General features: G+C 38.1%; 71 protein-coding genes, 3 tRNA genes and 3 pseudogenes. 43 read left to right on the top strand and 34 right to left on the bottom strand.

What is annotated here, in order from left to right:
- Positions 1-63: 63 nt before the first annotated feature.
- Together yihI and AAX18_RS05410 are read left to right on the top strand one after the other, a co-directional pair.
- Entirely contained in the window at positions 64-624 is a 561-nt protein-coding gene (gene yihI / locus AAX18_RS05415; protein ID WP_046953203.1) for a Der GTPase-activating protein YihI, read from the top strand.
- Between the two features lie 3 nt (positions 625-627).
- Positions 628-1,068, top strand: a complete 441-nt coding sequence (locus tag AAX18_RS05410) for a DUF2489 domain-containing protein (RefSeq protein WP_046953202.1) — start codon at positions 628-630, stop codon at positions 1,066-1,068.
- Positions 1,069-1,133: 65 nt separating this feature from the next.
- On the opposite strand, the gene AAX18_RS05405 is transcribed toward AAX18_RS05410, so the two are convergent.
- The 3 genes from AAX18_RS05405 to lptM form a co-directional block, all read right to left on the bottom strand.
- Positions 1,134-1,760: a response regulator gene (locus tag AAX18_RS05405; protein WP_005635583.1), complete on the bottom strand. Its 627-nt coding sequence runs from the start codon at positions 1,758-1,760 to the stop codon at positions 1,134-1,136.
- Between the two features lie 197 nt (positions 1,761-1,957).
- Positions 1,958-3,205, bottom strand: coding sequence for a diaminopimelate decarboxylase (gene lysA / locus AAX18_RS05400; protein ID WP_046953201.1), 1,248 nt, complete (start codon positions 3,203-3,205; stop codon positions 1,958-1,960).
- 45 nt (positions 3,206-3,250) lie between these two features.
- Positions 3,251-3,367, bottom strand: coding sequence for an LPS translocon maturation chaperone LptM (lptM, locus tag AAX18_RS08735; protein WP_005626022.1), 117 nt, complete (start codon positions 3,365-3,367; stop codon positions 3,251-3,253).
- 97 nt (positions 3,368-3,464) lie between these two features.
- On the opposite strand from lptM, the gene cyaY reads away from it, so the two are divergent.
- The 5 genes and pseudogenes from cyaY to tpiA form a co-directional block, all read left to right on the top strand.
- Positions 3,465-3,770: an iron donor protein CyaY gene (cyaY, locus tag AAX18_RS05395; RefSeq protein WP_005635590.1), complete on the top strand. Its 306-nt coding sequence runs from the start codon at positions 3,465-3,467 to the stop codon at positions 3,768-3,770.
- A 1-nt stretch (position 3,771) separates the two neighbouring features.
- Entirely contained in the window at positions 3,772-5,631 is a 1,860-nt protein-coding gene (recQ, locus tag AAX18_RS05390; RefSeq protein ID WP_046953200.1) for a DNA helicase RecQ, read from the top strand.
- 84 nt (positions 5,632-5,715) lie between these two features.
- A complete protein-coding gene (gene proS / locus AAX18_RS05385) occupies positions 5,716-7,434 on the top strand; it encodes a proline--tRNA ligase (protein ID WP_005626016.1) in 1,719 nt (572 codons plus the stop codon).
- A gap of 218 nt (positions 7,435-7,652) precedes the next feature.
- Positions 7,653-8,305 (top strand): annotated as a pseudogene (locus tag AAX18_RS08730) (IS1595 family transposase).
- A gap of 20 nt (positions 8,306-8,325) precedes the next feature.
- A pseudogene (tpiA, locus tag AAX18_RS05370) lies at positions 8,326-8,736 on the top strand (triose-phosphate isomerase); the annotation flags it as partial.
- Positions 8,737-8,984: 248 nt separating this feature from the next.
- Here the strand turns inward: tpiA and AAX18_RS05365 are convergent.
- Positions 8,985-12,071, bottom strand: coding sequence for a TonB-dependent hemoglobin/transferrin/lactoferrin family receptor (locus AAX18_RS05365; protein ID WP_046953198.1), 3,087 nt, complete (start codon positions 12,069-12,071; stop codon positions 8,985-8,987).
- Between the two features lie 105 nt (positions 12,072-12,176).
- Positions 12,177-15,254 carry a TonB-dependent hemoglobin/transferrin/lactoferrin family receptor gene (locus AAX18_RS05360; RefSeq protein ID WP_046953197.1) on the bottom strand — a complete coding sequence of 1,026 codons (3,078 nt, stop codon included), beginning with the start codon at positions 15,252-15,254 and terminating at the stop codon, positions 12,177-12,179.
- A 263-nt stretch (positions 15,255-15,517) separates the two neighbouring features.
- Between AAX18_RS05360 and AAX18_RS05355 the strand changes: the two genes are divergently transcribed.
- Both AAX18_RS05355 and AAX18_RS05350 read left to right on the top strand, forming a co-directional pair.
- Positions 15,518-17,263, top strand: coding sequence for an ABC transporter ATP-binding protein/permease (locus tag AAX18_RS05355; RefSeq protein ID WP_005625565.1), 1,746 nt, complete (start codon positions 15,518-15,520; stop codon positions 17,261-17,263).
- On the top strand, positions 17,256-18,914 hold the full coding sequence (locus tag AAX18_RS05350) for an amino acid ABC transporter ATP-binding/permease protein (RefSeq protein WP_005625567.1): 1,659 nt from the start codon (positions 17,256-17,258) through the stop codon (positions 18,912-18,914). The genes AAX18_RS05355 and AAX18_RS05350 overlap by 8 nt, the downstream gene beginning before the upstream one ends.
- Before the next feature lie 212 nt (positions 18,915-19,126).
- On the opposite strand, the gene lptD is transcribed toward AAX18_RS05350, so the two are convergent.
- From lptD to AAX18_RS05335, 3 genes are all read right to left on the bottom strand, one after another.
- Complete coding sequence (gene lptD, locus AAX18_RS05345) at positions 19,127-21,472, bottom strand: LPS assembly protein LptD (protein WP_005625569.1); 2,346 nt, start codon at positions 21,470-21,472, stop codon at positions 19,127-19,129.
- Between the two features lie 462 nt (positions 21,473-21,934).
- Complete coding sequence (locus AAX18_RS05340; RefSeq protein ID WP_046953196.1) at positions 21,935-23,344, bottom strand: multicopper oxidase domain-containing protein; 1,410 nt, start codon at positions 23,342-23,344, stop codon at positions 21,935-21,937.
- Position 23,345: 1 nt separating this feature from the next.
- Positions 23,346-24,068 (bottom strand): 1-acylglycerol-3-phosphate O-acyltransferase, encoded by a 723-nt coding sequence (locus tag AAX18_RS05335; protein ID WP_046953195.1) that lies wholly within the window; start codon positions 24,066-24,068, stop codon positions 23,346-23,348.
- A gap of 85 nt (positions 24,069-24,153) precedes the next feature.
- On the opposite strand from AAX18_RS05335, the gene lpxH reads away from it, so the two are divergent.
- Positions 24,154-24,867 (top strand): UDP-2,3-diacylglucosamine diphosphatase, encoded by a 714-nt coding sequence (lpxH, locus tag AAX18_RS05330; RefSeq protein WP_046953194.1) that lies wholly within the window; start codon positions 24,154-24,156, stop codon positions 24,865-24,867.
- A gap of 32 nt (positions 24,868-24,899) precedes the next feature.
- On the opposite strand, the gene AAX18_RS05325 is transcribed toward lpxH, so the two are convergent.
- The 3 genes from AAX18_RS05325 to AAX18_RS05315 form a co-directional block, all read right to left on the bottom strand.
- Positions 24,900-25,715 carry a shikimate 5-dehydrogenase gene (locus AAX18_RS05325; protein WP_005625579.1) on the bottom strand — a complete coding sequence of 272 codons (816 nt, stop codon included), beginning with the start codon at positions 25,713-25,715 and terminating at the stop codon, positions 24,900-24,902.
- Positions 25,716-25,724: 9 nt separating this feature from the next.
- Positions 25,725-26,528 carry a serine O-acetyltransferase gene (gene cysE / locus AAX18_RS05320; RefSeq protein WP_005625581.1) on the bottom strand — a complete coding sequence of 268 codons (804 nt, stop codon included), beginning with the start codon at positions 26,526-26,528 and terminating at the stop codon, positions 25,725-25,727.
- A gap of 132 nt (positions 26,529-26,660) precedes the next feature.
- Complete coding sequence (locus AAX18_RS05315) at positions 26,661-29,192, bottom strand: class I adenylate cyclase (RefSeq protein WP_005625583.1); 2,532 nt, start codon at positions 29,190-29,192, stop codon at positions 26,661-26,663.
- A gap of 446 nt (positions 29,193-29,638) precedes the next feature.
- Here AAX18_RS05315 and AAX18_RS05310 point away from each other — a divergent pair, with 446 nt between their 5' ends.
- Together AAX18_RS05310 and AAX18_RS05305 are read left to right on the top strand one after the other, a co-directional pair.
- Complete coding sequence (locus AAX18_RS05310; RefSeq protein WP_046953193.1) at positions 29,639-30,886, top strand: uroporphyrinogen-III C-methyltransferase; 1,248 nt, start codon at positions 29,639-29,641, stop codon at positions 30,884-30,886.
- Positions 30,887-30,895: 9 nt separating this feature from the next.
- Entirely contained in the window at positions 30,896-32,182 is a 1,287-nt protein-coding gene (locus AAX18_RS05305) for a heme biosynthesis protein HemY (protein WP_046953192.1), read from the top strand.
- A 63-nt stretch (positions 32,183-32,245) separates the two neighbouring features.
- Here AAX18_RS05305 and psiE read toward each other — a convergent pair whose 3' ends face one another.
- Positions 32,246-32,665, bottom strand: a complete 420-nt coding sequence (gene psiE, locus AAX18_RS05300; protein ID WP_046953191.1) for a phosphate-starvation-inducible protein PsiE — start codon at positions 32,663-32,665, stop codon at positions 32,246-32,248.
- A 76-nt stretch (positions 32,666-32,741) separates the two neighbouring features.
- Here psiE and AAX18_RS08725 point away from each other — a divergent pair.
- A pseudogene (locus AAX18_RS08725) lies at positions 32,742-32,905 on the top strand (glycerophosphodiester phosphodiesterase); the annotation flags it as partial.
- Between the two features lie 86 nt (positions 32,906-32,991).
- On the opposite strand, the gene AAX18_RS05295 reads toward AAX18_RS08725, so the two are convergent.
- From AAX18_RS05295 to lexA, 6 genes are all read right to left on the bottom strand, one after another.
- Positions 32,992-33,519 carry a HEPN domain-containing protein gene (locus AAX18_RS05295; RefSeq protein ID WP_046953190.1) on the bottom strand — a complete coding sequence of 176 codons (528 nt, stop codon included), beginning with the start codon at positions 33,517-33,519 and terminating at the stop codon, positions 32,992-32,994.
- Positions 33,509-34,633, bottom strand: coding sequence for a DUF262 domain-containing protein (locus AAX18_RS05290; protein ID WP_046953189.1), 1,125 nt, complete (start codon positions 34,631-34,633; stop codon positions 33,509-33,511). The genes AAX18_RS05295 and AAX18_RS05290 overlap by 11 nt, the downstream gene beginning before the upstream one ends.
- A gap of 409 nt (positions 34,634-35,042) precedes the next feature.
- Positions 35,043-35,672: a YkgB family protein gene (locus tag AAX18_RS05285; RefSeq protein ID WP_005635621.1), complete on the bottom strand. Its 630-nt coding sequence runs from the start codon at positions 35,670-35,672 to the stop codon at positions 35,043-35,045.
- A gap of 128 nt (positions 35,673-35,800) precedes the next feature.
- Positions 35,801-39,694 carry a phosphoribosylformylglycinamidine synthase gene (gene purL / locus AAX18_RS05280; protein WP_046953188.1) on the bottom strand — a complete coding sequence of 1,298 codons (3,894 nt, stop codon included), beginning with the start codon at positions 39,692-39,694 and terminating at the stop codon, positions 35,801-35,803.
- 129 nt (positions 39,695-39,823) lie between these two features.
- On the bottom strand, positions 39,824-40,648 hold the full coding sequence (gene dapF, locus AAX18_RS05275) for a diaminopimelate epimerase (RefSeq protein ID WP_046953187.1): 825 nt from the start codon (positions 40,646-40,648) through the stop codon (positions 39,824-39,826).
- A 142-nt stretch (positions 40,649-40,790) separates the two neighbouring features.
- Positions 40,791-41,414: a transcriptional repressor LexA gene (lexA, locus tag AAX18_RS05270; protein WP_046953186.1), complete on the bottom strand. Its 624-nt coding sequence runs from the start codon at positions 41,412-41,414 to the stop codon at positions 40,791-40,793.
- A gap of 174 nt (positions 41,415-41,588) precedes the next feature.
- Between lexA and plsB the strand changes: the two genes are divergently transcribed.
- On the top strand, positions 41,589-44,018 hold the full coding sequence (plsB, locus tag AAX18_RS05265; RefSeq protein WP_046953185.1) for a glycerol-3-phosphate 1-O-acyltransferase PlsB: 2,430 nt from the start codon (positions 41,589-41,591) through the stop codon (positions 44,016-44,018).
- 158 nt (positions 44,019-44,176) lie between these two features.
- Here plsB and AAX18_RS08880 read toward each other — a convergent pair whose 3' ends face one another.
- Complete coding sequence (locus AAX18_RS08880; protein ID WP_155397211.1) at positions 44,177-44,353, bottom strand: hypothetical protein; 177 nt, start codon at positions 44,351-44,353, stop codon at positions 44,177-44,179.
- 301 nt (positions 44,354-44,654) lie between these two features.
- Between AAX18_RS08880 and AAX18_RS05260 the strand changes: the two genes are divergently transcribed.
- From AAX18_RS05260 to AAX18_RS05240, 5 genes are read left to right on the top strand one after another with little or no spacing between them, the layout of a single operon-like run.
- Complete coding sequence (locus AAX18_RS05260; protein WP_005626644.1) at positions 44,655-46,571, top strand: ABC transporter ATP-binding protein; 1,917 nt, start codon at positions 44,655-44,657, stop codon at positions 46,569-46,571.
- A gap of 9 nt (positions 46,572-46,580) precedes the next feature.
- Positions 46,581-47,117 carry a DNA topoisomerase family protein gene (locus AAX18_RS05255; protein WP_005626642.1) on the top strand — a complete coding sequence of 179 codons (537 nt, stop codon included), beginning with the start codon at positions 46,581-46,583 and terminating at the stop codon, positions 47,115-47,117.
- Positions 47,118-47,132: 15 nt separating this feature from the next.
- Positions 47,133-47,684 carry an L-threonylcarbamoyladenylate synthase type 1 TsaC gene (locus AAX18_RS05250; RefSeq protein WP_005626640.1) on the top strand — a complete coding sequence of 184 codons (552 nt, stop codon included), beginning with the start codon at positions 47,133-47,135 and terminating at the stop codon, positions 47,682-47,684.
- A 3-nt stretch (positions 47,685-47,687) separates the two neighbouring features.
- Positions 47,688-48,506, top strand: coding sequence for a shikimate dehydrogenase (aroE, locus tag AAX18_RS05245; RefSeq protein ID WP_005626638.1), 819 nt, complete (start codon positions 47,688-47,690; stop codon positions 48,504-48,506).
- Positions 48,503-49,060, top strand: a complete 558-nt coding sequence (locus AAX18_RS05240) for a DNA-3-methyladenine glycosylase I (protein ID WP_005626636.1) — start codon at positions 48,503-48,505, stop codon at positions 49,058-49,060. Before aroE ends, AAX18_RS05240 begins: the two co-directional genes overlap by 4 nt.
- On the opposite strand, the gene AAX18_RS05235 is transcribed toward AAX18_RS05240, so the two are convergent.
- Positions 49,057-49,821 (bottom strand): glycosyltransferase family 2 protein, encoded by a 765-nt coding sequence (locus tag AAX18_RS05235; RefSeq protein WP_005626633.1) that lies wholly within the window; start codon positions 49,819-49,821, stop codon positions 49,057-49,059. The two genes, AAX18_RS05240 and AAX18_RS05235, sit on opposite strands and share 4 nt — an antisense overlap.
- Before the next feature lie 62 nt (positions 49,822-49,883).
- On the opposite strand from AAX18_RS05235, the gene waaA reads away from it, so the two are divergent.
- The 4 genes from waaA to rep are packed head-to-tail and all read left to right on the top strand — an operon-like array spanning position 49,884 to position 53,864.
- On the top strand, positions 49,884-51,167 hold the full coding sequence (gene waaA, locus AAX18_RS05230; protein ID WP_005626632.1) for a lipid IV(A) 3-deoxy-D-manno-octulosonic acid transferase: 1,284 nt from the start codon (positions 49,884-49,886) through the stop codon (positions 51,165-51,167).
- Positions 51,164-51,634 carry a pantetheine-phosphate adenylyltransferase gene (gene coaD / locus AAX18_RS05225; RefSeq protein ID WP_005626630.1) on the top strand — a complete coding sequence of 157 codons (471 nt, stop codon included), beginning with the start codon at positions 51,164-51,166 and terminating at the stop codon, positions 51,632-51,634. Before waaA ends, coaD begins: the two co-directional genes overlap by 4 nt.
- Positions 51,631-51,843, top strand: a complete 213-nt coding sequence (locus tag AAX18_RS05220; RefSeq protein WP_005626628.1) for a YceK/YidQ family lipoprotein — start codon at positions 51,631-51,633, stop codon at positions 51,841-51,843. The genes coaD and AAX18_RS05220 overlap by 4 nt, the downstream gene beginning before the upstream one ends.
- A 5-nt stretch (positions 51,844-51,848) precedes the next feature.
- Positions 51,849-53,864, top strand: a complete 2,016-nt coding sequence (gene rep / locus AAX18_RS05215) for a DNA helicase Rep (protein WP_046953184.1) — start codon at positions 51,849-51,851, stop codon at positions 53,862-53,864.
- A 99-nt stretch (positions 53,865-53,963) separates the two neighbouring features.
- Here the strand turns inward: rep and yafC are convergent, their stop codons facing one another.
- Positions 53,964-54,851, bottom strand: coding sequence for a DNA-binding transcriptional regulator YafC (yafC, locus tag AAX18_RS05210; RefSeq protein WP_046953183.1), 888 nt, complete (start codon positions 54,849-54,851; stop codon positions 53,964-53,966).
- 105 nt (positions 54,852-54,956) lie between these two features.
- Between yafC and AAX18_RS05205 the strand changes: the two genes are divergently transcribed.
- A complete protein-coding gene (locus AAX18_RS05205) occupies positions 54,957-55,535 on the top strand; it encodes an NAD(P)H-dependent oxidoreductase (protein WP_005626623.1) in 579 nt (192 codons plus the stop codon).
- 62 nt (positions 55,536-55,597) lie between these two features.
- Here the strand turns inward: AAX18_RS05205 and rimO are convergent, their stop codons facing one another.
- Positions 55,598-56,935, bottom strand: a complete 1,338-nt coding sequence (rimO, locus tag AAX18_RS05200) for a 30S ribosomal protein S12 methylthiotransferase RimO (RefSeq protein WP_005626621.1) — start codon at positions 56,933-56,935, stop codon at positions 55,598-55,600.
- Positions 56,936-57,087: 152 nt separating this feature from the next.
- Between rimO and AAX18_RS05195 the strand changes: the two genes are divergently transcribed.
- From AAX18_RS05195 to AAX18_RS05165, 7 genes are all read left to right on the top strand, one after another.
- Positions 57,088-57,804 (top strand): MgtC/SapB family protein, encoded by a 717-nt coding sequence (locus AAX18_RS05195; protein ID WP_005626619.1) that lies wholly within the window; start codon positions 57,088-57,090, stop codon positions 57,802-57,804.
- Positions 57,805-57,968: 164 nt separating this feature from the next.
- On the top strand, positions 57,969-59,084 hold the full coding sequence (asd, locus tag AAX18_RS05190) for an aspartate-semialdehyde dehydrogenase (RefSeq protein ID WP_005626617.1): 1,116 nt from the start codon (positions 57,969-57,971) through the stop codon (positions 59,082-59,084).
- Between the two features lie 78 nt (positions 59,085-59,162).
- Entirely contained in the window at positions 59,163-60,107 is a 945-nt protein-coding gene (locus AAX18_RS05185; protein WP_046953182.1) for an alpha/beta fold hydrolase, read from the top strand.
- 115 nt (positions 60,108-60,222) lie between these two features.
- Positions 60,223-60,317: transfer RNA gene (locus AAX18_RS05180), tRNA-Ser, on the top strand.
- A 20-nt stretch (positions 60,318-60,337) separates the two neighbouring features.
- Positions 60,338-60,414: transfer RNA gene (locus tag AAX18_RS05175), tRNA-Arg, on the top strand.
- A 56-nt stretch (positions 60,415-60,470) separates the two neighbouring features.
- A tRNA-Arg gene (locus AAX18_RS05170) sits at positions 60,471-60,547 on the top strand.
- 97 nt (positions 60,548-60,644) lie between these two features.
- Positions 60,645-60,956, top strand: a complete 312-nt coding sequence (locus AAX18_RS05165) for a DUF5389 family protein (protein WP_005626613.1) — start codon at positions 60,645-60,647, stop codon at positions 60,954-60,956.
- A 36-nt stretch (positions 60,957-60,992) separates the two neighbouring features.
- Here AAX18_RS05165 and glmU read toward each other — a convergent pair whose 3' ends face one another.
- The 5 genes from glmU to hflD form a co-directional block, all read right to left on the bottom strand.
- Complete coding sequence (glmU, locus tag AAX18_RS05160; RefSeq protein WP_005626609.1) at positions 60,993-62,363, bottom strand: bifunctional UDP-N-acetylglucosamine diphosphorylase/glucosamine-1-phosphate N-acetyltransferase GlmU; 1,371 nt, start codon at positions 62,361-62,363, stop codon at positions 60,993-60,995.
- A 155-nt stretch (positions 62,364-62,518) separates the two neighbouring features.
- Complete coding sequence (gene rplL / locus AAX18_RS05155; RefSeq protein ID WP_005626607.1) at positions 62,519-62,890, bottom strand: 50S ribosomal protein L7/L12; 372 nt, start codon at positions 62,888-62,890, stop codon at positions 62,519-62,521.
- 54 nt (positions 62,891-62,944) lie between these two features.
- The gene (rplJ, locus tag AAX18_RS05150; RefSeq protein ID WP_005626605.1) at positions 62,945-63,436 is read right to left on the bottom strand and encodes a 50S ribosomal protein L10; all 492 of its coding nucleotides are present in this window, start codon (positions 63,434-63,436) and stop codon (positions 62,945-62,947) included.
- A 271-nt stretch (positions 63,437-63,707) separates the two neighbouring features.
- Positions 63,708-65,078: an adenylosuccinate lyase gene (gene purB, locus AAX18_RS05145; protein ID WP_005626599.1), complete on the bottom strand. Its 1,371-nt coding sequence runs from the start codon at positions 65,076-65,078 to the stop codon at positions 63,708-63,710.
- A 22-nt stretch (positions 65,079-65,100) separates the two neighbouring features.
- On the bottom strand, positions 65,101-65,718 hold the full coding sequence (gene hflD / locus AAX18_RS05140) for a high frequency lysogenization protein HflD (RefSeq protein ID WP_005626596.1): 618 nt from the start codon (positions 65,716-65,718) through the stop codon (positions 65,101-65,103).
- Positions 65,719-65,846: 128 nt separating this feature from the next.
- Here hflD and trpS point away from each other — a divergent pair, with 128 nt between their 5' ends.
- Positions 65,847-66,851: a tryptophan--tRNA ligase gene (gene trpS / locus AAX18_RS05135; protein ID WP_046953181.1), complete on the top strand. Its 1,005-nt coding sequence runs from the start codon at positions 65,847-65,849 to the stop codon at positions 66,849-66,851.
- Positions 66,852-66,871: 20 nt separating this feature from the next.
- Complete coding sequence (locus AAX18_RS05130; protein WP_005636074.1) at positions 66,872-67,162, top strand: YfcZ/YiiS family protein; 291 nt, start codon at positions 66,872-66,874, stop codon at positions 67,160-67,162.
- A 54-nt stretch (positions 67,163-67,216) separates the two neighbouring features.
- On the opposite strand, the gene dusA is transcribed toward AAX18_RS05130, so the two are convergent.
- Positions 67,217-68,200 (bottom strand): tRNA dihydrouridine(20/20a) synthase DusA, encoded by a 984-nt coding sequence (gene dusA / locus AAX18_RS05125; protein WP_046953180.1) that lies wholly within the window; start codon positions 68,198-68,200, stop codon positions 67,217-67,219.
- An 11-nt stretch (positions 68,201-68,211) separates the two neighbouring features.
- Entirely contained in the window at positions 68,212-69,588 is a 1,377-nt protein-coding gene (locus AAX18_RS05120; RefSeq protein ID WP_005626584.1) for a chloride channel protein, read from the bottom strand.
- 268 nt (positions 69,589-69,856) lie between these two features.
- Here AAX18_RS05120 and rpsL point away from each other — a divergent pair, with 268 nt between their 5' ends.
- The 9 genes from rpsL to nusG all read left to right on the top strand — a co-directional run bounded on the left by rpsL (position 69,857) and on the right by nusG (position 78,897).
- Positions 69,857-70,231 carry a 30S ribosomal protein S12 gene (gene rpsL, locus AAX18_RS05115; protein WP_005543325.1) on the top strand — a complete coding sequence of 125 codons (375 nt, stop codon included), beginning with the start codon at positions 69,857-69,859 and terminating at the stop codon, positions 70,229-70,231.
- Positions 70,232-70,387: 156 nt separating this feature from the next.
- Positions 70,388-70,858, top strand: a complete 471-nt coding sequence (gene rpsG / locus AAX18_RS05110) for a 30S ribosomal protein S7 (RefSeq protein WP_005626581.1) — start codon at positions 70,388-70,390, stop codon at positions 70,856-70,858.
- A gap of 84 nt (positions 70,859-70,942) precedes the next feature.
- Positions 70,943-73,045 carry an elongation factor G gene (fusA, locus tag AAX18_RS05105; protein ID WP_005626577.1) on the top strand — a complete coding sequence of 701 codons (2,103 nt, stop codon included), beginning with the start codon at positions 70,943-70,945 and terminating at the stop codon, positions 73,043-73,045.
- A 64-nt stretch (positions 73,046-73,109) separates the two neighbouring features.
- Entirely contained in the window at positions 73,110-74,294 is a 1,185-nt protein-coding gene (gene tuf / locus AAX18_RS05100) for an elongation factor Tu (protein ID WP_046942883.1), read from the top strand.
- A 231-nt stretch (positions 74,295-74,525) separates the two neighbouring features.
- The gene (gene tig / locus AAX18_RS05095; protein ID WP_005628063.1) at positions 74,526-75,824 is read left to right on the top strand and encodes a trigger factor; all 1,299 of its coding nucleotides are present in this window, start codon (positions 74,526-74,528) and stop codon (positions 75,822-75,824) included.
- 96 nt (positions 75,825-75,920) lie between these two features.
- Positions 75,921-76,532, top strand: coding sequence for an ATP-dependent Clp endopeptidase proteolytic subunit ClpP (clpP, locus tag AAX18_RS05090; protein WP_268988374.1), 612 nt, complete (start codon positions 75,921-75,923; stop codon positions 76,530-76,532).
- A gap of 8 nt (positions 76,533-76,540) precedes the next feature.
- Positions 76,541-77,782 (top strand): ATP-dependent protease ATP-binding subunit ClpX, encoded by a 1,242-nt coding sequence (gene clpX / locus AAX18_RS05085; protein WP_005628067.1) that lies wholly within the window; start codon positions 76,541-76,543, stop codon positions 77,780-77,782.
- Positions 77,783-77,921: 139 nt separating this feature from the next.
- Positions 77,922-78,338 (top strand): preprotein translocase subunit SecE, encoded by a 417-nt coding sequence (gene secE, locus AAX18_RS05080; protein ID WP_005628069.1) that lies wholly within the window; start codon positions 77,922-77,924, stop codon positions 78,336-78,338.
- Position 78,339: 1 nt separating this feature from the next.
- On the top strand, positions 78,340-78,897 hold the full coding sequence (gene nusG, locus AAX18_RS05075; protein WP_005628071.1) for a transcription termination/antitermination protein NusG: 558 nt from the start codon (positions 78,340-78,342) through the stop codon (positions 78,895-78,897).
- Between the two features lie 217 nt (positions 78,898-79,114).
- On the opposite strand, the gene AAX18_RS05070 is transcribed toward nusG, so the two are convergent.
- The 5 genes from AAX18_RS05070 to metN all read right to left on the bottom strand — a co-directional run bounded on the left by AAX18_RS05070 (position 79,115) and on the right by metN (position 82,858).
- Complete coding sequence (locus tag AAX18_RS05070; RefSeq protein WP_046953179.1) at positions 79,115-79,750, bottom strand: DUF421 domain-containing protein; 636 nt, start codon at positions 79,748-79,750, stop codon at positions 79,115-79,117.
- Positions 79,750-80,205 carry a DUF3290 family protein gene (locus AAX18_RS05065; RefSeq protein ID WP_046953178.1) on the bottom strand — a complete coding sequence of 152 codons (456 nt, stop codon included), beginning with the start codon at positions 80,203-80,205 and terminating at the stop codon, positions 79,750-79,752. Before AAX18_RS05065 ends, AAX18_RS05070 begins: the two co-directional genes overlap by 1 nt.
- Positions 80,206-80,281: 76 nt before the next feature.
- Positions 80,282-81,103 carry a MetQ/NlpA family lipoprotein gene (locus AAX18_RS05060; RefSeq protein WP_005639292.1) on the bottom strand — a complete coding sequence of 274 codons (822 nt, stop codon included), beginning with the start codon at positions 81,101-81,103 and terminating at the stop codon, positions 80,282-80,284.
- A gap of 38 nt (positions 81,104-81,141) precedes the next feature.
- Complete coding sequence (locus AAX18_RS05055; protein WP_005629721.1) at positions 81,142-81,831, bottom strand: methionine ABC transporter permease; 690 nt, start codon at positions 81,829-81,831, stop codon at positions 81,142-81,144.
- Complete coding sequence (gene metN, locus AAX18_RS05050; RefSeq protein WP_046953177.1) at positions 81,821-82,858, bottom strand: methionine ABC transporter ATP-binding protein MetN; 1,038 nt, start codon at positions 82,856-82,858, stop codon at positions 81,821-81,823. The genes AAX18_RS05055 and metN overlap by 11 nt, the downstream gene beginning before the upstream one ends.
- 175 nt (positions 82,859-83,033) lie before the next feature.
- On the opposite strand from metN, the gene gmhB reads away from it, so the two are divergent.
- Positions 83,034-83,588 carry a D-glycero-beta-D-manno-heptose 1,7-bisphosphate 7-phosphatase gene (gene gmhB / locus AAX18_RS05045; RefSeq protein ID WP_005629725.1) on the top strand — a complete coding sequence of 185 codons (555 nt, stop codon included), beginning with the start codon at positions 83,034-83,036 and terminating at the stop codon, positions 83,586-83,588.
- The last annotated feature ends 43 nt before the right edge of the window (positions 83,589-83,631 follow it).

The following is an 83,631-nucleotide window of genomic DNA, read 5'->3' as shown; positions in this document are numbered from 1 at the left end:
GTTTATTAGTGAGAAAAATACGCATTAGTGATACAATCCGCAAAATTTTTATAAGGATACCTTATGGCTCGTAAGAAAAAAACACGTCGAATTACTGATATTATGCCAATTCGAAAAGCAGATAAAAAAATAGATACAACAAAAGTGCGTCCAGGTAAAAAGCTTACACGTTATGAATTGGACGCTAAAGCTCGTGAAGATAAGAAAAAACGTAAGCATAAAGGTTTAGCTTCAGGATCTCGTCATAGTGCGGTTGAAGAAAAAGCGAATAAACTTCAAAATGAAATTAAAGATCCAAAAATTGGTAGTAAGAAAAAGGTTCCGTTGGTTGTTGAATTTATTAATAAACCTGAAAGAGGTCAATTAATTCCAGTAATAAAACAGGTAAAAAAACAAGATCCAATGAAAGAGCTTGAAAATCTGGAAAATAACGAAATTCTTAATGAATTATTGGATGCTTTAGATGAAGGTAAAACTATTAGTAAAGCAGATCAACAATTTGTAGATGAATGCTTAGATAGAATTTCTGAATTAATGGAAGAACTTGGCATTGAAGACGAAGATCAAAGTGAAGATGATTTATACCGCACTTTCGAGCGTATCGATATTAACCAATTTAGATAAGTTATGATTTGGCTATTTATTGTAGTTGCATTTTTTTTGGTGATTGGATTGAGTTTATATGCAATATATTTATTAAAACAGTTAAAAATCCAAAAGGAATTGATTACTAAAGCCAAGCATGATCGCACTATACGATTAAAAGAAAGCATTGATGTTATTGCTCGAGCAATGCAATCTGGAGAATGTAATACTTCAGAAGGAGTAATCCGTCTTACAATGCTATTAAGGCCTTTTGGTAAGAATTTATCTACTTATCCTGCAATGGCTAACTTATATGAAGTTGTGCGTGATATGCCTACACATGATGCTCGTAAATTGCTTGATAAAAGAGAAAGAATGCGTCTAGATTTAGATCGAGAAAGTGCAGAAGTACAATTTGAACAAGATATTAAAAAAGAATTGTATATATTATTAGAAGATATTAAATCTATTGAATTAACGTAAATAGTGTGACTGTAAAGAAAAATGCGCTAAGTTTATCCTAGCGCATTTTTTTATGATTATTTTTGTTAACGATTTTGTTCAAAAAATAATACCGTTGCGGCAACGCGAGAATGTACATTTAATTTGCGCAATAAATTACGGATATGTACTTTCACGGTTTCTTCTGAAATAAACAGTTGTGCTGCGATTTGTTTATTTGATAGACCTGTCGCAATTTGACGAAGTACGCCCATTTCACGATCCGTTAGGCTGTCTAATGGATTTTCTTCATGAGTACGTTCTAACAGTAAATTTTTAATAGAATCGCTCAGAATGACTTCACCTTGTGCAATGCGCTTTATTTGGTCTAGCAACGTATCTGGTTCCGTATCTTTTAGCAAGTAACCATCTGCACCTGCATCAATCAGAGTATAAATATCATTTTTTGCATCAGACACTGTTAAAATTAAGATTCGTGCATCAACACCTTCTGCGCGTAATCCTTTGAGTGTATCTAACCCAGAAAGTCCTTTCATGTTGAGATCTAAAATGATCACATCAGGTGATGTTTGTAATGCCACAGAAATCCCTTCTGTGCCGCTGCCTACGTCAGCCACCACTTCAAAGTTATCGTCTAATTCTACAAGTTGTTTAATGCCACGACGCATTAACGGATGGTCGTCAATCAATAAAACCTTTAGTTTTTCTTGCATAATTTCCCCTTTAGTGGAAAAAGTCCACTTTAAAAAACGTAGTATTCTATAAAGAATTCAATTCTATGCCAATCTAGAATAGAAAAAAATTTGATTTATCTCACAAACTTACTGTTTGAGATAAGTTTATTGATGGATGGAAAAAGAGCGGTAGAAAAATAGATAATTTTTTTACCGCTCTTTTAGGATAAGAAAGATTAAATGGTCGACTCTAATGCCCAAAGTTCTTGTAAGGTTTCTCGACGACGAATTAAATAGGATTTATCTCCATCTACTAGAACTTCTGCAGTACGAGGTCTTGAGTTATAGTTTGATGACATGCTTGCTCCATAGGCGCCTGCTGAGCATTGAGCTATATAATCACCTTCAGCAATAGAAAGTTCTCGTTGTTTGCCTAAGAAATCTGACGTTTCACAAACTGGCCCGACAACATCATAAATGGCTTTTTCTCTTACTAAAGTGCGGTCAATTTCTACGATATTCATATAAGCCTCATACAATGCAGGGCGGATCATATCGTTCATTCCTGTGTCGGTAATGGCGAAATTACGACTTTCATTATTTTTTAGGTATTGTACTTTTGCTACTAAAATTCCTGCATTTGCAGAAATTGCTCTGCCTGGTTCAAGAATAATTTCAAGTTCGGAATAATCTTTTAGTTTTTCTAATAACGCATTTGCGTAATCGCTTGGATGCGGAGGCATTTCATCCGTATAAGTCACGCCTAAACCACCGCCTAGATCGAGATGTTTTAATTTAATCCCATCCTCTTTTAATTGTTCCATTAGGATAATTAAGCGATCTGTTGCATCTAAGAATGGTTGTAATTCAGTGAGCTGCGAGCCTATGTGGCAATCCATCCCTGTTATTTTTATGTTTGGCAGCGTTGAGGCTAATTTATATACCTCTCGAGCTTCATTTACGCTTACACCAAATTTATTTTCTTTTAATCCTGTTGAGATATAAGGGTGTGTATGCGCATCAACATCTGGATTCACACGCAAAGAAATTGGTGCTATTTTCCCCATCTCGCCTGCAATTTGGTTAATGTATTTGAGTTCAGAAACTGATTCCACATTAAAGCAACGAATTCCAACCTCTAGTGCCCGTATAATTTCTTCTCGGGATTTAGCTACACCCGAAAAAACTACTTTTGATGCATCGCCACCCGCGGCAAGTACACGCTCAAGTTCTCCTTGTGAGACAATATCGAAACCAGAACCCAGTTTTGCCATGATATTTAATACGCCGATATTCGAGCAAGATTTTACGGCAAAGCAAATTAAGTGAGGACGCTTACCTAAGGCTGAGTCAAAAGCATGCCAATGGCGTTCAAGTGTTGCGCGAGAATATACATAAAGAGGTGTACCGAATTGTTCAGCAAGTTGTTGAACCGGAATATCTTCAGCATAAAGCTTATTATTTTTATATTGGAAGAAATTCATGTTGTGTTCCTGTTTTTTATTTTGGGATTGTAATTGGATAATCGCTTATTTGGTTTGCTGTGCTTGTTCTTTTTCTGGGAAATATAAAGGACCTTTTACGCCGCATCCTGTTGCTAGAATGCAAATTGCACTAAGCACTAAAATTGATAGTAGTTTTTTCATTTTTCTCTCTCTTACTTATCGGTAAATCCGCCTTTCACAAGCTTAAGAAAGGCTTTATAATTTGCCGCATTCTATCAGATTTAAACAGGAACATTTTATGAATATTGCAGAATTTCACCAAAATATTGAACAAGTTTGGCAAAAAATTGAAGAAGAATTAGAAGCGCAAGGTGCGGATGTAGATTGTGAAACGCAAGGTTCGGTATTTACAATCACTTTTGATAATCGCACACAAATAGTGATTAACAAGCAAGAACCATTACTTGAGCTTTGGATTGCGAGTAAATTAGGTGGTTTTCATTTTGCTTTTAAAAATGGCGACTGGGTTTCTAATGACGGAAAGCGTTTTTGGGATTGTTTAGTCGAAGCTTGTGCTGCACATGGCGAGAACGTGCAGTTCTAAGATGCTTGATTCTCATTTATCACCAAAAATAATAGAAAAACCGACCGCACTTTCTGTTTTGAAATCGGTTTTCGGTTATCAATCTTTCCGTAAAGGGCAGGAAGAAGTCATCCATGCCGCTTTAAACGGACAAGATGCTTTGGTGGTAATGGCAACAGGGAATGGCAAATCGCTTTGTTATCAAATTCCAGCGCTGTGTTTTGATGGTTTAACTTTAGTGATTTCTCCGCTGATTTCCTTGATGAAAGATCAAGTGGATCAGCTGCAAGCTAATGGAATTGAGGCAGATTTTCTTAATTCTAGTCAGACTTTAGAACAGCAGCAACAAGTTCAAAATAAACTAATTTCTGGGCAACTTAAACTGCTTTATGTGTCGCCAGAAAAAGTGATGACGAACAGTTTCTTTCAACTTATTTCTTATAGTAAAGTCAGCTTTATTGCGATTGATGAAGCACACTGCATTTCTCAATGGGGGCATGATTTTCGCCCTGAATATACCCAGCTTGGTGGTTTAAAAGCTAGTTTCCCTCATGCGCCGATTATGGCGCTCACCGCGACAGCCGATTATGCGACTCGCCAAGATATTTTGACTCACCTCAATCTGGAAAATCCGCATAAATATATTGGTAGTTTTGATCGACCAAACATTCGTTATACTTTGGAAGAAAAATATAAACCAATGGAGCAACTGATACGTTTTGTGTTGGCCCAAAAGGGCAAGAGTGGGATTATTTATTGCAACAGCCGAAACAAGGTTGAACGAATTGCGGAAAGTTTACGCAATAAAGGCGTCTCTGCTGCTGCTTACCACGCGGGAATGGAAACAGCAGTGCGTGAGTGCGTGCAACAGGATTTTCAGCGTGATAATGTTCAAGTAGTCGTCGCAACCATTGCTTTTGGAATGGGGATTAATAAATCCAATGTGCGGTTTGTTGCCCATTTTGATTTACCTCGCAGCATTGAATCCTACTATCAGGAAACGGGGCGAGCAGGACGTGATGATTTACCTGCAGAGGCCGTTTTGTTTTATGAGCCTGCGGATTACGCTTGGTTACAAAAAATTCTCTTAGAAAAACCAGAAACTCCACAGCGTCAGATTGAGCAGCATAAATTAGAAGCTATTGGTGAATTTGCAGAAAGCCAGACTTGTCGCCGTTTAGTTCTTCTCAATTATTTTGGTGAGCATCGACAAACACCATGCAATAACTGTGATATTTGCCTTGATCCTCCTAAAAAATATGATGGATTAGTCGATGCCCAAAAAGTAATGTCTACTATTTATCGAGTGGGGCAATGTTTCGGTGCACATTATGTGATTGCGGTGTTGCGTGGAATGCACAATCAGAAAATTATTGAACGCCAACATGATAAACTTTCAGTGTATGGCATTGGAAAAGATAAAAGCAAAGAGCATTGGCAGTCTGTCATTCGTCAGCTTATTCATTTGGGTTTTGTGCAACAGGTCATTGGTGAATTAAATCCAACGTTGCAACTTACTGAAAGCGCAAAAGCGATTTTGAAAGGTGAAGAACCATTAGAACTGGCAATGCCTCGTATTTCTGCAATCAGTAAGATTGCCCATAATCCACAACGCCAAAGTGTTGCAAATTACGATAAGGATTTATTTGCACGCCTGCGCTTCTTACGCAAACAAATTGCCGATAAAGAAAATATTCCACCGTACATTGTCTTTAATGATGCGACTTTGCAAGAAATGGCTCAGTATATGCCAACAAGCAATATTGAAATGTTGCAAATTAATGGCGTGGGCTCTATCAAATTAGAGCGGTTTTGCCAGCCTTTTATGGTATTGATTCAGGAACATAAAGCAATTTTGGCGAAAGCGCAAAATAATCAGTAGGTATCGAAAGTTCGGTTAAAAATCACCGCACTTTTTGTTATACTTGCGCCAATTTTTTCAGTTCTTAGAATCTAAGGTTAAACAATGCGTACAAGTCAATATTTATTCTCCACCCTTAAAGAAACACCAAATGATGCTCAAGTGGTGAGCCACCAGTTAATGCTCCGTGCAGGTATGATTCGCCCAATGGCATCAGGTTTATATAACTGGTTGCCGACGGGTATTCGCGTATTGAAAAAAGTAGAGAAGATTATTCGCGAAGAAATGAATAAAGGCGGCGCTATCGAGGTGTTGATGCCTGTTGTGCAACCGGCGGAATTATGGGAAGAGTCTGGTCGTTGGGAGCAATATGGCCCTGAGCTCCTTCGTTTTGAAGACCGCGGAAACCGTAACTTTGTACTTGGGCCAACTCACGAAGAAGTGATTACAGATTTAGTGCGTCGAGAAGTTTCTTCATACAAACAACTTCCACTTAATTTATACCAAATTCAAACTAAATTCCGTGATGAAGTGCGTCCTCGTTTTGGTGTAATGCGTTCGCGTGAATTTATTATGAAAGATGCGTACTCATTTCACACGACACAAGAAAGTTTGCAAGAAACCTATGATGTGATGTATCAAGTGTACAGTAACATTTTTAACCGTTTAGGCTTAGATTTCCGTGCGGTACAAGCGGATACAGGGTCTATTGGTGGTTCTGCGTCTCATGAATTCCAAGTGTTGGCTTCAAGTGGTGAAGATGATGTTGTATTCTCAACAGAATCGGATTTTGCCGCGAATATTGAGCTTGCTGAAGCTGTAGCTATCGGTGAGCGTCAAGCGCCAACCGCAGAAATGACATTGGTTGATACGCCAAATGCGAAAACCATTGCGGAGTTAGTAGAACAATTCAATTTACCGATTGAGAAAACCGTGAAAACGTTGATTGTGAAAGGTGCAGACGAAAATCAACCGCTTGTTGCTTTAATTATTCGTGGTGATCATGAATTAAATGAAATTAAAGCACAAAAACACCCATTAGTGGCAGCTCCTCTTGAGTTTGCAGATGAAGCTGATATCAAAGCGAAAATTGGTGCGGGTGTGGGGGCATTAGGCCCTGTGAATTTAAATATTCCTGCAATTATTGACCGCACTGTGGCGTTAATGTCTGATTTTAGTTGTGGCGCGAATATCGATGGAAAACATTATTTCAATGTGAACTGGGAACGCGATGTAGCAATGCCAGAAGTATTTGATTTACGTAACGTAGTAGAAGGTGATCCAAGTCCGGATGGTAAAGGCACGCTTCAAATTAAACGTGGTATTGAAGTGGGACATATTTTCCAACTTGGTAAAAAATACTCTGAAGCAATGAAAGCGACCGTTCAAGGCGAAGATGGTAAACCTCTTGTGATGACAATGGGTTGCTACGGCATCGGCGTAACTCGCGTGGTAGCTTCAGCGATTGAACAGCATCATGATGATCGCGGTATTATTTGGCCTTCAGATGAAATTGCACCATTTACTGTAGCGATTGTGCCAATGAACATGCACAAATCTGAAACCGTGCAAAAATATGCTGAAGAACTTTACCGCACTTTACAATCACAAGGCGTAGATGTGATTTTTGATGATCGTAAAGAACGCCCAGGCGTGATGTTTGCAGACATGGAACTTATCGGTGTGCCGTATATGATTGTAATCGGTGAGAAAAACTTAGAGAACGGTGAAATTGAATATAAGAACCGCCGTACCGGTGAAAAAGAAATGATTGGTAAAGATCAGTTGCTCAATTTTTTGAAAGAAAAGTTGGGTAAAGCTTAATAAGTAAAATTAATTAGAGTTTTGAACTGATTCTAAAAACTAGCTTATTCACTTAAAGACTGACGACTATATTATATTGTCGTCAGTCCTTTTATTTCAGTTAAATTCATCGATGATTACAGTAATCTAAATAATCTCTTACTGTATCAAGTATCTCTTCTCTACTGTATAAAATTAAGGGGCTGACGTAGATTAGCAAGTGTGTTAGTCATATAAAAATGAAGATAACTCATTATAAATTAAAGAAATCTATACAAAATAAGCTCCTTGAATTTTTTGTATTAGAAGTGACAGCCCGAGCAGCGGCTGATTTACTCGGTATCCAAGCCAATTCAGCGATTTTGTTTTACCGAAAAATTCGTGAAGTCATTAGCTATCATTTAGCCCTTGAAGCCGATGAGGTTTTTGATGGTCAAATTGAGCTTGATGAAAGATATTTTGGCGGTCATCGTAAAGGAAAACGAGTCGAGGCGCAGCAGGAAAAGTTGCCGTATTCGGTTTGTTAAAGCGACAAGGAAAAGTATTTGCAGTAGTGGTAGAAAATACCAAAACAGGGACATTAATGCCTGTTATTGTGAGAAAAATTAAGCCTGATAGCTGGGTTTATACCGATACTTATCGACTCTATGATGCCCTTGATGTGAGCAAATTTCACCACGAACGAATCAATCATTCCGAACTATTTGCGGTGAAACAAAACCACATAAATGGAATAAAAAATTTCTGGAGTCAGGCGAAGAGAATCCTTCGAAAATATAATGGAATTGACCGAAAAAACTTTCCTTTATTCTTGAAGGAATGTGAATTTAGGTTTAACTTTGGAGCACCAAAAGAACAGCTTAAAATATTGAGAAAATGGTGTGGTATTTAGGGCTAATCTACGTCAGCCCCAAAGATCTTGGTGCAAAATATATCATTATTGGCCATTCTGAACGCCGCACTTATCATAAAGAAAGCGACGAATTCGTAGCGAAAAAATTTGGTGCATTAAAAGAAGCTGGTTTAGTACCAGTATTATGTATCGGTGAAACTGAAGCTGAAAACGAAGCTGGCAAAACAGAAGAAGTGTGCGCGCGTCAAATTGATGCAGTAATCAACACATTAGGTGTTGAAGCATTCAAAGGTGCAGTGATCGCATACGAACCAATCTGGGCGATCGGTACTGGTAAATCTGCGACCCCAGCACAAGCACAAGCTGTTCATGCATTTATCCGTGGCCACATCGCAGCAAAATCACAAGCTGTAGCAGATCAAGTGATCATTCAATATGGTGGTTCGGTAAATGACGTTAATGCAGTTGAATTCATCGACAATTCCCTCCACCAAATAATCCCTTACTACATCAACTATCTTCTCTCTACGGTTAAATAGCCAGCCATAAAACATCCCGTTTTTAATGGTTCAAAGAAACTTTCCATTATTTCATTAGCGAATATTTTTATAGCTATACTGTCTGGCTATAATAAAATCTGCACCTCAATTATTGGTAATTTAGTCCAACGTTTGAGGTGCAGATTATTTTCTCTGCACTTTTGTGCTTTTAGATACAATTAGAATTCAAATTGAACTGACATTCTATAGTTTCTACCTGGGGCATAGAAACGATTGATACCTAAGCCTGTATCTTGATTAATCATATTACTTGTACCAAATGGTCTAATTGATCTAGCAGAATCCCAAGTAATATATTTTCTATTAGTTAAGTTATACACACCAGCTCTTAAAGTAAGATTTTTAATTGGTTTGATATATCCTAACAAATCAATGGTTGTATAAGATTCACTTCTCCATTTGATTGTAGTTTCTTTTTTACCTTCTTCTTTATAGAACATATTATAAGTATCTTCTGCATTTTTAGCTGATGCATGAGAGATATAAAGATCTAGACCATATTTATCATCAGGATGAACATAACTTACTCCATAAACAGCTGTTCTAGGCTGAATTGCATTCATTGGTATATTGCCATTTATTCTGCCTTTTTGATAGGTGTATTTATAGCTTAAACTGAAACCATTGAATAATTTAGTAATATTTCCTAAGGATATTTGTGAAGCAATTTCAAAACCAGTTACTTTAGCATTTGGTCTATTTACATTTTGATAAAAATGAAATGGTATTAGTTTTGAGTGCCCATGAACGTCACGACTCCCTTGATAGGATAAATCAATAAAGTTTTGATATCGAGTATCAAAAACAGAAGTTGTAATATATCCCATGTCATTATGCACAGTTAAAGATAACTCTTTGGTTTTTGCTGTTTCTGGTTGAAGATCTCTATTTGGTCGAATAGAAAAATCTGGATGTTTAAATGTAAAGTAGATTTCATCACTTGTTGGTGCTCGGAATCCCTTACTATATTTTGCCTGTAAACGTAACCAATTTAACGGATCAAGTGTTGTACCAAAAGAGTAGGAACTTGCAGAAAATTTTTTCGGTTGTGCAATTTCTTTAATATTTGCTGCAGCATTGGCTTCTTTTTTTAATAATTCATCAGCATCTGAATCTGCTTGACTTGCATTAAATTCTGGTGTGGTGATATAAAGATTTGTCACCATATCATCAGGGATTTTTGGTGTTTTTCCAGGAATATATTCTGGTTCATATTTCACTCGATCATAACGATAACCTAAATTAAAAGCGATATAGTTATTCACACGGAAATCATTAATAAAATATAACGCGCCTGTTTTCGTTTTCACTGGAATTAGGAAAGAGAACACATTGACATTATTACATAATGTACTCGTCCGTTCTGGATTTAACGTTGGTTTAGCACCTGTTGTAGAAGGAGCTAAAAAGATATCACAATTATGTGGATATTGAGCCCACCATTTTACATTTAGAGGGGCATCTCCAGCTAGATTGGTCATTGATTTTTTCATTTCAGACCACAGACCACCATAAGACAAATCGTGCTGTGTTTTACCTAACTCTAGATGTTTTGTTAAGTCAAGGTTAATTTGTTTGGTTTCACTTGTTAAGTCACGTTGCGACCAAAGATTCGCCTGATAACCCTTTTGATTTGGCATAAATAGGTATGGACCAGATCGCTGATCATTAGCTGTAACTTCTGTTTTGGCATATTTTTTGCCATTTTTTTCAATCACATCAAAAGGAATATCTACAGTAGTTCCATTTTTGTTAAATCCTTGAATTGTTTTTTTATCGCAATTTAATCCATCACAGCTAAAAAGATAGCTGATGTTAGTCGGCAATCTTTGTTCATCAGAGATAACGTTTTTATCTGCTTCAGATAAAAGATCGTATTTTTTACCATTGATTTCAAAAGTATTTTCTTTTTGAAGAGTTTTTACCTCGTAAGTACACTTATCCATTTCATCATCAATACAATATCCATAGACTGTCTTACCTGGATGTTTTGCTCGAACAGCATCCCAATCTACTTTTTGCCATGCCCATTTTCCTGGTTTAGTTAGTTCTGCTGATCCTGCCACTCCTGTCTCTTTTATCTCTTTATCAATATCTTTATATTTTACAGAATTACCATCCTTCCCAACAAGTTGATTATCCTGATTGTATTTCATTCCAAGCAAATTACTCGATAATGCACATTTATCATTCCCATCGCAATAATCGTCTGTTCTTGCGCTTGTAGTAATTTTTTGGTGGGAATAGGTGATTTTTAATGTATCCCAAAATGGTGTTTCAGTAAAATTCTCATAAACAAAAGCGATATTTTTACGTTCTACTTTATCGTTAGTATGACGTAATTCTTCTTCATCATATGTCATGTACTGTGTATTTGGTTTTAGAGTATAAGAAAAATCATGACCTTTAGAAGTTTGTTTATATAAATCTGCAATAACTGAGAAACGGTGATTTTCTGTTGGTTGGAAACCAATTTTTAAAAGTGCACTATCTTGGGTTCTTCTATAAGGATCTGCTTTTTCTCTCGTTTTTCCTTGAATTTTATCGTTATAATTTTTATAACCATAGTTTTCTAATTCATGGCCTTTACGTGATGTAATTACAGCAATTGCATCAAAATACTTATAACGCCCAGCAAGAGTGAGCGTTTGAAGATTTTGGTTATCTGCTGTGTTATAGCCTCTTTTATAGGAAGCGTAGTAATTTTTGTTAAGTAAATAATCTCTAGCATCTTTTGTATCAAAACTAACAGAACCACCTAATGCGCCACTACCTGATTTTAAAGAATCAGCTCCTTTTCGAATTGTAACTTGTTTTAGTGTTTCTATTTCTGCGCTATTACGCGTATTATTAAAATTTCCATATCCTTCAAATAATTCTTTAAACCCTTGTGAAGAGATGGTTTCTGCTTGATGCAGTCCATCTATTTGAACTGCTACACGGTTTTCTTCCACTCCTCGAACTGCAAAGCCACTATTTCCAAAGCGTCCTGCTTCTACGACAGTAATTCCTGTTTCATAACGCACGAGATCTTTAACATCTTGCGCTTGTTCTTTTTCTAATTTTTTAGCTGTTTTCACAGTTTCGGCAATTTTTGGAGGTGTTTTCGTATCACTATGTTCGGTAGAACCAGATACATTAATTTCCTCAAGTTGCTGTTGAATTGGTTCATCAGCATAAGCAACACTTGCCGTTAGCCCAAGCATAACGGAATACGCAAGCAGATTTAATCTAAAATTGGTCATTTTTTTCCCTCGTTAAAGATGACATGTAAATTAAATTATGTATTTAAATTAACCGCACATTTACTATCACTACTATTATTATGTGCGGTTTAGATAAGAGTACATCTAAAATTCTAATTGAATAGATGCTCTATAATTTCTACCTGGTGCGTAAAAACGATTTAAGCCTATACCTGTTTCAGTATCTATTCGATTGATTGTACCGATAGTTCTAATGGATCGGGCAGATTCCCAAGTAAGATATTTTTGATTTGTTAAATTATAAACACCAGCTGTAAATGTAAGGTTTTTAATTGGTTTCCAGTAAGCAATGGCATCTATCACTGTGTAATGTTTATTACGCCATAATGCTCTTCTGTCAATAACTTTTTCGTTACCATTTACTGTTTTTGCTGGCACTGTTTCAATTGCACCAGTATTAATATTTTCTGCTTGACGTTCAATCATGCTATGCCATTGAGGGTTAAAGCTGTCTTTTGCCTTTTTAGCTGAAACGTCGGTAATATAAAAATCTAATCCCCATATTTTATTAGGTGAATCATAACCTAAATTGTATACGGATGTGGTCGGTTGCAAAGCGTTCATTGGCTGGTCTTGCAAGGCCATATTCATATATTTAGGGTTATGTTCTAATAAATTTTTATATCCCTCTAATGGTTTACCATCTTTTATTCGACCTTTTTGATAAGTCAATTTATAACCCAAATGGAATCCTTCTAATTTTTCAATAAGGTCCCCTATTTCTAGATGAGTAGAAATTTCGATTCCGTTTACTTTTGCCTTATCACGATTCAAACTCTGATAGAATGGATAATAAGACGATTTACTTTGATCAATTGGACGTTCACCTAAATATGCCAAATCAATAAAATTCTTATAATCGGTTTGGAATAAATTAGTAGTGAAATAACTACGTTCTCTATAAAAAGTAAAGGCGATTTCTTTTGTTTTAGCTTTTTCTTCTTTTAAATTAGTATTTGGTAAAAGTGAAAATTGAGGATGTTTAAATGTTATATACATTTCATCAGGCGTTGGCGCTCTAAAACCATTAGAATATTTAAACTGTATTCTTAACCAATCAGTTGGATCCAAGTTTAATCCTAAATTATAGGAATGGTGCTTAAATGCTGTTGATTTTTGAATTGCATTTAAATTGTCTTGTACATTTTTTATATAATCGGCATGATTATAATTATACCAACCATTGCCTCCAGTTAATGCACTATCTGGAATAGGGATCATTGTACCAGCTAATAATCCACGTGGAATTTCAGGATCTTGTCCCAAGCGATAATGCGGTAAATGTCTGACATTGTCATATCTATAATTTAAATCAAAACCAAGCCAATTTGTTACTGTAAAATTATCACCTAAATAAAATGCATGGTTTTTAGTTTTAACAGGGATTAGGTAACTCGTTTTACCTAAATTACTTTCCTTTAATTTTCCCGTACAATCACTGGTAGGATAATATTGAGGAGAGGGTGTTCTTATTCCATTCTCTAATTTATTACAAATAAAGTCATCAGCCCACCATTGAACATTTCCACCTTTGTAACCCTGAAGATTAACCATGCTTTTTTCTGTTTCTGAGTATAATCCACCATATCGTAAAGCATGATCCGTTTTTATTACAGAAAAAGATTTATCAAAGTCAAAGTTAAATTGTTTTGTATTTGTATTTAAATCACGATCATTGTAATCATTTCTACTATATCCTGCAGATTTAGGAAGCAAATAAAAGGCTTCTTCATATTGTGTTAGGGTTGAGTCAAAAGGGCTAGGTCTTGAAGCTAATTCAAGTTGACCATATTTTTTACCATTAGGTAGAGTTTTAATATTAATTCTTCTATCTTCAAATTTATAATTTTCAGTATAACCATACTCTCCATCTAATTTATTTGCAGAGAACACTCTAAATTTCTTATTGCAATCTAACTTATCACAATCTATTGATAAAGACTCTACAGGGCGCTCAAAAATATCATTAGTAACATCTTCATTTCTAGAGTTTTTATATGTTGTGCCCCAATCATATTCTCCAGTGAGTTCTTTGTTATCTTTATCTAAAATCTTATATACACCATTTGAATCATCTAAATGTAATCCTTGCGGATTTAGCACTCCAGCACAATTAGCTGATGCGCAATATTCATCACTACGAGCTTTATTTTTAATTTTTTGAGAGGAATAAGTTAGTTTAAAGTGATCCCAAAATGGAGTTTGTGTAAAGTTTTCATAAGAAAATTGGATATTTTCCCGTTTAGATTTATCGTGAATAAAACGTTCTCCTTGACTGGTTTCAGTATTGACATAAGAACTAGGACGTAATGAATAAGATAAATCTTGTCCATCAGTTTTTAATGTTGATTTATCAACAGCTACACTAAATCGATGATTTTCTGTTGGTTCAAACCCTAATTTCACTAACGTACTATTACGGGAAATGGAATAAGGATCTGTTTTTTCTCTTTTAATTCCAACAACCTTATCGTCATAACTTTCATAACCATAATTCTTCATTTCATTGCTATTACGCTCAGTATGAACAATTAACGCATCAAACCCTTTATATCGGCCAGCAGCAGTAAGAGACATCGTATCTTGACTATTCATACTTTGAGTAGAACGTTTAACACTAAAGTAATGATCTTTTCCTATTAGATAATCTCTAGCATCTTTTGTATCAAAGATAACCGAACCACCCAATGCCCCACTACCTGATTTTAAAGAGTCAGCACCTTTGGTAATAGTCGCTGTTTTAACATTCTCTATTTCTATATCATTACGAGTATTATTAAAATTTCCATAGCCTTCAAATAGCTCTTTAAATGCTTGTGAACTTAAAGTTTCAGCTTGACGAAGTCCATCTACCATAATACCTACACGGTTTTCATCAACTCCTCGAACCGCATAACCGCTTGCTCCAGTTCTTCCTGTTTCAACAACACTAATACCAGTTTCATAACGTACCAAATCTCGAGAATCTGAAGCCTGTTGCTTAGAAAGTTTCTTAGCTGTAATTTGGGTTTCACCAACTTTTTTTTCTTTCACATTTATTGTTTCTGTATTCCCTGAAACATTAATTTCCTGCAATTGTTCAAGCTCGTTGGCGTAAACAGCTCCTGCTGTCAGTCCAAGCATAACGGAATATGCAAGCAGATTTAATCTAAAATTGGTCATGTTTAACTCCATGGGAAAGTAAATAATAATAATTCTCAAATATATTACAAGGAAAAGTATTTTCTCACAATCAGAAAATTTTGTTTTTGATCAATATCAAACAATAAAAATTATTCTCATTATGCTCTATATTTAAATGCGCTTGTTCTCTATAATGCAAGCCATCGATTGTTCATGTTAGAAAGCATACGCAATCGTTTTAATTTTCACCATTAAATGAAAAGTGCGCATTGATTGCGTACTTCTTTTTAGGAGTAATCATTATGATGATAGATAAACGCCTAATTAACACGGTGGCCGATAGTAAAAAATGGATTGGTGTCACTGTGTTGTGGAATTGGGTGGCGTTAGTTGGCGGGATTATTAGTGCCGTCGTGTTTTCTTATATTTTACAAGCCGCTTATTTTAAAGAGTTGACGATGTCAGGTGCGGTGGGTTTAGGTGTGATTTTAATTGCGGCATTGGCATTACGTGCTTTTGCCGGTAAAAAATCGGTGCAGGCGTCTTATTTTGCCAGCACAAAAGTGAAGCATGAATTGCGTAGCCTTATCTATCGTAAATTGGCTTCTATGCCACTTAATCAAGTGAATCAACAATCCACTTCAAGCATTATCCAAGTGGCATCAGAAGGTGTAGAACAGCTTGAAATCTACTTTGGGCGTTATTTGCCGCAGCTTTTTTATAGCTTGCTTGCTCCACTTACTCTCTTTGCCTTCCTGATCTTTTTCAGCTTTAAAACAGCCATTATTTTATTAATTTGCGTGCCGCTTATTCCGATGTCGATTATTGCGGTGAATAAAATTGCGAAAAAACTTTTGGCAAAATATTGGTCCATTTATGTGGGATTAGGCAGCAGCTTTTTAGATAACCTACAAGGTTTAATCACGTTAAAAATCTATCAAGATGATGCTTATAAAGCGAAAGCAATGGATGAAGAAGCAGAGCATTTCCGCAAAATCACCATGAAAGTGCTTACTATGCAACTTAACTCGGTATCACTGATGGATTTGCTCGCTTATGGTGGCGCAGCAATCGGGATTTTAACCGCACTATTGCAATTCCAAGATGCACAACTCAGCGTGTTAGGCGTGATTTTATTTATTCTACTTTCCTCTGAGTTTTTTATTCCGCTTCGTTTGCTGGGTTCATTCTTCCATGTGGCGATGAATGGTAAAGCAGCTTCGGATAAGATTTTCACATTGCTTGATACGCCAGTGGAAAACCAACAAAGTGCGGTGGATTTTGAAGCAAAAAATAACGTTCAAGTGGAAATTAAAGATCTACATTTTGCGTACTCTGCAGAAAAACCAGCAATTCAAGGTTTAACTTTAACGATTCAACCAAACCAACTTTCTGTATTTGTGGGTAAAAGTGGTTGCGGCAAATCAACCTTAGTTTCGTTGTTGATGGGCTTTAATAAAGCGCAACAAGGTGAGATTTTGTTTAATGGACAAAACGCCTCAGAAATTGACCGCACTTCTTTCTATCAAAAAGTATCGTTGGTGAGCCATAGCAGCTACGTGTTTAAAGGTTCGCTGCGTGAAAATATGACGATGGCGAAAATTGATGCCACAGACGAGCAAATTTATGCGTGTTTAGAACAAGTAAATCTTGCCCAATTTGTACGCGAAAATGGCGGGTTAGATATGCCGCTATTAAGCCGTGGCGCAAATTTATCAGGCGGTCAGATTCAACGTTTAGCCTTAGCGCGTGCTTTATTACACAATGCCGAGCTTTATATTTTTGATGAAGCGACCAGTAACATTGATGTGGAAAGCGAAGAAATTATTCTGCAGTTCATTCAACAATTTAAACAACAAAAAACCATTGTGATGATTTCTCACCGCTTGGCAAATGCGGTAAATGCGGACTGTATTAACGTACTTGACCAAGGCAAATTGATTGAGCAAGGCACACACGAAACCTTAATGGCAAAACAAGGTGCGTATGCAGAAATGTTCCAACAACAAAAAGATTTAGAACAAATTAGAGAGGTGGCAAATGCGTAAAAATGGTTTTGTTGTGATGGGGCATTTATTGAAATTAGTGACTCCACTTGCGCACATTATGGCGTTTACCATCACCATGGGAACGCTCGGTTTCCTGGCTGCCATCTTTATTATGGTGCTGGGTGCGATGGGGTTAGTGAATCTTCTTAACTTTGACACCCATTTAACTTTTTCTGGAATTTTGACCGCACTTATCGTATTGGCGGTGGCTCGTGGCGCGTTGCGTTATTTAGAGCAAATGTCTGGGCACTATATTGCTTTTAAATTACTGGCATTATTGCGTGACAAAGTGTTTTCTTCTTTGCGTCGCCTAGCTTTTGTGAAGTTGCAAGATAAACAAGCAGGACAATTAGTGTCATTGGTGACCAACGATATAGAATTACTCGAAGTATTCTATGCACACACCATTGCACCAATTATGATTGCGTTCTTTACCTCTGCGATTTTATTGTTGGTCTTTGCGCATCTTTCAGGCTGGTTTGTGCTTGTGGCATTAGCCGCTTATTTAACAGTTGGCGTGATTTTACCGATTATCACCACCAAATTGGCGCGAGAAGATGGCAGACGCTATCGTGAATTGGTAGGCGAAATGAATGATTTCTTCCTCGACAGTGTGCGTGGTATGAAAGAAATTCAGCTTTTTGGCTATGCACAACAACGTTTAGAAGAAATCCAACAACGTAGTCAAAAAATTGATACGGCTTTTGAGTGCATTAAAGATCAAGAAGCGAAAGTTCGTGTTTATACTGAAGTGGCAGTATCTGTTTTCAACATCATTATGCTGTTTACTGGCTTAATTTTATTTAGCTTAGATAAAATTAATTTCGCTGCCTTTTTAATCGGCGTGATTTTATTGATGTCGAGCTACGGGCCAGTTATCGCCTTAAGTAACCTTTCAAGCAACTTGTTACAAACGTTGGCTTCAGGTGAGCGAGTATTAAGTTTATTAGCGGAAGAGCCAGAATTAAAAGATGTAGAAAGTGCGGTCGATTTAAAAGATGTTTCTCGCATTGATGTCGAGAATGTAAACTTCGCTTATGGCGAAGAACAGATTTTATTGGATGTCAGCTTATCTGTGAAAAAAGGTGAAATCTTGGGGATTCACGGCAGAAGCGGTAGCGGTAAAAGTACCTTGTTGAAATTACTGATGCGTTTTTACGATCCTAAATCAGGTAGCATTAAAATTAACGGCGAAACTTTACCGAATATCAACACTCGTAGCTTGCGTGACAATATGGCATACATTACCCAGCAAACCTACATTTTCAACGAAACCATCGAGGAAAATATTCGTCTTGCTCGCCGTGATGCAACATTAGAAGAAATTATGGAAGCAGCAAAGAAAGCCTCAATTCATGATTTCATTTTAAGCTTGCCAGAAGGTTATCAAACGAAAATGACGGAATTGGGCGGCAACCTCTCTGATGGTGAAAAACAACGTATCGGTATTGCGCGTGCATTCTTACATAATGCACCGATTATTTTACTCGATGAACCGACCAGTAATTTGGATAGCTTAAACGAAGCGATGATTTTGAAATCATTACTCGATGTTAAAGCTGAGAAATTGATTATTCTCGTCAGTCATCGCCAGTCTACGATGGCAATTTGTGATCAGGTTATTGGTATAGAAAACGGCAGAATGTCCTAAATTAATATAAGAAAAAATCGCACTGTTAAAGGTGCGATTTTTTTGTTATAGAGCGCTAAAGTCCGACTATAAAAACTATATGCTAGAATTTTTAGATAGTTATAGAGCTTATAACTACATGCTCAACGGAAAAGTCTTTGGATATTAATCCTAGGGGTAGGTATTTCCGCTTAATTTCATCAAATTTCTTAAGTATCTTTTTTGTAAACCAATCAATTTAAACTAAATGCTCGAATATAAGGTAGTTTTCCTTTTTCTAGCATTTCTTGAATACCGCTTTGATGGTCATTGGTGCCTAAACCTCTTAATTCTAAGGTTACGCCAATGCTATTATCGTAAACGACCTCATTATGTTTTTGATTTTGGTGGCTTGTGACGTAGCGTCTAGCTCCGATACCAGCAGCCCAACAACAGCTGTTATATTGGACGCCAATATACTGTTCTACTGGTTTCTGTAAGGCGAGATCTTGATAATAGCGCCCTACCACAGCCCAATTATTCACAATTTCCCAGCCTACAACCAATCCCACTTGTTGGATATCTTGTTGATATGCGTTAACTGATTTACCTAAGTTTTGGTCAATATATTCCTGGTTAGCGTATCGATAATTTAACTGAATTAAATTATTTTTTTCAGGATTATATTCTAGTGATGTATTCGCTAATGATGTTGAGTTAGTATGAGTATCAAATTGATAGCTACCACGCCAATGCCATTTATCACTCATTTTCCAATTAGATTCTAAGGCCCAATCTGATGAGGAAGTCGGGGTTTTATTTGCTGGGTTTTCATCAATACGAGAATTACTTAAGTAATAAATTTGACCTGCAGATAAATTAAAGCGTTCTTCGCCACCAATATCATAAAAACGCGTTGTGCCACCCAAGGTAATTTGATTTGCCGATGAAATTCGGTCTAAACCACTATAACGGCGATCACGAAATAGAGAATAGTAATCTTGCTGTACTAATGCTGAATCGTAACCAAATCCTAAATATTCATTATTAAGTTTTGAACCAATATTGCTTTGATTTCGGTAAGGACGATATAAATACTGCACGTGCGGTTCGAAAGTTTGTGTATAGTCTTTTAAGAACGTTGTATCGCGTGCTAATACGCTTTGTAAATCAACTTTAAATTGCGGAATAACTCGATTTACAGTTTTTTGCACGTCCTCTGCATTTTTTCCTGAACCTTTTTTCTGATCGTAGCGAGTCGCATAAAGTTTAGTTTCAATATTCAAACTGCCGTATTTATTTGACATTAAAGAATTTAGGCTAGGCTCTACATGGAAACGCCATGCAGTTGGCATTAATTCACTGTCATTATCAAACCGAACAGCTTGTGAATGTAATTTGAAATTTAACCATCCATTAGCCAAATCATGTTTGTAGTAATTGAAATCTAATTGTGGCATTGCACGATAAGGGCCGATGTCCACTTCATCAAAAATCTGGAACTGATGTGCAGAAAGAGAAAAATTATAATTTTGTTGATAATAAGCTACGCGAGCATATTGGTTTGCGTAGCCATCAGTACTGCGACCATAAACGGACTCAAAATCACTGAAATAACGTTTATCGCTTACTCGGGTATAATCAATATTTAAGCGCCAATTTTGTAAAAAGCTAGAATTGTGATTCCAATAGAACAAATGACGTTTTCGATTATCACTAGAATATTCAGAGTAACGATCGTTACCTAAATATTCTCCTGCGACTTTACCCTCGCCAATAGGGGTTAAATAGCGAAATTCCCCATTTGCTTGCCAACCACGGCGAGACATATATTTCGGGGTAAAAGTAAGATCGTAATTAGGTGCGATATTCCAATAAATTGGTTGTGCATACCAAAGACCATCTCGGTTAGATGTCCCCGCACTTGGAATCAATAAGCCAGAACGACGACGATCTCCAATGGGTAATTGTAAGTAAGGGGTATAAAAGACAGGAACACCATGCACTTTGAAACGAGCATGCCACATTTCAGCATATTCTTCTTTCACGTATTGACGAATTTCTGACGCATCTATAGCCCAAGTATTATTACCTTGCAAACATGAAGTAAAGGTGGCGCTTTTCATTACGCGATAATTATTACTTAATGTTATATCATCAGCCTTACCTCGACCTTGACGACCGACAAATTCATATTCTGAATTTGTTAAATTGCCATCATGACTATCTAAATTAAACTCCGCATCTTTACCCAACATATTGATCTGATTATCTTTATAATCAAATCCATCGCGGACATAAGCCATGCGTAAAGGTGTTGGCTGGTTGCCTGATTGTTTTACCTGCACGGATTGTGCTAACAAATGACGATTGCCTTGTTTCAAATCTACGTTACCTCGATAGGTAGCATTATTTGGCTGATTAATTTCTGCATTATCTGCTTCAATATATACAGGCAGAGAATTCACATCGCCCGTCATGATTTCACCGCTAAATTTTGGCACGCCCATTAAACATTGTTCATGTAAATCCGCCAAACTTTGTTGGCTATAAAGTGCGGTCAAAATAGCAAGTGAACTTAAAGCGTATTTTTTATTCATCGTCTTGTTTTAATTTGTCAGAAAATTGGTCAGATTATACTGGAAAAAGGTCAAGGCTAGTAATATTTTTCAATAAACTGTTGATGGGATGTATCTAGATTTTTCTATAACTTTACGTGCATAAAATTAAAAAACTCAGCAAAAGCCGAGTTTTTCTTATTTTACAACGTTAAATGTCAACGGAGCATAAACAATCTTACCTACTTGAACTTGGATTGTATATTGGCCTTAAGGATCCTTTTCTCAAATTTCCAGCTATTAACCATCTTTTACCTAAATCAGTTGGGGGCTCCAGACTTATCATAGATTGAAAGATAAAGTATTAGTTGCGGTTATTTTGGAACATCGGACATTGTAAATACGGATTTACGTATAAAGAAAGTACGGCGAATATTAATGATTTTTCATTATTTAAATAAAGTATGAATGATTAAAATTCATGGTGTTTTAGGATAGTTAAAGCTATTGTACCACCAGTACGCTAATACATCCCATATCTTCTAGCATTAAATTCGATACCCCAAATAAGAATGGGTAGTTGCCAGAAGATGCTTGATCAAATTTCACTAAAATTTGAGTTTTGTTTTTTACCCAAACTGTATCTTTCCAAGCTAATTCTTCAGCTTGGAATTGATGTTCTCCTTGGCTTTCCACCACAAATTTGGCACCTTGAATAGTAAATCCAACAGGTAAATTTGCATTTAAAATCCAGCGTTCAATTGTTCCTTTTCGGGCTATTACATCAACTTTGCGTGGGTCAAAACGTCTTTGGTTAATTAAACCGTTTGTGACATCAATATTAAATTCTCGAGTTTGTGCAACGGCTTGTTGTAACATTGCTGGCGCATCCGTTCCGAAAGTGAGGTTTGGTTGTTTGTTAAATGCGGATATTTGTCCTTGGGCTCGTAATTCAAGCACTGTGTTATCAGCGAGTTCATCGCTTGAGATCAACATATTTTTCATTTTGTCGTACAAGCCACGTTTACTTCCGCTAATGAGAGATACGTTGTCAATTTCATTCATATTAACCAGTATTTCTGCGCGTTCTCCTGGCGAGAGAACCAAAGATTTGACCGATTTAGCCTGTGGTAAGAAACCTAAATCTTGTGCAATAAGTAGTATTTCTTGATCATTATCTAAGCGCAAATCATAAGCACGAGCTAATGAAGCATTGAGCAAACGTAAACGAATCCAGCCGCGTGCGACATCTAAATATGGTGCTTCAATACCATTTACTAATAAGCGATTGCCTACAAAGTGCGGTTGATTTTGTTTGAATAATTGGAGACCATCATTATTAAATTCCATATCTTGTAAAATCAATGGAATGTCATCAACGCCATATTTATTGGGAAGATTCGCTTTTAGGCTTTGTTCATCTTCAATCAACCACATTCCAGCTAAACCACGATAGGTTTGATAGGCTGAGTTGGCTAATGTTGCGGAACGATACCAACAGCTTGCTGCGGGTTGTTCAATAGGCACGATGGGTGCCCAGGACTCGCCTTTTTTTAGTATTCTAGCCGCTCCACCAAACAGTTCACCCGATGCTTGTAAGCCTTGAATAGATAAGGCAACGGATTGTGGCAAATTGTTATGATAATTAAGTTTAGCAAAGCTACCTGATTTGATTTTAATGGTTGGGCCAAGATAATTACCGTTGAATCCCCATACTGTCACATTGTGTGAGCCATCTAGGGGATAATTCATTTCCTGCATTGTTAATACAATCGGGCGACCGTGACGAACTTCAATTAGTGGTGGCACAACTAATTTTTCACGGCTTGCCGCTAACAATGGTGCTGGCACAGTGGAAAGTGCGGTAGAAATCGCAGCTGTTCTTAATAATTGACGGCGAGAAAGGCGTGGCATTTTAGTTTCCTTTTGCTATCTCTTCATCAAGTTCGGCAATGCGTTTTTCCATTAGATCATGACAATAAGCCGCAAGATCTCGAACATTGTCTTTGGTATAGCCTGAAACATCGATTGGACCCATTATTTCGCAAATCACTTTGCCATTATCCCAGCGATTTAAATTAATTTTATTATGCGTGGTTGAGCAAACGACTGGAATAATCGGTACACCTGCTGAAATTGCCGCATGGAATGCACCCGTTTTAAAGGGTAATAAACCGCGACCGCGACTGCGAGTGCCTTCTGGGAACATCCAAATAGATAAATTATCTTCATTAATTCGTCGTGCGAGCTGCGACATCGTACTGTGTGCTTTTGTGCGGTTTTCTCTATCTAAGAAAATATTGCCTGTTACCCAATACAGAATGCCGAAGAAGGGTATCCAAATTAAACTTTTTTTACCCACACTTACTGTGCGAGGTTGCACCATATAAGAGATTGTCACCATATCATAATTGTTTTGGTGATTACCGATATAAATGGCACGTCCAATCTGCTCTTGATTTTGAGGAATACGATGTTCTACTTTTAAGCCAAAAAGTGGATATAAACGCCCAAACCAACGTGCAACAATGCCTACGTTGCTTGGATTTTTAAAGCGGATAAAAGAATAAATCGTACCCAGTACACAAATTAGAATACAGCAGATTAATACGAGGAAAATTCGAAGTAATTTTAACATGAGGATGTCCTATACAAAATTTCGTTAAAGTATAGCAAATTCAATATCAATATGTGCTAATCTAAACAAAAATCGTGGAATTTTTATGAAACATAGCTATTTTATTTCTGATTTGCATCTAAGCGAAAATCGGCCTGAATTGACTGCACTTTTTTTCAATTTTATGCAGAGTCTTGCCCCACAAGCTGAACGGCTTTACATTTTAGGTGATCTTTTTGATTTTTGGATTGGTGATGACGAGCAATCTACATTGATTCAACAAGTTAAAGATTTAATTAAATCTGTAAGCGAGCAAGATGTGCAATGTTATTTTCAGCACGGCAACCGTGATTTCTTAATTGGTGAACGTTTTGCGAAAGATACAGGTGTTCAGCTTTTGCCTGATTATCAATTAATCACACTTTATGATAAAAAAATCTTACTTTGTCATGGTGATACACTTTGCATTGATGATGAGGCTTACCAACAATTTCGCCGCAGAGTTCATCAAAAATGGTTGCAGCGTTTGTTTTTGCGCTTGCCATTAAAAGTGCGGGTGACAATTGCGGAGAAAATTCGGGCGAAGAGTAATCAAGATAAACAAGCCAAATCACAGGAAATCATGGATGTAAATCAAGCCTTCACGACAGAAAAAGTACAAGAATTTGGTGTAAATTTATTAATTCACGGACACACACACCGTGAGGCGATTCATCAACAAGAAGGATTTACCCGAATTGTATTAGGGGATTGGCGAAAAAATTACGCGTCAATTTTAAAAATGGATGAAAGCGGAGAATTTGGTTTTATTAAAGATTAGAAGTGCGGTGAAAAATCACCGCACTTTTGATGTTAAGATTTTGTTCGAGCAAACGCCGCGGCTTCAGCGATTAATTCATCGCTTGGGCGTTGATGTGTATAAAGTTCAAATTGTTCTACAGCCTGAAGTACAATCACTTCTGCGCCAGAAATGGTTTGTTTTCCTTGTGCTTGAGCATAACGAATAAAGGGCGTTTCAGCAGGAATGGCGACTACATCAAACGCGACACTAGCATTATCAATGAGCGCTTTTGGAAAGGCTAAATCCATTTCTTCCTTGCCTCCTTTCATGCCGATTGGCGTAACATTAACTAAAATGTCAGCCTTTTGGTTTTCTAAAGAATCAATGTATTCGTAGCCGTAAAGTACGGCGAGATATTGACCTGTTTTTACGTTGCGTGCGTAAATTTTTAACTTCTCAAAACCTGAATTTTTAAAGGCCGCCACAACGGCTTTTGCCATACCACCACTGCCATGAACAATGACTTTAGCATTTTTATTTAAGTGATATTTTTCAATTAATTTTACGATGGCAATGTAATCAGTGTTATATGCACGCAAAAAGCCATTATCGTTCACGATTGTGTTTACAGATTCAATAGCTTGTGCTGACGGATGAATTTCATCTAAAAATGGCATACAAGCTTCTTTGAATGGCATTGACACTGCACAACCACGGATGCCTAATGCGCGCACGCCTTTGATAGCGTGTTCAATATCCTGCGTGGTGAAGGCTTTATAAATGAAATTCAAGCCTAGTTTGTCGTACAAATAATTGTGAAAGGTAGTACCGAAATTACCTGGGCGACCAGATAAAGACATGCAGAGTTGGGTATCTTTGTTGATCATGGTGTCTCCTTATATGTTTAAATTCATTCCATCATCAATGCTGATAAAATATTGGTTCATATCGAAAGCAGGTTTTGCCGCTTTATCTTGACTCACAATGCGAGCTGGTACACCTGCTGCTGTGGCATATTCCGGCACAGGATGAAGCACAACGGAATTTGCCCCAATTTTGGCGTATTTACCCACTTCAATATTGCCGAGAATTTTTGCTCCCGCCCCAATCATGACACCCTCGCGTACTTTAGGATGACGATCGCCTGATTCTTTTCCTGTACCGCCAAGCGTTACGCCTTGCAAAATTGATACATCATTTTCAATTATAGATGTTTCCCCTACAACAATACCTGTTGCATGGTCGAACATGATTCCGTGACCAATTTTCGCTGCGGGATGAATATCGACATCGAAAGCTACTGAAATTTGGTTTTGTAAATAAAGAGCAAGGGATTTACGGTTTTGATTCCATAAATAATGGGTGATTCGATAACTTTGAATCGCATGGAAACCTTTTAAATAAAGCAATGGGGTGGACCATAACTCCACAGCAGGATCTCGGTGGCGGACAGCTTGAATATCGCAAGCAGCACAATCAATGATCGACGGATTGGCTTGATAGGCTTCCTCAATAATTTCTCGGAGAGAAATGGCGGGCATAATAGGATTGGCTAATTTGTTCGCTAATAAATAACTTAGCGCACCGCCCAGATTTTGATGTTTTAAAATCGTAGAGTGAAAAAAACTCGCAAGCATAGGTTCGTTTTCGGCAAGTTCTTTGGCTTCTTGGCGAATATGTTGCCACACATCTAATGTCATTTTTCCTCCTGTTGCCTGCTTTCAGACTACGCGTTGATGATATATGTTAATCATAGCTGAATTTGTGTATATACGGAAAGATCTATTAAAAACAAAAGTGAAACAGGCTAGAAATAATTTCTAACGAGGATATTACTTATTTACTGGGCGGAATTTAAACGGCACAATGGATATGCCATTTTTTCCATTTTTTAGTTGATAAAATTGAGGGTAGTTAAAATTACGTTGAACGATATTGTAAGGATTTTTATCGCCTTCTAGTTTAGCATTTTGATAAAGTTGATTAATCTCCCGCACTTTTTCATCTTTTTCACCATCGCAGCGGCGATAGATTTCGAGACGATTAGATTCATCTAAAATGTAAACATTGAAGCTGTCATCGGAATTATCTTCAAAAAAGAATTGTAGGAATCCTTCACTTGCGAAGGCATCCATTTCTGGTGGATAGCGACGACTTTCTTGGTTTGTCTCGCCATCTTCAATTGGTGTTTGTAAAACTTCGTCAAAATCCACCGCACTTTCAGCTTCATTACAGACCGATTCATTTCCGATTTCTTGTAAGCTGATCCCGCGATCTTCAAAAAATAATTGCCAGTTTTTACCCGCTACGCGTAAGCGCGATGTTTGGCAAGGTTGTTGAATATCACCTACTTGGATACTAACGCATCGATTTACTAATCCCATCACTAATTGGCGTAAATCTTGGCGATAACGTTCGCTATAACAATAGACTTGGATGGAATCTGGGCGATTAACGCCACGATAAATTTTGTTAGAAAGTACTTTTAGCGCAAGCAAAATGGCATTTTGCCCTTCAAAATGGAGCGTTCGGATTTCGTTCCACACATTGCGATAAGTAAAATCAATACTGCCCACAAGGCTTTGTTCGAGCGATCCAAAACTAAATAAATCTCGCGATGAAATACCGGTTAATACTTCTTCTACTTTGGATGTTGGATCGGCGGTGAGATTTATGGCAATAAACAAGCTACGAATTTCGCATTGATTTAATAAATCGCTATTTTTAGGTTGTTTAGCGATGGTGCTTGGAAAAGACTGACGTAAGTTAGTGACAAAGCGTTGCAATGTGCTTAAAGTCACATTCTTGCTAAAAATTGACAATTCGGTTTTTTCAGTGAGTAAATGATTGAAATAAGCCCAAGAGACTAATTTATTTAGGCTTTCTCCGTATTCAATCACACGTTCTTTAGAGAACATAATATGGTGTGTTGGTTGATTGATAAGGTACCAACCATCTTTAAAATGTTTATTGCCGCGAACTTCCACAAAAGTCAGGTGTGCTTCTGATAAATTGTGAGATATTTGTGTGTTGAGTAAGGACACTTTGCCGGGAAGCTCTTCAAAAGCAGTATAAAGTTTGCGAGAAAGAATGTTGATATCTTGTGGCACGACACTCGAGTGAATGTGATGCTTTCGCGCAAATTCCACTAAATTACGATAACTCAACATTAAAAATTTCATTATGTTATCGTGGTTTTCTTTTACTGCCTTAATTTTCCAAAATGGACGCTTATTGAGATGTTTTACCGTTTCTGCAGACCATCCCCATTCTTGCGCAAGGATTTCCATATAACGAATACGCCAATTATTGGTTTGGTAACGCGCAAAATCTTCCGTTGCTTTCACATAGAAACAACGGCGCACAAAATCCAAACGTTTAAATTCAGAAAGTGCGGTTAAATATTGGGTTACTTTTGCAAGAATGGCAATGTAAGGATCAAAATGGTGATCAGGATCGGTATTACCAGCAAGTAAATCTCGCTTAAAAGTGCGGGCAATTAAGCAAGTGTTTGGGTATTCTTTGGAATAGGCTTCCAACAACAAAATTTTGAGCACAGATTTATAAGGTGAATCAATCCCTTTATAAAGATGCCATAAACTGGCACCGAAATATTCGTTTGCAGAAAATTGCCCTAAACCGCCGAAATCTACCCAATCATTTGGATCAATTTCCCCTTCCGTAATTAAACGAGCGACCTCTTTTTCATAGTCTTTTTCATTTTCCACCCATAAATGCAACCAAAGTAGAGGTTTGCCTGCTAAGCGTACAGCGGAGCGATAGAATTCATCAAGCAATAACATATATTGCGCAGAGCCGCTATTTTCAATAGTTAGTGGGTCAGCATAATGTTCATTGCGGAAACGTTGTTGATCCATCAAATAAAAATTAATTTCCACATTAAATTGCATTGCCCATTCACTAATCCGTTTAGTTTTTTGGATAAGAAGAGCGTGTTCATCAGGAGTTAAGTCGTCTCGGACACAAATCCAAGTATCAAGATCGGAAGAAGATGTTTGACTTATTGAGCCAAAGCTACCCATTAAATAAACGCCTAGAATGGGTGGTAAAACTTCGTGAAAATTTACCGCACTTTTGAGTATTGAAGGCTTATGATCGGCATAGTGAATAGCGTATTCATTGGTGAGCCATTTTTTTTGATAATCAGATGCGAGGAAACTTGCAATACCTGAGGGGGCGTGAATAACATAGCCCGGAAGTTGCGGATGGTTTAGGTGTAAAAGTAAAGGAACAACCGCTAAAACGTGTTGGAATGCATCGCCTGAACCTTGTAATGCACGCTCAAAACGGCGTTGATCCAAGGCGCTAACCCATTGTTTTGCTTGTGCTAGATTACATTCCACGCGGCGTCCCTACCAGAACAACAAAAATTGGTGAACAATTTACCACTTAGGGAGTATAAATGCAAAAAATTGTGATGCAAATCACAGTTTGTGAAGAATCCGAGACTTTAAATCATCAGAAAGCAAAATAAATGACGAGAAATCTTATTTTTAATTCAATTTCTCATATCTGAGGTGTTTCTTATATCAACAATCAAAATGACTTTCTAACCTAAGAGTGATAGGATACCCCTCAATTTCATTGCGTAAATTACTTAATTTCACTAATGTAAGGATTTACATTTCTTTACAGTTGGTGGAAGAACTGCTCCGTATTTTTCTTGTCAAAGCGAACGCATTACAGATTTTAAAAATAAGCCTAAGGGAAAAATATTGTGATTTTCCTAAAGGGCAATAATTTGAATTTATTGAATACCTTACTCAATCTGACTTATTAAGGAATTGATATGGCAAAAGATCAATCTAACGATATCACTGAACAAGTCGGTGATACGCCGGAAACGGTGGTTGAAAAAACAGAAACGATGCAGCCAGTTACACAAACTATTGTGAAAAAAACGGGCACAGCATTGAGTTTATTGGCGATTCTCATTGCGCTAGGTGTAGGGGGGGCTGGTTATTATTTTGGTCAGCAACAAGTAGCTGAAATTCAGCAAAAATTAACCGCACTTGAAAGCCAAAGTGGTGTAGCGGTTTCTGTCCCTGTGTCTGATAATAGTGGACAGGTTACACAATTAGAACAGGGCTTAAAAACCTCACAAGATAAAGTCGAGCAACTTGAGCAATTAGTTGCAGGCAAAACAAGCGAAATTGCTACGTTACAAGCCCAAGTAAAACAAGTTAGTCAACTGGCTGGCGCACAACAACCGACTGACTGGTTATTTTCCGAAGCAGATTTCTTGTTAAATAACGCCTTGCGTAAACTTGTTTTAGATAACGATGTTGATACAGCTATTTCTTTATTAAAATTGGCTGATGAAACACTTGTTAAGGTAAACAATTCACAAGCGAATACGATTCGTACTGCAATCAATCAAGATTTAAAACAACTTCTTTCACTTTCAAGCGTAGACCAAAATGCAGTAATGCAAAAACTTTCACAGCTTGCCAATACTGTGGATGAGCTACAAGCATTGAATGTAAATTTTGATGAAACGCCAGAAAAGAGCGGTAAATTATCTGATGATATTGCAGATTGGCAGCAAAATGTGGAAAAGAGCGCAACTTCTTTCCTAAATCACTTCATTCGTATTTCGCCAAAACAAAGTGTGGATAAAAAAGAATTGCTTGCGCCAAACCAAGATATTTATCTGCGTGAGAACATTCGTTTGCGTTTACAACTTGCTATTATGGCCGTACCTCGCCAGCAAGATGAACTTTATAAACAATCTTTAGATGCGGTTGCTTCTTGGGTTCGTAGCTATTTTGATACGAATGCAGAAGTGACGCAAAATTTCTTAAAATCAGTAGATGAGCTGGCTGATTCTTCTATTTATGTCGATGTGCCAGAGCAATTACAAAGTTTGACTTTGCTGGATAAATATCTTAATCGTGCGCCGTTAGATGTTCAAAAGGTGGAAATTGAAGCGGACAAAGCCATTGAAACAATGCCTAAAGCTGAAGGTGCGGTAACAGAACAATCAGCACCAGAAAAACAAGAATCTCAACCGGCAAAAGCTGAGCCACAAAAATAAGGATAGCCTATGTTTAGAGTGCTTTTTTTAATGCTAGCATTGCTTGCTGGGTTGATTGCAGGACCTTATCTTTCTGGCCAGCAAGGCTATGTTCGTATTGAAACAACAAATAATATTGTTGAAATGTCGATTACGACATTAGTGATTTTCTTCGTGATTGCTTTAGCGATTATTTATGGCTTGGAATGGATCGTAACGCGTTTTTTACGTTTAAGCCGCGGTTCTTATAATTGGTTTTCTAGCCGTAAACGTGTGAGAGCGCAGAAACAAACCCTTGAAGGTTTGATGAAGATGAATGAAGGGGATTACGCCAAAGCAGAAAAATTGATTGGTAAGAATGCCAAACATTCTGCTGAGCCTGTGTTAAACCTCATCAAAGCAGCTGAGGCGGCGCAACAACGTGGTGATGAATTTAGTGCAAATCGCTATTTGATTGAAGCCACTGAATTAGCTGGTTCAGATAATTTGCTGGTGGAAATTGCCCGTACGCGTATTTTATTGCAACAAAACAAATTGCCGGCAGCGCGCAGTTCTGTGGATAGCTTGTTAGAAATGGCTGGTCGCAATAAAGAGGTGTTAAAACTTGCTGTAGAAATTTATCTTCGTTCTAAAGCTTATCAAGCTCTTGATAAGATTTTAGACGGTGTTGAAAATAGCGGTTTATTCAGTGCTGAAGAGTTTAAAGATCTTCGTTCTCAAACAGAAAATGGTTTGCTCGATGAGAAAATGAATGAAGAAGGCGTAGATGGTTTACTTGAATGGTGGGATGCTCAGTCTCGTAGCCGTCGTAATAATATTGATCTCAAAGTTGGTTTAATTCAGCGTTTAATTGATTGTAATGATCATGAGTCAGCATCAGAATTTACAGTTGAAGTATTAAAGAAAATTGGCGATAACACCAGTATTAGCAAAGAACTTTGTACTCAAATTACTCGTTTGCAACCAGAAGATAACAGTAAACTTCTCAAGCTAATAGAAAAACGTGCAAAACGTGCAGATGAAAAACAAAAATGCTGTATCAATCGTGCTTTGGGTTATTTATATGTTCGTAACAATGAATTTGTTAAAGCAGCAGATGTGTTCAAAAACGTGATGGCTTGCCCTGAACAGTTAGAGCCAAATGATTTGATGATGGCATCTTATGTATTTGAACAAGCGGGTGATAAAGCATTAGCTGAGCAAGTTCGCCAAGAGAGTTTGAAATCAGTGATGGCAATTCAAGATGCCGTTCCAGAAAGTGCGGAAGAAAAAACAGAAGAAAATTCAACCGCACTTTTAGAAAGCAAATCTGAGTAACTCAATTTAAAAGATAAAACGCACTTCAATTGAAGTGCGTTTTTTGTTGCTTTGAATCTAAAACTATATATTTTTCAGTTTATTAGAATATAACACCAAACAGAGTGCGATCACCATAATCAAAATTGCACCTGCAAATAAGATGGTATCCACAGAGCTTTCATGATTAACAATGATTAAACGCAACATCGCAGTGATCCCAGCATAAATAAAATAGCGCAAAGGGAAGTGATAGCCGCTTTTAAAATACTGCACAATCAAACCAATAAACCCGAAATATAAGAAAAACATCACTGCTTGTTCAGCTACGTCATAAGGCACGACAGTCGAAGTATTAAGCACCATCATTGCTAAAGTATAAGTGATTTTTCCAAGGGCAATGATGAGTACAATCGCCAACGCAATCAATGCCGTGCAAAGCACGATTTTCAATATACCAGTAATAATTCGTGGCAATTTTTCTAATTCTGGAGATTCTTCCATTTCTATTCCTTACAGCAAAAATTAAAGGCTCGTATTCTAATGCAAGATTGTAAAGTTGGTCAAAGTCATTTGGAAAAATAAAGTGGAATTACACCCATACACTGTAAGTAAAGATGCGTACCTGAATTTTTCACTGACGTAAATCAAATGTACGATGCGTTATTGAATAAATCTGGAGCAACTGATGTATTTACCGACTTTCCAAACACAGGCGTTGAGTTTTTGAAAAAACAAAAATAATACGTAAGTAAAAGTAATAAAAAGAGCGGTCAAAATTCATGGGATTTTTGACCGTTTTTATTATATTGATCACAGAAATTCATATCTTAAGATGATATAATAGGTATTGAAGAACCTTCACTAGATACAACACTATCTAGAATATCCAATACCAACACTCCTGACTCATAATATGTAATTATTGTATCTATCGTGGCAGTACAATTATTACCATGAGCAACATCATGTCTTAATTGAACCAATGAATTTAGATCTGATTTTATATTATTTTCATGTTTTTTTAATTTATCACTAAAAGACTTATTCCAGTTAGAATCAAATTTAGATAAATAATGTTCTATCATTCCTGTTGTAGGATTACTTGAACTATCTATTATTTCTTTTGAAATAAAATCCTTAATTCTATTATGTGAGGTTCCACAATCTAACTTTAACCTATCGAATAGAATTTTCTTAAATAAAATCTCAATTCTCCCTGATGCTCTAACTACCGAGTAGTTGGTCAAGTGTTTTGATATCTTAGATAATTTATGCCTTTCACTATTTATCTCTTTTTTTATTTCTTTCAACTCATTTCTTACTTCATTTATATTATTAATTAAATCAGAATTCATAATCTAATCCAAATAAAATTTTAGTGGCCAAAGTTATTCTTTTCTTAATGTTATCTACATTAGTAGTTCTTACTGATGTTGACGATATAAACTCTTGATTATGTAGCAATTCCTTATATCTTCCAATATAATCGGTAGAATTAGATTTGATAAAACCGATTTCATTTGCAAATGTTGCCGCAGTACAAATAGCATCAAAGATTGGTGGAGTTACTCTACCAACAAATATATCTTTCTTACTATCGTAACGCTTAAATGCTGCCTCACCTAAAATATCATCTAATACTATTAACATACTGATAAATTTATTTTCTAAGGCATTGCAGACATGCTCATCAATATTTTTATTACAACCCATATAATTATTAAGATATTTTACAAGATTTATTGATATTTGTTCCTTCTCTTTAGAATTTCTAAAATTACTTATAGCAAAAAATCTTAAAATTAGTTCAAGATCAAACATTCTAGGATCATCTGAATCACTCCCAAAAGATTTTCTCCATAGCTTATTATTATTGAGTTTAAATAATAAAGAATTAAAACTACCTTGATATACACAGTTTCTTATTTCTTGAGGTTTTAACGCAACCCCGCTAGTATTAATTCTTTCAAAAATTTGGTACATTCCTGTATCATTTTGTGGGGACTTCTGTTCAAAAATTATTGCGTGAATTGTCGTTGAACGAATTTTTCGCTGTTCATCCTGAGTCAATTCTAAAAATGACTTTCCTCTCCATCGCTCATTAATAATTTCCGATTTTACCAGGTTAAATGTCTTATCTGTTGACTGAAATTTATTTCCCTTTATAAAGTCATAAATAGTCATTATTCTCTGATAACCATCTATAATTAGCATAGTTTCATCTTCTTTTTTTGCGAGGAAAATACTTGGAACAGGAAGCCCTAATAAAATTGAATCTATAAATCGGCTAGCTTCTTGTTTTTTCCAAACATACTTTCTTTGTAACTCAGGTTTTAATAAATCTCCCTCTTCATACATTGTCACTAACTCTCTAAATGATAAATCTGCCCCCCATGAAGTAATATTAAATAAATCATCATTAGAATAAGAGTCATTCTCTTTATCAAGCTCAGATATTCTATTTTCCATAAATAATCCTTAAGTTAATATAATCTTTTAAATATGCTAATAGTTTTATACATTATTTAAAAACGGTTAGCTGCCTACATCCAATTATTTTATATAAAGATTCTATAAATATTTATATCATATAAAAAACATTCTTGACTAAAAACATGTTTTATTACGATACTATATTAGTTGAACATATAATACACTGGAAGTAATGTAACATCTTACGCTTATTAAGATAAGATGTTGCAAGTTTATTATCTCTTATTTTTAATTAATATTCTGTGATAAACTTCACATTATTTGAAAATCACTTTAATATCTCTAAAATATTATCCTTAAATCGCATATGAATGCTATTTAACTATTCTTTTTTATTACAAAAAAGCTTGCCATTCATCCCAGCAAGCCTTTCAAAATAAATCAATTAAGCAAATTGTTTTTTATTCTCTAAATAACGTTTTGCACATTCAGCTGCTGCAACCAATCCGCCTGCCATCATAATGATATCTTTAATAACGAGTCGGCCAGCACCTGAGAGATATGGGAAGCCATAATTAGGTGTTGGGAAGTCCCCGCCTAAATTCGGCACCCAGGTTTCTGGCGTAAATATCAGGAAAGACAGCGTGACTATCGACATGCCAAAGGTGAGTAAACCTCCGAATAAACCTAATGTTGGAGACCAAATCCCTGCTAATACTAAAATACCAATGGTGACGATTATCGCGCCAATAATATAAGAAGCGGTATAGGTGCCATTAGCTTTATGCCACTCAATATTTTTAGCGACCATTTTGCCTTCAGGGTTTTTGTATAAGGTATATTCTTTTACTAAAACACCCTTATCATTTTCTACCATGTTCGCTCCATTTTTGTAAAGGAAGCTTAAGAAAGGGCTATTTGACACAAAATGTGCGATACCGTCAGCCTCATATTGGCAAACTTTTAAGCCACCAATCCAAACCATCACTACACAAATAGCAATGCGGATAAAGTTAATAAATTGACGTTGCAATGGCGCAACAATATTAGCTAGCAATGTAACTAAACTACTCATTAAGAACTCCTCATATAGTTCAATTGATATTACGGACAAAATATCCAAGAATTATTCAGTATAAAAAAGAGATACTGACTCACTCAGTATCTCTTATTTTGTATTAATTTTCTGTGAGCAATTTCACATTATTTGAAATTTATTCTCGCATTTCTAAAAATTCGCATCCAAGCACCATCTTCAGACCAATCTTCTGGATACCATGAGTTACTCACGGCACGGAATACACGTTCTGGGTGTGGCATCATCGCAGCAATACGACCGTCCACGTTAGAAATCGCGGTAATCCCTAATACCGAGCCATTTGGGTTGGCTGGATAAGTTTCAGTCACGTTTAAATGGCTGTCGATATATTGCGCCACAATCAAGTTTTGCGCTTGAAGTGCGGTCAAATTCTCAGGTGTTTTGAATTCTACGCGTCCTTCACCATGAGAAACGGCAATCGGCATATGTGAACCTGCCATGCCTTTAAACCACAATGAGTTGGTGTCGTTGATTTTCACCATCGCGGCACGCGCTTCAAAGCGTTCTGATTTATTACGCACGAAACGTGGCCAGTTTTCTGCACCTGGGATAATTTCCGCAAGGGTGGAGATAAATTGACAGCCATTACATACCCCTAATGAAAGGGTGTTTTCATTGGCGAAGAATTGGCTAAATTGATCGCGTAATTGTGGGTTAAATAAAATGGATTTCGCCCAGCCGCCGCCCGCGCCTAATACGTCACCGTAAGAGAAGCCACCACAGGCCACCATTGCGTTGAAATCGTTTAAGTTGTAACGGCCTGTCATTAAATCACTCATGTGAACATCAATCGCCGCAAAGCCTGCACGATCAAAAGCTGCTGCCATTTCAACGTGGCTGTTTACGCCTTGTTCACGCAATACGGCTACTTTTGGTTTCACGCCTTTGCTGATGTACGGCGCAGCAATATCTTCATTCACATCATAAGTTAAGTGAGCAGATAAACCTTTATTGTCTGTTGCTTTTTTCGCTTCAAATTCTTGGTCGGCACATTCTGGATTATCACGTAATCGTTGCATTTGGTGAGTGAGCTCTGCCCAAATGCCGCGTAATTCAGAGCGTTTTTCACTTAATAGTTTTTTGCTACCGCGCGTGATTTCAAAACGATCTTCTAAGCTTACAGAACCGAGTTCATAAGTTAAACCAAGCAAGTCATGCCCTTTTAATACTTCGCGCACGGCACTTAATTCGCTTTCTGATACCTGGATTACCGCACCTAATTCTTCATTGAATAACACGGCTAAATCATTATCGCCTAATGCAGAAATATCCACATCTATACCACAGTTACCCGCAAATGCCATTTCTGCAAGTGTGGTAATTAAACCACCGTCTGAACGGTCGTGGTAAGCCAATAATTTACGCTCTGCCACCAATGCTTGCATTGCATCGAAGAAGTTTTTCAGTTTGGCTACGTTCACCACATCGGCTGGTTTGTCACCTAATTGTTTATACACTTGCGCAAGTGCGGTCGCGCCTAAGCGATTTTTTCTTTCGCCTAAATCAATCAACAATAAACGGCTTGCGCCTTTGTCTGTACGTAATTGAGGTGTCACGGTTTTGCGGACATCTTCCACGCGAGCAAAAGATGAAATCACTAAAGAAAGCGGAGCGGTAACTGATTTTTTCTCGCCATTTTCTTCCCAAGTGGTTTTCATCGACATGGAGTCTTTACCGACAGGAATGGTAATGCCTAATGCAGGGCAAAGTTCTTCCCCTACGGCTTTCACCGCTTCATATAAGCCAGAATCTTCACCGCCATGACCCGCTGCAGACATCCAGTTTGCAGAAAGTTTAATGCGTTTAATATCGCCAATGTTGGTGCCTGCAATGTTGGTAATGGATTCTGCTACCGCTAAACGTGCAGAAGCCCCGAAGTCTAATAATGCCACGGGTGCGCGCTCGCCCATTGCCATGGCTTCGCCGTGATAGCTGTCTAATGACGCGGTTGTCACGGCTACATCAGATACGGGAATTTGCCATGGGCCGACCATTTGATCACGTGCCACCATACCGGTTACCGAACGGTCGCCAATGGTGATTAAGAAAGTTTTTTCTGCCACCACCGGTAAGCGTAATACGCGATGGAAAGCTTCTTTTAATTGAATATTTTCCGTTGCAAACGGTCGGTTTTCGACGGTTTTTGACGAAACCTCACGGGTCATTTTCGGCGTTTTGCCTAATAACACATTCATTGGTAAATCAATTGGGTTATTGTCGAAATGGCTATCGTGCAAGGTTAAATGTTTCTCTTCCGTTGCCTCACCAATGACAGCAAATGGCGCACGCTCACGTTCACAAAGTGCGGTAAATAATTCGAGTTTTTCTGGCGCAACCGCTAAGACATAACGTTCTTGCGATTCGTTACACCAAATTTCCAATGGCGACATCCCTTTTTCATCGCAAAGAATAGAGCGTAAATCAAATTTACCGCCACGTTCGCCATCGTGGACCAATTCAGGCATCGCGTTGGATAAACCGCCCGCGCCCACATCGTGAATAAAAAGAATTGGGTTTTCATCACCTAATTGCCAGCAGCGGTCAATCACCTCTTGGCAGCGGCGTTCCATTTCTGGGTTTTCGCGTTGTACAGAGGCAAAATCTAAATCTTCTTTTGATTTACCGCTATCCATCGAAGACGCTGCGCCACCACCTAAGCCGATGTTCATGGCAGGGCCACCTAATACGATCAATTTCGCACCAACTGGAATTTCACCTTTTTGAACGTGTTCGCCACGAATATTACCGATACCACCCGCTAACATAATCGGCTTGTGATAACCACGCACTTCCTCGCCATTGAAGCTGTTGACTTTCTCTTCATAGGTACGGAAATAACCCAATAAGGCAGGACGACCAAATTCATTGTTGAATGCCGCGCCACCTAGTGGGCCTTCAATCATAATATCTAAGGCTGAAGCGATACGGTTTGGTTTGGAGAGTGGATTTTCCCAAGGTTGCTCAAAGTTTGGAATGACAAGGTTTGATACGGAGAAACCGGTTAAACCTGCTTTCGGTTTGGCTCCTCGACCCGTTGCACCTTCATCACGAATTTCACCGCCTGAACCTGTTGCAGCACCTGGGAATGGCGAAATCGCCGTTGGGTGGTTGTGGGTTTCCACTTTCATTAAGATATGTGCATCTTCATTGTGGTAACGATATTGCCCATCTTGATCGGCAAAGAAACGGCCGACTTTTGAGCCTTCCATTACCGCAGCATTATCTTTATAGGCTGAAAGCACGAAATCAGGGGTTTTCTCAAAGGTATTTTTAATCATTTTAAACAGGGATTTGTCCTGTTTTTTGCCGTCAATAATCCAATCTGCATTAAAGATTTTATGGCGGCAGTGCTCAGAGTTGGCTTGTGCGAACATATAAAGTTCAATATCGTGCGGATTGCGGCCTAATTGGGTGAAATTTTCTACCAAATAATCAATTTCATCTTCTGCTAGTGCTAAGCCTAATTCTACGTTGGCTGTCACTAATGCTTCGCGTCCACCTTTTAAAATATCCACGGTTTTAAACAGTTTCGGATCTTGATGACGGAATAAAATCTCAGCATCTTCAGGACGACGCACCACCGTTTCCATCATTCGATCGTGTAAAAGTGCGGTCAATTTTTCTGTTGTTTTCTCATCAAGCGGTTGGCTTAACTCAAAATAATATGCCAAACCACGTTCAATGCGCTCCACTTCATTTAAACCACAGTTATGCGCAATATCTGTCGCTTTAGAAGACCAAGAAGAAATCGTGCCGACGCGTGGAATCACGATAAAAGTTTCACCTTTGGCTTCATGCTCTGTCAGGGTTGGACCGTAATGTAACAACGCTTTTAACTTAGTTTCCTGCTCGCTAACAAGCGGTCGATTTAATTCCACAAAATGCAAATATTCCGCATAAACCGATTTCACCGGTAATTGATTTTGTTGGAATTTTTGCATTAAGCCTTGAATACGGAATTCAGAAAGGGCGGGTGAGCCACGAAAAGTTTGAAACATAAGGGGGTCCTTTATGAGGATAGAAATGAAAATCGAGGGGTATTATAAAGGATATTTTTAGAAACGAAAACGTTTGCGCTAGCTGAAAATAAAATCCCCATCTTTAAGAATTAAATGGGGATAAGAAGATTAAAGGGTTATAAAACCATCATATACATGGGTTGCTTCGCCAGTCATATAAAGTGGATGACCAACGCCATTCCATTCAATGATTAATGAACCGCCAGGCAAATCGACTTGAACTCGATTGCTCAATAAACCTTGTATAATTCCAACTGCAACAGCTGCACAAGCTCCACTTCCACAGGCTTGCGTTTCTCCTGCACCACGTTCATAAACTCTAAGTTTAATATGCTCTTTATTGATGATTTGCATAAAACCAGCATTAACACGCTCAGGAAAACGCTCATGACTTTCTAGCAAAGGACCAAGTTGTTCAACATTTGCTGTTTGAATATCATCTACTTGCACAACACAATGAGGATTGCCCATTGAAACGGCACCACATAAGACGGTTTGAATGTCCGTCCGCAGAATGTAATTTTTCTCGAATTTATTTGCGGTAAATGGAATTTTTGCTGGCTCCCAAATAGGTTCGCCCATATTCACACGAATTTGGTTATCGTCTTTTACCGTTAGAACCATATTGCCTTTTTGCGTGCTAACCGCGATGTCTTTTTTGTTAGTTAGCCCTTTTAATGTCACAAAACGAGCAAAACAGCGGGCACCATTTCCGCATTGTGAAACTTCACTTCCATCGGCATTGAAAATGCGATAGTGAAAGTCGAGTTCGGGATCATAAGGTGGTTCAACAAGCAAAAGCTGATCAAAACCAATTCCACGGTGGCGATCAGCTAAGCGTTGAATGGTTTCTGACGTAAAAAAAACATTTTGAGTAACACCATCAACCACAACAAAATCGTTGCCTAATCCGTGCATTTTGGAAAACTGCATTTTTCCATCCTTTATTTAAATTCAAGATTGATTGCATTATAGAGAGCGGTAAAAAGAATGGCAAATTCAGAATTTTAGATTAAGAAAAGTGCGGTAAAACACAGGAAATTTTTACCGCACTTTATTCGCTAGTTTACTCAGATTACATCCAAGCATTATTGCGAATGATCCCTACTGCAATACCTTCAATTTCAAAGTTTTCTTGTTCTTCAAGATTTACCACGATTGGATCAAATTCTTCATTTTCTGCGTGTAGATAAATGATAGAGCCTTTTTTCTCAAGGCGTTTTACCGTCACCTCATCTTCAATACGGGCTACGACAATTTGTCCATTACGTACATCCTTGGTGCTATGTACAGCTAATAAATCACCATCTAAGATACCAATGTCTTTCATGGATTGACCATAAACTTTGAGTAAGAAATCTGCTTGTGGCTTAAACATATCGGCATCTACGCGATAAGTTGCTTCGATATGTTGTTCTGCAAGAATCGGTTCTCCAGCAGCTACGCGCCCCACGAGCGGTAAACCATCAAATTCTTCATTTGTGCTATTGTCTAAAATGCGGATACCGCGAGATGCGCCTGGAATAATTTCAATCGCACCTTTGCGTGAAAGCGCTTTTAAATGTTCTTCTGCTGCATTAGGTGATTTAAAGCCTAATTCTCGAGAGATTTCGGCTCGTGTTGGTGGCATGCCTGTTGTTTCTAAATGACGTTTTAATAAATCCAACACTTCTTGTTGGCGTGTTGTTAATGGTCTCATATACACTCCTGTTTTTAAATACAGATTACTGGTATTGTATACAGATTGTGTGAAGTTGCAATAGTTATTTTTAAAATCTGTGTATTAGGTCACATTCTGTCACTAAATTTTTTAAAGCGGTTGAGATCGGATGTGTTAAAATATTTCAAATTTACAACAAAGAGAAAATTTATCATGGCAAATTTTGTAAATATGTATCGTCAATTATTGAGCTTGCCTCTGTCAGTATTAGTGAAAAATAATCCAATTCCAGCCAATCCGATAGAAGAGCTTTCCCTCAATGTTCACCAACCTGTTGTTTATGTTTTGCCTTATACCTCTCAAACCGATTTCGTTATTTTCCGTCGAAATTGTTTGGCGCTCGGTTTGCCTGATCCTGCTGAGAAAAATGAAATTGATGGAGTGAAGTTGCCTCGTTATGTGTATTTAGATGAGGGACGCCGCATTTTTAAATCGAAAGGTGCGAAAGATGAAACCACCACGATCTTCAATAAATATCTCGAATTACACCGTACTTCTGAGAGTTTAGATGTACAACTTATTCCAGTTTCCGTCCTTTGGGGGCGTTCTCCTGGGCATGAAGATAAATCCGGTTTGCCTAACTTGCGTTTGTTAAATGGCATGCAAAAAACTTTTGCTGCTATTTGGTTTGGACGTGATACTTTTGTACGTTTTTCTCAAGCCGTTTCATTACGTTATATGGTGAATGAGCATGGTTCCGATGAAAAAATTGCACAAAAATTGGCTCGAGTTGCAAAAATGCATTTTGCTAAACAGCGTATTTCTGCCACAGGCCCGCGTTTACCGAATCGCCAAGCTATGTTTAATAAATTATTGCAATCAGAAGCGATTCAACGTGCGATTGAAGATGAAGCAAAATCGAAAAATATCAGTATTGAAAAAGCCCAAAAAGAAGCGCATAAGATTTTGGATGAAATTGCTGCTGATGTAAGTCATTCAAGTTTACGAGCAGTGGATCGTTTTTTACGTTGGCTTTGGAATAAACTTTATTCTGGTATTGATGTGCAAAATGCAGATCGCGTACGTAAATTAGCACTTGAAGGTCATGAGATTGTTTATGTGCCTTGCCACCGTAGTCATATCGACTATTTATTGCTTTCTTATGTGCTTTATCATCAAGGACTTGTTCCGCCGCATATTGCAGCAGGAATTAATTTAAACTTCTGGCCTGTGGGGCGAATGTTCCGCAGTTGGGGGGCATTCTTTATTCGCCGCACTTTTAAGGGAAACAGATTATATTCCGCCATTTTCCGCGAATATTTATCAGAGTTATTCCACCGTGGTTATTCGGTAGAATATTTTATTGAGGGTGGTCGTTCGCGTACTGGTCGTTTACTTGCGCCAAAAACAGGTATGATGTCGATGACACTCCAAGCGTTGCAACACAATCAAACTCGCCCAATTTCCGTTGTGCCTGTTTATGTAGGCTATGAGCACGTATTAGAGGTGGATACTTACGCAAAAGAATTACGTGGTGCAGCGAAAGAAAAAGAAAATGCAGGTTTGGTTATTCGAGTAATAAAAAAATTACGCAATCTTGGTCAAGGTTTTGTGAATTTTGGTGAGCCAATTACACTTTCCAACTACTTGAATCAACATTTTCCTGATTGGAAAGAGCAAAATCACGAAGAAAAACCACAATGGTTTGCCCCTGCAGTTGATTCTATATCAAAACAAGTGATGGTGAACATTAATAAAGCTGCCGCTGTAAATGCAATGAATTTAGTTGGGACGGCATTACTATCTTCTCGTCAGCGTGCACTTTCTCGTGAGCAACTTTTAGAACAACTTGCGAGTTACCAACAATTACTACAAAACGTGCCTTATTCCGAAGATGTTGTATTGCCAACGGCCACGCCTGAAATGATGTTAAATCATGTACTAACGCTTGATCGTGTTGGCGTGTTAGTTGAAAAGGATAACTTTGGGGAAATTGTGCGTTTAGAACGCGCATCGGCCGTGTTGATGACTTACTATCGCAATAACATTCAACACTTATTTGTATTGCCATCTTTAGTTGCAAGCATCATTTTGCATTATGAGGCTATTCAAAAAGATTTATTAGTCGAAGCTGTTGGCAAGATTTATCCGTTCTTAAAAGGCGAGTTATTCTTGCACTTTAGTGAAGAAGAGTTAAAAACTCAAATTCACCAAATTATTGATGAATTTGCGTGCCAACAGGTGATTAACTCTAATGATAATTTCTTATCTATCAATAAATCGAAAGTACGTATTTTACAACTTTGGTCTGCGGGAATGCGTGAAATCTTGCAGCGTTACTACATTACGGTGACAATTTTGCAAAAACAACCAGATATTTCACGTGCAGAACTTGAGAAAGAAAGTCAACTTGTTGCACAACGTTTATCTGTATTGCATGGTATTAACGCTCCAGAGTTCTTTGATAAAGCCGTCTTTTCTATGTTCATTGCAAATTTGAAAGAGCAAGGTTATTTTGATGAATCAGGCAATGGCAATCTTGAAAAAATAGAATATTTGGCCTCAACGCTTTCTCATTTGATTTCAACGGAAATTTGTTTGACTGTCAAAGGAACGGTTGAAAAAGCGGAAGAGCACGCTTAAGTTAGATTTAAATTTTAGGAGCATCATTTGATGCTCCTTTTTTATCTTAGCTATATAAAAGAGTACGGTGAATTTGGAACTATTTCCCAAAAGTTGGGCTAAACAAACCAAGAATTGAGGTGTAGATTTTATTATGAGTCAGCTCTACACAATTGAACTTAAATTATAGGTTTTCTACCTATTTGATTGATTATTCTAGTTAGCTCACTAATTCTATTATTAAGATAATTTTGTGTTTTTTCATTCACTTCAATCTTTGTGTCTATATTAGAAATTTCTTTTTCTGCAGCAGTTTTTTCAGCAATAGTTTGCGTCAAGCCATTTGTTGCTGTCACAGTATTATTATAACCAGTTATGACGCCATTTTTTCCCGTAACAAGATTACCTTCACCTGTAGTAGAAGGAGAAGAATTTGCAATATGAGAATAAAGTGGCAGAGTAAATAATAGAGAAAAGGCTAAATGTTAGGGGGTAAATAGAAATTTTTTCAAAATATCCTCCGTTATTGTTTAATAAAGAGGGGAAATAGAGTTTGATTGAAAAACAATAAAAAATGTCTTTTAACTAAATTTTGTTCTGTTTTATATATTCTGTAGAATACGGTTTATTTGCGTTAAATTAAGATGTATTTCAACAATGATTGTATTTAGTAATCTGTCCTTAAAACGAGGGCAAACGGAACTTCTCGAAAATGCTTCTGCTACGATTAACCCCAAGCAAAAAGTCGGTTTGGTGGGGAAGAATGGTTGTGGAAAATCTTCGCTTTTTGCCTTATTAAAAAAAGAATTAACGCCAGAGGGCGGAGAGATAAATTATCCAGCAAATTGGCGGGTCTCTTGGGTGAATCAAGAAACGCCTGCATTGGATATTCCCGCCATTGATTATGTGATTCAAGGGGATCGTGAATATTGCCGTTTGCAGCAGGAACTTAATGAAGCCAATGAACGTAATGATGGCCATGCGATTGCGCGTATTCACGGGCAATTAGAAACCTTGGATGCGTGGACAATTCAATCTCGCGCAGCTTCTTTATTGCATGGTTTAGGATTTAGTCAAGAAGAAGCCAGCCAGCCAGTGAAGGCTTTTTCGGGCGGTTGGCGGATGCGTTTGAATTTGGCGCAAGCTCTGCTTTGTCCGTCAGATTTATTATTACTTGATGAACCGACGAACCATTTGGATTTGGATGCGGTTATTTGGTTAGAACGTTGGTTAGTACAATATCAAGGCACCTTGGTATTAATTTCTCACGACCGTGATTTTCTCGATCCGATTGTGACGAAAATTCTCCATATCGAAAACCAGAAACTCAACGAATACACGGGTGATTATTCTTCCTTTGAAGTGCAACGAGCAACTAAACTGGCTCAACAAACAGCGATGTATCGTCAGCAACAACAAAAGATCTCTCATTTACAAAAATATATCGACCGCTTTAAAGCCAAAGCGACCAAAGCCAAACAAGCACAAAGCCGCATGAAAGCCTTAGAGCGTATGGAACTGATTGCACCGGCTTATGTGGATAATCCTTTTACTTTTGAATTCCGTCCACCACTATCCTTGCCGAATCCTTTAGTGATGATTGAGCAGGCGAGCGCAGGTTATGGCAACGGTGAAAGTGCGGTAGAAATTTTAAGTAAAATTAAGCTGAATTTAGTACCGGGTTCGCGCATTGGTTTGCTCGGGAAAAATGGTGCAGGAAAATCAACCTTAATCAAATTGTTAGCCGGCGAGCTCACCGCTCTTTCCGGTACAGTACAATTAGCTAAAGGCGTGCAACTTGGCTATTTTGCTCAGCATCAATTAGATACTTTGCGCGCAGACGAGTCTGCTCTGTGGCATATGCAAAAACTCGCACCTGAGCAAACGGAGCAACAGGTTCGAGATTATTTGGGCAGTTTTGCGTTCCACGGTGATAAAGTAAATCAAGCAGTGAAATCTTTTTCTGGAGGAGAAAAAGCCCGCTTGGTGTTGGCTTTGATTGTTTGGCAACGCCCGAATTTGTTATTACTTGATGAACCAACTAACCATTTGGATTTGGATATGCGTCAGGCATTAACGGAAGCGTTGGTGGATTACGAAGGTTCTTTGGTGGTGGTGTCTCACGATCGTCATTTATTACGTAATACCGTGGAAGAATTTTATTTGGTTCACGATAAAAAAGTGGAAGAATTTAAAGGCGATTTAGAAGACTATCAAAAGTGGCTGAATGAACAAAATAGCACATCTGAAAATAAAGTTTCGGAAAACGTTGGCGATAATGAAAATTCGGTTCAAAATCGTAAGGAACAAAAACGCCGTGAAGCAGAGTTACGCCAACAAACTGCGCCATTACGTAAAAAAATCACGCAATTAGAAGAAAAAATGAATAAATTTTCTTCTGAGCTTGCGAACATAGAAAATCAACTGGCCGATGCCGAATTATATAATGCCGAAAATAAAGAAAAATTGACCGCACTTTTGGCTCAACAAGTGGATGTGAAGAAAGCATTAGATGATGTCGAAACGGAATGGATGACCGCACAGGAAGAATTGGAAGAAATGCTTCAAGCATAAGGATAGATTATGAATCAAAGCCTTTTTCATCATAGCAAACAACAGGAATATTGCCCTCAATGTGGTGCGCCTTTACAAATTAAACAAGGCAAAAAAAGGCTGTTTTTAGGTTGCTCTGCTTATCCTGAATGTGATTATTTGCGTCCTTTGCAACGGGCGGAGCATAAAGTATTAAAAACACTTGATGAAATTTGCCCAAAGTGCGGTAATTTATTGCAGTTGAAACAAGGCAGTTTTGGGATGTTTATTGGTTGTAGCCATTATCCTGAATGTGATTTTGTGGTGCGGGAAGAATCTGAATCTGAGGAAAAAATTACTTGTCCTGAATGTAAAACGGGGCATTTGATTTCTCGTCGAGGTCGCCAAGGAAAAATTTTTTACGGCTGTGATAATTTCCCTAAATGTAAATTTTCTTTGCCTGCCAAGCCTTATACCGTGCCTTGCCCAATGTGCCATTTCCCACTTTCTTTGTTAAAAGTCGAAGATGGGGAAAAACAAATTTTCCAGTGTGCAAATAAAACTTGCCGTTATATTTTTGAGCAATAAAAGTAAAAGAGTAAAATGAATAGAGAACAAATCGCTGAGGCCCTTCGACAAAATCAAGTGGTCGCTTATCCCACTGAAGCTGTATTTGGCTTGGGATGTAATCCGCAAAGTGAAAGTGCGGTAAAAAAATTACTTGATTTAAAGCAACGCCCAGTGGAAAAAGGGCTGATTTTAGTGGCGCCTAGCTTGGATTTTTTCCGTCCTTTTGTCGATTTTGAGCAGATTAACGATGAACAGCTTTTTCGCCTGCAAGGTAAATATGAACGCCCAACTACTTGGATTGTGCCAGCTAAATCCACCACTCCGCATTTTCTCACAGGCAAATTTGATAGCATTGCAATACGTTTGTGCGATCACCCATCTGTGAAAGCCTTATGTGAACTCACGGGTTTTACATTAACTTCAACGAGTGCAAACCTAACAGGAGAGCCACCTTGCCGCACCTCCGATGAAGTGCGGTTACAATTCGGTGCGGATTTTCCAGTATTAGATGAAATTGTGGGAGATGCGCGTAATCCATCAGAAATTCGAGACTTGCGCACAAATCAACTTTTTAGACAAGGATAATTTATGGATCTTTATGCTGTGTGGGGCAATCCGATTGTGCAAAGTAAATCGCCATTAATTCAAAGTCAGTTAGCAGCACAAACCCATCAAACCATAGAATACATTGCAAAATTAGGCGATCTTGATGCTTTTGAACAACAGCTTTTGGCATTTTTCGATGAGGGGGCGAAAGGTTGCAATATTACTTCGCCTTTTAAAGAACGAGCTTATCTACTGGCAGACGAATATAGCCAACGAGCAAAACTGGCGGAAGCCTGCAATACGCTAAAAAAACTCGATGATGGAAAGCTTTATGCGGATAACACTGATGGGATCGGTTTGGTGACAGATTTACAACGTTTAAATTGGCTTCACCCAAATCAGCGTATATTAATGTTAGGAGCGGGAGGAGCAACAAAAGGCGTATTATTGCCACTTTTACAAGCTCAACAAAATATTGTTCTTGCTAACCGCACTTTTTCGAAAGCCAAAGAATTAGCTGAAAGATTTAAGCCTTACGGCAATATTCAAGCTGCCTCAATGGATTCTATTCCGCTACAAACTTATGATTTGGTGATTAATGCGACTTCAGCTGGATTAAGTGGTGGAACTGCTCCAGTTGATGCTGAAATTTTAAAATTAGGCTCAGCTTTTTATGATATGCAATATGCGAAAGGCGCAGACACGCCATTTATTGCATTATGCAAAAGTTTGGGTTTAACCAACGTTAGCGATGGCTTTGGAATGTTGGTCGCGCAAGCAGCACATTCTTTCCATTTGTGGCGAGGCGTAATGCCAGATTTTGTCGCCGTTTATGAGCAGCTTAAAAAGGCGATGTTATGATTACTCGATGCCCTTGGGTTGGTGAACAACCTATTTATATTGATTATCATGACAAAGAATGGGGAAAGCCTGAATTCGACAGCCAAAAGCTATTTGAAAAAATTTGTTTGGAAGGGCAGCAAGCGGGGCTTTCGTGGATTACAGTTTTGAAAAAACGTGAATCTTACCGTATGGCTTTTCATCAATTTGATCCGAAAAAAATTGCAAAAATGACCGCACTTGATATTGATGCTTGCATGCAAAATACAGGATTAATTCGCCATCGAGCCAAGTTAGAGGCCATTGTCAAAAATGCGAAAGCTTATTTGGAGATGGAAAAGTGCGGTGAAAATTTCAGTGATTTTATTTGGTCATTTGTGAATCATAAACCGATTGTCAATGATGTGCCTGATTTGCGAACTGTGCCAGCTAAAACAGAAGCATCTAAAGCACTTTCTAAAGCCTTAAAAAAACATGGTTTCGTCTTTGTTGGCGAAACCACGTGTTATGTTTTTATGCAGTCTATGGGATTGGTGGACGATCATTTAAATGATTGTCCTTGCAAAACTCGCTAGTGTTTATGCTGATCGCGCTCCCATAAATCAGCGTATTTTACAAAGGTTGAATGCGCTGATAAAACCGCTAATAAAAATCCTTGTTTGCCATCTAAAAAACCCGCTTTTAACAAATACATCTTCACAAAACAACCGAGCGCATGTGTGATTCCTTGCCAAAGTGTCGCTTTTTTTCCTTTAGCTTGACGTTGGTCTGCCCATGCTTTTGCATAACCTGCGGATTTCACTAGATAATGATGAATGCTTTTATAAGTGAAATGCTCTAAATCACCTGTCAATTTTTCTACTTTTGTCCCAGCAGGAAATTCGACTTTTTCATGTACCAATGAATCGTTATATTGCGCATAGTTTGTGCGATAGAGGCGAATCACATAATCTGGATACCATCCTGAATGGCGAATTTCACGTCCAAAGACTTCACTCACTCGTGGAATTTCATAAACGGTATTTTCTCGATCATTTTTAACCGCACTTAAAATAGCCTGTTGTAGCTTGGGTGTAACGCGTTCGTCTGCATCTAACCAGAGTACATAATCACTGGTTACATATTGTTGAGCTAATTGGCGTTGTTTACCAAAGCCCGGCCAGTTGCTATTTTCATAGAATTTCGCCCCATAACTGAGCGCAATTTCTTTAGTGTTATCTGTGCTACCGGAATCTAGAATGATAATTTCATCCACCCAATCTTTTACGGTGTCTAAGCAATTGGCGAGGTCTTGTGCTTCATTTTTTACAATCATCGCAACGCTAATTGTAGGCATATTTTCAATCCTTTTTTTGCTATACTAGCCGAAATCTTTTCAAGTATAACCGAATTTCATTTATGTGGCGTTTTTTTTATACGAGCTTGATGTATCTGATTCAACCGTTAGTGCTACTCTTTATGTGGCTACGCGGATTTAAGGCACCGAATTACCGAAAAAGGCTTGGTGAGCGTTATGGTTTTTATGCTTTACTGACACCGCCTGAAACTGGTGGTATTGTTATTCATGCGGCATCAGTGGGCGAGGTTATTGCTGCTACGCCACTTGTGCAAAAACTCCAACAAAATTACCCGCACTTACCTATTACTTTCACTACAGTTACCCCTACGGGTTCTGATCGTGTCAAAGCGGCTTTTGGCGATAGCGTTTTCCATTGCTATTTGCCTTATGACATACCTTGTGCCATTAATCGTTTTATTGACTTTGTTCAGCCAAAACTTTGTATTGTGATTGAAACCGAACTTTGGCCAAATTTAATCCAACAATTTTCTCGCCGTGGCATCCCTTTTGTGGTGGCAAATGCACGCTTGTCTGCCCGTTCTGCGCGTCGTTATGGAAAAATTAAACCGCGTTTGCAAAATATGTTTTCACAAATTGATTTAATTGCACCTCAAGACAAAATTAGTAGCAATCGTTATTTGGGTTTAGGTTATCGCAAAGATAAATTGAAGGTGACGGGCAATATTAAATATGATCTTGCCATCACGGATGAGTTACGCGAAAAGATTGATGCTTTACGAGCACTTTGGGTAAAAAATCATCCGATTTGGATTGCTGCGAGTACCCATGAAGGCGAAGAGCAAATTATCTTACAAGCACATCGTCAATTATTGGAAAAATACCCAAATTTATTGTTATTGCTCGTTCCGCGCCATCCAGAGCGTTTTAATGTGGTGGCTGATTTACTTAAAAAGGAAAAATTCCAATTTATTTGCCGTTCGACAAATGAGTTACCAAATGAGAATACTCAAGTGATTTTGGGTGATAGCATGGGTGAACTGATGTTGATGTATGGCGTTTCTGATATTGCTTTTGTGGGTGGAAGCCTTGTGAAACATGGTGGACACAATCCACTGGAACCTCTTGCATTTAAAATGCCAGTGATTACTGGCAAGCATACTTTCAATTTCCCTGAGATATTTCGAATGTTGGTGGAAGTACAAGGTGTGCTGGAAGTTAATTCCACAGCAGATGCCTTAGAACGTGCGGTAGAAGCCTTATTAAATTCAAAAGAAGCGAGCGAACGTTTAGGCAATGCAGGCTATGAGGTGCTGATGGAAAACCGAGGGGCATTACAGCGTTTGTTAGATTTATTAAAACCTTATTTGGAGCGCAATGTATGACGAGCGTGATTTATCCCGGTACTTTTGACCCGATTACGAACGGTCATTTAGACATTATTGAAAGAAGTGCGGTGATTTTTCCTCGTGTTTTAGTGGCGGTGGCGAACAGCCCAAGCAAAAAGCCACTATTTTCTTTGGATGAGCGTGTGGAGCTTGTTCGTCAATCTGTTGCGCATTTATCCAATGTTGAGGTGTTTGGTTTTTCTGATTTGTTGGCAAATGTGATTAAACAGCACAATATTTCCGCCATTATTCGCGGCGTACGCACGACAACAGATTTTGAATATGAACTTCAATTGGCTGCGCTTAATCGTTTACTCACAAAAGGCGTAGATAGTCTGTTTTTCCCACCAGCAGAAAAATGGGCGTTTGTTTCTTCCACCATTGTGCGTGAAATTTATTTGCATGGTGGTGATGTTGCTGAGCTAGTACCTGTGTCTGTGTTTAATGCGTTAAAAGCACGATGATAAAAACCTTTATTTTTTTGACCGCACTTATCGCTTTATCTGGTTGTGGTTCCGTGATTAAACTTATCGATCCCACAGAAAAATATACCGCCTATGCTGGGGCTGCTTATGATCTTGAAATGGCTCAACAATGGGGATTTCCAATCTTAGATTTGCCTCTCTCATTTTTATTAGACACTGTATTACTGCCCTATGCGTGGACTCAATAATTCTTATGAAACTCAATCTTCAACAACAACAAGCCGTTGAATATGCGACAGGCCCTTGTCTTGTGCTTGCTGGTGCTGGCTCAGGCAAAACTCGCGTAATCATTAATAAAATTGCCCATTTAATTGAAAAGTGCGGTTATTCTCCAAAACAAATTGCTGCTGTTACTTTCACCAACAAAGCCGCACGCGAGATGAAAGAGCGTGTTGCTCATTCCATTGGCAAAGAACAATCCAAAGGCTTGCTTGTTTCTACTTTTCATACGCTCGGTTTTGACATTATTAAGCGCGAATATAAAGCGTTGGGCTTTAAATCAAATATGACCTTGTTTGACGAACATGATCAATTTGCGTTGTTAAAAGAGCTAACCGCTGATGTGTTAAAAGAAGATAAGGATTTATTGCGTGAGTTAATTTCAGTGATTTCTAACTGGAAGAACGATTTAATTTCGCCAAAACAGGCATTTGCGTTGGCGCGTGATGCAAAATATCAAACTTTTGCAAAATGTTATGAGCGTTACGCCGCACAAATTCGAGCCTACAACGCCCTTGATTTTGATGATTTGATTATGCTTCCGACATTATTGTTCAAGCAAAATGAAGAAGTGCGGTCAAAATGGCAGGCAAAAATTCGTTATTTGTTGGTGGATGAATATCAAGACACCAACACCAGTCAATATGAGCTGATTAAACTTTTAGTGGGTGATCGTGCTTGTTTCACTGTGGTGGGCGATGATGACCAATCTATTTATTCGTGGCGTGGCGCACGACCAGAAAATATGGTGCGTTTACGCGATGATTTCCCTCGTTTGCAAGTGATTAAGCTAGAGCAAAATTACCGTTCAACCCAACGCATTTTGCATTGCGCCAATATCTTGATTGATAACAATGACCACGTGTTTAATAAGAAACTTTTTTCAACCATTGGCGAAGGGGAAAGATTGCTTGTTATCGAAGCAAAAAATGAAGAACACGAAGCAGAGCGGATTGTCGCCGAGTTGATCGCCCATCGTTTTAGCCGTAAAACCAAATATAAAGATTATGCGATTTTGTATCGAGGTAATCATCAATCCCGATTACTCGAAAAAGTACTGATGCAAAACCGTATTCCTTACAAAATTTCAGGCGGTACTTCTTTTTTCTCCCGTGCAGAAATCAAAGATATGATGGCGTACTTGCGCTTGGTGGTGAATCAAGATGATGATGCCGCATTCCTGCGTATTGTGAATACACCGAAACGTGAAATTGGCACCGCGACGTTACAAAAACTTGGAGAGTTGGCTCAAGAAAAACACATCAGTTTATTTGATGCTATTTTTGAGTTTGAACTTATTCAACGCATTACACCAAAAGCCTATGATTCATTGCAAAAATTTGGCCGTTGGATTGTAGAACTTAATGATGAAATTCAACGTTCTGAACCAGAACGTGCGCTACGTTCAATGTTATCCGCGATTCATTACGAAGAATATTTGTATGAATACGCAACAAGCCCTAAAGCGGCAGAAATGCAAAGTAAGAATGTTGCCACGTTATTTGACTGGGTTGCGGATATGTTAAAAGGCAATGAAACCAATGAGCCGATGAATCTTAATCAAGTAGTAACCCGCCTGACATTACGGGATATGTTGGAGCGAGGCGAAGATGATGATGAGAGCGATCAAGTTCAACTGATGACATTGCACGCCTCTAAAGGATTGGAATTTCCTTATGTTTATTTGATCGGTATGGAAGAGGGCATTTTGCCCCACCAAACTAGCATTGATGAAGACAACGTGGAAGAAGAACGCCGTTTGGCTTATGTGGGGATCACAAGAGCGCAAAAAGAACTCACTTTTTCCTTATGTCGTGAGCGCCGTCAATATGGTGAATTAGTTCGCCCAGAACCGAGCCGATTTTTAGCTGAATTACCCAATGATGATGTACTGTGGGAACGCGATAAACCAAAACTAACCACCGAACAAAAACAAGAAAAAACACAAAATCAACTTGATAGATTGAGGGCGATTTTGAAAGGATGTTAGAAAATCTAGCTCAAAATGAAAAGATAGGAGGAAAAGAGCGGTCAGGTTTTAAAGTATTTTTGCAAATTGACGTTAAAATTTGATTCTTATGAATTTTAATTATCCCTTTAGTTCTTCTACTAAAAAGTCTAAAAACACACGTAGGCGAAGGTTGACGGCTTTATCGCTGTAGTAAACAGCATTGAAGGGGAGCGTTTTATTGGAGGTTTGCTCAACAAGTAAGGGAATTAATTTTCCTTCAGCGATGTCATTGTCTATCAAAAAATCTGATAAGCAAGCGATACCACAACCTGAAAGGCACAATGACCGTAAGATTTCACCGCTGCTGGCGGTAAAATGCGGTGAGATTTTATAGGGATTTCCTTGAGCATCGAAAACTGCCCATGTATTTAGAGAAGTAGGCTCGGTGAAGCCTAAACATTGATGGTTGGCAAGATCTTCGGTGGATTGCGGCGTGCCGTGTTTTGCCAAGTATTCTGGACTGGCGACTACGCGGAAGTGGCTATCAAACAAATGACGAGTACGTAACCCAGAATCATCCAATTCTCCAGCTCGTAAGGCAATATCGACTTTGCGTTCAATTAGATTGATATAGCCTTCGGAAGAAACTAGCGAAAGTTGAATGTGTGGATAGCGTTCGTTGAATTTTGCTGACAGTGGCACTAGCAGATGTAACACCATCGGCATAGCGGAATCTACGCGTAGTATGCCTTGTGGTATTTCGTCTACAGCCAACATTTCAGCCTCTGCCGCAGCCATTTCTTGCAGAATTTTCTGCACTCGGTGAAAATATTGCGAACCTTCTTCTGTTAGTCTTAGTTGTCGCGTGGTACGGTTGATTAGGTTTACGCCTAATTTTTCTTCTAGTCTTTTCACCACGCGGCTTACCGCAGAATTTGCCATCGCTAGCTGCTTGGCTGCACGGCTAAAACTGCCATTTTCGACTACTTGTACAAATACCGTTAATTCTTCAGAAGTTGTTTTCATTTTATTATTCTGTTTAACGCAAAAGAGTTTTTTTATTTTTGCACTTTTTAAGTATAAAATAGCATAATAAAATCCCTTTTTGAATTCTTTATTTTAGGAGCAAAGATGAATATTTTATTACTAGACGGTGGAAAAGAGTTTGGTCATTCACATGGCGAGTTGAACCACACACTTCACAAAAAAGCGAAAGAAGTTTTGACCGCACTTGGACACAATGTAAAAGAAACCGTGATTGATGCCGGCTATGATGTTGAAGCAGAAATCGAAAAATTCTTGTGGATGGATGCCGTGATTTGGCAGATGCCAGGTTGGTGGATGCACGAGCCTTGGACAGTGAAAAAATACATAGACGAAGTATTAACCGATGGACACGGCAAGCTTTATCACAGTGATGGACGTCATCGTGTTAATCCGACAGAAGGCTATGGCACAGGTGGTTTGTTACAAGGCAAAAAACACATGCTTTCGCTTACTTGGAATGCGCCGATTGAAGCCTTCACTCGCGAAGGCGACTTCTTCGAAGGCAAAGGCGTGGATGCGTTGTATATGCACTTCCACAAACTCAACGAGTTCATCGGCTTGACCCGTCTGCCGACATTCTTATGTAACGATGTGATTAAAAATCCACAAGTAAAACAATACTTAGCAGACTACCAAGCACACTTGGAAAAAGTGTTCGGCTAAGAAAAAATCCATCTTCAATACGAAGATGGATTTTTTGTTTATTTCGTTAAGATTGTTGTTATTTAACAACTTCCCCACAAATCATATTCATCAGAATTTGTGATGGTTACTTTAATCACGTCGCCGACTTTGACATTGATTCCGCTTAAATTATCGACATAAACTAACCCGTCAACTTCAGGAGCATCAGCTTTTGAGCGGCCAATAATGCCTTCTTCGTCAATTTCATCTACTAATACATCAAGAGTTTTGCCGATTTTTTGTTTTAAACGATTTGCAGAAATTTCTTGTTGTAATTGCATGAAACGATGGAAACGTTCTTCTTTCACATCTTCTAGTACTTGGTCAGCCATCTCTGTTGCAGGTGCACCTTCAACTGGGCTGAATTTGAAACAGCCTACGCGATCAAGTTGGGCTTCTTTTAAGAAATCGAGCAATAATTGGAAATCTTCTTCTGTTTCGCCTGGGAAACCTACAATAAAGGTGGAGCGTAATGTTAAATCTGGGCAAATTTCACGCCATTGTTTAATGCGTTCTAAAGTGCGGTCAATGCTGCCCGGTCTTTTCATTGCTTTTAAGATTTTCGGGCTGGCGTGTTGTAATGGAATGTCTAAATACGGTAAGAGCGTGCCGTCAGCCATTAATGGAATTAAATCATCCACATGTGGATAGGGATACACATAATGTAAGCGAACCCAAATGCCAAGTTTGCCAAGCTGTTTACAAAGGGTCATTAAATCATTTTTAATTGGCATGCCATTCCAGAAAGCCGTTTTTACTCCGCCCTCTTGGCGTTTTAAATCCATGGAATAAGCGGAAGTGTCTTGTGATACCACAAGCAATTCTTTTACGCCTGCTTCGGCTAGACGTTTTGCTTCGTCCAAAACTTGCGTAATAGAACGGCTTTCCAAATCACCACGCATAGATGGAATAATGCAGAACGTACAACGGTGATCACAGCCTTCAGAGATTTTCAAATAGGCATAATGTTTTGGTGTGAGTTTTACGCCTTGTTTTGGTACTAAGCTGGTGTAAGGATTATGTGTTGGTTTTTGCACATATTTGTGAACTTGCGCCATCACTGCTTCATAACTGTGTGGGCCGCTGACCTCTAAAACTTTAGGATGCACTTCACGAATTTGGTCTTCTTTTGCCCCCAAACAGCCAGTCACGATAACTCGCCCATTTTCTTCTAATGCTTCGCCAATCGCTTCGAGTGATTCCTGCACCGCACTATCAATAAAGCCACAAGTGTTCACAATCACTAAATCAACATTTTCATAGCTTGGCACAATGTTGTAACCATCGGTGCGTAGTTCCGTTAAGATTCGTTCAGAATCTACTAAGTTTTTTGGGCAACCAAGGCTTACAAAGCCAATGCTTGGGGTTGAATTTTGCATAAAAATAACCGTTCTTTCGCTCTATAAAATTTCAAACGCAAGATTTTACTCAATTTTCGAAAGAAAGGCGATAAATTAAAGGCTTGAAAGGGTAAAGATTTTAAGCTAAGTGATGTAGAATAAACGATTATGTCGGACTTATTTTTATCATTATGGAAAATTCATCTTTACTTTTGACCGCACTTTTCGATCCTTATCATTTGATTATTTTTAGCAAAATGCTATTGGCGATGGTGCTTGGTAGTGTTATTGGCTTAGAGCGTGAGCTTAAGCGCAAACCTGTGGGCGTGAAAACTTGCGCCATTATTGCCGTCACCACTTGTGTGCTAACCATTGTTTCGATTCAAGCCGCAGAGCATTATGCGCAAGTTTCAGAAAATATTCGTACGGATCCGATGCGTCTTGCGGCTCAAGTGATTAGCGGCATCGGTTTTTTAGGTGCTGGTGTGATTTTGCATAAGAAAAATGATGCGATTTCAGGTTTAACCACTGCGGCGATTATTTGGGCTTCTGCGGGGATCGGTATTGCTGCTGGGGCAGGTTTCGTGTTCGATGCGGTTATCGCCACTGTGATGATTTTGGTCTCTATTCGATTAAGTCCGCTGGTACAACGTTGGGTTCATCGTAAATCACAACGTCGTCGGACAAAATTCAATATTCTCGTCAATGGTGCGGAAAGCATTGGAAAAGTCACCCAATTGTTAGTAAACAATCAGTATCGTATTGAACATATACAGGTGAAAGATCAAAGTAGTGGTGAAGTGCGGTTACAAATTCGCTGTTTTTCCATTGATTCCACAATGTTGAAAGATGCGTATGCATTGTTGAAAGCGGAAGAAGGCGTGATAAGTGTTGACGTAGATAACTAGAAAAGAGAGGTCAAGTTAAATTTTCTTTTAAATTGACCGCTCTTTTTTATTTCTTATTTAATTTCTTTCGCAAAATGTAAATTTCCATGAAAAATACTTGATTTTGCTAACGCTATCTTGTAATTAATAATTCTATTCAAACACAACAAACTAAGGAAACAACAATGAAAAATGTAGGCTTTATCGGCTGGCGCGGAATGGTCGGTTCCGTATTAATGGATCGTATGTCGCAGGAAAATGATTTTGCGAATCTTAATCCCGTATTTTTTACAACTTCACAAGCAGGTCAAAAAGCACCTGTATTTGGTGGCAAGGATGCAGGCGAACTTAAAAATGCATTCGATATTGAAGAACTCAAAAAATTAGACATTATCGTGACTTGCCAAGGTGGCGATTACACTAATGAAGTCTATCCAAAATTAAAAGCAACAGGTTGGGATGGTTATTGGGTTGATGCTGCGTCTGCATTACGTATGAAAGATGATGCAATTATTGTGCTTGATCCGGTAAACCAACACGTGATTTCTGAAGGCTTAAAAAAAGGCATTAAAACTTTCGTGGGCGGTAACTGTACCGTGAGCTTAATGTTGATGGCTATCGGCGGTCTATTTGAAAAAGATTTGGTGGAATGGATTTCTGTGGCAACTTATCAAGCGGCTTCAGGTGCTGGCGCAAAAAATATGCGTGAATTACTTTCACAAATGGGCTTATTAGAACAAGCGGTTTCGAGTGAATTAAAAGACCCTGCTTCGTCAATCTTAGACATTGAACGTAAAGTGACTGCAGAAATGCGTTCTGATAGCTTCCCAACGGATAATTTTGGTGCGGCATTAGGTGGTAGTTTAATCCCTTGGATTGACAAACTTCTTCCAGAAACAGGACAAACTAAAGAAGAATGGAAAGGTTATGCAGAAACCAACAAAATCTTAGGTTTAAGCGACAATCCAATTCCTGTTGATGGTTTATGTGTACGTATTGGTGCATTACGTTGCCACAGCCAAGCGTTCACCATCAAACTGAAAAAAGACTTACCATTAGAAGAAATCGAACAAATTTTAGCGTCTCACAACGAATGGGTGAAAGTGATTCCAAATGACAAAGAAACCACATTACGTGAATTAACGCCAGCGAAAGTAACAGGTACATTAAGCGTGCCAGTGGGGCGTTTACGTAAATTGGCAATGGGGCCTGAATATTTGGCTGCCTTTACTGTGGGTGACCAATTATTATGGGGTGCTGCAGAGCCAGTTCGCCGTATCTTAAAACAATTGGTGGCATAATTGGCAGAGTGCGTGACGTAAAATCTCACGCACTTTTTCTTTCTTTTGTATGCGTTTATGTATCCCATCTAAAAACTTATGAATCGAGAATCCAACTTTACTCAATTTGCCTTTACCGAACTGTTATCTTTTTTCAATCAATTTCCAACGCAATATTTCATTAGCAAAAATAATGTTCAAATCGCTTATCGTCATTTAACACACGCTAAAAGTGCGGATAGAAAATTGATGATTTTGGTGAGTGGTCGTGCTGAAAATATGTTGAAATGGTCGGAGCCAGCTTATGATTTTTATCATCAAGGCTATGATGTGTTGCTATTTGATCACCGTGGTCAAGGTTATTCAACCCATTTTTTGAAGGATTCTGAAAAAGGGCATTTAGATGAATTTCGTTTCTATGTCTATGATATGACGAAAATCATCGAAAAAGTGACCGCACTTTTCAATTATTCCACGCAGCATTTGCTTGCTCATTCGATGGGCGCATTGATTGCAACGTATTATTTGGCAAATTGTGATCATAGCATTAATAAAGCAGTGCTCTCTTCACCCTTTTACGGTATTCCTTTAAAATACCCTATTAGAGATGAATTGATTATTGCCCTGGTGAATACTTTAGGACAAGGCGAGTGTTATGTTTTTGGTAAAGGGCCTTATCAACAAGCCCATTTGGAATACAATGAACTAAGTTTCTGTAAAACTAGAATGAAATGGATGAATCGTATAAATCGTAAAAATCCAGCAATTCATCTTGGCGGACCAACGTTCCGTTGGGTGCATTTGTGTTTGAATGCAATTAAACGTTTGCCGAAAGTTATTCCTAAGATTGAAATTCCAATCCTAATTTTACAAGCCGAAAAAGAAAAAATCGTAGATAACAAAAATCTTGAAAAATTAACCGCACTTTTTCCGAATGCTCAATGTAAAGTTGTATTGAACGCTAAACATGAGGTGTTATTTGAGCAAGATGAATTAAGACGGGAAACAATATCTAAGATTTTAGTATTTTTGAATAATGAGTAGATTTTTATTCAATAATATATTTAATGTGTAGATAAAATATTCAAACAGGTGTGTTTTTCAAAAAATGGTTTGACATATTTTCTAAAAAACGTATTATACCGCTCACACCGATTGTGGTGAGATGGCCGAGCAGGCTGAAGGCGCTCCCCTGCTAAGGGAGTATGGGGTTAAAAAGCTCCATCGAGGGTTCGAATCCCTCTCTCACCGCCATTGTTTGTTTTATTTATTCTGCACCCGTAGCTCAGCTGGATAGAGTACTCGGCTACGAACCGAGCGGTCAGAGGTTCGAATCCTCTCGGGTGCGCCATTTTAAAACGGCTCTATCTTCTAAAAATGGTCATGAATAATTAAAGCATCATCTACGCACCCGTAGCTCAGCTGGATAGAGTACTCGGCTACGAACCGAGCGGTCAAAGGTTCGAATCCTTTCGGGTGCGCCATTTCATTTTATTCAAGTCTATTGATTTTGAGTTACTTTCTAATAATCACAGTATTTGTTATATTGTAATTATCTTTTATTTGTAAAATTTTTAAATTATGACAAGACAATCTTTGCCTCGTGGTTTTAGTTTATTTTCCTGGGGATTAGCTATTTTTTGTGCTCCAGTATTGTTATGTCCGATGGCTTTGTTGCTTTCCACTACATTTGATAAAAATCCTAACTTGGAAACTTGGCAAGTTAATTTATTCTCAATATTTTTTTGGATTTATCCTGTTATTCTTGCGGTGGTAGCTCGAATTTTATATCGCCTACATCAGAGAAAACCCAAATTGGCTTTTAAATTATTGGTATTAAGTGCGGTCATTTTTTATATAGCTTTAATTACGATTTGTAAAATCGGTTTATAAAAAATCCTACGATAAAACGTAGGATTTTATGCTATTTTATTTTTTCTTTGTTGGTCGTTGCCAATCTTGAATATGGCGTTGAGGAACTCGTGTAATCACTAATTCATTTTCGCCAACATCACGTGTAATTGTTGTCCCAGCACCAATAGTTGCGCCACTTGCGACTTTCACTGGTGCGACTAACTGTGTATCAGATCCCACAAATACATCATCACCGATGATCGTTTTAAATTTATTTGCGCCATCGTAGTTACAGGTGATGACACCCGCACCAATATTACAATTTGAGCCGATTTCTGAATCGCCAACATAGGTTAGGTGATTTACTTTAGAACCTTTACCAACGGTAGATTTTTTAATTTCTACAAAGTTACCGACATGCGTTTCAGCTGCAAGTTCTGCACCTGGGCGTAAACGAGAAAATGGACCAATTGCGGCTTTTTCTCCCACTACAGAATCTTCTAGAACAGAATAGGGTTTTATTTCTACATCATTGCCAATAACAACATTTTTCAATACGCAACCTGCGCCAATTCTTACGCGATCACCGAGTTTTACACTACCTTCGATAATAACATTAACGTCGATTTCCACATCTTTTCCATGCTCTAATGTTCCACGTAGGTCAAAGCGAGCGGGATCGTAGATCATTACTCCTTCAAGTAATAACTTGGAGGCTTGTTTATTTTGGAAATAACGTTCAAGTGCGGCTAATTGTAAGCGATTATTTGCGCCTTCAACTTCCATGACATCTGTTGCTTGTACAGCAACAACTTGGCAATTATCCTGGTTTGCGAGAGCAATAAGATCCGTTAAGTAATATTCGCCTTGAGCATTATTATTGCCTACACGAGCTAGCCATTTTTTGAAACTTGCGCCATCGGATACCATAACGCCAGTATTTACTTCTTTAATATTTAGTTGATCTGCATTTGCATCTTTTTGTTCTACAATTGCCACAACATTCCCATTTTCACGGATAATTCGCCCATAGCCTGTTGGGTTATCTAAATTTACGGTAAGCAATGCAATGCCATTTTCTGGTTTTGTTTTAATTAACTTTTCTAATGTTTCTTTAGTTATTAATGGTGCATCGCCGTAAAGTACAACAATATTTTCGTTATCCTTAAAGAACGGTGCTGCTTGTTGAACTGCATGTGCAGTACCAAGTTGTTCTGTTTGTAATACCCAATTTACTTGTTCATTTGTAAGATGGGTACGCATTAAGTCTCCACCGTGACCATAGATTAAATGAATATTTTCTGCGCCTAATTGATGAGCAGTATCAATTACATGTTTTACCATTGGTTTACCAGCGATTGTATGTAGAACTTTAGGTAAATCGGAATACATGCGTGTTCCTTTTCCGGCTGCTAAAATTACCGCACTTAATGCTTTTGTAGTCATAGATTTTCTCTTTATTTATCAATAATAGGAGATATTCTATCGTAGAAAGGAGAATATGATAAGTTTTTAAATTAAGGAAGTTGTGGCTTTGTAGATAGGAAAAAACCGATGGCTTCCCATCGGTTTTCTGAATTTTAAAGTGGTTAAAATAGAAATTATTTAACTTCTACTTGTGCACCAGCTTCTTCTAATTCTTTCTTAAGTGCTTCAGCTTCTTCTTTAGAAACACCTTCTTTTAATGCTGCTGGAGCAGATTCAACTAAATCTTTAGCTTCTTTTAAGCCTAAACCAGTTGCACCACGTACTGCTTTGATTACTGCTACTTTGTTAGCACCAGCTGCTGCAAGAATTACGTCGAATTCAGTTTTTTCTTCTGCTGCCGCTGCGCCGCCTGCTGCTGGAGCTGCTGCTACTGCTGCCGCTGCTGAAACACCGAATTTTTCTTCCATCGCTGCGATTAATTCAACGATTTCAGTTACAGTTTTTGAAGCAATCGCTTCAATGATTTGTTCGTTAGTTAATGACATAACAATCAATTCCTAAAATAAATAAAGTTAGATGAAGTAAGAAACGCTTAATGATTAAGCTGCTTCTTGTAATTTGTCGCGTAATGCCGCGAAGGTGCGAGCAAGTTTGCCTGCTGCAGCTTCTTTCATTGTGCCCATTAAACGTGCAATCGCTTCTTCGTAAGTTGGTAATGTTGCCAAGAATTCAACATCTTGGATTTTACCTTCAAAGGCTGCACCTTTAATTTCAAACTTATCGTTTGCTTTAGCAAACTCTTTGAACAAACGAGCAGCTGCGCCCGGGTGTTCGTTAGAGAACGCGATAAGTGTTGGACCTACAAACGTATCTTTTAAGCATTCGTAATCTGTGCCTTCAACTGCGCGACGTAATAAAGTATTACGAACTACACGCATTGTAACGCCAGCTTCACGTGCTGATTTACGTAATTCAGTCATTTTCTCAACAGTTACACCGCGAGAATCCGCGATTACTGCTGAAAGTGCACCTTTGGCTGCTTCATTTACTTCAGCAACAATTGCTTGTTTGTCTTGAAGATTTAATGCCATTGGCTTTTAGCTCCTGAATACACTCCGATTACTCGGAATTAATTTACCTAATCCTAAGACCAGGATGACTTCGGCGCCCAGAAGCAAGAAAAATTCTTATTCTGTTCACCATCTACGTAGGATAATTAAGATTACTCCCCTACGGTCTTGGATGGGGCTTGAATAGGTCAAGCACCAACCAGAAATTTGTTAGACTGACTAACACAGATGCAGAATTATAGAGAAAAGCTATGTTCTTGTAAAGAATATTGTTGGAAAAAGAGCCAAATTCCTATGATAGCTTTTCTACTAATTCCACTGCAGCTCCAATATAAGTAGCGGGCGTTAATTTTTGTAAACGTAATTTTTCTTCTTGTGGAATAGCCAACTTATCAATAAATTCACGCATAGCCTGTTCTGTCACTCGTTTACCTCGCGTTAATTCTTTTAATTTTTCGTAAGGTTTTTCTATTCCATAGCGGCGCATTACGGTTTGAATTGGTTCAGCTAAAACTTCCCAGTTTTGATTGAGTTCTTCTAATAAGTGCGGTTGATTTACTTCAAGTTTACTAATGCCTTTGCGTGTTGAAGCATAAGCGATCAAACAATAACCTAATCCTACGCCTAAATTACGTAATACGGTTGAATCCGTTAAGTCACGTTGCCAGCGAGAAATTGGTAACTTTTGACCTAAATGGGTCATCACTGCATTGGCTAAGCCTAGATTGCCCTCTGAGTTTTCAAAATCAATTGGATTGACTTTATGTGGCATGGTAGAAGAACCAATTTCGCCTGCAATAGTTCGTTGTTTAAAGTGATTTAATGCAATGTATCCCCATAAATCCCGATCAAAATCAATGATAATAGTATTAAAGCGTACTATAGCATCAAAAAATTCAGCGATGTAATCGTGTGGTTCAATTTGTGTGGTATAAGGATTCCATTGAATACCTAATGAAGTGACAAATTCTTCGCTGAATTTATGCCAATCAATATTAGGATATGCCGATAAATGCGCATTGTAGTTACCTACCGCGCCATTGATTTTACCTAAGATTTCCGCGTTTTGGAGTTGTTTAAATTGACGTTTTAGGCGGTAAACGACATTCGCCATTTCTTTGCCCACTGTGCTTGGTGAAGCTGGTTGGCCATGTGTGCGAGAAAGTAGTGGAATCATTTTATATTCTTCTGCAAGACGAGTGATTTCATCAATCAGTTTTTGCCATTCAGGTAAAATCACTTCGTCACGAGCAGTGCTTAACATTAATGCGTGAGAGAGGTTATTAATGTCTTCTGAGGTGCAAGCGAAGTGAATAAATTCGGAAACGTTTACTAGCTCCACTTCATTTTGAATTTTCTCTTTCAGAAAATACTCAACGGCTTTCACATCATGATTAGTTGTGCGTTCAATTTCTTTAATACGCGCCGCATCAGTTTCATTAAAATTAGCCACAATTCCATCTAAAAAAGCATTTGCTTGCGTAGAAAATGGCGGTACTTCGGTAATGTCTGCCTTTGAAGCTAATTTTTGTAACCAACGAACTTCCACAGCTACACGGAATTTCATTAACCCGAATTCGCTAAAAATAGCGCGTAATGGAGTTACTTTATCTTGATAACGACCATCAAGAGGGGAAAGTGCGGTCAGTGTAGAGAGTTGCATAAATGTTTGCTCCAGAATTGTATTAATAAATAGAAGAATAAATCTGTTTTGCGGTGGCAAGTAATTTTCTGCGGAAAAATAAAATTTGCCATTTGGTTCCGCCCATTTGTTTCCACAGCACGGCAGAGCGAATGCCTGCAAGTAAAACTGCACGAATTTTATTTTGCACGAGTTCTTGTCGCAAATAATCAGGCGAGCCTAGAATGTGAATTTTTTTGCCCAATGGGCTAATAACGTCGCTGTAAATGTTTGCCATAATAGATAACATTGTTTCACTATCGCGAGCGTAATGAATTTCTTGTTCTTTTAGGCGAGAAATTCGATTGCCCAATGTTTGTTTGGCATCGGGATTTTTTGATAATTTTCCTTCTAATGCTAAAAGGTTTAGCCAATAGCGAGTTAAATTTTGATCGCCTTGCGCGTTGAGCTGATGAATTAAGGTTTCTAGACCTAATTTTAAATGACGAACTTCGCCACCAAAAACATCTTCGATTCGTTGTGGTTGGGTAATGAAAAGGCTATTAAGTGCGGTTAAAAATGTATCTGAATCTGCTCGACTTTCTGTTGCAAGTTGATGAACCAATTTTGCTGATTGGCACACACCAGCAAGGGCAAGAACAATATCGTGGTAGTTTTTCATTAGAAAATATTAGGAAAACGTTTCCGTTAAATATAGCATTTTTAACCTAGCTTTTGAACTCGAACATTAAAAAAGCCTAGAGTTTCTGGTATGATGTGCGAACAGTTTTAAGGTATTAAGGATTGATTATGGCAAAACCAATTGTTTTTAGTGGCGTGCAGCCTTCTGGTGAATTAACTATCGGAAATTATTTGGGCGCGTTGCGCAACTGGGTGAAAATGCAAGAGGATTATGAATGTATTTTCTGCGTAGTTGATTTGCATGCGATCACTGTGCGTCAAGATCCTGCAGCCCTTCGCAAAGCAACGCTTGATGTGCTTGCACTTTATTTGGCGTGTGGAATTGATCCAAATAAAAGTACTATTTTTATTCAATCTCACGTTCCAGAACACACGCAATTAAGCTGGGTGTTAAACTGCTACACCTATTTCGGTGAAATGAGCCGAATGACCCAATTCAAAGATAAATCAGCGCGTTATGCAGAAAATATTAACGTGGGTTTGTTTGATTATCCTGTGTTAATGGCGGCGGATATTTTACTTTATCAAGCAAAAAGCGTGCCTGTTGGTGATGACCAAAAACAACACTTAGAAATTACGCGTGATATTGCAAACCGCTTTAATGCGCTTTATGGCAATATTTTCACCATTCCTGAAATTTTCATTGGAAAAGCAGGTGCGCGTATTATGTCATTGCAAGATCCTGAAAAGAAAATGTCAAAATCAGATGATAACCGCAACAACGTGGTGACACTTTTAGAAGATCCAAAATCTGTGGCGAAGAAAATTAAACGTGCCGTAACAGATTCAGATGAGCCGCCTGTTGTTCGTTATGATGTGCAAAATAAAGCGGGGGTATCCAATCTTTTAGATATTCTTTCTGCGGTTACAGATAAGCCAATTGCTGATCTTGAAAAAGAATTTGAAGGTAAAATGTACGGACATTTAAAAACAGCTGTAGCAGATGAAGTATCAACTTTACTTGCTGGTTTACAAGAACGTTTCCATCAATATCGTAATGATGAAGCTTTATTAGATAATATCTTACGACAAGGTGCGGAAAAAGCGCGTGCAAAAGCACAAGAAACCTTGGCGAAAGTGTATGACGCAGTAGGTTTTGTTGCTGCAAAATAACGGAATAAAAGGATAATATAATGGCAATTCAAACTGAAAAACCGATTGAATGTGTAGGTTGTAACACATTTGATATGAAATCACTTTTCGATAATCGTGATTGTAGTCAGGTTATTGAATATATTTATGACAGTGAGGAACAAGCGCAAGAAGCGCTCGCATTTTTTACTCAGAAAGCGCGTGATGTAGAAAGTGAACCTTGTGAAATTCAATCTGAAATTACAAAAGTGGATGATGGTTATTTATTAAAGGCAGATTTTACTTTCTGCTGCCAAGCTGAATTAGTGATTTTTCAAATGCGTATCGCGTAAGAAAAACAGCTGAAAAATAAGCCGCACTTTTGCGGCTTATTTTGTTTTTTAGGATTAGTGTTCTACAAAGCTTAAGGCGGTTTCAACTACTTCAACTCCTGCACCTTGTTTAAACGCATTTTCGCTTAAATAGCGTCGCCATTGACGAGCACCTTTGCAATTTTGGAATGCGCCTAACATATGGCGGACGATATGATTAAGGTGTATGCCTTGGCTAAGTCGTTGTTCAATATAAGGAAGCATTGACTGTACTGCTTCATGAGCGGTAACAATTGGTGCGTTAGGATCAAATAAAGCTTGGTCAATTTGCCCAAGTAAACTTGGATTTTGATAGGCCTCTCGCCCAACCATCACGCCGTCCACATATTGCAAATGTTGCTTTATTTCTTCAATGGTTTTAATACCACCGTTAATTGCAATAGTTAGTTGTGGAAAATCACGTTTTAGTTGATACACCCGAGCATAATCTAATGTCGGAATTTCTCGATTTTCTTTAGGGCTTAACCCTGAAAGCCATGCTTTTCGTGCGTGGATAATAAACTCTTGGCAACCTTTTCCTTGAACCTTTTCAATAAAATCACATAAAAATTCATAGCTGTCTAATTCATCAATGCCAATACGCGTTTTCACAGTGACTGGAATTTTGACCGCACTTTGCATTTGTTCTACACAGTCTGCTACCAAATCTGCTTTCGCCATTAAGCAAGCGCCAAACATTCCATTTTGTACGCGATCAGAAGGGCATCCTACATTAAGATTAATTTCGTGATAACCTCGTTCCTCAGCAAGTTTTGCACAATATGTGAGTTGTTCAGGATCGCTTCCTCCCAGCTGTAACGCAACGGGATTTTCTTGTAAATCAAAATCCAAGTGGTCATATTTTGCGTGGATAATCGCAGGTGCTGTGACCATTTCAGTGTAAAGTAATGCGTGCTTTGAAAATTGGCGATGAAAATAACGACAATGGCGTGTTGTCCAATCTAACATTGGCGCAACCGAAAAACGGCCGCGGTAAAAGTGCGGTGAATTTTGAGGCATTTTTATTTCTCTTATTCAGCTTTGCTGCGTAATTCTTCGGTTTGGCGAGCTTGCATTTGCTGGCGAAAACGGCCTGCAGCAAAGTGGTAAAATGGTTTTGGGCTAAATTGGCGCGAGATTATGGATGCAATAATGCTGGAAATCAAGAGCCAAATGAGAACGGGTTGTGCGCCTGTCATTTCCATTACAACAACACTGGCAGTAACTGGCGATTGTGTGCCACCAGCTAGAAACGCCGCCATACATAAAATCACCAAAAAACGTTGATCAACCATACCGCCACTGAGATCCCACAGCATTGCACCAATGCCTGCGCCTGTTGTCAGTGAAGGGGTAAAAATACCACCGGCAATACCATTCCAATAAGTGGTCACCGTTGCCAAAAGTTTAAGGATGCCAATTTCAGGATCTATGGCTTGCCCTTCTAAAGCGTGCGCAACAACCTCATAGCCAGTACCATAAGTTTGTCCGTGAGTGTAACTGCCGAGAGCGGCAAGTACTAAACCCAATAATAAAGCAATATAAATAGGATGTTGGCGAACCCAGCTACGCCATTTTTCAGGTGATAATCCAGCGAGACCTTTTGCTAATAATCGTCCGAATATGCCACCTAGAATGCCACAAACCACCCCACAAATTGCAAGCCAAAGATAGAGATAAGAAACAGATATTGCCCCTTGATAACTTGGAAAATAAGGGCTGTTTCCTTGAATTGCGACAAGAATAAAACCAGCAGCTAATACCCCCATCAATACGCGCCGCTCCCAACGTAACATTACGCCACGTCCAAGTTCTTCAATCGCAAATATCACGCCAGCCAAAGGTGCATTAAAGGCTGCTGCAAGCCCACCTGCTGCACCTGTGGCAAGTAATTCATTGGTGCTTAATCCTCTAAACGCTAAATTATGTTTTCTACAATAATTCCCCCACGCCAGCATGACAGCCGCACCAACTTGTACTGATGGACCTTCACGCCCAACCGATGCACCGATAAGCATAGCCAAAAAGGTAAGAGGAATTTTCCAAATAGTTTGGCTGAATTCAACTAATTTGGTTTTATAGCTACTATGAGGAAGATTAATTGATGCAATGACTTGCGGAATACCGCTTCCTCCTACATAGGGAGTATATTTTTTCGTAAACCAAGTCAGGCAAGCCATGCCTAGGGGTAACACAAACCAAACTGCAATAGGATATTTAGATGACCAGTGAGCGTTTAGTTCTAGACCAAGATCGGATAATTTAGCAAAGCCAAATGAAAAAAATGAGACAAATGTTGCCCCTATAATTAGGCAGATAAATTCTAAACTTTTGTGGGAAATTCTGTGTGTTTGGCGTAGCTTTTTATGGAAGAAATAGCGTAAGTGAAATTTGAGCGAGCGTAACATAATGATTGTAATTTAATACTAATTAAGTAGAAATTATAAAACTGTCATTTAGCTGGGGCAATTGGTTTGGCATTTTGAATAAAAAGTGCGGTGAATTTTGGAAGCGTTTTTTATGCGTAACTAAAGATCCTTTCACGGATCTTTGGCGCTGTTTAATTATTGACAATAAACCTCAGAACGATTAAAATTCACCGTCTATTTCTGTATTGAAGTAGATTTTTTGAACAACATTCTATTATTGAATAACATTTAAACTGGAGCTTTTTTAATGGCAACTATCAACCAGCTAGTACGCAAACCGCGTGTGAAAAAGGTTGTAAAAAGCAACGTTCCTGCATTAGAGGCTTGCCCGCAGAAACGTGGTGTATGTACTCGTGTATATACTACAACTCCTAAAAAACCAAACTCAGCGTTACGTAAAGTATGTCGTATCCGCTTAACTAACGGTTTTGAAGTAACTTCTTATATCGGTGGTGAAGGTCACAACCTTCAAGAGCACAGTGTTGTATTAATCCGTGGTGGTCGTGTTAAAGACTTACCAGGTGTGCGTTACCACACAGTACGCGGTGCATTAGACTGCGCAGGCGTTAAAGATCGTAAACAAGGTCGTTCTAAATACGGCGTTAAACGTCCTAAAGCTTAATGGTTCTCCGTTAAGTAAGGCCAAACGTCTAAATTAGCAAAACAATTTAAACCATAAACTCCAGTCAAAAGCGCTTTGCGCTGCAAATTTTCTCAAAGAGAAATATTGCTGATGGGTTTTGGATATCCTGAAGATTAAAATACGGAGAAATTCGCAATGCCACGTCGTCGTAGTGTTGAAGCACGCAAGATTCTTCCAGATCCGAAGTTCGGTTCAGAATTACTTGCAAAATTTATTAATGTAATCATGGTAGACGGTAAAAAATCCGTTGCTGAATCAATCGTTTATGGTGCTTTAGAAACTTTAGCACAACGCACAGGTAAAGAGCCTTTAGAAGCGTTTGAAGTTGCACTTGAAAACGTACGTCCAACAGTTGAGGTTAAATCTCGTCGTGTTGGTGGTTCTACTTACCAAGTACCAGTTGAAGTGCGCCCTGTTCGTCGTAACGCATTAGGTATGCGTTGGATCGTTGAAGCAGCACGTAAACGTGGTGATAAATCAATGGCTTTACGCCTTGCAAACGAATTATCTGATGCTTCAGATAATAAAGGTGCAGCAGTGAAAAAACGTGAAGACGTTCACCGCATGGCTGAAGCTAACAAAGCATTTGCTCACTACCGTTGGTAATAAGTTTTTGAATTTAAAGGGCTTCATCGTTGATGAAGCCTTACCCTTATATAAACAGATATTAAACTTAACAAGGTTATAATAATGGCTCGTACAACCCCTATTGAAAGATATCGTAATATCGGTATTAGTGCGCACATTGATGCTGGTAAAACTACTACCACTGAACGTATCTTATTCTACACTGGTGTAAGTCACAAAATTGGTGAAGTACACGATGGTGCAGCGACAATGGACTGGATGGAACAGGAACAAGAACGTGGTATTACCATTACCTCTGCGGCAACTACCGCATTCTGGTCTGGTATGTCACAACAGTTCCCACAACACCGTATCAATGTTATCGATACCCCGGGACACGTAGACTTTACTGTTGAAGTAGAACGTTCTATGCGTGTTCTTGATGGTGCGGTAATGGTTTACTGTGCGGTTGGTGGTGTTCAACCTCAGTCTGAAACTGTATGGCGTCAAGCTAATAAATATGAAGTTCCGCGTATTGCGTTCGTAAACAAAATGGACCGTACTGGTGCAAACTTCTTGCGCGTAGTTGAACAATTAAAAACTCGCTTAGGTGCTAATGCGGTTCCACTTCAACTTCCAATTGGTGCAGAAGAAAACTTCACAGGTGTCGTTGACCTAATCAAAATGAAAGCGATTAACTGGAATGAAGCAGACCAAGGTATGACTTTCACTTATGAAGATGTGCCTGCAAATATGCAAGCGGACTGTGAAGAATGGCGTCAAAACCTTGTAGAAGCAGCAGCTGAAGCATCTGAGGAGTTAATGGAGAAATACTTAGGCGGTGAAGATTTAACTGAAGAAGAAATTAAGTCTGCATTACGTCAACGTGTATTAGCAAGTGAAATTATCTTAGTAACCTGTGGTTCTGCGTTCAAAAACAAAGGTGTTCAAGCTATGCTAGATGCCGTTGTTGAATATTTACCAGCGCCAACAGATATTCCAGCTATTAAAGGTATCAATCCAGATGAAACTGAAGGCGAACGTCATGCAAGTGATGAAGAACCATTCTCTTCATTAGCATTTAAAATTGCAACTGACCCATTCGTAGGTAACTTAACCTTCTTCCGTGTGTACTCTGGTGTAATTAACTCTGGTGATACAGTATTAAACTCTGTACGTCAAAAACGTGAACGTTTTGGTCGTATCGTACAGATGCACGCTAATAAACGTGAAGAAATCAAAGAAGTTCGTGCGGGCGATATCGCTGCAGCAATCGGCTTAAAAGATGTAACTACGGGTGATACATTATGTGCAATTGAAGCACCAATTATCCTTGAGCGTATGGAATTCCCAGAGCCAGTAATCTCTGTTGCGGTAGAACCAAAAACTAAAGCTGACCAAGAAAAAATGGGCTTAGCATTAGGTCGTTTAGCACAAGAAGACCCTTCATTCCGTGTTCACACTGATGAAGAGTCTGGTGAAACCATTATTTCTGGTATGGGTGAGTTACACTTAGATATCATCGTTGACCGTATGAAACGTGAGTTCAAAGTGGAAGCTAACATTGGTAAACCACAAGTATCTTACCGTGAAACTATCCGCACTCGTGTTAACGATGTGGAAGGTAAACACGCAAAACAATCTGGTGGTCGCGGTCAATATGGTCACGTTGTTATCGACTTATATCCGTTAGAGCCAGAAGGTCCTGGTTACGAATTTGTAAACGAAATCAAAGGTGGTGTAATTCCTGGTGAATATATTCCAGCTGTTGATAAAGGTATTCAAGAACAACTTAAATCTGGTCCATTAGCTGGTTACCCAGTAGTAGATCTTGGTGTACGTTTACACTTCGGTTCATACCATGATGTGGACTCATCTGAATTAGCGTTTAAGTTAGCCGCTTCTTTAGCATTTAAAGCAGCATTCGCTAAAGCAAACCCAGTTCTACTTGAGCCAATCATGAAAGTTGAAGTAGAAACTCCACCTGAGTATGTTGGTGATGTAATCGGTGACTTAAGCCGTCGTCGTGCTATGGTTAATGGTCAAGAAGCGAATGAATTCGTTGTTAAAATCGATGCAGAAGTTCCACTTTCTGAGATGTTCGGTTATGCAACAGACTTACGTTCACAAACTCAAGGTCGTGCATCATACTCAATGGAACCGTTAAAATATGCTGAAGCTCCAACAAGTGTTGCAGCTGCAGTAATTGAAGCGCGTAAAAAATAATTTTTGTAAACCAGCGGTGTAAAACATGATTGTTTTATACCGCACTTCTTAGGAAACATTAGCAATGTCTAAAGAAAAATTTGAACGTACAAAACCGCACGTAAACGTGGGTACAATCGGCCACGTTGACCACGGTAAAACAACTTTAACAGCAGCAATCACAACCGTATTATCTAAACACTACGGTGGTGCAGCTCGCGCATTTGACCAAATCGATAACGCGCCAGAAGAAAAAGCGCGTGGTATCACCATCAACACTTCACACGTTGAATACGATACAGCAACTCGTCACTATGCACACGTTGACTGTCCAGGACACGCCGACTATGTTAAAAACATGATTACTGGTGCGGCACAAATGGATGGTGCTATCTTAGTAGTAGCAGCAACTGATGGCCCTATGCCACAAACTCGTGAGCACATCTTATTAGGTCGCCAAGTAGGTGTACCTTACATCATCGTATTCTTAAATAAATGCGACATGGTAGATGACGAAGAGTTATTAGAATTAGTAGAAATGGAAGTTCGTGAACTTCTTTCTCAATATGACTTCCCAGGTGACGATACTCCAATCGTACGTGGTTCTGCATTACAAGCATTAAACGGCGTAGCAGAATGGGAAGAAAAAATCCTTGAGTTAGCAAACCACTTAGACACTTATATTCCTGAGCCAGAGCGTGCGATTGACCAACCGTTCCTTCTTCCAATCGAAGATGTGTTCTCAATCTCAGGTCGTGGTACAGTAGTAACTGGTCGTGTAGAACGTGGTATCATCCGTACTGGTGATGAAGTAGAAATCGTAGGTATCAAAGATACAGCGAAAACTACTGTAACGGGTGTTGAAATGTTCCGTAAATTACTTGACGAAGGTCGTGCAGGTGAAAACATCGGTGCATTATTACGTGGTACCAAACGTGAAGAAATCGAACGTGGTCAAGTATTAGCGAAACCAGGTTCAATCACACCACACACTGACTTCGAATCAGAAGTGTACGTATTATCAAAAGATGAAGGTGGTCGTCACACTCCATTCTTCAAAGGTTACCGTCCACAATTCTATTTCCGTACAACTGACGTAACTGGTACTATTGAATTACCAGAAGGCGTGGAAATGGTAATGCCTGGTGATAACATCAAAATGACAGTAAGCTTAATCCACCCAATCGCGATGGACCAAGGTTTACGTTTCGCAATCCGTGAAGGTGGCCGTACAGTAGGCGCTGGCGTTGTTGCGAAAATCATCAAATAATTGATGTATTCTTGAATGTCTTAAATACAGAAAGAAGACAAAAGAAAGTGCGGGGAAAATTCTCCGCACTTTTTGTTTATAGGTGATATTTGAAAGTTATCAAAATGTGATTTTTTAATCAGTATTTTATCGACTGGTTACATTTCTTTCGTTATAATTGAGCGTCTTATTTTATTTAACAAACGTGTTCGGTGTGGATTTTTACCGAGTGCAAATTAATTGAGGTAACAAATGTCATTAAATATTGAAACAACTCAAGGTTTAGAACGCCGTGTAGCGATCACCGTTCCTGCTGAAACTGTATCTAAAGCAGTTCGTGAAGAATTTAAACGTGCATCAAAAAATGTGCGTGTAGATGGTTTCCGTAAAGGACATGTTCCTGCCCATATTATCGAACAACGTTTCGGTGCATCAATCCGTCAAGATGTATTAAACGATTTATTACCACGTCATTTTTTTGATGCTGTGATTGCAGAAAAGATTAATATTGCAGGTCGTCCAACTTTTGGTATTGAGGCTTTTGAAGAAGGTAAAGATCTAGTTTTCACCGCAACTTTTGAAGTTTATCCAGAAGTTAAATTACAAGGTTTAGAGAATATTAAGGTTGAAAAACCAACTGTTGAAATCACAGAAGCTGATATTGATAAAATGGTTGATGTGTTACGTAAACAACAAGCAACTTGGGCAGAAACCGACTCTGCAGCAAAAGCAGATGATCGCGTAACTATTGATTTTGTTGGTTCTGTCGATGGCGAAGAGTTTGAAGGCGGTAAAGCATCTGACTTTGTATTATTTATGGGACAAGGTCGTATGATTCCTGGTTTTGAAGATGGTATCGTAGGCCATAAAGCAGGTGAGCAATTTAATATTAATGTAACTTTCCCTGCTGAATACCATGCAGAAAACTTAAAAGGTAAGGCTGCAAAATTTGCAATCACCTTGAAAAAAGTAGAAAACATGGTGTTACCTGAGTTAACAGATGAGTTCGTTGCTAAGTTCGGTCCGAATACTAAATCTGTTGCAGATTTACGTGTAGAAATTCGTAAGAATATGGAACGTGAATTGAAAAATGCATTAGTTTCACGTGTTAAACAACAAGTAATCAATGGGTTAATTGAACAAAATTCAATTGAAGTTCCAGCTTCTGCAGTAGAAGAAGAAATTAATGTATTACGCAATCAAGCGGCTCAACGTTTTGGCGGTAATGCACAACAAGCTGCACAGTTACCACGTGAATTATTTGAAGCGGAGGCAACTCGTCGTGTTCAAGTAGGTTTATTATTCTCTGAAGTGATTAAATCTAATGAATTAAAAGCTGATGAAGAACGTGCTAAAGCAATGATTGCAGATATTGCATCAGCTTACGAGCAACCAGCTGAGGTTGTTGAATACTATAGTAAAAACGAAGAATTAATGAACAATATTCGTAACGTAGTATTAGAAGAACAAGCAGTGGATGCAGTACTTGCTAAAGCACAAGTTACTGAAAAAGTTTCTTCGTTTGATGAAATTATGAATCCACAAGCATAATGATTAATTAATATCGTTATGATTGAATAAAAGTGCGGTCGCTCTTTTTAACAAAAGCGACCGCATTTTTATTTGTAGGTTATTTAGAGTAAAATAATTAGCAATTTTAGTGAAAAAGGTAAGAAAATGAGTGTAATTCCTATGGTTGTTGAACAGACTTCGCGTGGCGAGCGTTCATACGACATTTATTCCCGTTTATTAAAAGAGCGTGTGATCTTCCTAAGTGGTGAAGTGGAAGATCGTATGGCAAATCTCATTGTGGCTCAGCTGCTTTTTTTAGAGTCTGAAGATGCAACTAAAGATATCAATATCTATATCAACTCTCCCGGTGGTTCTGTGACCGCAGGTATGGCTATTTACGACACAATGCAATTTATTAAGCCTGATATTCGTACACTTTGTATCGGTCAGGCATGCTCAATGGGCGCATTCTTGCTTGCTGGCGGAACTGCTGGCAAACGAGCAGCGTTACCAAATGCGCGTGTGATGATTCACCAACCTTTAGGTGGTTTCCGTGGTCAAGCATCCGATATTCAAATTCACGCACAAGAAATTTTGAAAATTAAACACACCTTAAACGATCGTCTAGCATTTCATACTGGGCAAAGTATCGAACGTATTGAGAAAGATACAGATCGCGATAACTTTATGTCAGCTGAAGAAGCAAAAGCATATGGTTTAGTTGATGAAGTTTTAATTAAACGTTAAGGAAACACATGTCAGACAAAGATAAAGATTTACATTGCTCTTTTTGCGGAAAAGAAAAAAGCGAAGTAGATAAATTAATTGCTGGTACAGACGGCTATATTTGTAATGAGTGTATTGAACTTTGTCATTCAATGCTTGAAGAAAGTAATGATGAAAGTGTAGACGAAAGTGCGGCAGAAAATGAAGAGAAATTACCAACTCCTCACGAAATTCGCGCTCATCTAGATGATTATGTTATTGGCCAAGATTATGCGAAAAAAGTGCTTTCTGTCGCAGTTTACAATCATTATAAACGCTTACGAACTAATCATGAAAATAACGATGTTGAGCTCGGTAAAAGTAATATTTTGCTTATTGGTCCAACGGGTAGCGGTAAAACATTGCTTGCTCAAACATTAGCTCGTCGCTTAAATGTGCCCTTTGCGATGGCTGACGCAACAACATTGACTGAGGCTGGCTACGTGGGTGAAGATGTAGAAAATGTCCTACAAAAGCTTTTACAAAACTGTGAGTATAATACTGAAAAAGCAGAGCAAGGCATTATCTATATTGATGAAATCGATAAAATTAGCCGTAAATCAGAAGGCGCATCAATTACTCGAGATGTATCTGGCGAAGGTGTACAACAAGCATTGTTGAAACTCATTGAAGGTACTGTAGCGTCTATTCCTCCTCAAGGCGGGCGTAAACATCCGCAGCAAGAAATGGTGAAATTGGATACGTCAAAAATTCTCTTTATCTGCGGTGGCGCATTTGCGGGATTAGATAAAATTATCAGTAAACGTACACAAACAAGTACGAGTATCGGTTTTAGTGCGAAAGTAGAAAAGGATGAAGAAGAAAAGTCTCTTTCTGAATTATTCCGCCAAGTAGAACCAGATGATTTAATGAAGTTTGGTTTAATTCCGGAATTTATTGGGCGTTTACCCATGATTTCTCCACTAAGTGAATTAGATGAAGAGGCTCTTGTGCAAATTCTTACACAGCCTAAAAATGCCTTAACTAAACAATATCAAGCTTTATTTGGACTTGAAAATGTGGAGTTAGAATTCACTCCAGAAGCTTTAAAAGCAATGGCTAAGAAAGCGCTTGAAAGAAAAACAGGCGCACGTGGTTTACGTTCTATTGTCGAGGCTGTATTACTTGATACGATGTATGATTTACCATCTATCGAAAATTTACGTAAAGTAGTCGTGGATGAAAGTACCATTGTAGATAATACTGCTCCAAAATTAGAATATCATTCTTAATAGAAAAGTGCGGTTGTTTTTCCTTATGTTTTCTATTTTGCTTGATGATTTTCAATAGGCAAGGCGAAAAGAAAATGCTACAATCGCACGTTCTTATAACTTTATTCTTATTTTCCTAAGTAAATAACGGATTCAATTTATGGCAACTGAAATTGTTGATAAAAAGAAAAATGTACCAGAGACGGTGGTAGAAGGTAAATCTAAAGGATTAAATACCCTTCTTTGGATTTTAGTCGCAGTCTTTTTTGCTGCAGCTGCAATTGGTAATGTTTATTTCCAAAAAGTATATTCATTACCTATTCGTGTAGTGGGTGTAGTCATTGCATTAGTGATTGCTTTTGCATTTGCAGCAATTACTAATCAAGGTACAAAAGCTCGTACATTCTTTAAAGATTCAAAAATAGAAGCGCAAAAAGTGGTATGGCCAACTCGCCAAGAAGCGCGTCAAACTACATTAATCGTAATTGGGGTAACAATCATTGCATCCTTATTTTTCTGGGCGACAGATTCGATTATTGTGACAGTAATTAATTTCTTAACTGATTTGAGATTCTAAAATGACTGAAGAAACAACTGTATCAAAAAAACGTTGGTATGTATTACAGGCGTTTTCTGGTTTTGAAAGCCGAGTGGCTTTAACTTTGCGTGAATACATTAAACAGCAACAAATGGAAGACCAATTTGGTGAAGTGTTAGTTCCAACTGAAGAAGTTGTTGAGAATGTTGCAGGTAAACGTCGTAAAAGCGAACGTAAGTTTTTCCCTGGCTATGTGCTCGTAGAAATGGAAATGAATGATGAAACATGGCACTTGGTGAAAAGTGTTCCGCGTGTTATGGGATTCATTGGTGGTACACCTGATAAACCAGCGCCAATTTCTAAACGAGAAGCCGATACTATTTTAAACCGTCTAGAACAAACCACAGATAAACCGCGTCACCGCAATGAGTATCATCCTGGTGAAGAAGTTCGTGTGGCTGAAGGTCCATTTGCAGACTTTAATGGTACAGTAGAAGAAGTGGATTATGAAAAAGGTCGCTTAAAAGTTTCTGTATCAATCTTTGGTCGTGCTACACCTGTTGAACTAGAATTTGGTCAAGTAGAAAAAATACATTAATTCTTGATTAAGAATAATTAAAAAAATTACCGCACTTTGACCTGTTTTCATAAATTTGGATAGTTCATAAATTAACTTATAAATATTGAGCCCTGTATTTTTACAGGGCTCAAATTTTTAAATTTATTTCTCACTTTCTTTGAATATTTTTCTTTTCAAGAAGATGTTTATCAATAAGGTAGATTGACGTTATGTCCTGACGATGACTTTATTATTGTTAGTTGTGGTCATAAAGATGCGTAATTAATCGACCATTCAAATATTCACCAATATATACCTGGTTTACGGTTAGTTTATTGGCATCTAATTCTGAATGAACCCAATTTTCATCTCGATTAATGATATCAAGAATATCGTAATCAATTTGGCCATCAATAATTAATGGATAGCGTAAATCTTCGTCTCCGTATTGAATGATTGATAGTTGTCCATTTTGTTCAAGTACAGCCCGTTTTACAGTAGAGATTTCATATATTCCTGCTGTACGGAGTTTAAACATTAAATCGTGGGCTGAGATACCATTTTTCATACATTCACTAGTTTGTACTTTGCCATCTAAAATTACCCAAACTGGGCTTCCATCGATAATATTTTTCACAAATCGGTTATGATTTTTGATAAAACGTAGCGTAAAAATTAGTAATGTCCATAAAATGAGAACAAGGGAAAATTGTAATATTCCGATATTGTCATTATAAATAACAGCGCCGATAATACCGCCCAGTACATAATTTTGTACTTGATCCATCGCTGATGTTGGAGCAAGGTTTCCCTTCCCCATTAAATTAATCTGTAAAACAAGACCAATAATGCCCATTGTAAGTTTTATAGCAAGAAATGAATAACTTTCCATTATTTATTTTCCTTATCAATAATATTGATATTCGGGTTGACTAAATTGATTTCAGAGAGTGTATAAGCAGTAAAATTATTATTAAAATTTACCTGATAGTATTTATCCTTAATATTTAGGATCATACCATTTGAAATTTTGGGGTTATTTACTCGCAGATCCTCAAATTGTAAATTTTGTGATGTTTTTACCGAGTTCAAAAATGTAATAATGCGCGAAGTATCATTCGCATATACTTGATTTTGTTCATATTGATTATACTGAATACCAAGTAAGAGAATAATTAAGAGCAGAAAAATAATACTGAGATCTCGGTATTTGGTTTCTAAACGATGGCGAAGATATAAACTTGTTACTAACAGAAGCGCACCAAGTGAAGTAAAAATTGCGATGTATTTAAAATAATCTTGAAAATACATACGGTTTTCTAAATAGAAATAAGTAAAAAAAGACATAAAAATATCCCAAGCTTAGATAAGAAAATCCCTTGCAGAGCAAGGGATTTAGTAATGAGTTAAAGTGCGGTAGAAATTACCAACCTTTTACAACACCATCTTTAAAGTGTTTTTTAGCTTCTTGGTAAACTTCTTCTGTTTGGTAAGATTTTACGAAATCTTGAACAGCTTTGCTGTCTTTGTTATCGGTACGAGAAACGATAATGTTCACATATGGAGAATCTTTATCTTCTACAAATACACCGTTATCTTGTGCATTTAATCCCACTTGACCAGCATAAGTATTGTTTACTACAGCTAAATCAACATCGTCTAATGCGCGTGCTGCAACAGAGGTATCTACTTCAGTGATGTTTAATTTTTTCGGATTTTCAACAATATCCAATACAGTTGAAAGAAGGTTATTTGCATCTTTTAATTTGATTAAACCTTGTTTTTCAAGAAGAATTAATGCACGACCACGGTTTGTTGGATCGTTAGGAACAACAACTTTAGCACCTTCTTGTAATTCATTCACATTTTTGATTTTTTTAGAATAACCCGCTAATGGGTAGACGAAAGTATTACCCACGATGACTAAGTTATTTAAATTTTTCGCTTTTGCATCTTCATCTAAATAAGGTTTATGTTGCATCGCGTTTGCATCTAAATCACCTTTAGATACCGCTTCATTTGGTAATGCGTAGTCATTGAATTCAACGAATTGAACGTCTAAACCATATTTTTCTTTAGCGACTTTTGCTGCAATTTCTGCAACTTGGTGCTCTGGACCAGACATTACACCAACTTTGATTTTAAGTGGTGCAGCTGCAGCTTCAGGTTTTTTGTCTTCTTTACAGCCTGTTAAAACGAGAGCTGATGCGATTGCAGTGATTGCAAAAAGTTGTTTTAATTTCATAGGATTTCCTTCCTGTTTAAGTTAAGAGTTGTGTTTAATTAACGATGATCCACTTTTTTAGCCAGTGTATCGCCGAGTTTTTGGCTAATCATAACGAATAGCACAATAATAATGGTTGCCACCCAAGTGACATAAGGCATATTGCGATATACGCCGTAGTTGATAGCTAGGCTACCTAAGCCACCGCCGCCTTGCGTCCCCGCCATTGCAGAGTAACCAACTAAAGTGACCAGCGTAAGCGTGATACCATTAATGAGTGTAGGTAGTGCTTCTGGCAAATAGAATTTACGAACAATCTGCCATTTAGTAGCCCCCATTGCTTGAGCAGCTTCGGTTAAACCATTTGGGATTTCCATTAATGCATTAGCAGTTAAGCGAGCAACGAATGGCATCGCACAAATACTTAATGGAATAATTGCTGCCGTTGTACCTAATACAGTTCCCACGATGAAACGTGTTACAGGTAATAAGATTAAGAGCAAAATAATAAATGGAATGGAACGCCCAATATTAATAATCGTGTTTAACACAAAATGAGTGCGGTTATTTTGTAAAATCTCATTTTTTCCAGTTAAGAAAGTCCATACGCCAACAGGCACGCCGACTACTACGGCAAGTAAAGTAGATGCAAAGCTGATATAAATAGTTTCATAAGTTGCTGTTGCGACAACACCCCACATTTGAGGTGTTAATTGCTGGCTGAATGTTGCCAAAAAATCATTGAACATAACCAAGCACCTCCACGCGCACGTTGTTTTCCATTAAATAAACTTTGGTTTGCGTAATGGCATCTTCATCGCCTTCTACTTCAGCAATGGTATAACCAAATTTCACGCCTCCAGCATAATCAATTTGTGAGGTTAAGATACTGAGCTCCACGCCAAATTTTTTTGATGCTTGAGAAAGTAACGGCGCATCAACTGAGCGACCCGTAAACTCAAATTTGATAATTGGATACGCTTTGCTGTGTTTCGGCGTATCAGTAAGATTTTCCAAATATTCATCAGGTAGACTTATGTGGAAGGTCGAACGAATAAACTCTTGTGCTAATTCTGTTTTAGGGTTTGCAAAAATTTCACCGACAGTACCTTGTTCAACTAGGCGACCTTGATCAATGACAGCAACTTGATCACAAATCTGTTTAACAACCTCCATTTCATGGGTAATCAACAAAATCGTAATACCTAAAGTGCGGTTAATTTCTTTTAGTAATTTCAGAATAGATTGTGTCGTTGCAGGATCTAATGCGCTAGTTGCTTCATCACATAATAAGACTTTAGGATCGCTAGCTAAGGCGCGTGCAATGGCTACACGTTGTTTTTGCCCACCCGAAAGATTACTTGGGTAGGCATCACGTTTTTCACTTAAACCAACAAGATCTAAAAGTGCGGTGATTTTTTCTTGGATTTTTGCTTTTGACTCACCTTCTAATTCTAAGGGTAATGCCACGTTTTCAAATACAGTGCGAGAACTCAGTAAATTGAAGTGCTGAAAAATCATTCCAATTTGACGACGAGCACGTACTAATTCGCGATCAGAAAGTCCTGTTAATTCTACGCCATCAACAATAACGGAACCGCCTGTTGGTTTTTCTAATAAGTTCACACAGCGAATTAATGTACTTTTTCCTGCGCCAGATGCACCAATTACGCCACAAATTTGACCTTTTTCGATGTTTAATGAGACATTATCAAGCGCAGTCAATTTCTTGCTAGGCATCTCAAAAATCTTCGTTATATTGCTTAGCTTAATCATATAAGCCCTTTTTATTTGCTATTTTTAAATCTGTTTCGGTATTCTAGACGTCTAGATTGCTATGTCAATATGTCAGATTATCTTTTTTAGATAGATTGGTTATGAGTTATATTTGCTAATTGCCTGGATTAAATAGATAATTTTCGTCAATTTGACATTTATAAAAGGTAAGAGAATGAATAAGGCTATTTTTTTAGATCGCGATGGTACGTTAAATATTGATTACGGTTATGTACACGAAATTGATAACTTTAAGTTTATTGATGGTGCGATTGATGCATTGCGAGAATTAAAGAAAATGGGATATATGTTGGTGTTGGTTACCAATCAATCAGGAATTGCGCGTGGTTATTTTTCTGAGGAGCAGTTTTTACAGTTAACAGAATGGATGGATTGGTCATTGGCTGAACAAGATGTGGATTTGGATGGTATTTACTATTGCCCACATCATTCTGAGGGAAAAGGTGAATATAAAGAAGACTGTGATTGCCGGAAACCTAAATCTGGAATGTTATTGCAAGCGATCAAAGAATTAAATATCGATCCAGGGCAATCTGTTATGGTTGGAGATAAAATTGAAGATCTAAAAGCGGGTATCGGCGCGAAGGTGAAAATGAACGTATTAGTTCGTACAGGTAAACCAGTAACAGAGGAAGGTGAGAGAGTAGCTGATTATGTGTTAGATTCTATCGTTGAGCTTCCTAGAATTTTAAAACGATTAAAAAAATAGCTCAAAATATCTATATTTTGCTCTAATCGCTTGCGCTTTAATC

The sequence above is a fragment of the Haemophilus haemolyticus genome (genome assembly GCF_001008205.1).
Taxonomy (GTDB): Bacteria; Pseudomonadota; Gammaproteobacteria; order Enterobacterales; family Pasteurellaceae; genus Haemophilus; species Haemophilus haemolyticus_Q.
Note: the sequence above shows the minus strand (reverse complement) of the source record. Positions and strands in the feature narration are given on the sequence as shown.

What these genes read in the sequence shown, in the direction of transcription:
- purL (WP_046953188.1), bottom strand. Translation starts at nt 39,694, where the DNA reads ATGTTTCAAACTTTTCGTGGCTCACCCGCCCTTTCTGAATTCCGTATT.
- metN (WP_046953177.1), bottom strand. Translation starts at nt 82,858, where the DNA reads ATGATTAAGCTAAGCAATATAACGAAGATTTTTGAGATGCCTAGCAAG.
- AAX18_RS05130 (WP_005636074.1), top strand. Translation starts at nt 66,872, where the DNA reads ATGGCAATTCAAACTGAAAAACCGATTGAATGTGTAGGTTGTAACACA.
- lptD (WP_005625569.1), bottom strand. Translation starts at nt 21,472, where the DNA reads ATGAATAAAAAATACGCTTTAAGTTCACTTGCTATTTTGACCGCACTT.
- AAX18_RS05350 (WP_005625567.1), top strand. Translation starts at nt 17,256, where the DNA reads ATGCGTAAAAATGGTTTTGTTGTGATGGGGCATTTATTGAAATTAGTG.
- proS (WP_005626016.1), top strand. Translation starts at nt 5,716, where the DNA reads ATGCGTACAAGTCAATATTTATTCTCCACCCTTAAAGAAACACCAAAT.
- lysA (WP_046953201.1), bottom strand. Translation starts at nt 3,205, where the DNA reads ATGAATTTCTTCCAATATAAAAATAATAAGCTTTATGCTGAAGATATT.
- AAX18_RS05295 (WP_046953190.1), bottom strand. Translation starts at nt 33,519, where the DNA reads ATGAATTCTGATTTAATTAATAATATAAATGAAGTAAGAAATGAGTTG.
- lpxH (WP_046953194.1), top strand. Translation starts at nt 24,154, where the DNA reads ATGAAACATAGCTATTTTATTTCTGATTTGCATCTAAGCGAAAATCGG.
- recQ (WP_046953200.1), top strand. Translation starts at nt 3,772, where the DNA reads ATGCTTGATTCTCATTTATCACCAAAAATAATAGAAAAACCGACCGCA.
- psiE (WP_046953191.1), bottom strand. Translation starts at nt 32,665, where the DNA reads ATGGAAGAATCTCCAGAATTAGAAAAATTGCCACGAATTATTACTGGT.
- rpsL (WP_005543325.1), top strand. Translation starts at nt 69,857, where the DNA reads ATGGCAACTATCAACCAGCTAGTACGCAAACCGCGTGTGAAAAAGGTT.
- plsB (WP_046953185.1), top strand. Translation starts at nt 41,589, where the DNA reads ATGGCAAATTTTGTAAATATGTATCGTCAATTATTGAGCTTGCCTCTG.
- AAX18_RS05065 (WP_046953178.1), bottom strand. Translation starts at nt 80,205, where the DNA reads ATGTCTTTTTTTACTTATTTCTATTTAGAAAACCGTATGTATTTTCAA.
- cysE (WP_005625581.1), bottom strand. Translation starts at nt 26,528, where the DNA reads ATGACATTAGATGTGTGGCAACATATTCGCCAAGAAGCCAAAGAACTT.
- AAX18_RS05360 (WP_046953197.1), bottom strand. Translation starts at nt 15,254, where the DNA reads ATGACCAATTTTAGATTAAATCTGCTTGCATATTCCGTTATGCTTGGA.
- AAX18_RS05365 (WP_046953198.1), bottom strand. Translation starts at nt 12,071, where the DNA reads ATGACCAATTTTAGATTAAATCTGCTTGCGTATTCCGTTATGCTTGGG.
- AAX18_RS05055 (WP_005629721.1), bottom strand. Translation starts at nt 81,831, where the DNA reads ATGTTCAATGATTTTTTGGCAACATTCAGCCAGCAATTAACACCTCAA.
- AAX18_RS05165 (WP_005626613.1), top strand. Translation starts at nt 60,645, where the DNA reads ATGACAAGACAATCTTTGCCTCGTGGTTTTAGTTTATTTTCCTGGGGA.
- rimO (WP_005626621.1), bottom strand. Translation starts at nt 56,935, where the DNA reads ATGCAAAATTCAACCCCAAGCATTGGCTTTGTAAGCCTTGGTTGCCCA.
- waaA (WP_005626632.1), top strand. Translation starts at nt 49,884, where the DNA reads ATGTGGCGTTTTTTTTATACGAGCTTGATGTATCTGATTCAACCGTTA.
- fusA (WP_005626577.1), top strand. Translation starts at nt 70,943, where the DNA reads ATGGCTCGTACAACCCCTATTGAAAGATATCGTAATATCGGTATTAGT.
- AAX18_RS05255 (WP_005626642.1), top strand. Translation starts at nt 46,581, where the DNA reads ATGAATCAAAGCCTTTTTCATCATAGCAAACAACAGGAATATTGCCCT.
- AAX18_RS05120 (WP_005626584.1), bottom strand. Translation starts at nt 69,588, where the DNA reads ATGTTACGCTCGCTCAAATTTCACTTACGCTATTTCTTCCATAAAAAG.
- rpsG (WP_005626581.1), top strand. Translation starts at nt 70,388, where the DNA reads ATGCCACGTCGTCGTAGTGTTGAAGCACGCAAGATTCTTCCAGATCCG.
- rplL (WP_005626607.1), bottom strand. Translation starts at nt 62,890, where the DNA reads ATGTCATTAACTAACGAACAAATCATTGAAGCGATTGCTTCAAAAACT.
- tig (WP_005628063.1), top strand. Translation starts at nt 74,526, where the DNA reads ATGTCATTAAATATTGAAACAACTCAAGGTTTAGAACGCCGTGTAGCG.
- dusA (WP_046953180.1), bottom strand. Translation starts at nt 68,200, where the DNA reads ATGCCTCAAAATTCACCGCACTTTTACCGCGGCCGTTTTTCGGTTGCG.
- AAX18_RS05325 (WP_005625579.1), bottom strand. Translation starts at nt 25,715, where the DNA reads ATGATCAACAAAGATACCCAACTCTGCATGTCTTTATCTGGTCGCCCA.
- AAX18_RS05195 (WP_005626619.1), top strand. Translation starts at nt 57,088, where the DNA reads ATGGAAAATTCATCTTTACTTTTGACCGCACTTTTCGATCCTTATCAT.
- glmU (WP_005626609.1), bottom strand. Translation starts at nt 62,363, where the DNA reads ATGACTACAAAAGCATTAAGTGCGGTAATTTTAGCAGCCGGAAAAGGA.
- yafC (WP_046953183.1), bottom strand. Translation starts at nt 54,851, where the DNA reads ATGAAAACAACTTCTGAAGAATTAACGGTATTTGTACAAGTAGTCGAA.
- trpS (WP_046953181.1), top strand. Translation starts at nt 65,847, where the DNA reads ATGGCAAAACCAATTGTTTTTAGTGGCGTGCAGCCTTCTGGTGAATTA.
- AAX18_RS05070 (WP_046953179.1), bottom strand. Translation starts at nt 79,750, where the DNA reads ATGGAAAGTTATTCATTTCTTGCTATAAAACTTACAATGGGCATTATT.
- purB (WP_005626599.1), bottom strand. Translation starts at nt 65,078, where the DNA reads ATGCAACTCTCTACACTGACCGCACTTTCCCCTCTTGATGGTCGTTAT.
- coaD (WP_005626630.1), top strand. Translation starts at nt 51,164, where the DNA reads ATGACGAGCGTGATTTATCCCGGTACTTTTGACCCGATTACGAACGGT.
- AAX18_RS05410 (WP_046953202.1), top strand. Translation starts at nt 628, where the DNA reads ATGATTTGGCTATTTATTGTAGTTGCATTTTTTTTGGTGATTGGATTG.
- AAX18_RS05405 (WP_005635583.1), bottom strand. Translation starts at nt 1,760, where the DNA reads ATGCAAGAAAAACTAAAGGTTTTATTGATTGACGACCATCCGTTAATG.
- asd (WP_005626617.1), top strand. Translation starts at nt 57,969, where the DNA reads ATGAAAAATGTAGGCTTTATCGGCTGGCGCGGAATGGTCGGTTCCGTA.
- yihI (WP_046953203.1), top strand. Translation starts at nt 64, where the DNA reads ATGGCTCGTAAGAAAAAAACACGTCGAATTACTGATATTATGCCAATT.
- aroE (WP_005626638.1), top strand. Translation starts at nt 47,688, where the DNA reads ATGGATCTTTATGCTGTGTGGGGCAATCCGATTGTGCAAAGTAAATCG.
- AAX18_RS05335 (WP_046953195.1), bottom strand. Translation starts at nt 24,068, where the DNA reads ATGTTAAAATTACTTCGAATTTTCCTCGTATTAATCTGCTGTATTCTA.
- lexA (WP_046953186.1), bottom strand. Translation starts at nt 41,414, where the DNA reads ATGAGACCATTAACAACACGCCAACAAGAAGTGTTGGATTTATTAAAA.
- rplJ (WP_005626605.1), bottom strand. Translation starts at nt 63,436, where the DNA reads ATGGCATTAAATCTTCAAGACAAACAAGCAATTGTTGCTGAAGTAAAT.
- rep (WP_046953184.1), top strand. Translation starts at nt 51,849, where the DNA reads ATGAAACTCAATCTTCAACAACAACAAGCCGTTGAATATGCGACAGGC.
- AAX18_RS05305 (WP_046953192.1), top strand. Translation starts at nt 30,896, where the DNA reads ATGTTTAGAGTGCTTTTTTTAATGCTAGCATTGCTTGCTGGGTTGATT.
- AAX18_RS05285 (WP_005635621.1), bottom strand. Translation starts at nt 35,672, where the DNA reads ATGAGTAGTTTAGTTACATTGCTAGCTAATATTGTTGCGCCATTGCAA.
- AAX18_RS05235 (WP_005626633.1), bottom strand. Translation starts at nt 49,821, where the DNA reads ATGCCTACAATTAGCGTTGCGATGATTGTAAAAAATGAAGCACAAGAC.
- AAX18_RS05340 (WP_046953196.1), bottom strand. Translation starts at nt 23,344, where the DNA reads ATGCCACGCCTTTCTCGCCGTCAATTATTAAGAACAGCTGCGATTTCT.
- gmhB (WP_005629725.1), top strand. Translation starts at nt 83,034, where the DNA reads ATGAATAAGGCTATTTTTTTAGATCGCGATGGTACGTTAAATATTGAT.
- AAX18_RS05220 (WP_005626628.1), top strand. Translation starts at nt 51,631, where the DNA reads ATGATAAAAACCTTTATTTTTTTGACCGCACTTATCGCTTTATCTGGT.
- AAX18_RS05185 (WP_046953182.1), top strand. Translation starts at nt 59,163, where the DNA reads ATGAATCGAGAATCCAACTTTACTCAATTTGCCTTTACCGAACTGTTA.
- AAX18_RS05310 (WP_046953193.1), top strand. Translation starts at nt 29,639, where the DNA reads ATGGCAAAAGATCAATCTAACGATATCACTGAACAAGTCGGTGATACG.
- lptM (WP_005626022.1), bottom strand. Translation starts at nt 3,367, where the DNA reads ATGAAAAAACTACTATCAATTTTAGTGCTTAGTGCAATTTGCATTCTA.
- AAX18_RS05060 (WP_005639292.1), bottom strand. Translation starts at nt 81,103, where the DNA reads ATGAAATTAAAACAACTTTTTGCAATCACTGCAATCGCATCAGCTCTC.
- AAX18_RS05240 (WP_005626636.1), top strand. Translation starts at nt 48,503, where the DNA reads ATGATTACTCGATGCCCTTGGGTTGGTGAACAACCTATTTATATTGAT.
- clpX (WP_005628067.1), top strand. Translation starts at nt 76,541, where the DNA reads ATGTCAGACAAAGATAAAGATTTACATTGCTCTTTTTGCGGAAAAGAA.
- AAX18_RS05290 (WP_046953189.1), bottom strand. Translation starts at nt 34,633, where the DNA reads ATGGAAAATAGAATATCTGAGCTTGATAAAGAGAATGACTCTTATTCT.
- secE (WP_005628069.1), top strand. Translation starts at nt 77,922, where the DNA reads ATGGCAACTGAAATTGTTGATAAAAAGAAAAATGTACCAGAGACGGTG.
- AAX18_RS05250 (WP_005626640.1), top strand. Translation starts at nt 47,133, where the DNA reads ATGAATAGAGAACAAATCGCTGAGGCCCTTCGACAAAATCAAGTGGTC.
- AAX18_RS05260 (WP_005626644.1), top strand. Translation starts at nt 44,655, where the DNA reads ATGATTGTATTTAGTAATCTGTCCTTAAAACGAGGGCAAACGGAACTT.
- AAX18_RS05205 (WP_005626623.1), top strand. Translation starts at nt 54,957, where the DNA reads ATGAATATTTTATTACTAGACGGTGGAAAAGAGTTTGGTCATTCACAT.
- dapF (WP_046953187.1), bottom strand. Translation starts at nt 40,648, where the DNA reads ATGCAGTTTTCCAAAATGCACGGATTAGGCAACGATTTTGTTGTGGTT.
- cyaY (WP_005635590.1), top strand. Translation starts at nt 3,465, where the DNA reads ATGAATATTGCAGAATTTCACCAAAATATTGAACAAGTTTGGCAAAAA.
- AAX18_RS05355 (WP_005625565.1), top strand. Translation starts at nt 15,518, where the DNA reads ATGATGATAGATAAACGCCTAATTAACACGGTGGCCGATAGTAAAAAA.
- hflD (WP_005626596.1), bottom strand. Translation starts at nt 65,718, where the DNA reads ATGAAAAACTACCACGATATTGTTCTTGCCCTTGCTGGTGTGTGCCAA.
- tuf (WP_046942883.1), top strand. Translation starts at nt 73,110, where the DNA reads ATGTCTAAAGAAAAATTTGAACGTACAAAACCGCACGTAAACGTGGGT.
- nusG (WP_005628071.1), top strand. Translation starts at nt 78,340, where the DNA reads ATGACTGAAGAAACAACTGTATCAAAAAAACGTTGGTATGTATTACAG.